At 42.5% G+C, this 115,343-nt stretch carries 110 protein-coding genes, 1 rRNA gene and 2 riboswitches (1 of these 113 running past the window's edge); of the genes, 39 read left to right on the top strand and 72 right to left on the bottom strand.

Going from position 1 to position 115,343, the window contains the following annotated elements:
- Together ACIQXR_RS09455 and ACIQXR_RS09460 are read right to left on the bottom strand one after the other, a co-directional pair.
- Window positions 1–91: ribosomal RNA gene (locus ACIQXR_RS09455) — 16S ribosomal RNA — on the bottom strand; the annotation flags it as partial.
- A 290-nt stretch (window positions 92–381) separates the two neighbouring features.
- Window positions 382–1,245: a nucleotidyltransferase-like protein gene (locus ACIQXR_RS09460; RefSeq protein ID WP_402871363.1), complete on the bottom strand. Its 864-nt coding sequence runs from the start codon at window positions 1,243–1,245 to the stop codon at window positions 382–384.
- 189 nt (window positions 1,246–1,434) lie between these two features.
- Between ACIQXR_RS09460 and ACIQXR_RS09465 the strand changes: the two genes are divergently transcribed.
- Window positions 1,435–1,788: a YgzB family protein gene (locus tag ACIQXR_RS09465; RefSeq protein ID WP_402871365.1), complete on the top strand. Its 354-nt coding sequence runs from the start codon at window positions 1,435–1,437 to the stop codon at window positions 1,786–1,788.
- 67 nt (window positions 1,789–1,855) lie between these two features.
- On the opposite strand, the gene perR is transcribed toward ACIQXR_RS09465, so the two are convergent.
- From perR to ACIQXR_RS09490, 5 genes are all read right to left on the bottom strand, one after another.
- Window positions 1,856–2,299, bottom strand: a complete 444-nt coding sequence (gene perR, locus ACIQXR_RS09470; RefSeq protein WP_402871367.1) for a peroxide-responsive transcriptional repressor PerR — start codon at window positions 2,297–2,299, stop codon at window positions 1,856–1,858.
- 144 nt (window positions 2,300–2,443) lie between these two features.
- Window positions 2,444–3,388 carry a D-2-hydroxyacid dehydrogenase gene (locus ACIQXR_RS09475; protein ID WP_402871369.1) on the bottom strand — a complete coding sequence of 315 codons (945 nt, stop codon included), beginning with the start codon at window positions 3,386–3,388 and terminating at the stop codon, window positions 2,444–2,446.
- 145 nt (window positions 3,389–3,533) lie between these two features.
- Entirely contained in the window at window positions 3,534–4,643 is a 1,110-nt protein-coding gene (locus ACIQXR_RS09480) for an aminopeptidase (RefSeq protein WP_402871371.1), read from the bottom strand.
- 11 nt (window positions 4,644–4,654) lie between these two features.
- A complete protein-coding gene (bcp, locus tag ACIQXR_RS09485) occupies window positions 4,655–5,125 on the bottom strand; it encodes a thioredoxin-dependent thiol peroxidase (protein WP_402871374.1) in 471 nt (156 codons plus the stop codon).
- A 62-nt stretch (window positions 5,126–5,187) separates the two neighbouring features.
- Entirely contained in the window at window positions 5,188–5,610 is a 423-nt protein-coding gene (locus ACIQXR_RS09490) for a potassium channel family protein (protein ID WP_402871377.1), read from the bottom strand.
- A 282-nt stretch (window positions 5,611–5,892) separates the two neighbouring features.
- A riboswitch (cobalamin riboswitch) is annotated at window positions 5,893–6,090 on the top strand.
- 139 nt (window positions 6,091–6,229) lie between these two features.
- Between ACIQXR_RS09490 and metE the strand changes: the two genes are divergently transcribed.
- Window positions 6,230–8,536: a 5-methyltetrahydropteroyltriglutamate--homocysteine S-methyltransferase gene (metE, locus tag ACIQXR_RS09495; RefSeq protein ID WP_403079860.1), complete on the top strand. Its 2,307-nt coding sequence runs from the start codon at window positions 6,230–6,232 to the stop codon at window positions 8,534–8,536.
- Window positions 8,529–9,005, top strand: a complete 477-nt coding sequence (locus tag ACIQXR_RS09500; protein ID WP_402871382.1) for an acyl-CoA thioesterase — start codon at window positions 8,529–8,531, stop codon at window positions 9,003–9,005. The genes metE and ACIQXR_RS09500 overlap by 8 nt, the downstream gene beginning before the upstream one ends.
- Window positions 9,006–9,045: 40 nt before the next feature.
- On the opposite strand, the gene ACIQXR_RS09505 is transcribed toward ACIQXR_RS09500, so the two are convergent.
- Genes ACIQXR_RS09505 through ACIQXR_RS09515 form a run of 3 tightly spaced genes read right to left on the bottom strand, consistent with a single transcriptional unit; the run spans window position 9,046 to window position 11,676 of the window.
- Window positions 9,046–9,831, bottom strand: a complete 786-nt coding sequence (locus ACIQXR_RS09505) for an ABC transporter permease (RefSeq protein WP_402871385.1) — start codon at window positions 9,829–9,831, stop codon at window positions 9,046–9,048.
- A 4-nt stretch (window positions 9,832–9,835) separates the two neighbouring features.
- Complete coding sequence (locus tag ACIQXR_RS09510; RefSeq protein ID WP_402871388.1) at window positions 9,836–10,627, bottom strand: ABC transporter permease; 792 nt, start codon at window positions 10,625–10,627, stop codon at window positions 9,836–9,838.
- Between the two features lie 41 nt (window positions 10,628–10,668).
- Window positions 10,669–11,676, bottom strand: coding sequence for an ABC transporter ATP-binding protein (locus tag ACIQXR_RS09515; protein ID WP_402871390.1), 1,008 nt, complete (start codon window positions 11,674–11,676; stop codon window positions 10,669–10,671).
- 150 nt (window positions 11,677–11,826) lie between these two features.
- On the opposite strand from ACIQXR_RS09515, the gene ACIQXR_RS09520 reads away from it, so the two are divergent.
- On the top strand, window positions 11,827–12,147 hold the full coding sequence (locus tag ACIQXR_RS09520) for a hypothetical protein (protein WP_402871391.1): 321 nt from the start codon (window positions 11,827–11,829) through the stop codon (window positions 12,145–12,147).
- A 50-nt stretch (window positions 12,148–12,197) separates the two neighbouring features.
- Here ACIQXR_RS09520 and chbG (ACIQXR_RS09525) read toward each other — a convergent pair whose 3' ends face one another.
- Window positions 12,198–12,944: a chitin disaccharide deacetylase gene (gene chbG, locus ACIQXR_RS09525; RefSeq protein ID WP_402871393.1), complete on the bottom strand. Its 747-nt coding sequence runs from the start codon at window positions 12,942–12,944 to the stop codon at window positions 12,198–12,200.
- Window positions 12,945–13,162: 218 nt separating this feature from the next.
- Here chbG (ACIQXR_RS09525) and ACIQXR_RS09530 point away from each other — a divergent pair, with 218 nt between their 5' ends.
- The 4 genes from ACIQXR_RS09530 (at window position 13,163) to ACIQXR_RS09545 (ending at window position 21,851) form a co-directional block, all read left to right on the top strand.
- The gene (locus ACIQXR_RS09530) at window positions 13,163–14,452 is read left to right on the top strand and encodes a glutamate-1-semialdehyde 2,1-aminomutase (RefSeq protein ID WP_402871395.1); all 1,290 of its coding nucleotides are present in this window, start codon (window positions 13,163–13,165) and stop codon (window positions 14,450–14,452) included.
- 345 nt (window positions 14,453–14,797) lie between these two features.
- Entirely contained in the window at window positions 14,798–19,270 is a 4,473-nt protein-coding gene (locus ACIQXR_RS09535) for a glutamate synthase-related protein (protein WP_402871397.1), read from the top strand.
- Between the two features lie 301 nt (window positions 19,271–19,571).
- Window positions 19,572–20,663 (top strand): FUSC family protein, encoded by a 1,092-nt coding sequence (locus ACIQXR_RS09540; RefSeq protein WP_402871399.1) that lies wholly within the window; start codon window positions 19,572–19,574, stop codon window positions 20,661–20,663.
- Window positions 20,664–20,930: 267 nt separating this feature from the next.
- A complete protein-coding gene (locus ACIQXR_RS09545; RefSeq protein ID WP_402871402.1) occupies window positions 20,931–21,851 on the top strand; it encodes an EamA family transporter in 921 nt (306 codons plus the stop codon).
- Between the two features lie 570 nt (window positions 21,852–22,421).
- On the opposite strand, the gene ACIQXR_RS09550 is transcribed toward ACIQXR_RS09545, so the two are convergent.
- The 5 genes from ACIQXR_RS09550 to fabL all read right to left on the bottom strand — a co-directional run bounded on the left by ACIQXR_RS09550 (window position 22,422) and on the right by fabL (window position 26,595).
- Window positions 22,422–24,167 (bottom strand): ABC transporter ATP-binding protein, encoded by a 1,746-nt coding sequence (locus ACIQXR_RS09550; RefSeq protein ID WP_403079863.1) that lies wholly within the window; start codon window positions 24,165–24,167, stop codon window positions 22,422–22,424.
- 113 nt (window positions 24,168–24,280) lie between these two features.
- Window positions 24,281–24,811 (bottom strand): nucleoside tri-diphosphate phosphatase, encoded by a 531-nt coding sequence (ntdP, locus tag ACIQXR_RS09555; RefSeq protein ID WP_402871408.1) that lies wholly within the window; start codon window positions 24,809–24,811, stop codon window positions 24,281–24,283.
- Window positions 24,812–25,037: 226 nt separating this feature from the next.
- Window positions 25,038–25,292 carry a YgaB family protein gene (locus ACIQXR_RS09560; RefSeq protein WP_402871412.1) on the bottom strand — a complete coding sequence of 85 codons (255 nt, stop codon included), beginning with the start codon at window positions 25,290–25,292 and terminating at the stop codon, window positions 25,038–25,040.
- Between the two features lie 306 nt (window positions 25,293–25,598).
- A complete protein-coding gene (locus tag ACIQXR_RS09565) occupies window positions 25,599–25,775 on the bottom strand; it encodes a gamma-type small acid-soluble spore protein (RefSeq protein WP_402871417.1) in 177 nt (58 codons plus the stop codon).
- A gap of 70 nt (window positions 25,776–25,845) precedes the next feature.
- Window positions 25,846–26,595, bottom strand: a complete 750-nt coding sequence (fabL, locus tag ACIQXR_RS09570) for an enoyl-[acyl-carrier-protein] reductase FabL (protein WP_402871419.1) — start codon at window positions 26,593–26,595, stop codon at window positions 25,846–25,848.
- A 64-nt stretch (window positions 26,596–26,659) separates the two neighbouring features.
- On the opposite strand from fabL, the gene ACIQXR_RS09575 reads away from it, so the two are divergent.
- Window positions 26,660–26,884 carry a hypothetical protein gene (locus ACIQXR_RS09575; protein WP_402871421.1) on the top strand — a complete coding sequence of 75 codons (225 nt, stop codon included), beginning with the start codon at window positions 26,660–26,662 and terminating at the stop codon, window positions 26,882–26,884.
- 112 nt (window positions 26,885–26,996) lie between these two features.
- On the opposite strand, the gene mutY is transcribed toward ACIQXR_RS09575, so the two are convergent.
- Window positions 26,997–28,109, bottom strand: a complete 1,113-nt coding sequence (mutY, locus tag ACIQXR_RS09580; RefSeq protein ID WP_402871422.1) for an A/G-specific adenine glycosylase — start codon at window positions 28,107–28,109, stop codon at window positions 26,997–26,999.
- Window positions 28,110–28,309: 200 nt separating this feature from the next.
- On the opposite strand from mutY, the gene ACIQXR_RS09585 reads away from it, so the two are divergent.
- The gene (locus ACIQXR_RS09585; RefSeq protein ID WP_402871425.1) at window positions 28,310–29,287 is read left to right on the top strand and encodes a metal-dependent hydrolase; all 978 of its coding nucleotides are present in this window, start codon (window positions 28,310–28,312) and stop codon (window positions 29,285–29,287) included.
- A 61-nt stretch (window positions 29,288–29,348) separates the two neighbouring features.
- Here the strand turns inward: ACIQXR_RS09585 and ACIQXR_RS09590 are convergent, their stop codons facing one another.
- Window positions 29,349–29,615 (bottom strand): YfhJ family protein, encoded by a 267-nt coding sequence (locus ACIQXR_RS09590; protein WP_402871428.1) that lies wholly within the window; start codon window positions 29,613–29,615, stop codon window positions 29,349–29,351.
- 113 nt (window positions 29,616–29,728) lie between these two features.
- Here ACIQXR_RS09590 and ACIQXR_RS09595 point away from each other — a divergent pair, with 113 nt between their 5' ends.
- Window positions 29,729–29,884: a small, acid-soluble spore protein K gene (locus ACIQXR_RS09595; protein WP_402871431.1), complete on the top strand. Its 156-nt coding sequence runs from the start codon at window positions 29,729–29,731 to the stop codon at window positions 29,882–29,884.
- Between the two features lie 42 nt (window positions 29,885–29,926).
- Here ACIQXR_RS09595 and ACIQXR_RS09600 read toward each other — a convergent pair whose 3' ends face one another.
- Window positions 29,927–30,238 (bottom strand): YfhH family protein, encoded by a 312-nt coding sequence (locus ACIQXR_RS09600; RefSeq protein ID WP_402871434.1) that lies wholly within the window; start codon window positions 30,236–30,238, stop codon window positions 29,927–29,929.
- 73 nt (window positions 30,239–30,311) lie between these two features.
- Window positions 30,312–31,109, bottom strand: coding sequence for a recombination regulator RecX (gene recX / locus ACIQXR_RS09605; protein WP_402871436.1), 798 nt, complete (start codon window positions 31,107–31,109; stop codon window positions 30,312–30,314).
- Window positions 31,110–31,233: 124 nt separating this feature from the next.
- Between recX and ACIQXR_RS09610 the strand changes: the two genes are divergently transcribed.
- The 3 genes from ACIQXR_RS09610 (at window position 31,234) to ACIQXR_RS09620 (ending at window position 32,616) form a co-directional block, all read left to right on the top strand.
- The gene (locus ACIQXR_RS09610; protein WP_402872299.1) at window positions 31,234–32,142 is read left to right on the top strand and encodes a TIGR01777 family oxidoreductase; all 909 of its coding nucleotides are present in this window, start codon (window positions 31,234–31,236) and stop codon (window positions 32,140–32,142) included.
- Window positions 32,143–32,195: 53 nt separating this feature from the next.
- Complete coding sequence (locus ACIQXR_RS09615) at window positions 32,196–32,318, top strand: YfhE family protein (RefSeq protein WP_402871438.1); 123 nt, start codon at window positions 32,196–32,198, stop codon at window positions 32,316–32,318.
- A 112-nt stretch (window positions 32,319–32,430) separates the two neighbouring features.
- Complete coding sequence (locus tag ACIQXR_RS09620) at window positions 32,431–32,616, top strand: YfhD family protein (RefSeq protein WP_402871439.1); 186 nt, start codon at window positions 32,431–32,433, stop codon at window positions 32,614–32,616.
- 258 nt (window positions 32,617–32,874) lie between these two features.
- Here the strand turns inward: ACIQXR_RS09620 and ACIQXR_RS09625 are convergent, their stop codons facing one another.
- The 6 genes from ACIQXR_RS09625 to ACIQXR_RS09650 form a co-directional block, all read right to left on the bottom strand.
- Window positions 32,875–33,066: a hypothetical protein gene (locus ACIQXR_RS09625; RefSeq protein WP_402871442.1), complete on the bottom strand. Its 192-nt coding sequence runs from the start codon at window positions 33,064–33,066 to the stop codon at window positions 32,875–32,877.
- An 82-nt stretch (window positions 33,067–33,148) separates the two neighbouring features.
- Complete coding sequence (locus ACIQXR_RS09630) at window positions 33,149–34,714, bottom strand: fatty acid--CoA ligase (RefSeq protein ID WP_402871444.1); 1,566 nt, start codon at window positions 34,712–34,714, stop codon at window positions 33,149–33,151.
- Window positions 34,715–34,804: 90 nt separating this feature from the next.
- Window positions 34,805–35,962 carry a thiolase family protein gene (locus ACIQXR_RS09635; protein ID WP_402871447.1) on the bottom strand — a complete coding sequence of 386 codons (1,158 nt, stop codon included), beginning with the start codon at window positions 35,960–35,962 and terminating at the stop codon, window positions 34,805–34,807.
- A 25-nt stretch (window positions 35,963–35,987) separates the two neighbouring features.
- Window positions 35,988–37,133, bottom strand: a complete 1,146-nt coding sequence (locus ACIQXR_RS09640; RefSeq protein WP_402871450.1) for an acyl-CoA dehydrogenase family protein — start codon at window positions 37,131–37,133, stop codon at window positions 35,988–35,990.
- Window positions 37,134–37,187: 54 nt separating this feature from the next.
- Window positions 37,188–37,955, bottom strand: a complete 768-nt coding sequence (locus ACIQXR_RS09645; protein WP_402871453.1) for a 3-hydroxyacyl-CoA dehydrogenase — start codon at window positions 37,953–37,955, stop codon at window positions 37,188–37,190.
- Between the two features lie 32 nt (window positions 37,956–37,987).
- Window positions 37,988–38,368: a MerR family transcriptional regulator gene (locus ACIQXR_RS09650; RefSeq protein ID WP_402871455.1), complete on the bottom strand. Its 381-nt coding sequence runs from the start codon at window positions 38,366–38,368 to the stop codon at window positions 37,988–37,990.
- Between the two features lie 162 nt (window positions 38,369–38,530).
- On the opposite strand from ACIQXR_RS09650, the gene ACIQXR_RS09655 reads away from it, so the two are divergent.
- The 3 genes from ACIQXR_RS09655 to ACIQXR_RS09665 all read left to right on the top strand — a co-directional run bounded on the left by ACIQXR_RS09655 (window position 38,531) and on the right by ACIQXR_RS09665 (window position 40,538).
- Window positions 38,531–38,956 (top strand): universal stress protein, encoded by a 426-nt coding sequence (locus ACIQXR_RS09655; RefSeq protein ID WP_402871457.1) that lies wholly within the window; start codon window positions 38,531–38,533, stop codon window positions 38,954–38,956.
- Between the two features lie 160 nt (window positions 38,957–39,116).
- Window positions 39,117–40,001, top strand: a complete 885-nt coding sequence (gene cidR / locus ACIQXR_RS09660; protein WP_402871459.1) for a cidABC operon transcriptional activator CidR — start codon at window positions 39,117–39,119, stop codon at window positions 39,999–40,001.
- Window positions 40,002–40,166: 165 nt separating this feature from the next.
- A complete protein-coding gene (locus ACIQXR_RS09665) occupies window positions 40,167–40,538 on the top strand; it encodes a hypothetical protein (protein WP_402959312.1) in 372 nt (123 codons plus the stop codon).
- Window positions 40,539–40,603: 65 nt separating this feature from the next.
- On the opposite strand, the gene ACIQXR_RS09670 is transcribed toward ACIQXR_RS09665, so the two are convergent.
- The 6 genes from ACIQXR_RS09670 to ACIQXR_RS09695 all read right to left on the bottom strand — a co-directional run bounded on the left by ACIQXR_RS09670 (window position 40,604) and on the right by ACIQXR_RS09695 (window position 45,785).
- Complete coding sequence (locus tag ACIQXR_RS09670) at window positions 40,604–41,326, bottom strand: amino acid ABC transporter ATP-binding protein (protein WP_402871463.1); 723 nt, start codon at window positions 41,324–41,326, stop codon at window positions 40,604–40,606.
- Window positions 41,323–41,979, bottom strand: a complete 657-nt coding sequence (locus ACIQXR_RS09675; RefSeq protein ID WP_402871465.1) for an amino acid ABC transporter permease — start codon at window positions 41,977–41,979, stop codon at window positions 41,323–41,325. The genes ACIQXR_RS09670 and ACIQXR_RS09675 overlap by 4 nt, the downstream gene beginning before the upstream one ends.
- Before the next feature lie 76 nt (window positions 41,980–42,055).
- A complete protein-coding gene (locus ACIQXR_RS09680; protein ID WP_402871468.1) occupies window positions 42,056–42,874 on the bottom strand; it encodes a basic amino acid ABC transporter substrate-binding protein in 819 nt (272 codons plus the stop codon).
- A 306-nt stretch (window positions 42,875–43,180) separates the two neighbouring features.
- Window positions 43,181–44,209: an AI-2E family transporter gene (locus ACIQXR_RS09685; RefSeq protein ID WP_402871469.1), complete on the bottom strand. Its 1,029-nt coding sequence runs from the start codon at window positions 44,207–44,209 to the stop codon at window positions 43,181–43,183.
- A 206-nt stretch (window positions 44,210–44,415) separates the two neighbouring features.
- Entirely contained in the window at window positions 44,416–44,649 is a 234-nt protein-coding gene (locus tag ACIQXR_RS09690; protein ID WP_402871471.1) for an excisionase family DNA-binding protein, read from the bottom strand.
- Window positions 44,650–44,780: 131 nt separating this feature from the next.
- Window positions 44,781–45,785: an Ig-like domain-containing protein gene (locus ACIQXR_RS09695; protein WP_403079865.1), complete on the bottom strand. Its 1,005-nt coding sequence runs from the start codon at window positions 45,783–45,785 to the stop codon at window positions 44,781–44,783.
- A gap of 264 nt (window positions 45,786–46,049) precedes the next feature.
- Here ACIQXR_RS09695 and ACIQXR_RS09700 point away from each other — a divergent pair, with 264 nt between their 5' ends.
- The gene (locus tag ACIQXR_RS09700) at window positions 46,050–46,970 is read left to right on the top strand and encodes a glycine-rich domain-containing protein (RefSeq protein ID WP_403079868.1); all 921 of its coding nucleotides are present in this window, start codon (window positions 46,050–46,052) and stop codon (window positions 46,968–46,970) included.
- 147 nt (window positions 46,971–47,117) lie between these two features.
- Here ACIQXR_RS09700 and ACIQXR_RS09705 read toward each other — a convergent pair whose 3' ends face one another.
- The 5 genes from ACIQXR_RS09705 to ACIQXR_RS09725 all read right to left on the bottom strand — a co-directional run bounded on the left by ACIQXR_RS09705 (window position 47,118) and on the right by ACIQXR_RS09725 (window position 56,826).
- The gene (locus tag ACIQXR_RS09705; protein WP_402871480.1) at window positions 47,118–47,972 is read right to left on the bottom strand and encodes a transglutaminase family protein; all 855 of its coding nucleotides are present in this window, start codon (window positions 47,970–47,972) and stop codon (window positions 47,118–47,120) included.
- Between the two features lie 73 nt (window positions 47,973–48,045).
- Window positions 48,046–49,008, bottom strand: a complete 963-nt coding sequence (locus ACIQXR_RS09710) for an alpha-E domain-containing protein (RefSeq protein WP_403079869.1) — start codon at window positions 49,006–49,008, stop codon at window positions 48,046–48,048.
- The gene (locus tag ACIQXR_RS09715) at window positions 49,001–50,458 is read right to left on the bottom strand and encodes a circularly permuted type 2 ATP-grasp protein (protein ID WP_403079871.1); all 1,458 of its coding nucleotides are present in this window, start codon (window positions 50,456–50,458) and stop codon (window positions 49,001–49,003) included. Before ACIQXR_RS09715 ends, ACIQXR_RS09710 begins: the two co-directional genes overlap by 8 nt.
- Window positions 50,459–50,647: 189 nt before the next feature.
- Window positions 50,648–55,324 (bottom strand): caldesmon family protein, encoded by a 4,677-nt coding sequence (locus ACIQXR_RS09720; protein ID WP_403079872.1) that lies wholly within the window; start codon window positions 55,322–55,324, stop codon window positions 50,648–50,650.
- A 305-nt stretch (window positions 55,325–55,629) separates the two neighbouring features.
- Window positions 55,630–56,826 (bottom strand): MFS transporter, encoded by a 1,197-nt coding sequence (locus ACIQXR_RS09725; RefSeq protein WP_403079873.1) that lies wholly within the window; start codon window positions 56,824–56,826, stop codon window positions 55,630–55,632.
- Window positions 56,827–57,088: 262 nt separating this feature from the next.
- Here ACIQXR_RS09725 and ACIQXR_RS09730 point away from each other — a divergent pair, with 262 nt between their 5' ends.
- Window positions 57,089–58,432, top strand: coding sequence for a hypothetical protein (locus ACIQXR_RS09730; RefSeq protein ID WP_403079874.1), 1,344 nt, complete (start codon window positions 57,089–57,091; stop codon window positions 58,430–58,432).
- An 863-nt stretch (window positions 58,433–59,295) separates the two neighbouring features.
- On the opposite strand, the gene ACIQXR_RS09735 is transcribed toward ACIQXR_RS09730, so the two are convergent.
- From ACIQXR_RS09735 to ACIQXR_RS09745, 3 genes are read right to left on the bottom strand one after another with little or no spacing between them, the layout of a single operon-like run.
- On the bottom strand, window positions 59,296–60,084 hold the full coding sequence (locus ACIQXR_RS09735; RefSeq protein WP_402959326.1) for a DUF4097 family beta strand repeat-containing protein: 789 nt from the start codon (window positions 60,082–60,084) through the stop codon (window positions 59,296–59,298).
- Window positions 60,077–60,631, bottom strand: a complete 555-nt coding sequence (locus ACIQXR_RS09740) for a DUF1700 domain-containing protein (RefSeq protein ID WP_403079875.1) — start codon at window positions 60,629–60,631, stop codon at window positions 60,077–60,079. The genes ACIQXR_RS09735 and ACIQXR_RS09740 overlap by 8 nt, the downstream gene beginning before the upstream one ends.
- Complete coding sequence (locus ACIQXR_RS09745) at window positions 60,624–60,947, bottom strand: PadR family transcriptional regulator (protein WP_402988908.1); 324 nt, start codon at window positions 60,945–60,947, stop codon at window positions 60,624–60,626. Before ACIQXR_RS09745 ends, ACIQXR_RS09740 begins: the two co-directional genes overlap by 8 nt.
- Window positions 60,948–61,164: 217 nt before the next feature.
- Between ACIQXR_RS09745 and ACIQXR_RS09750 the strand changes: the two genes are divergently transcribed.
- On the top strand, window positions 61,165–62,226 hold the full coding sequence (locus ACIQXR_RS09750) for a DUF2157 domain-containing protein (RefSeq protein WP_403079876.1): 1,062 nt from the start codon (window positions 61,165–61,167) through the stop codon (window positions 62,224–62,226).
- Window positions 62,216–62,755, top strand: a complete 540-nt coding sequence (locus ACIQXR_RS09755; RefSeq protein ID WP_403079878.1) for a GDYXXLXY domain-containing protein — start codon at window positions 62,216–62,218, stop codon at window positions 62,753–62,755. Before ACIQXR_RS09750 ends, ACIQXR_RS09755 begins: the two co-directional genes overlap by 11 nt.
- Before the next feature lie 69 nt (window positions 62,756–62,824).
- Here the strand turns inward: ACIQXR_RS09755 and ACIQXR_RS09760 are convergent, their stop codons facing one another.
- Window positions 62,825–63,307, bottom strand: coding sequence for a C40 family peptidase (locus tag ACIQXR_RS09760; protein ID WP_402871515.1), 483 nt, complete (start codon window positions 63,305–63,307; stop codon window positions 62,825–62,827).
- A gap of 247 nt (window positions 63,308–63,554) precedes the next feature.
- Between ACIQXR_RS09760 and ACIQXR_RS09765 the strand changes: the two genes are divergently transcribed.
- Entirely contained in the window at window positions 63,555–63,992 is a 438-nt protein-coding gene (locus tag ACIQXR_RS09765; RefSeq protein ID WP_402871517.1) for a DUF5391 family protein, read from the top strand.
- A gap of 84 nt (window positions 63,993–64,076) precedes the next feature.
- Here the strand turns inward: ACIQXR_RS09765 and ACIQXR_RS09770 are convergent, their stop codons facing one another.
- From ACIQXR_RS09770 to ACIQXR_RS09785, 4 genes are all read right to left on the bottom strand, one after another.
- Window positions 64,077–64,349, bottom strand: a complete 273-nt coding sequence (locus ACIQXR_RS09770; protein ID WP_402871520.1) for a phage holin — start codon at window positions 64,347–64,349, stop codon at window positions 64,077–64,079.
- A gap of 184 nt (window positions 64,350–64,533) precedes the next feature.
- On the bottom strand, window positions 64,534–65,385 hold the full coding sequence (locus ACIQXR_RS09775) for an ABC transporter ATP-binding protein (protein WP_402988920.1): 852 nt from the start codon (window positions 65,383–65,385) through the stop codon (window positions 64,534–64,536).
- The gene (locus tag ACIQXR_RS09780) at window positions 65,382–65,789 is read right to left on the bottom strand and encodes a GntR family transcriptional regulator (protein ID WP_402871525.1); all 408 of its coding nucleotides are present in this window, start codon (window positions 65,787–65,789) and stop codon (window positions 65,382–65,384) included. Before ACIQXR_RS09780 ends, ACIQXR_RS09775 begins: the two co-directional genes overlap by 4 nt.
- A 24-nt stretch (window positions 65,790–65,813) precedes the next feature.
- The gene (locus ACIQXR_RS09785; RefSeq protein WP_402959334.1) at window positions 65,814–66,530 is read right to left on the bottom strand and encodes a hypothetical protein; all 717 of its coding nucleotides are present in this window, start codon (window positions 66,528–66,530) and stop codon (window positions 65,814–65,816) included.
- 204 nt (window positions 66,531–66,734) lie between these two features.
- Here ACIQXR_RS09785 and ACIQXR_RS09790 point away from each other — a divergent pair, with 204 nt between their 5' ends.
- Entirely contained in the window at window positions 66,735–66,971 is a 237-nt protein-coding gene (locus ACIQXR_RS09790; RefSeq protein WP_403079880.1) for a hypothetical protein, read from the top strand.
- 88 nt (window positions 66,972–67,059) lie between these two features.
- Here ACIQXR_RS09790 and ACIQXR_RS09795 read toward each other — a convergent pair whose 3' ends face one another.
- Complete coding sequence (locus tag ACIQXR_RS09795) at window positions 67,060–68,247, bottom strand: LL-diaminopimelate aminotransferase (protein WP_403079881.1); 1,188 nt, start codon at window positions 68,245–68,247, stop codon at window positions 67,060–67,062.
- A gap of 318 nt (window positions 68,248–68,565) precedes the next feature.
- Between ACIQXR_RS09795 and ACIQXR_RS09800 the strand changes: the two genes are divergently transcribed.
- Together ACIQXR_RS09800 and ACIQXR_RS09805 are read left to right on the top strand one after the other, a co-directional pair.
- Window positions 68,566–69,654 carry an SPFH domain-containing protein gene (locus ACIQXR_RS09800; protein WP_403079883.1) on the top strand — a complete coding sequence of 363 codons (1,089 nt, stop codon included), beginning with the start codon at window positions 68,566–68,568 and terminating at the stop codon, window positions 69,652–69,654.
- Window positions 69,651–70,565, top strand: a complete 915-nt coding sequence (locus tag ACIQXR_RS09805; protein ID WP_402871539.1) for a TIM44-like domain-containing protein — start codon at window positions 69,651–69,653, stop codon at window positions 70,563–70,565. Before ACIQXR_RS09800 ends, ACIQXR_RS09805 begins: the two co-directional genes overlap by 4 nt.
- A gap of 48 nt (window positions 70,566–70,613) precedes the next feature.
- Here the strand turns inward: ACIQXR_RS09805 and ACIQXR_RS09810 are convergent, their stop codons facing one another.
- From ACIQXR_RS09810 to ACIQXR_RS09825, 4 genes are all read right to left on the bottom strand, one after another.
- Window positions 70,614–71,783, bottom strand: a complete 1,170-nt coding sequence (locus ACIQXR_RS09810) for an MFS transporter (RefSeq protein WP_402871542.1) — start codon at window positions 71,781–71,783, stop codon at window positions 70,614–70,616.
- 252 nt (window positions 71,784–72,035) lie between these two features.
- Window positions 72,036–73,100: a C45 family autoproteolytic acyltransferase/hydrolase gene (locus ACIQXR_RS09815; RefSeq protein ID WP_402959884.1), complete on the bottom strand. Its 1,065-nt coding sequence runs from the start codon at window positions 73,098–73,100 to the stop codon at window positions 72,036–72,038.
- A 305-nt stretch (window positions 73,101–73,405) separates the two neighbouring features.
- A complete protein-coding gene (locus ACIQXR_RS09820; protein ID WP_403079885.1) occupies window positions 73,406–73,561 on the bottom strand; it encodes a hypothetical protein in 156 nt (51 codons plus the stop codon).
- A gap of 27 nt (window positions 73,562–73,588) precedes the next feature.
- On the bottom strand, window positions 73,589–76,672 hold the full coding sequence (locus tag ACIQXR_RS09825) for an efflux RND transporter permease subunit (protein WP_402988943.1): 3,084 nt from the start codon (window positions 76,670–76,672) through the stop codon (window positions 73,589–73,591).
- Between the two features lie 95 nt (window positions 76,673–76,767).
- On the opposite strand from ACIQXR_RS09825, the gene ACIQXR_RS09830 reads away from it, so the two are divergent.
- From ACIQXR_RS09830 to ACIQXR_RS09845, 4 genes are all read left to right on the top strand, one after another.
- Window positions 76,768–77,598, top strand: a complete 831-nt coding sequence (locus ACIQXR_RS09830) for a TetR/AcrR family transcriptional regulator (RefSeq protein WP_402871554.1) — start codon at window positions 76,768–76,770, stop codon at window positions 77,596–77,598.
- A gap of 271 nt (window positions 77,599–77,869) precedes the next feature.
- Complete coding sequence (locus tag ACIQXR_RS09835; RefSeq protein WP_403079887.1) at window positions 77,870–79,270, top strand: hypothetical protein; 1,401 nt, start codon at window positions 77,870–77,872, stop codon at window positions 79,268–79,270.
- A gap of 139 nt (window positions 79,271–79,409) precedes the next feature.
- On the top strand, window positions 79,410–80,000 hold the full coding sequence (locus ACIQXR_RS09840; protein WP_402959052.1) for a TetR/AcrR family transcriptional regulator: 591 nt from the start codon (window positions 79,410–79,412) through the stop codon (window positions 79,998–80,000).
- A 138-nt stretch (window positions 80,001–80,138) separates the two neighbouring features.
- A complete protein-coding gene (locus tag ACIQXR_RS09845; RefSeq protein ID WP_403079891.1) occupies window positions 80,139–81,359 on the top strand; it encodes an MFS transporter in 1,221 nt (406 codons plus the stop codon).
- A 45-nt stretch (window positions 81,360–81,404) separates the two neighbouring features.
- Here the strand turns inward: ACIQXR_RS09845 and ACIQXR_RS09850 are convergent, their stop codons facing one another.
- Window positions 81,405–81,965: a thioredoxin family protein gene (locus ACIQXR_RS09850; RefSeq protein WP_403079893.1), complete on the bottom strand. Its 561-nt coding sequence runs from the start codon at window positions 81,963–81,965 to the stop codon at window positions 81,405–81,407.
- A gap of 199 nt (window positions 81,966–82,164) precedes the next feature.
- Between ACIQXR_RS09850 and ACIQXR_RS09855 the strand changes: the two genes are divergently transcribed.
- Window positions 82,165–83,025: a GRP family sugar transporter gene (locus ACIQXR_RS09855; protein WP_403079896.1), complete on the top strand. Its 861-nt coding sequence runs from the start codon at window positions 82,165–82,167 to the stop codon at window positions 83,023–83,025.
- Window positions 83,026–83,044: 19 nt separating this feature from the next.
- On the top strand, window positions 83,045–83,830 hold the full coding sequence (locus ACIQXR_RS09860; RefSeq protein WP_402988958.1) for a glucose-1-dehydrogenase: 786 nt from the start codon (window positions 83,045–83,047) through the stop codon (window positions 83,828–83,830).
- A 47-nt stretch (window positions 83,831–83,877) separates the two neighbouring features.
- Here ACIQXR_RS09860 and ACIQXR_RS09865 read toward each other — a convergent pair whose 3' ends face one another.
- The 8 genes from ACIQXR_RS09865 to ACIQXR_RS09900 form a co-directional block, all read right to left on the bottom strand.
- Window positions 83,878–84,813 (bottom strand): SDR family NAD(P)-dependent oxidoreductase, encoded by a 936-nt coding sequence (locus ACIQXR_RS09865; RefSeq protein ID WP_403079898.1) that lies wholly within the window; start codon window positions 84,811–84,813, stop codon window positions 83,878–83,880.
- Between the two features lie 52 nt (window positions 84,814–84,865).
- Complete coding sequence (locus ACIQXR_RS09870; RefSeq protein ID WP_402871580.1) at window positions 84,866–85,435, bottom strand: TetR/AcrR family transcriptional regulator; 570 nt, start codon at window positions 85,433–85,435, stop codon at window positions 84,866–84,868.
- Between the two features lie 105 nt (window positions 85,436–85,540).
- A complete protein-coding gene (locus tag ACIQXR_RS09875) occupies window positions 85,541–86,500 on the bottom strand; it encodes a hypothetical protein (protein WP_403079900.1) in 960 nt (319 codons plus the stop codon).
- A 439-nt stretch (window positions 86,501–86,939) separates the two neighbouring features.
- A complete protein-coding gene (locus ACIQXR_RS09880) occupies window positions 86,940–87,212 on the bottom strand; it encodes an exonuclease domain-containing protein (RefSeq protein ID WP_402871586.1) in 273 nt (90 codons plus the stop codon).
- An 11-nt stretch (window positions 87,213–87,223) separates the two neighbouring features.
- Window positions 87,224–87,517, bottom strand: a complete 294-nt coding sequence (locus ACIQXR_RS09885) for a 3'-5' exonuclease (protein WP_402871591.1) — start codon at window positions 87,515–87,517, stop codon at window positions 87,224–87,226.
- 163 nt (window positions 87,518–87,680) lie between these two features.
- Window positions 87,681–89,072: a stalk domain-containing protein gene (locus ACIQXR_RS09890; RefSeq protein ID WP_402871594.1), complete on the bottom strand. Its 1,392-nt coding sequence runs from the start codon at window positions 89,070–89,072 to the stop codon at window positions 87,681–87,683.
- A gap of 67 nt (window positions 89,073–89,139) precedes the next feature.
- Window positions 89,140–90,204, bottom strand: coding sequence for a TolB-like translocation protein (locus ACIQXR_RS09895; protein WP_402871597.1), 1,065 nt, complete (start codon window positions 90,202–90,204; stop codon window positions 89,140–89,142).
- A gap of 220 nt (window positions 90,205–90,424) precedes the next feature.
- Window positions 90,425–91,813, bottom strand: coding sequence for an amino acid permease (locus ACIQXR_RS09900; RefSeq protein WP_402871600.1), 1,389 nt, complete (start codon window positions 91,811–91,813; stop codon window positions 90,425–90,427).
- A gap of 290 nt (window positions 91,814–92,103) precedes the next feature.
- Between ACIQXR_RS09900 and ACIQXR_RS09905 the strand changes: the two genes are divergently transcribed.
- The 4 genes from ACIQXR_RS09905 (at window position 92,104) to ACIQXR_RS09920 (ending at window position 96,368) form a co-directional block, all read left to right on the top strand.
- On the top strand, window positions 92,104–92,646 hold the full coding sequence (locus ACIQXR_RS09905) for a GNAT family N-acetyltransferase (RefSeq protein ID WP_402871603.1): 543 nt from the start codon (window positions 92,104–92,106) through the stop codon (window positions 92,644–92,646).
- A 223-nt stretch (window positions 92,647–92,869) separates the two neighbouring features.
- Window positions 92,870–92,949, top strand: a riboswitch (glycine riboswitch).
- A gap of 193 nt (window positions 92,950–93,142) precedes the next feature.
- Window positions 93,143–94,480 carry an amino acid permease gene (locus ACIQXR_RS09910; protein ID WP_403079902.1) on the top strand — a complete coding sequence of 446 codons (1,338 nt, stop codon included), beginning with the start codon at window positions 93,143–93,145 and terminating at the stop codon, window positions 94,478–94,480.
- 209 nt (window positions 94,481–94,689) lie between these two features.
- The gene (locus ACIQXR_RS09915) at window positions 94,690–94,890 is read left to right on the top strand and encodes a DUF3311 domain-containing protein (protein ID WP_402871609.1); all 201 of its coding nucleotides are present in this window, start codon (window positions 94,690–94,692) and stop codon (window positions 94,888–94,890) included.
- Complete coding sequence (locus tag ACIQXR_RS09920) at window positions 94,887–96,368, top strand: sodium:solute symporter family protein (RefSeq protein WP_403079904.1); 1,482 nt, start codon at window positions 94,887–94,889, stop codon at window positions 96,366–96,368. The genes ACIQXR_RS09915 and ACIQXR_RS09920 overlap by 4 nt, the downstream gene beginning before the upstream one ends.
- Before the next feature lie 77 nt (window positions 96,369–96,445).
- On the opposite strand, the gene chbG (ACIQXR_RS09925) is transcribed toward ACIQXR_RS09920, so the two are convergent.
- From chbG (ACIQXR_RS09925) to ACIQXR_RS09945, 5 genes are read right to left on the bottom strand one after another with little or no spacing between them, the layout of a single operon-like run.
- Window positions 96,446–97,153, bottom strand: a complete 708-nt coding sequence (gene chbG, locus ACIQXR_RS09925) for a chitin disaccharide deacetylase (protein ID WP_403079906.1) — start codon at window positions 97,151–97,153, stop codon at window positions 96,446–96,448.
- The gene (locus ACIQXR_RS09930) at window positions 97,146–98,492 is read right to left on the bottom strand and encodes a 6-phospho-beta-glucosidase (RefSeq protein WP_402871616.1); all 1,347 of its coding nucleotides are present in this window, start codon (window positions 98,490–98,492) and stop codon (window positions 97,146–97,148) included. The genes chbG (ACIQXR_RS09925) and ACIQXR_RS09930 overlap by 8 nt, the downstream gene beginning before the upstream one ends.
- Entirely contained in the window at window positions 98,489–98,836 is a 348-nt protein-coding gene (locus ACIQXR_RS09935) for a PTS sugar transporter subunit IIA (RefSeq protein ID WP_402871619.1), read from the bottom strand. The genes ACIQXR_RS09930 and ACIQXR_RS09935 overlap by 4 nt, the downstream gene beginning before the upstream one ends.
- 16 nt (window positions 98,837–98,852) lie before the next feature.
- Window positions 98,853–100,208, bottom strand: a complete 1,356-nt coding sequence (locus tag ACIQXR_RS09940; RefSeq protein ID WP_402871622.1) for a PTS sugar transporter subunit IIC — start codon at window positions 100,206–100,208, stop codon at window positions 98,853–98,855.
- Window positions 100,209–100,212: 4 nt separating this feature from the next.
- Window positions 100,213–100,521, bottom strand: a complete 309-nt coding sequence (locus ACIQXR_RS09945) for a PTS sugar transporter subunit IIB (RefSeq protein ID WP_402988978.1) — start codon at window positions 100,519–100,521, stop codon at window positions 100,213–100,215.
- Between the two features lie 261 nt (window positions 100,522–100,782).
- Between ACIQXR_RS09945 and ACIQXR_RS09950 the strand changes: the two genes are divergently transcribed.
- Window positions 100,783–101,511, top strand: coding sequence for a GntR family transcriptional regulator (locus tag ACIQXR_RS09950; RefSeq protein ID WP_402871628.1), 729 nt, complete (start codon window positions 100,783–100,785; stop codon window positions 101,509–101,511).
- 145 nt (window positions 101,512–101,656) lie between these two features.
- Here the strand turns inward: ACIQXR_RS09950 and ACIQXR_RS09955 are convergent, their stop codons facing one another.
- From ACIQXR_RS09955 to ACIQXR_RS09965, 3 genes are all read right to left on the bottom strand, one after another.
- Window positions 101,657–102,193, bottom strand: a complete 537-nt coding sequence (locus ACIQXR_RS09955) for a TetR/AcrR family transcriptional regulator (RefSeq protein WP_402959028.1) — start codon at window positions 102,191–102,193, stop codon at window positions 101,657–101,659.
- A gap of 151 nt (window positions 102,194–102,344) precedes the next feature.
- On the bottom strand, window positions 102,345–102,983 hold the full coding sequence (locus ACIQXR_RS09960; RefSeq protein ID WP_403079908.1) for an FMN-dependent NADH-azoreductase: 639 nt from the start codon (window positions 102,981–102,983) through the stop codon (window positions 102,345–102,347).
- Window positions 102,984–103,267: 284 nt separating this feature from the next.
- A complete protein-coding gene (locus ACIQXR_RS09965) occupies window positions 103,268–103,867 on the bottom strand; it encodes a hypothetical protein (RefSeq protein WP_402959026.1) in 600 nt (199 codons plus the stop codon).
- 684 nt (window positions 103,868–104,551) lie between these two features.
- Here ACIQXR_RS09965 and exaC point away from each other — a divergent pair.
- Together exaC and ACIQXR_RS09975 are read left to right on the top strand one after the other, a co-directional pair.
- The gene (gene exaC, locus ACIQXR_RS09970) at window positions 104,552–106,072 is read left to right on the top strand and encodes an acetaldehyde dehydrogenase ExaC (RefSeq protein WP_402871640.1); all 1,521 of its coding nucleotides are present in this window, start codon (window positions 104,552–104,554) and stop codon (window positions 106,070–106,072) included.
- A gap of 21 nt (window positions 106,073–106,093) precedes the next feature.
- The gene (locus ACIQXR_RS09975) at window positions 106,094–106,456 is read left to right on the top strand and encodes a DUF779 domain-containing protein (protein WP_402871643.1); all 363 of its coding nucleotides are present in this window, start codon (window positions 106,094–106,096) and stop codon (window positions 106,454–106,456) included.
- Between the two features lie 209 nt (window positions 106,457–106,665).
- Here ACIQXR_RS09975 and ACIQXR_RS09980 read toward each other — a convergent pair whose 3' ends face one another.
- Window positions 106,666–108,129, bottom strand: a complete 1,464-nt coding sequence (locus ACIQXR_RS09980; RefSeq protein ID WP_402871646.1) for a protein adenylyltransferase SelO — start codon at window positions 108,127–108,129, stop codon at window positions 106,666–106,668.
- A gap of 240 nt (window positions 108,130–108,369) precedes the next feature.
- On the opposite strand from ACIQXR_RS09980, the gene ACIQXR_RS09985 reads away from it, so the two are divergent.
- Window positions 108,370–109,791 (top strand): glycoside hydrolase family 18 protein, encoded by a 1,422-nt coding sequence (locus ACIQXR_RS09985; RefSeq protein WP_402871650.1) that lies wholly within the window; start codon window positions 108,370–108,372, stop codon window positions 109,789–109,791.
- 76 nt (window positions 109,792–109,867) lie between these two features.
- On the opposite strand, the gene ACIQXR_RS09990 is transcribed toward ACIQXR_RS09985, so the two are convergent.
- From ACIQXR_RS09990 to ACIQXR_RS10005, 4 genes are all read right to left on the bottom strand, one after another.
- Window positions 109,868–110,377 (bottom strand): YfiT family bacillithiol transferase, encoded by a 510-nt coding sequence (locus tag ACIQXR_RS09990; protein WP_402871653.1) that lies wholly within the window; start codon window positions 110,375–110,377, stop codon window positions 109,868–109,870.
- Between the two features lie 219 nt (window positions 110,378–110,596).
- On the bottom strand, window positions 110,597–112,258 hold the full coding sequence (locus ACIQXR_RS09995; RefSeq protein ID WP_402871656.1) for a catalase: 1,662 nt from the start codon (window positions 112,256–112,258) through the stop codon (window positions 110,597–110,599).
- 450 nt (window positions 112,259–112,708) lie between these two features.
- Complete coding sequence (locus tag ACIQXR_RS10000; RefSeq protein WP_402871658.1) at window positions 112,709–113,434, bottom strand: 3-ketoacyl-ACP reductase; 726 nt, start codon at window positions 113,432–113,434, stop codon at window positions 112,709–112,711.
- 717 nt (window positions 113,435–114,151) lie between these two features.
- Window positions 114,152–115,343 carry the 3' portion of a cytochrome P450 gene (locus ACIQXR_RS10005; protein ID WP_402871661.1) on the bottom strand. Its footprint extends 41 nt past the window's final position, so 1,192 of the gene's 1,233 nt are visible here — the last part of the coding sequence; its start codon lies beyond the right edge, outside the window; the stop codon is at window positions 114,152–114,154.

The following is a 115,343-nucleotide window of genomic DNA, read 5'->3' on the forward strand; positions in this document are numbered from 1 at the left end:
CAGGGAGCAAGCTCCCATCGATTCGCTCGACTTGCATGTATTAGGCACGCCGCCAGCGTTCGTCCTGAGCCAGGATCAAACTCTCCGAAGAAATGTTTGACTTGCTCATTTTGCTTTTTTATAGTGTGTGCTCACTCAAAATTTACGTTGGCGCTTTGTTTTGTTCAGTTTTCAAAGAGCAATTTCGTTGTCGTTTACTTCGTAAGCGACTTATACATCTTATCATGTTTTCATTTAAGTTGTCAACATGTTTTTTGATGTTTTTTTATTTCGTAAAGCTTCGTTGAAGCTGCGAAAGCTGATGTCCCGCAGCGACATGTATTAATATAACACCTATATTATTATTGGTCAATACTAAAAATGATTTTTTAGTATATTTTTTTAAACTTTATAAAATCGGTGATAAACATCGTGCCCTTTGGTCTCGACTATAATGGTATCCACTACTTTCTTTTCAATTAAGTATTCTAAAAGAACGCCTAGATCGATTGAATAATAACTTAGTTCTGGATGCTCCATTAACTCCGCTATGGTCCAAGACCCTTCTCTAGCATTCATTATTTCCAGTAGGTGTTGAGAACCGGCATTGGTACGGGAATAAATAAGGAACTCACTAGCTAGAAAAAGAAGCTCCAACCTTTTCTCCAGGGTTTCTTCACTGCTAATCAGTTCTTCGTACAACTTATATATTTCAGGTTCCATATGCTTCACTTGATTCCAAACCGTCACCTCTGGATGAAAACCTTGTTCTATTATTTCCAATCGGGCTAGATGATGTAGCGAGTGAACAATATGGTTATAGGCATCCAGGTAATGGCCATTCTCAAAAAAGTCTTTTCCATCCCTATACCTACGAATTAACTTTGCAAATTCCATTCCCATCTTCAGCTTTCTTCCATAGAAGGGAAACTCACGGATTTCGGTTTTTAAATGCTCCAGGTATTCATTTCGGTCGAATAAAATCTTCCCATTATAAATCCAATCCACGACTTTACGATTCGACCCTAATAAAATCCATTCCTTGACTTGCTCTTCTTTCACAACATGTAAAGCCGCTTTCTTATCCTGATAGGTATAGTGCTTTAAAAATACAGGTTCCTCTGCATCATCCACGATGACAAATAGGACATAATCAAACGTATCAGTGATGGGGCTTTTGTGCTCCCTTTTTTCTATTAACAAAATCCCTAATGTGGACTTCAAACTTGCTCGCTCTTGATAAATCGGGCGAAGGATATCTTCCATTATAAATTCCTCCAAAACCATTTTTCTTTTTACATTCGACAATTCTCTTCAAAAATCCTGTTTTCTGAGCCTAGATGTTCCTTCCTATTTTTCCTCGGGTCAACCATAAGTCATTTGTATCCTTTATTTCTTTTTTGTTCCAACCTTAGTTTATGTTATAGTTAAAGTTATATTTTAGGAGGGTCTAACATGGCTAAATATTCTAGCAAAATCAATAAAATCCGTACGTTTGCTTTAAGTTTGATCTTCGTTGGCTTTATCGTGATGTATATCGGTCTATTCTTTAAGTCGCACCCTATCGTCATGACGCTCTTCATGGGTCTTGGACTTCTATTCATTATCGCAAGCACAGGCGTTTACTTTTGGATTGGGATGCTGTCCACAAAGTCGGTACAGGTTATCTGCCCGAACTGTGGGAAGCCTACGAAAATATTAGGTAGGGTCGATATATGTATGCATTGCAATGAAACGCTGACCCTTGATAAAAAGCTGGAAGGCGAAGAGTTCGACGAAAAATATAATCGCAAAAGCCTGAATGACTGAATGGAATGGATTTTAGTTACAGTGCTTTTGCAACAAAAAAAGTTCCAACCAAGTGGCGGAACTTTTTTTAATGCGCTTCTTTCTTTGCACAATCCGTGCATTCCCCATAGATTTCCATCCGATGGTGACTTACGTTGAATCCGGTGACCTGTGCTGCAAAGTGCTCGACCTCATCCAATGCAGGATAATCGAAGTCGACGATTTTACCACAGCTTTCGCAGATAACATGATAATGATTCGTTGTTACGAAATCAAATCTAGCTGACGAATCGCCATAGGTAAGCTCTTTGACCAATCCCACTTCACGAAACACACGCAGGTTGTTATAAACCGTAGCCACACTCATATTCGGAAACTTGCCTTCTAACGCTTTATAAATATCATCAGCAGTAGGATGCGACATGGAGTCTATCAAATACTCAAGAATTGCATGGCGTTGAGGAGTTATTCTTACACCGGTATCTTTAAGGGAATCCAACGCTTCTTTCAACTGAACTTCAGACACCGTCATCCACCTCTTTTTCTAATTAAGTATGAATTATTACATTGTAATGTTTATAAATAGTGTACTCCCCATAAGCAAGCTTTGTCAATATATCTACACCCTTAGTTTATTCCTCATTCATTTAATTATTTCCTGTTTTTCTAGTTGGTCCTAGTATCCCTTTTTAGGGTCGATGATATTAATGAAATCCTTTCCGTCTTTTAGGTAGACTTTCATGTTTTCTTCAAAGATTGCAAAGGTCCTTGGTAAATATTCGCCGCTTTTGCTTGATAGGTGCGGGGTTACCGTGACCTGCTCCATTTTCCAGAATGGGTGGCCCTTCACTAGCGGTTCAGGTTCGAATACATCCAGTATCACATGAGCGAGTTCATGCTCCTGCATGGCCTCTATGAGCACGTCTTCCTTGAACAGATCTCCCCGTCCTATATTCACGAAGACGGCTGTACGTTTCATTGCTTTAAAATGTTCTTTCTTTAACAAATCCTTCGTTTCATCCGTACTAGGCAAGACGCTTACGATATAATCCGCTTTGGGCAATGCTTTCTCAAGCTCCGTAAGGGCGTATAGATGATCGATGTGTTCGACGGCTTTCCCACTACGATTCACTCCGAGGGTCGTCATTCTAAAAGCCTTGGCAAGACGTGCCACTTCCCCTCCAATTGCCCCCGTTCCTAGGATCAGCATCGTTTTTCCATTCAACTCGCCTACTTCTATCTTCCGGTCCCAGATTTCTCCCGCTTCATTCTCAATTAGTTGTTTTAATTTCTTTTCATACTGTAAAAGCATGCCGATTGTATATTCAGCCATCGGGATTTTATGGATGCCCCTAGCGTTGGTCACCATGATTCCGCGTTTCTCAATGGCGGCAAAAGGCATTAACTCCAATCCGGCACTCATGACCATGATCCATTTCACGTTCACTGCCTCTTCAATGATTTCATCGGTTAAATCTTCTCCATATGTAATAAGAACTTCGGCTTCTTGGAGCTTTTCATTCGCCCAAGTTTCTTGATACATGAATGTCAAATCGGGAAATGCTTGTGCCATCTTCTTTTGAATGTCTTCATTCGGAATGATTGTTGAAAATACTAACATGATTATCTCTCCTTTTCTTTACATAAAAAAACACGGGCACTGAATGTCCCGCGCAACTTTCTATGAGGAGGTATTCCCTTACTAAATCATATTCAGGGGTCCTCTATTTGAGTTGGACAAACGCCTCTCCCTATTAAAAAGGGCTTTATTTTAATTGATTTGGATTCAATTCGCATAATTCCCGTGGCACGAATAAACCGTCCTTACGAACCAGTATATCATCAAAGTAGATCGCTCCGCCGCCATATTCGGGTCGCTGGATCAAGACCATGTCCCAATGAGACGATGATTGATTTCCATTATCGGCCTCTTGGTAAGCTTGACCAGTGGCAAGATGGAGGCTGCCGCTAATCTTCTCATCGAATAGGATATCACCCATCGGTTCCATGATATACGGATTGATTCCCAGGGCGAATTCCCCGATGTACCGGGACCCTTCATCCATATCGAGCAAACGATTCATTTGGTCCGACTGATTGGAAGAAGCTTTCATGATTTTTCCCTTTTTAAATGTAAGGGTTATCCCATCAAATACCTCTCCTTGATAGGCGGAAGCAGTATTGAAGGAAATCGTGCCATTGACACTGTCTTTTACCGGTGCCGTGAACACTTCACCATCTGGAAGATTGTTTTTACCAGCGCAAATGACAGCGGGGATATTTTTAATGGAAAAAGCCAAGTCAGTCCCCGGCGATATGATCCGAACTTGATCCGTTTGATCCATCCAATCCTTTAGAGGCTTCATGGACTTTTCCATTTTGTGATAATCAAGTGTGCACACGTTTAACAAGAAATCTTCATACTGCTCAAAGCTCATGCCGGAATTTTTTGCAGAACCAATGGTCGGATAATTCAGTAACACCCAGCGCCGGTTATTGACGAAGAACATGGTGGACGTTTTCATGGCATCCTCCTGAAGGCGATATCTCTCATGAGGGACACTCACTCCTCGCCCTTCGTTTCCATCGCCCGATATGATGATGACTGCATCCACATCTTCGTATTTCTTATAATTCCATTTTGATAAGGTATCGAGCTGTTCCTTAACATTCCCTTTTAGCAGATGACTGGTAATTTCGTCATCTTCAAGTTCCGCATAAGGATAGGCCCCCATTCTATAGGCTTCGTCAATCAGTTCCTTCAATAGGGCCTTTGCTGCAACAGGCCCACGGATCAAGACCCGCTCTTTCGCCTGCAGCCTCAGTGAATGATGAATCAGCTGCTTGGCAAGCTTGATAAGTCGCTCATCCTTCATTAGCCTGTACCTTATTTTTCTAGGTCACGAAGAGTTTCCAACGCTTCTTCGACGTGGCCCTTTACTTTGACTTTACGCCATTCTTTAACGATCGTTCCTTCCTTATCAATCAGGAAAGTCGAACGCTCAATGCCCATGTATTCCTTACCGAAGTTCTTTTTCAATTTCCATACGCCATATAATTCAGCGGCTTCTTGCTTTTCATCAGCAAGCAACAGGAAAGGCAACCCATGTTTTTCAATGAATTTTTCATGACGTGTTACCGGGTCCGGGCTAATGCCTATGATGACAGCATCAAGCTCTTCGAATTGTTCATTAGCATCACGGAAATCACAAGCCTCCGTCGTGCAACCGGGTGTCATGTCTTTTGGGTAAAAATATAATACAACGTGTTTACCCTTGAATCCTGATAGGGTAACTTGTTCTCCGTTGTTTGCTGGTAATTGAAAGTCTGGTGCTTTTTCTCCAATTTCGACCGTCATTCTAAACCCTCCATTTCTTTCATCATGGTAAGCGTACCCAATAATTGAAAGAAACACAACTTTCATTTCTTGTTCTTTCTTTCCTTCTGTTCAAAATCGATGACAGCCCTGATCACAAATGCCGCAGGAAGCGTATAGCCAATGAAAGCTTGGATTGTCGCGATCATCCGGCCAATTCCGATTGGGGAGATATCCCCGTATCCGACGGAGAACATCGTCATCGCACTAAAATAAAATGAAGTCTTCAGCTGCTCGGAAAAGGTCCCATCCAAGCGATTGCCCATATCAAGAATCACCGAATGATTCTGAAGCTCGTATAATAAATAAATCAGTGCAAAACCGACTAATAATGTCGCATATAAATTGCCGAGCCACAGCATATCTTCAAGAGAAAACTTCTTTGCCTCCGACTCAGAAAGAAATAAGGTCCGAATGCTCATCACCATGCAAAAGATAATCCCCACAATCAAAATATAAAAGGTCATCCCCCACGCCTCATTTCAAAAACAACCCACTTCCCTTATACATACTCTTTTGCGAGTCAATATATGCTCGTTTTAGGGGTCAGACCCTATTTCCCAGCTGCTGCACCATCAAGAGAACGTAGATACAGCATGGGATCTCGTGCCACATGGTGGGGGTCAGACCCCATTTCCCGACTTTTTCCTTGTTGACCCATTTGGTCGGGATATGCTAAGATGGGTTAAGTTTTTATAATATTTTGTAAATTTTAGTGTCCGTGTTTATGCGGACGGAGTTTTTTATGAATTTCATATGTGGAGATAGGTTCCTAAGCTTTTAGGATTAAAAGGGAAGTCCGGTGTAATTCCGGCACGGTCCCGCCACTGTAATGGGAATGTATAGCGCTTTTGTTTGATGCCACTGGTCCTTTTGGATTGGGAAGGCTTTTAGTGCTAAGTAAGAGTTCCCTGAGTCAGGAGACCTGCCTATTTCGACAACACTGTTTTAACCTACGGGAGATAGGGAGGTGTTAGGGACCTTATAATGATAAGGGGTATTTTCGTGCCCCTTTATTTTAAGCATTTCTAACTTTCTCTTTTGACGGTTAGGGATGCTTTTTTGTTGTTATTTCATTAAAAGGAGATGGATGTGTTGAAAAGTAGTAATATAGGGTACCCACGAATCGGTGAGGATCGTGAATGGAAACGTACATTAGAGGCCTATTGGGCTGGAACATTAAATGAAACGGAATTCATGGCGCAATTGGAAGCGATCCGTTTAGGCAATTTGCAAAAACAAAGAGATCAAGGCATCGATATCATCCCGGTTAACGACTTTACGTTATATGATCAAATGCTCGATATGTCCGTCATGTTCGGCCTGGTGCCAGAACGCTATTCGGCTTATAAGGGTGGCACGGTCCCCCTTTCCGTTTATTATTCAATGGCCCGTGGGAACAAGGATGAAGTCGCTTCCGAAATGACGAAATGGTTCAATACAAATTATCACTATATCGTTCCAGAGCTAAAAGAGTCCCAGCTTACGTTGACAGAAAACAAGCCGCTTGCCGCTTACCGCGAAGCCAAGGAAAAACTAGGAATCGATACGAAACCAGTTATAGTCGGACCTTACACATTCATTTCTTTGTCAAAGGGCTATGAAAAAAGTGATCTTCCGGCCATCATCCTGAGCCTGTTGCCTTTATACACAAAAATTTTGCGAGAGCTGGAACAAGAAGGCGTGAAGTGGGTGCAGATCGATGAACCTTCCCTTGTTTCTTCCCTTTCCAAAGACGAGATGAAAACTGTTACATACCTGTATGAAAAATTGAACGAAGCTGTCCCCAACCTGAACATCATGCTGCAAACATACTTTGATGCTGTAGAGCACTACCAAGAAGTGATCGACTTGCCCGTTCAAGGAATTGGCCTTGATTTGGTCCATGACAAAGGAAAAAATCTCAGCAATCTTCAAACAGTCGGCTTCCCGCAAGATAAAATACTTGGGGCAGGTGTGATTGATGGGAAAAACATTTGGCTTTCTGACTTGACGAAAAAAATCAAGTTGGTCGAGTCCATTACGAAACACGTAGCCGAAGATCGAATTTGGCTTCAACCTTCCTGCTCCCTGCTACATGTTCCAGTGACGGTTCGAAACGAGACAGAACTAGCTAGCGAAGTGAAAGAAGCCCTTGCCTTTGCTGATGAGAAACTAGAAGAAATCACACTTTTGGTCAGAGGAAACAACGAAGGTCCAGAATCAATCGAAGAAAAGGTGACGGCAAACAAAGCTGCATGGCAGACCTTAAATAATTCAAAGGCCAGAAACCATAAAGACGTTCAATCCGCTGTCGAACAGGCGAAGCAGCAATCCCATGGCCGTACCCTGCCATTTAAACAGCGCTATCAAAAACAACAGGCGTATTTCAACCTGCCCTTCCTTCCAACCACGACAATTGGAAGCTTTCCGCAGACCGCGGAAGTTAAACAGGCCCGCGGGAAATTCAAACGCGGTGAATGGACGGCTGATCAATATGAAGCATTCGTGAACGAGGAGATTGGCAGATGGATTGATATCCAGGAAGAAATCGGATTGGACGTCCTTGTGCACGGGGAGTTTGAACGAACCGATATGGTCGAGTTTTTCGGCCATAAATTGGGCGGCTTCGTCTTCCTTGAAAAAGGCTGGGTTCAATCATACGGCTCCCGCTGTGTCAAACCTCCCGTTATCTATGGAGATGTCCATTTCATCGATCCGATGACGGTCAAAGAAAGTGTGTATGCACAAGCCTTGACGAAAAAAACGGTGAAGGGAATGCTGACCGGTCCTGTTACGATTCTGAACTGGTCGTTCGTCCGTGACGATATTTCACGGGAAAATATCTGCTATCAATTGGCATTGGCCTTGAAACAAGAAGTAGAGGCACTGGAATCAGCAGGGATCAAAATGATCCAAGTCGATGAACCAGCCCTGCGTGAAGGCCTTCCATTGAAAAAAAGCGACCGTGATGAGTACTTAAACTGGGCGGTCCATTCATTCCTGATTTCCACTTCGAGCGTCGAAGACACAACACAAATTCACACCCATATGTGCTATTGTGATTTCAATAGCTTCATGGATGTCATCTCTTCCCTGGACGCTGATGTGATTTCCATTGAAACGTCCCGCAGCCACGGCGAGCTCGCTTCCGCATTCGAGGAGAAAACATATGAAAAAGGAATCGGCCTTGGTGTGTATGATATTCATAGCCCTCGCGTTCCTGCAGTGGAAGAAATGGTCGATATGATCGAACGTGGCATCAAGGTACTGGATAAAGACCAATTTTGGATCAACCCTGACTGTGGCCTGAAAACAAGGGGCGTTCCAGAAACCGTCGCTTCACTGAAAAATATGGTCGAAGCCGCAACGGTTGTCCGGAATAAGCTATTGGTCCAACAGGAAAATGACTGATTTAACAACAGGCATTCCCGTTCAACAGTCACGGACGTTTTTAACGGACCTCGTTTTTCCACCTGATACGAACCATCACAATACCATCTTTGGTGGAAAAGTGATGGCGTATGTGGATAAAATCGCCTGCATTGCAGCGATGCGCCACTGCCGGAAACCGGTCGTAACCGCTTCAAGCGACTCCTTTGACTTCCTGGCCCCCATTAAGACCGGGGATGCTATCAATTTGGAAGCCTATGTCACCTGTGCCCATCGAACGTCAATGGAGGTATTCGTAAAAGTAGAACGGGAGAACCTGTTGACTGGCGAAAAGCAACTCACCGCCCGCGCTTTTTTAACGATGCTTGCGATAGACGAAGATGGAAAGCCTATACCGGTTCCACAGGTCCAACCGGAAACGGAAGAAGAAAAGCGGCAGTACGTCCAAGCACAAGCTAGATATCTTGAGAGAAAAAACAAACGCATATAAGCAAAAAATCCCTTCAACAAAATTGTTGAAGGGATTTTTTTTAGTTTCCTGCTCCGCGGTACCTTTTCACACCCTGATTCCAAATGAAGATTGAGATCATGAAAAAGACGACCCCTATAACAGGTGTGGCGAATGCATACGCGTACCACTCTTCTTTTCTAAGAAAATAGGAAGCGGGATACACACCGACAAAGGCAAACGGCAGCACCCAAGTCAGAACAAAGCGGATGACCTTATTATAAATATCAACCGGATAGCGCCCGTAGTTCCCGATGTTGTACATCATCGGCATGATGGACGTTTTGGCATCAGACCAGAAGCCGATGCTTGCAATCGCAACAAAGATGGCGGCATACGCGAGTGCCCCGCCGATTGCAAAGATGATGAAGAGAATCGGGTCATACCAAGTTAGTTCCAGGTTTAACGAAACACCGGAATAGAAGATGATGATCAAACCGGTCACGACACCAAATAATGATTCAAGCTCAATCCGCTCTAAGATGACTTGAAACAGGCTGTGAATCGGCCTTGTTAAAATCCGGTCCATCTCCCCTTTGACGATGTAGCGATCGTTGAAATCCCAGATGTTGAAAAAGGATGAAAATAACGCAAACGGGATAAGGAAAAAACCGTATATGAAAATGATTTCATCCCGGCTCCACCCACTTAGGAACTCCGTATGTCCGAAGACCACTAAGATAAACACCAGATTCACGACTTGGTTCAACAAATCAGAAAGAATCTCGATGACGAAATCAGCCCGGTACTGCAATCTCGTTTTCATATATTGACTCACATATTGAAAAAACATTGATACGTAGAACATCCCATCAACCTCCCTGAATAATCAGCTGTTTTTTTGCGACTATCCATAAAACCTGGATGGGGATAACGAGAATGATGACCCAGATCAATTGCTGTAAAAGAGCCATGCCGATGTCTCCCGTTCCGTATCCATTCGTGAAAATCATACTCGGGACATAGCTGATTCCTTGAAACGGCAGGAACTTCATGATGTCCTGTGCCCAGATTGGATAAAAGCTGATAGGCAATAACAAGCCTGAAAACAAATCAACAATGACCCGTTTCGCCCGGATCAATCCGGCATTATTATATAAGAAAAATGTCGTAATTCCCGTTAATAAGTTGATTTGCGTATTGATGATGAAGCTGAATAACAGGGAAATTCCGAAAAGCCCCCATGTTGCCGGTTCATTTGGCAAATGGATGGGGAAAATGATGGCGACGAGCAGCATACCTGGAATCGAGAAGAAAAAGAATCGGAAAATCCCCTCACCCAGGCCTTGCATCGTCTTCATCCCTAAATAGTTATAAGGCCGAATCATCTCGATTGCGACCTTGCCGTCCTTGATTTCATCGGCAATCTCACGGTCAATATTATTGAAATAAAAGGCGCGCGCCATCCAGGCAACCGCCACATAGGTGGTCATCTGCATGCTGGATAGTCCTTCAATGGAACTTTTCTCTCCATATATTGCATTCCACAAGAAATAATAAGCACCAATATTGATGCTATAAATTAAAATACCGGTATAATAATCGGTTCGATACGCAAGCATCATCAAAAAACGCATGCGAATCATGGCAAGATACTTTCCCATGGTCCTCTCCCTTCTTGGTAGACACATTTTTTCTGAAAGAGTCAGACCGTGCCTTCTTCGTAAATATTACGAACAATCTCTTCGATGGACGTTTCATGGATTTTGACGTCCTTGATTTTAAAATGTGAAACGACAGCGGCGACAAGTTGTGAAATATGATCACTTTCCTCTTTTAACACGGCTATGTATGCATGATTCTTTTCATCGTGCTCCCAATTGACATGAAAGGATAGCGGTAAGGATTGCAGTTCATTCAGTTCGACAGATTCGATGAATTGGAAGTGGACCTGTTTTTCCTCTGCCCAATTATCTTTCAGGCTTTGCAATTCCCCATCATAAATGATTTGACCTTCATCAAGCATGATCACCCGCTCGCACAAGGCCTCGATATCCCCCAAGTCATGCGTGGTCAGAAGGATGGTCGTGTTGTATCTTTCATTGATTTCCTTCAGAAACTCACGGATTTTCATTTTCACTAACACGTCAAGACCGATCGTCGGCTCATCCAGGAAAAGCAACGGTGGATTGTGTATCAAGGCAGCAGCCAGTTCACAACGCATCCGCTGGCCAAGGGACAGCTTACGCACCGGCTTATCCAGCAAAGGCCCGATATCCAACGTCTTGATTACATGTGCCATATGATCGTTATATTGTTCATCAGACACCTTATATACTTTTTTCAGCAGCCGGAAGGATTCCTGGACGGCGATATCCCACCAAAGCTGCGAGCGTTGCCCGAAGACGACCCCGATGGTCTGGGTGAACTTTTCCCGTTCTTTATGCGGATTCATGCCATTGACCATGATATCACCGGACGTCGGCTCCAAAATCCCCGTCAGCATTTTGATCGTCGTCGACTTGCCTGCCCCATTTTCCCCGATATACGCTACCATCTCACCCTTTTTTACAGTAAAATTGATATCGTTGACAGCAGGCACGATTTTATAATTTCTTGTAAGTAAGTCGCGGAAGGCCCCTTTTAATCCGGAACGGCTTGAAACCGACTTGAATTCCTTCCGTAATTGATTAACCTGAATTGCATTGCTCATTATGTTATTTTCCTCCATATTCCTTGTCCTAATCAAATAGTTTAGCCAACCTCAGCTTTTTAAACAATAAAAATGCCTGGATTCAGGATATCCTGGGTTGGGCGAATTTCAACGATGTATGTATTACCTATAAAAAGGAGACTAATCGCTATGAATATAAAAAAGTTATTGCTCACGCAAATCGAAAAAATCGTACTGGAATTACGGTATGATTTCTTGTACGAGGACGAATACGACCAACTATTGTGCCAGATCGTCCAAAGGGATTCGTCCGGCTCCATCGAAAATACCCCACTAAGCTTTCATTTACATATTAATGAAGAAAAAGGAACAGGACACGCAACCTACTACCAGGCCCAAGGCGAAATCAAACGCCAAACCTTCAACATCGAAAACCCAAACACCATCCTAGATATAATGTCCTTCATAAGTGAAACTTTGGGGTCAGACCCCATTTCCCAAACGAAATAATTCATCCAAAAAGCTGTACCATCAAGGGTTACAGCTCTTTGTATTGGGGGTCAGACCCTATTTCCCAACTCTTTATAGGAGACTAGTTCGATGTCACGCGCGGCTATGGCTTTTTGGATCAATGGGTCTGTCAGGATGGCCATTTCCTTTACACGTGGCAGGGCGTAGGAACTTCCGTTTAGTATCGATTCGTCTATATACCCGGGATGGCACATGATTTCGACTGTCTCGGAGGATAGACTTGTATCCAAAATATCAACTAAATGGCCTGTCGTCAGGTCCGATCCAAAGAAATCCGTTATCAATTTCTCTGTCCTTTTCACGCCTTGATAACCATGAAGTGCCCCATCCAATTTCCGAACCGGCAAGCCATGCGCTTTCGCTATCTTTTCAACGATGGGATAAACCTTCTCCAAGCCGTGAACATGGTGATGGCTATCAATGTGAGTCGGTTTCAGCCCCAATGATAGGAATCTCTCCATCTGGCTGTTCAATTCTTTTTCTATATCCGCAGGTTCAGCAAACTTATGCATATCGCCGCGTCGATGAAACGCACCATCCTCCGTCACCAGCGAAGGAACATCACTTCTCACTGGATAACCGCAGGTCAAAACCAAGTGAATCCCCACGCCAAGATTCGGATTTTCCTTAGCCAGACCTGCCGCATGCTCGGCACCCGGCATATTGGCCATCAAAGTTGCCGACGTCACGACACCATTCTGAAAACATTCAATAATCCCCAAATTAATTCCCTTACAATACCCAAAATCATCTGCATTAATAATCAACTTCGTCATCCTTATCCCCCTCCCATATCCCGTACCTACTACTATGAATATACCAGACCATGGGGGTCAGACCCTATTTCCCAAACAAAATAAAAAGCATGGAAGCTTGGTATATATGGGGTTCGGTCAGCTTGTTTGGGGGTCAGGCCCCATTTCCCAGGGATTTTAAAGTGGAAAAGTGCTATGATTAGGAGTGATTATGTTTGTATTTTTAGGAGGTTTTTAGATTGGATTTTACTAATTCGGAAATTATACATAAAGAGGCGTTGGAGCATATCGTCGGTGGGGTTAATAGTCCTTCCCGTTCTTATAAAGCCGTGGGCGGCGGTTCGCCGGTGGCCATGGATCATGCCAATGGAGCTTATTTCTGGGATGTTGATGGCAACAAGTATATCGATTATTTGGCGGCATACGGCCCGATCATCACAGGTCATGCACACCCCCATATCACAAAGGCGATCACAAAGGCTGCAGAAACAGGTGTTTTATACGGTACGCCTACAAAGCATGAAGTCACCTTTGCCAAAATGTTAAAAGAGGCGATGCCTGGCCTTGATAAAGTCCGTTTCACCAATTCTGGTACGGAATCCGTCATGTCCACCATCCGCGTGGCCCGCGCTTACACGGGTCGCGATAAAATCATCAAGTTTGCCGGCTGCTATCACGGTCACTCCGACCTTGTGTTGGTTGCTGCAGGTTCTGGTCCATCCACACTTGGAACACCGGATTCCGCTGGTGTCCCTAAAAGTATTGCACAGGAAGTCATCACGGTTCCTTTCAATGATATCGAGCCATTCAAAGAGGCCCTGAAAAAATGGGGCAACGAAATTGCCGGTGTCCTGGTCGAACCGATCGTCGGCAACTTCGGCATCGTCGAACCGCACCCTGGATTCCTGGAAGATGTGATTTCCTTATCTCATGAAGCTGGAGCACTCGTCATCTTTGATGAAGTCATCACTGCATTCCGCTTCATGTACGGTGGGGCTCAGGACTTACTTGGCGTTCAACCCGATTTGACCGCTCTTGGAAAAATCATCGGTGGGGGTCTTCCAATCGGTGCTTATGGCGGCAAAAAAGAAATCATGGATACGGTCGCACCATTAGGACCTGCATATCAAGCAGGAACGATGGCCGGAAACCCTGCTTCCATGCTATCCGGGATCGCTTGCTTGGAAGTGTTGAAGGAAGAAGGCGTTTACGACGAGCTTGATCGCTTAGGGAAGCTCCTTGAAGACGGCATCCTTAAAGCCGCTCGTCAATATAATGTACCTATTACCATCAACCGCCTAAAAGGTGCTTTGACGATCTATTTCACTACAGAAACAATCGAAAACTACGAGCAAGCTGAAAATACGGACGGCGAAATGTTCGGTAAATTCTTCAAGCTGATGCTTAATCAAGGAATCAACTTGGCACCATCCAAATATGAAGCCTGGTTCTTGACAACGGCCCATACGGATGAAGATATCGCTTATACTTTAAAAGCGGTTGAACATGCATTCAAGAACTTGATTTAAGCTGAACAAAAGAATAAATATGCACCAACCATTCAACCCCAAGATGGATATCCATCTTGGGGTTTTCTCATATCGGCTAAATAAAACTTTCAAATTGGCTTTCACGGAGTTTTTTCTAAATAACACACTCTTCCACCCTATCCAATATACTGTATAAAAAATTGATTTCTGAATATTTAAATGATATGATACCAATACATTTATATCCATTTATTCTATTTTATATCATTCAATCAAAAAGCTTGAACAGTTGTTTAAGTTTACTAATATGAACGTTTCATAAAATCAAAAGCCACAGGGGGTGAACGGCAGCAAATAAGGGTTATCCTTATTGACGCCAAACATATGAATCAACAATGGACACCTGCTACATTCAAAGAATTCTATAGAGAAGAACATGATGCCTGCGGTATCGTAGCCCGTATCGAAAAAAAGAAAATCCCCACCAATGAGAACATTTTCGCATGCATCGATGCACTGGTTAAGATGAATCACCGTTGCGGATTCATCAATGGCGAAGGCGATGGCGCCGGTATCCATATTGATATTCCACGTGCTCTTTGGAAAAAGAAACTTGAAAAGGAAAACATCGATTCCGGCATCGTCGATCAAGATGATTTCATAGTCGGTCACCTATTTTTAAGCAGAAAAACAGATGCAGGCAAATTAAAAACCGAAGTCAAAGAAAAGTTGCAGAAACGTGGGCTATCGCTCGTTTTTGAAACGGATAAAGCATACCGCTCTGAAGCTTTGGGCCCGATTGCCATCCAAGAAGATCCTGTGTTCTGGCAAATTGCCTGTTCATCCACGACTAACAATCAACAGGAACTCACCAACATCCTTTTCGAGTTGACGTCCGACATCGAAAATAGTGATTACATCCATGTCGCTTCCTTAAGCCAGCATCATGCCATCTACAAAGTAATGGGTGCCGGAGATACACTCCCTGCCTACTATCATGATCTTGCCGACCCCCTTGCAGCCTCAACTATGACACTGGGCCATAACCGTTTTTCCACCAATACTCTATCAAGTTTTTTCCGTGTGCAGCCATTCAGTGTCCTTGGACACAACGGCGAAATCAATACCATTGCCAAATTGCGTGATGAAGCCAAAATGATCGGGGTTCCGATTGCTAAAGACGGAAGTGATTCCCAGGATTTGAATAAAACGATTGAAACATTCATCTGCCGTCACGGCTACTCTTTATTCGAGGCAATCGACCTGGTTTTTCCGCCAATCATCAACGAAATCAAGGAATACCCTGAGCATTTGCAGAACCTTTATACGTATCTAAGGGAAGCATGGGGGCATTTTGCACAAGGCCCAGCTGGAATCATCTCCCGATTCGGAGATGAAGCCGTATTCTCCGTAGACTCGTTAGGCCTTCGTCCGCTTTGGAATATCGAGACGACTTCTTCCTATATGTTCACTTCCGAGCCTGGGATCATCCCCTCTTCAGAATATACGGGAGACCCAAGACCGATGGGACCAGGGGAAAAGGTCGGGTTAAAATGGAATGGCGACCTTATTGAACTATATAACTATAAAGAATATCAAGGGAAAGTGTATGAGCGCTTCAATGAACGTTTTGTTCTTTCCGATGACCTCGTTCGCCTGCAGCCACCAGTTTTCGAGAAGGTGATCACCATGACGCAGCCACAGGCCATTCATAACGGACAATATAAGGCATTCGGTTGGGAAAGGGAGCACGTTCAATTAGTCGAGCAGATGGCTGAAAAAGGTGCAGAACCCATCCGTTCATTGGGTCATGACGCACCGCTTGCCGCCCTTAATCCACAGCGGACCAACCTGTCGGATTTCATTAAGGAAAGCGTCGCCGTCGTAACCAATCCAGCCATCGACCGGGACCGGGAAACCGAGCACTTTTCCACGAGAACCATTATTGGAAGACGTCCTTCTTTATTTGAAGCAAAGAAGGCCGGTCACGTTACCGAACTTCTGACACCTTTATTAATCGAGGGACTGACAGGGTATGAATGCTCCTCCACCCTTTCACAACCAAGCTATGATCAATTTGTCCGTCACAACCAGGATCAAAAACTGGCACATTTCATTTCATGCACGTTTACAGAAAAGGAGAGTATCCCTGAAGCGTTAAAAAGGATAACGGATGAAGCCGTAAAATCGGTAGATGCCGGGAAAACGCTGCTCATCCTCGATGATGCCCTTGCTCATCAAAACGGGAACCTATGGCTTGACCCTCATCTTGTCACGTCAGCTGTCGATCAAGCATTGGTCAATTCCGGCAAGCGCCGCGATTGCTCGATCCTGTTACGTTCTGCATCCCTAAGGTCACTGCATGATATCATCGTTGCCTATGGCCTAGGTGCCAACTTGATCAGTCCCTATTTCATGTTCCTTTCACTATCTTCCGGGGACCTGAAAGGCGTTATGAATCTATATAACTCGTTGACTAAAGGACTGGAAAAAGTGATCTCCACCATCGGGATTCATGAATTGCGCGGCTATGGCCGGCTATTCTCAAGTATTGGGTTACATGAGGAGATTGCCTCTTATTTGAATGTGGCCAATTTCTTCGGAGCAAACCATTTAGACTATGATTTTGACAAAATCAAAGAGGATAGCATCCAGCGCGCATTAGATTATGATAATGAAAAAGAACGGATGGGTAAAACCTTTCATCTGTTCCCGCGGATTTGGAAATCCATCGGCGAAGTCGCTTCCACGGGAAATTATGACGCCTATCGTGAAAAGATCACGGAGCAAGAAGAATCAAACCCGACGACAATCCGTCACCTGACATCACTTAAGTTGTCAGACACACCTGTCCCAGCCGAAGATGTCAGCCTGTCCATTGGCGATCAGGAGTTGCCTTTCGTCATCGCCTCCATGTCATTCGGTTCGCAAAATGAAATAGCTTTCCGAGCGTACGCAGAAGCGGCAGACCGTTTGGGCATGATCAGTATGAATGGCGAAGGCGGGGAAATTAAGGATATGCTCGGAAAATACCCGAAATCACGTGGGCAGCAGATTGCTTCCGGAAGATTCGGTGTCAACGCCGAACTCTTGAACTCTTCTAATCTCTTGGAAATTAAGATTGGGCAAGGGGCAAAACCTGGTGAAGGCGGACATCTTCCCGGTTCGAAGGTTACGGCAAAAATTGCGGAAGCGCGGAATGCGACGATTGGTTCTGACTTGATCTCCCCTTCCAATAACCATGATATATATTCGATTGAAGATTTGGCCCAAATGATCCATGAGCTGAAAACGGCCAACGACAAAGCCAAGGTGGCCGTCAAGGTACCGGTTGTTCCCAATATCGGAACGATTGCCGTCGGCGTTGCCAAAGCCGGCGCCGATATCATCACGCTTTCCGGCTTTGACGGCGGAACGGGTGCAGCACGGATTCATGCCCTTGAACATGTAGGTCTGCCTGTCGAAATCGGCGTAAAAGCCGCCCATAATGCGTTGCTTGAATCCGGGATTCGGCAAAACATCGAAATCTGGGCTGACGGTGGATTGAAAAGCTCGATGGATATCCTGAAATTGATGTTGCTCGGGGCCAACCGCGTTGGTTTCGGTACCCTATCGATGATTGCCGTTGGCTGTACAACATGCCGCGGTTGTCACCTGGATACATGCCATGTCGGGATTGCCACCCAAATCGAATCGGAAGCACAGGCAAAAGAACATGGATTGCGCCGCTTTGTTCCTCGAAAATTTGATTTGGCGGTACAAGGATTGACGAATATGTTCACGGCATTCGGCCAGGAGCTAAAAACCCTGACTGGATCACTGGGCGTGAAGAACCTTCAGGATATCGTCGGCCGCTCTGATTTGCTTGAGCAAGTGAAAGGCCAACAATCGCTGGATCTGACCTATTTATTAAAGAACCTTGATATCACGCCATTCTCCAATAGGGAAAAAGAAGCTTATTTGAATGAAAGTTCCCTACAGGTGGCGGTGGGAGCGGAATATCTCGATTCACATGTTGAAGAATTACAGCAATCCCGCAGTTATAGCGGCATCACTTCCGAGCAACGGGTCCTTGGTAGCCGTGTTTCGTGTCACCGCGTCCGTAACAGATTGGATGGTTCGTATAAGAATCTGCCTCCCGTTCATCTTTCCTATCAGGATGGTTCCATCCCTGGTAATGGCCTTGGTGCCTATAACACCGAGGGAATCACCATTAGCGTAAATGGAGGAGCCCAGGATGGAATCGGCAAAACGTCAATCGGTGGGAATATCGCCATTTTCAAATCACAGGGCAAAGATGGCAACCTTTACAATGGCTCTGTCGGTAAAGGTTTCGGGTATGGGGCACAGCACGGACTCCTTATCGCCCAAGGTGATGCCGATGCAAGGGCGGGAATCCGGCTTTCAGGTGCCGACATGATTATCGGTGGCCTAGTGAAAAAGCCGATTCCAGAAAATGAACATGGCAATATTGCGGTAACCTCGAACATCAAGGGATTTGCATTTGAGTATATGACAAATGGCAGAGGATTGGTTCTAGGGGATCCGGGTCCATGGATTTGTGCAGGCATGACCGGCGGTGTCGTTTATTTAAGGCTTCAGCCGGAAGTCGGCCTAACGAAAGAAGTTATCCAAAGAAGGATTGCGAAGGGTGCGAAAGTGTCGATTGAATCCCTTTCCAAAAAAGGACTTCAGGACGTGAATGAGCTCCTTGGCAAATACGTTGCCCTTTTAAAAGAGCAAGGGCAAGAAGAGGAAGCAGCCTCTCTTGGAGCCTTGCTCCATAATCCGGGAAACCACTTCCTTCAAGTTGTTCCCGTTAAGGAACAAGCAGATCCATCTGTATCAACCGAGTGATGATAAAAAAGCTAATGTCTTTTTACAGGACATTAGCTTTTTTCCATCTTTATAACTCCCCACAGCCAGGGGAAAAAAGCACCTCATTTACATATGTCATAAAATCTTCATTTTTTCCCTTCCGTAAAAAGCTTATAATTACTTTTACGGCTGCTTCGCTCCATTACTTTTTGTTTACAACATTAAAAATTAGTGTAAAGTACTAACATATAAGTTAGAATACAACTTTACGAATATCCTGTATAAAGAAAGAGCTTCTTATCAGGAACAATAACATCACAAAGAAAGGATTTACCTATATATGAAGTTTGGTGCCCGCATTCTCAAAACAGGAATAGCGATTGTTTTAGCGCTTTATATTTCGGAACTGCTTAATCTTCCTGCTCCTGTCCTTTCTGGGATTGCTGCTATTTTTGCCATCCAGCCAACCATCTATCGTTCTTATCAGACGGTGCTGGAACAAATTCAAGGAAATATCATCGGTGCCTTAGTCGCCATTTCCTTCGTTTTATTGTTTGGTAATGATATTTTCATTATCGGATTGGCCGTAATGGTAGTCATTACGATAAATCTGAAATTGAAAATGGATAAGACGATCGTACTTTCCATCGTGACGGTTATTGCCATTATGGAAAGCCAAGAAGGAGAATTTTTAAACTTTGCATTTGTGCGTCTTTCATCCGTCTTACTTGGGATTATTGCTTCATTTATTGTCAATCTCGTTTTCATCCCGCCAAAGTATGAGGCAAAGCTATATACGCGCATAACCGATGTGACAGAAGATATTTTGAAATGGATCCGAATAAGCACTAGGCATGCTACAGAACATACCTTATTGAAAAAGGATATTAGCAGATTAAAAGAAGATTTGCTTGATTTAGAGCATATCTATTCCATGTATAAAGAAGAACGTGAATATTTCAAAAAGAAAAGTGTAGCTAAATCAAGGAAGCTTGTCGTGTATCGTCAAATGATCATCACGACGAAAAAGGCGTTTGAGACCTTGAGAAGGATTCATAAATTCGAGAATGAAATCTATCATATGCCTGAAGACTTCCAGAAGACGATTTTACATCATCTTGATTCCCTCATACGTAAGCATGAGCAGCTGATTTTATTGCATATCGAAAAAATCAAAAACATTGAGGAAATCGATGATTGGGATCAGGGTTCCCTCAGCCGCAAAGACCTTCTTGCCCTCTTCTTTGAGCAACAAAACGAAGTCGACGAAATGCATGATGACCTCGGGCATCTTTCCGCCCGCCTTGTTCCATTGATTTCTTACATCATTGAGTATGACGAACAATTGGAGCATCTCGAAAAGCTGATTGTCAGCTTCCAATCCTTCCATAAAGATGAGAATGAAGTGTCTATCCAATATGAAGAAGATTAATAGAGAGACGGTTCACTAGATAACCGTCTCTTCTTTTATGTTGGGCTCCCAATATTTTCTCTCCGATATATGTGAATAGTCTAACTATATAGAAAATATCATTCCCCATTGACATTTATTCACAAACGAATTAAGCTAAGATAACTCAACAATAATGTTTAAACTCAGCACTTGCTGAGAGACGGAATTTTAAAAGGATTTCCTTTTTTCGTTCGTCACTTGCCATCTAGGCAGGTGGCGATTTTTATTTTTTAGGGGTGAAAAAACATGCAACTTTTGAAGTATTCTATAATGGTTTTAATTGGTTCCATCTCATACGGCACATTATCCACCATGATGAAATTCGGATTCAAGGATGGTCATTCTTCCGGGGACCTAGTCGGCAGTCAATATTTGATTGGATGGCTGATCGTCGCCGTTTTGTTCCTTTTTTCGTTTAAATATAAAATTTCTTGGAAAAATGCCGGTTTGCTTGCCATTACTGGGATGATGTCCGCTTTTGTCGGAAAAGCCTACGCGGTGGCTGTTGCGGAGCTTCCGGCTTCCATTGCCGTAGTATTTTTATTTCAGTTCACCTGGATTGGTGTCCTTATTGAAAGCATCATAAACAAAAGACGTCCAGATCGAAGCAAGGTCCTGGCCATCTGCTTGCTCTTTATCGGGACATTATTTGCAGGTGCCATCTTTGGCCAGCCTCTTTCTGCCCTTAGTTTGACGGGGGTATTATTCGGGCTTCTGTCTGCCTTGCTCTTTGCTCTTTACATGTTCTGCAACTCTAAGTTCGCCGTTGAAGAGCCCTCGATGAAACGTTTGTTTTTCATTGCGACAGGTGCCATGCTGACTGCGGTATTCACAACCAATCCGGTAACGCTTGCCACCAATCTTGTCGAAACCAACCTTTGGCAATTCGGTCTATTGCTCGGTACACTTGGTGTTGTGGTTCCCTTCTTTTTCTTTGCCGTCAGTATGCCGAAAGTCGGCGTCGGCCTGGGGACGATCCTATGTGCCGCAGAATTGCCTTCCGCGATGGTCGTTTCCGTCATCTTCCTTGGAGAAGGCGTAACATCCCTTCAATGGTTTGGAATGTTCTTGATTATCGTCGGAATCGCCTTGCCGGAGTATTTAAAGTATTTGTTGAAAAAGACTCATACCAAGAAAAAGCCTTTGCACGAAAAAAGGGTTTCTTAATGTAACATTCATACGAAAAAAAGAGAAGGATAGCTGAAGCAACTATTATTTGCCTCAGCTATCCTTTTTGCCGTTTCAGTATAATGCCTTGATGGATAATAATAGACATATACATGCTAACGTAAAGAAAAGAACCGAAATTTTGAGATTCTTTCTCATATTAAATCCGTAGGCACTAAAGAAGATGGCAGCGGCTAATTTGGCAAAACCTTTGAAATAAGCATGATCTGAAAAAAGAGTACTGCTAAAAACAACGGAAATCACCAAAGTTACAAAGATTAGAATTTTAAACCACAATGGCTCTCTCAGGAAATGTCTAACCATAAATTTTATCCGCTGCATGATTGTATAACTCCCCTTCGATACTCTTTATTAACTAATTGTATGGTATTTTTCACAAGTTTATTAGAATACTCTGCCCCGAAATTCATCTGCATCCTATTTCTTTATTATAACTACTCTTTTTGGTTATTTTTACCATTAATTTGAAACTACCTTTCGCGATTATTCGTGTATTCCCCAATGATCAAAAAGACCATCCCGCAACAGCGAGATGATCTTTTTTTGATGTTAGTTATCCAATTGCTGAACCTGAAAGAGTTTATAATAATTACCTTGTTTTTGCATGAGTTCTTCGTGTGAACCGATTTCGGTGATTTCCCCGTTATCGATATGGACAATTCGATCGGCATGCGTGATGGTGGAGAGACGGTGCGCCACGATGATCGTGGTTCGGTCCTTCGCCAATATATCAAGGGCTTCTTGAATATTATGTTCACTTTCCAGGTCAAGGGCCGATGTTGCTTCATCCAGGACAAGAATCGGTGGGTTTTTTAGAAAGACCCTGGCGATGGCTACCCGTTGCTTTTGGCCACCTGAAAGTTTCACGCCCCGCTCGCCCACTTTCGTATCATAGCCTTCTTTCAATCCCATAATGAATTCATGGGCGTTGGCTGCTTTGGCGGCTGCAAATACCTCTTCGTCAGTAGCGTCTGGTTTCCCCATCAGGATATTGGCCTTCACAGATTCACTGAATAAGATGTTATCTTGCAGCACCATCCCGATTTTATCGCGCAAGCTTCGAACTTGATAGTTTCGGATATCGGTTCCGTCCAGTAAAACGGCCCCTTCCGTGACATCATAGAACCGGGAAATCAAACTGACGATGGAGGATTTTCCCCCACCACTCATGCCGACCAGTGCAATGGTTTCACCAGGCAACACATCCAGGTTGATATGTTTTAGAACAGGTGCCTCCTTCTCGTCATAAGCAAACGAGACATCCTTGAAGGTGATCCGTCCGTCCACATGCTTCAGTTCTTTTGAATCCGGTGCATCATCGATATCGTACTTCTCATCCACGAACTCGAATACCCGGTCCATGGAAGCCAATGTTTGCGTCATCGTCGTCGATGAATTGACTACGCGACGTAGAGGATTATAAAGCCTGTCTATGAACCCGACGAAGGCGACCATCGTTCCGAGTGTCAACTGCCCCTGTATGACTTGATATCCGGCAAAGCCAATCACCAGTAATGGGGCAAGGTCCGTAATCGTATTCACGACGGCAAACGATTTTGCATTCCAGCTTGTATGCTTGAGTGCCTTATCGAGGAAATTTTTATTCTGCTTCGCAAACAGTTCCTGCTCGCGGTCTTCTATCGCAAAACTTTTGATGACAGACATCCCCGAGACACGCTCGTGAAGATGACTCTGCACATCGGCCAGAGCTTGTGACCGTACTCTCGTATAGATCCTAAGCTTGCCGAAGAAATGCTTGATCGAAAACGCATAAAAAGGCAGCATGAGAATCGAGACGATCGTCAGCTTCACATCCATCGTAAACATGATCACAATGACAATGGCGATGGTGGCGATATCGAGCCAAAGGTTCATCAGGCCCGTAATCACAAAATTCTTCGTTTGCTCGACATCGGTGATCATCCTTGAGATGACCTCGCCCACCCTCGTATTGGAATAATATTTAAAACTTAATTTTTGTACATGAGTGAATAAATTATTGCGAATATCATATAAAATCTTCGTTCCGGTCCATTGGGCAAAATACTGTCGGTAATATTCAATTGGAGGCCTTATTGCCACGAAAATGAATACCATGATGCCCATCGCCCACAGGAGGTGTTCGGTTTTCTCTTCCGTTGTCAGATTTCCATTAATGATGTCATCCACAACATATTTACTTAATAAAGGAATCAACAGTGGAATTCCGAATTTTAACAGACCTATGAAGACTGTCCCGATAATCTGCCATTTATATGGCTTAACGAATTGCATATATCTCTTAATGCTGCCCACGGGGTCCCTCCATTTTCATCTATTTTCTCTTCTTACTATACCCTATTACCCTTGATCGACCGACCATCTGCAAAAGAAAAAGCCTGCAATGTTAGCAGCAGGCCATCTCACTGTTATCGATACGTTAAAAAACGTTCATACCAACTATCAATGAATTCCGCTGAGAATGGTCCCTTTCTCTGGCGAATCATATATATTAGATAGTCTACATTCTGCTTTAAAATTTTATCGATAGCTTCAGGATAATTCATTTCTTTCGAATGTCTTTCATATTCATCCTCATCCAGCAAATTAAACGTCATATCTGGGAATACTTTGATGTCCAGGTCATAATCAATGTATTTCAGTGCTTCTGGATCGTATGTGAACGGAGAACTGATATTACAGTAGTAATACACCCCGTCCTCTCTCAACATGCCAATCACATTAAACCAATACTTTGAATGAAAGTAACAAATCGCCGGTTCCCTTGTGATCCAGGTCCTACCATCAGATTCCGTCACGATCGTTCGGTCATTGGCCGCAATCACCAAGTTTTGAGTTCCCTTCAAGACGGTGGTTTCTTCCCAGATACGATGGATATGTCCATTATGTTTATAGCTTTGGATTTGGATTTTTCCTCCTTCAGCAGGAACAATCCCCATTTATCTCTCCCTACTTTCTATAGACACCTTCAACGTACTGTGCCCTATTCCGTTACAATCGTGTGGATTCGTTTATATACATTTTTCCATTTACCCTATATTCCTATATTATAGCGATTTATTCGGAAATTTAAAACAAAAGAGGCTAATCTACAGTAAAAATGTGTAAAAAGATTAAAAAAAGCAATCTTTTTCCTCATTCTCATCTGAAAATTAGCCAATGTTTTTATTGAACTGCCGCTTGTTCCTGTTGATAACATCGAATGACATCCTCCGTTTGCCGCTCGAACGTTTCATGAATCGTCTTCAATTCCATTTTTCTATGTTGAATTTCCTCTTGAACGGTGACCGCTTTATCTTCTTCCTGATTCGCAAGGAATTTTTTCTCTATATCTTGATATCTTTCGATTTCGGATTGTACATATAAAAGTCGTTCCATCGTTTTCAACTGGGCGTTAATGAGCCGGTTAAATTCCTCCATATTTGCACCATCCTACATCTGTATTTTTCCCATAGTATGTATATTCTATTTATTTACAGTATTTCCTTTTACATTTAATTTAAAACTTATCCCTTCTCTAAATTTTAACAAAATCCCCTTTTATCTATATTCGTCTGCGCGGGAAAAAGTGAATGTTAAGAGTAACCTTAAAAAATGGACGGGAGCTAGGGCGCCAAGCGTGAAGTGGAACTAACATCAATTTAAGGTATAGGTTTTCCATGGCAAATGATCACAATAAAAAGGCACCCTTCATAAGAAGGATGCCTGGTCGTGGTTGGAGTTCAATTACCCTTGGCTTTTTTTGCTTTGGGATTTTTGATTTTGTTGTTTCACATCTTGTACATTTGTTTCACTCGCAAACTCTGTACCGTATTGGCCTTGGCCTTGTTGAGATTGCGCGTTTTGTTTTTTAACTTGTTGAATGTCAGTACCTGATTGTGTTTTGTTTTTGTAATTAGCCATTGATATCACCTCCACGGTAATAAGGTATCCATCATCACCGTGGTCTATCCGGCTAATTTTTACCAATTACTTAAACAAGCAGGGAAATTCCGCCATCGACGATGATCGTTTGACCACGGATCATGCTTGATTCATCCGCTATCAAGAAGAGAATCGTGTTCACCATATCCTCCACTTCGACCATCCGTCCTGCAGGTGTTTGTTCGGCGGCTTCCGCAAGCATTTGTTCGCGGTTTGGGAATGACTTTAAGGCATCCGTATCAATGACACCGCCTGAAACCGCATTGACGCAAATGTTTCTTGGTGCCAATTCAACGGCCAAATACCTTGTCAATGCTTCGAGCGCAGCCTTTGATACTCCGACTGCAGTATAGTTTTTCAGATAGCGAATGGACCCGAGTGAACTGATGCTGACAATTTTCCCTCCGCCGTTTTTTTCCATTAGCTTTGCCGCTTCCTGGGCACAAAATAAAAGGGCTTTCGTATTGATATCCATGGTCCAGTCCCAATGTGTTTCTTCAAGCTCCATTAAAGGACGCTGTACGCCAGATGCCGCATTATTGATGAAAACATCCAAACGCCCGTAATGGGCATCGATTTCGGCGAACATGTTCTTCACTTTTGCGACATCGCCGACATTGGCCTTTACGACAAGCGCTTTCCGCCCCATGGCTTCGATTTCAGCAGCTACTTCTAATGCTTTGGACTTGCTCCGGGCATAATTAATAACAAGGTTGTACCCTTCTTTTGCAAGACGTAATGCCGTGCTTCTTCCGAGACCCTTACTGCTACCTGTAACGAGTGCTACTTTTTGTTCCATATGTTTATTCCATCCTTTCTGAGTGAACATTAAAGTATAACGAATAAAAAAGGAGTGTGTGTCTATGTATGTTGGACGAGATATGACAGAGTTGTCCATGATGGAGAAATCGGATTGGGAAAATAGCGAGCTTGCCTATTTTCATCACTCCCTTCAACAAATGGTACCTTATTTGAACCAAGAAGGACAGAGTATCCATAAGGAAATCGTTCAAGAAATCGAAAGAAGAGGCGGGCTGAAAAGACAGGAAGCCGATTACACTCATGGTACCGAGACAACCTACGATTGACTTGAATTTAATGAAAGATGCCGAAAGCAAAGCTTTTCGGCATCTTCTTTGTTGAGTTCATTCTAAAATATATTTACGTTAAGCAGTTTTTTCTTCATAAGGCAAAATTGAATTAGCCCCTATCGTTATAGGCTTTCATCATCTTTTGGTGAGAGACTGGAAATGCAAATTCCTCCATCGCCTCTTTACTCACCCACTTCAGCTGATTTTCCGCTAAGATGTCATCACCGATTGGTTCCTTCACCACTCCGGTATACGTATCCATCTTCCATACCAGATGGGAAAAGACGTGTTCAATTTTGACGAGCGAATCGATCAATTCCGGTTTGCTACCGTAAGTCTCAAGAAAACGCGCCTCAAAAAATTCCCGTTTATGTTGAAGGGTTGTGTGAATCTCGAAGTTCGGGTATTCCCAAAGGTTCGCAAGCAATCCTTCCGACGCCCGCTTGTGAATGAGGAATTCACCTTTTTCATTCGTCAAAATCGCAGCCACGATCGGTACGTCACGCGACTTTTTCTTTTGGATCTTGACCGGCAGCTCTGACTGCACTCCCTCCTCAAATGCCAGGCAATGGCTTTGCACAGGGCATAGCAGGCAGGCTGGCTTTCCTGGCGTGCAAATGAGTGCACCCAGTTCCATCAGGGCCTGATTGAACTCAGACGTATGATTGGGATCGATTAGCTTGCGTACGGCGACCTCGAAGGTTTTCCTCGTCTTCGGCTTAGCGATGTCTTCATAGATCATCAAGATCCGGGACAACACACGCATGACATTTCCATCGACGGCCGGTTCTGGCTTTCCATAGGCAATGCTTAGGATCGCTCCGGCCGTATAAGGTCCGACACCCTTCAGTTTCGAGATTTCCTCCGGGCTATCCGGGACAATCCCATTATAGGATGCTTGGACTTCCTGGACGGCACTATGCAGATTGCGGACCCTTGAATAATAACCAAGGCCTTCCCACGCTTTTAATACCTTTTCCTCATCGGCAACCGCGAATTCACCAAGAGTGGGGAACCAGTCCATAAACCGGTTAAAATACGGGATGACGGTATCCACCCTGGTTTGCTGCAGCATGATTTCAGAAACCCATACCCTGTATGGATCCTTATTTTCACGCCATGGCAAATCCCTTTGTTCTTCTAGGAACCAGTTGACCAAATCTTTCTGAAACGCTTCAATATTTACTTTTTCTATGGTTGGGATCATTATTTCTTTCGCCATTTTGTTCCTCCAAAGATGTTAACTCTTATTAAAAAAGGGAATACACCATAATGGGCATTCTTTTTTAACAGGCACTCATTTCGTTTTATTGTAAGGGGCAAGGTAAGAAAGTCAAATATATTCATTTGATTGATAATATATAAATACGGTATGATGGAAAGAAGACATATTTTTCTATATTGTGGCAGGGAGGTTTTGCTTTGGATACAGGCACTCACTTTGTCATGGGGATTGCTCTTGGAGGACTTGCCACATTAGATCCTGTTATTGCGCAAAGCCCCATTACTTTCAGTGCGGTAATGGCTGGTACGGTTTTGGGTTCGCAAGCTCCTGACATCGACACCATTCTAAAATTAAAAAATAACGCTGTTTATATACGAAATCACCGGGGAATCACGCATTCGATTCCTGCCGTGTTACTTTGGCCCCTGCTTATCAGTGGCACCCTTTACATGATCATGCCTGAGACGAATTACCTTCATTTATGGCTATGGACATTTCTGGCCGTATTCCTGCATGTTTTCGTCGATATCTTCAACGCCTATGGGACACAGGCGCTACGGCCCATTTCCTCGAATTGGGTGGCACTTGGGGTCATCAATACGTTCGACCCGTTCATCTTCGGGATCCATGTTGGCGGCTTGATATTATGGGGATATGGTTTTCCCCCTGGTTATCTATTTCTGACGATGTATGCCATACTCGTTCTTTATTATCTCGCCCGTTTCAGGGAAAGAGCATTCGTAAAGAGGGCAGTCAGACAGCAGATTCCCGGTGCACGGAAAATTCTCTTATCACCAACGATGAGCTATCACCGCTGGAGAATAGCCGTGACTGCCGAAAAGCATTATTATGTGGCCCGGGCTGATCGAGGCTACGTGACGATTCTTGATACGTTTGATCGAATCCCGCTTCCTGAAAGCAAAGTTCTTGAAGCCGCCAAGCATGATATCAATTTGGCAGCCTTTCTCTCTTTTTCCCCCGTCTACAGATGGGAAATTGAGCAGAACAAGGATTATTATGAAGTCCGGTTCATCGATTTAAGGTACCGCAGCAACGGTTATTATCCTTTTGTCGCCGTTGTTCATTTAGACGATGACTTGAATATCTTGAATTCATTTACCGGCTGGATTTTTAGTGAAGCGAAACTCAAGAAGAAATTGAATATCATTTTGTAGTACCTTCATAAGAAAAAAAGGCTGATTCCGAGGGGGAAATCCCCAATGGAATCAGCTTTTTTTAATGAATTTGGTTCTGTTGATCCAGTAAATGCTTATATTTAGGATTTTTTGCAATGAATTCGTGGAATCGTTCCCCGTAGTTGTCGATCCAAGTCTGGACAACTCGTGATGTCATTTCTTCGCCCGCATATTCATGTCCCGCTTTCGCATAGGTCGCCTCGAAATCTTCCCATAATAATTCAACCCAAGTTAGAGCCTGCTCATACGTTATGTGATCATTTTTCTCGAGCAAAATCTTGGTTAATCTTTCATGGTAATCATTCATCTAAACCACCCCGTTGCCAATATTTTTACAGACTGAATTTTACTGTTCCTTACCCATACTAGTAGAGAACAGAAACACTTTTTTACTTATTCTAATGCTTGGAGGAGAAAAACTTGAGAAATAAACAAAAAGGTTTTCCTAACCAAAACAATAATAAATTCCAAGGCGAACCTCGCGCAAAGGCGAGATATGCTTCAAAACGGGCGGATGGCAGCATCAATACACATCCACAAGAACGTATGAAAGCTTCAAGCGAAAGAACGGAATAAAGATACTACCAAAAGGAATCGGGTTCGTCACGATTCCTTTTTTTATTTCAACATCGAAATGGGCAACGCTTCCTCTTTCCCACTTCCACCTAAACGGTATCCCCAGGCAAAAACGCCATTCATATAATCAATTTTGAAGTAGACACCCGGGTCGCCTTCAACTTGATAAATTTCACCTTTTTTAAAATCATCCGGATTTAACAGATAGGCTTTAGCCATGGTCACTTTCCGTTCCAATACGGAATATTCGTTGACCATTCCCAGTTGCTCGGCTTTTCTCGCCTTTTCCGTCAGTGTGGCAATTTCTTGCTGCAGCTCGTAATCCGACATCGTGCTATATCTTACCTCGCTCATATATAAGGCTCCTTAATTAATAATATGTACTTCTATATTAAACAAAATTATGCGTTTTGGCTATGCATGTACCTTAATCGACATCAGAATCGTTCAAATAGCGGTCGATCAATTCGATGGGGAACCCTTTTCGATATAGTGCCTGCTTCATCTTCTGCTTATACTCAAAGCCTTCATAGTTCCGGTAACGGCGTTGAAGTTTTTCGGCATGATGCGTAAGCGAGGTCCATTGCTCATCCTCGTCTTTTTCCACGCCCACCTCTTCCAAGGCCTCGTGTATGATGTCCCGGGGATATCCTTTACGGGCTAATGTTTGTTCCACTTTTTGCTGTAATGCCCGTTCCGAGATATTCTTTTCTTTCCTGATCGACTTTTCGGCAAGCTTTCTTGCATGCTCCACTTGAATCTCGTGGGGGTATTCCAACAAAGCTTGTTCGATCAGCTTATCCTGAATCCCTTTTTCCTTCAGCTCCTGCTTTAGCGTGATTGGTCCTTTATTGCCACCGTTCACATGCGTTCGGACATATGCCTTGGCAAAATCGAGATCGTCGAGATAGTGAAAGCTGTACAGCTTATGTATCGCTTCTTTTATAATCGGTTCTTCGATATCCTTCTTTTTTAAATACAGGCGGACTTCCGATTCTGAACGCATGCGGTAGGATAAATAATGGAGGGCATCGGTAAACGCCTTTTGTATTTCATCATGAAACTGCACTTCGGCAAGAAGCAAATCATCGAGTACCGTGCCTTTTTTCAACTGAAACTTCAGAAGGACCTCTTCGTCCACACTGAACGCATATTTTTCATCGACAAATATATTGTAACGGTCTGTCCTTTTCTTTTGGGTCGTTATTTTGGTTATGTTCGGCATACTTTCCACCCCCTTCTTACTTTACCCGTTTCTGTGAACCTTTTCTAGACGAGCACGTCCAAAAATGAAAAAAGAACCCGAGCGTGTTACAGTGAAGGAAAGACAGAAAAAGGATGTGATTTTCATGAAAATAGCCATTGCCGGTGGAAGCGGTTTTGTCGGCACTGCCCTTATTGACGAATTATTAAAAGAAAATCATGAATTATATATATTGACCAGGCATCCAGATAAATATGATAAGCAAGAGCATATTCATTACGTAGGCTGGCTGAGCGCAGGATCAAGCCCTGAGAGACAGTTGGAAGATCTTGATGTGTTCATCAACCTAGCCGGGGAGTCATTAAATAGCGGTCGTTGGACACAGGAACGGAAACGGACGATTGTCGAAAGCCGGGTCGAGGCTTCCAAGGAAATGAACCGGATCCTCTCCAAGCTTCCGAAAAAAATCCCGTGCCTAATCAATGCCAGCGCAGTGGGATACTATGGCATATCCGACCAGGAAACCTTTACAGAGGAATCGTATTCCATCGGGGAGGACTTTCTGGCCCGCACCGTCAAGCTATGGGAAAAAGAGGCGATGAAATCCAGCCCCTACTGCGAACGTGTCGTCCTCACAAGATTTGGCGTAATCCTGGGGAAAAAAAAAGGGGCACTCCCCATGATGACCCTTCCCTACAAACTTTTCGGCGGTGGAAAAATCGGCAAAGGCACCCAATGGCTTTCCTGGATTCATATTCAAGACGTCGCCCGTGCGGTTTCTTTTTGCATGAAGGAAAAGAATATCCAGGGACCAGTCAATTTCACAGCGCCAAACCCTGTTCAAATGGATACGTTCGGTAAAACGATTGGCGCCGTCATGAAACGGCCTCACTGGTTCCCGGTCCCTCCATTCCTTCTAAAAACCGCACTCGGCGAAATGAGCATCCTGGTCCTTGAAGGGCAAAAGGTCCTACCAAGCAAACTAATGAAGGAGGAATTCACTTTCTCCTTTCCCACTCTTAAAATGGCCCTAGAAGATATTTTACATGTATGATTGAAGTTATTTGGGAAAAAATAGGATTATCACATGAATTGGAGATGATCTAAATGGCGAAAAAAACGGATAAAGAAAAAAGTTTCCTAACAAGCATGCAAGAGATCACTTACTCTCGCGAATTCAAACAAGCAGATCGAGCCGGCGGTTTTACAGAAAAGAAACCCCGTCGTTAAGTTTGGCGCTTTTTTCCGTACATGATGATCTACCATTCAACACACAATAAGCTGGAGATGATTTAAATCAAATCATTTCCAGCTTATTTACTTTCATCGAGGGGGCGCTAACATGGGTCGAAATAACATTCACCATAATCGGGATAAAAACAAACAAAAACTGCCACAGGTACCTAAAAACCTTAAAAGTGACGGAATTGATGTCGAATTTTCTACCGAACTAGCCGACCAAGATGATATGGAGGCTCAAGCGCGCGCCAATGCCGCTGACCGTCGAGCCCATAACCGTAAATCATAGCGTTTAGAGGAGGCTGCATATTCAGCAGCCTCCTCTTATACACACCATCTTATCCACAGCCTTGTTAATATTGTGGATATTTTCTGAATATACCGATAAATAATGGGTAATACGACACCTCTTGATTATATGAAAATAATGTAAATTATGGATAACTCTGTGGATAATGTGGATAACAAGCTATATTCCTTGAATCGTAAGCTTTTTACATGTGGATAACATTTAAAAGGAGACTCCTATGACTGGAGTCTCCTTTTCTTATTCATTCACTAATTCAACTAATGAATCGATCATCACCCATTGTTGCCTTAGACGGTATTCTGTGGATTTTTCATAAACCAATTTGCTTGCGGCAGCTTGATCGCTTTCGGCATTCACTAAACTGCGTCCTTCGAGAATGGAATGTTCATCGACGACCGCATGCCATGCAATTCGAAATGACTTACTCAATTTGTTCCCCCCATTATGTTTTCTCATGTTGTCCTTTATTTTATCGGCCACTCGGATTTTTATTTTAAGGGGAATCCTCAAATTATTGTTCTTCCACGACGTTCTCTTCCAACTGTTTGCGAAGCATGAATTTCTGGATTTTGCCACTTGCGTTTCGCGGCAGCTCCTCACAGAAAATATATCGTCGTGGACGCTTATAGTTAGCTAGCGTTATGCTATTCCTGCACCAATCCTCTAAATCCTTCTCAGTTAATGATGGATCTTTCGCCACGATAAACGCCGTCACCGTTTCTCCCCATTTATCATCTGGTTGACCGAGCACGGCACAGTCGAGAACCCCCCGATGTTCATAGAGGGTATCTTCCACTTCACGAGGGTAAACGTTCTCGCCACCCGAAATGATCATATCATCCACCCGGTCCTTGACCCATAGAAAACCGTCTTCATCAAGGAAACCGATATCCCCGGAATGGTACCACCCTTTATGAAGCGCTTTTTCCGTCTCTGGCTCTCTTTGAAAGTACCCTTGCATGATGCAAGGTCCTTTCACGAGGATTTCCCCTGTTTCCCCAGGACCCATGGCATCATCGGGATCCGCTGGCCCATCTTCATTCGGACGGGCAATGACGATTTCATGGCCACGGCATGCCTGGCCGGCTGAACCGGCTTTCCGGATTTGGTCGTCTTCCAGCAGCAAGGTGATGGCTGGACCCATTTCGGTCATCCCGTAAGCCTGGATGAACTGGATGCCCAGTTTTTCCTGGCAAGCGAGCACAAGCGTCGGGGCCATTGGGGCTGCCCCGTACAATCCAAGCTTGAGGCTTTGAATATTATAGTTCTCCAGGTTCTCCTGAAGCAGCATGTTCCACATCGTCGGGGCTGCGAATAGTTTGGTGATTCCTTCCGCTTCAATCAGCTCAAGTGCCAGCTTGGGATTGAACTGATGCATAATCACATTCTTAGCTCCGACCTGAACGCGTGGTAAAAATGAACAGTGCAATTCAGCACAATGGAACATGGGTGCGGTAATCAAACCGACGTCTTGACTTTCATATCTCATCGCCTCTGTTATTATGGCTGACTGCTCGACCATATCCTTATGAAGATGGATCACTCCCTTAGGTCTTCCTGTCGTCCCGCTCGTATACATGATGGCATAGACATCATTTTCATCCACGGCTACATCAACCGGTGTGGAAGATGCATGGATCAGTTTTTCCTGATAACTCTTGGCATAGCTAGGAACTTTCTTATCAATGAACCAGAAAGCAATGCTTGGAAAACGTTTTTCAATCGCCGCCACGGACGATTGCAACTCCTCCTCGAAGATCAGCACCTTTGGCTTTGCATCACTGATGATGAAGGCCAGCTCTTCCGCCATCAATCGAAAGTTAATCGGATTAAAGACAGCCCCAATCTTGGCACAGGCAAAAAACGCGGTGGCCAGTTCTTCATTATTATATAAATAAGTAGAAACCCGGTCTCCTTTTTGGACACCTTCTGCTTGGAGCGCAGCCGCCAGTCTATTCACCTTGTCGTTCCACTGGATGTATGTATATCGGGCATTCCTTCTCACGTCGTAGATAGCTTCTTTAATGGGGAATTTTTGAACCGTCTGATCGAATAGGGTGTTAATCGTAACCGACATCTTTTTTCCTCCTCAAATACCTGCCATCATCCGGGGGATTCCTGATGATGACAGCTTTCTACTTCATCCAAACTTGACCTTCACGTGAATTTACCGATTACTCAACCTTTCGATGATTGTTGCATTGGCCATCCCATGCCCTTCACACATCGTTTGCAGTCCATAACGGCCGCCTGTCCTTTCCAGTTCATGCATCATGGATACCATCAGGCGGGCACCGCTTCCGCCAAGGGGATGTCCCAGGGCAATCGCCCCTCCGTTTGGATTCAGCTTCTGCGGGTCTGCGCCCGTTTCCTTCAACCAAGCCAGGGGTACAGGTGCAAACGCCTCATTCACTTCAAAGATATCGATATCATCAATGGAAAGACCCGACTTTTCCAAAGCCTTTTGCGTAGCCGGAATCGGACCCGTCAACATCAATGTCGGATCTGAGCCGACAACCACCCGCGTATGCACTTTAAAACGTGGTTTTAAACCAAGTTCTTCTGCCTTACTTCTCTCCATCAACAGTAAGGCCGCAGCCCCGTCGCTGATCTGGCTCGAGTTCCCGGCATGGATCAGACCATCTTCTTTAAAAACGGGTTTCAATCCAGATAGGACCTCAACCGTCGTTCCAGCTCTTGGTCCTTGATCTGCCGTGACGTCAATCGGGTTGCCTTCTTTATCCGTACCTGTAACGGAAATGATTTCCCGGTCAAAATATCCCTCTTTTTGCGCGCGTATTGCCCTCTCATGGCTTTCAACGGAAAATGCATCACATTCCTCGCGTGTGATTTCCCACTTTTCGGCGATTCGTTCAGCTGAGAGTCCTTGGTTGATCACCTCATAGTTGTCAACATACTTTTGGCTCGTAGTCGCCCCTTGGTAATTGAATCCCATCGGAACACGGGACATATTTTCCACACCACCCGCTACGACCACATCCATATCGCCTGATAGGATGGCTTGGGAAGCGAAGTGAACAGCCTGCTGGCTTGATCCACATTGACGGTCGATGGTCGTTCCTGGCACTTCAATCGGATAACCGGCAATCAAGGCAGCCACACGGGCAATATCTCCAGCCTGCTCCCCAGCCTGTGTTACACAGCCTAAAATGACATCTTCAACGATGGCTGGGTCGATTCCTGCTTTTTCAACCAGTTTCCTTAACACTTCTCCAGCTAATTCGTCAGGACGAAAGTCCCGCAGGACCCCATTCCTTCTGCCAACCGGTGTACGGATCCCCTCAACAATAACCACTTCACGCATCTAATCGCTTCCCTTCCATTCTTTTTTAGAGGCCAAGATTCTTAGCTATGATTTTTTTCATGATTTCATTGGTTCCTGCGTAAATGCTTGCTACAGGTATATCCCGGTAGCGCCTAGCAATCTTGTATTCTTCCATATAGCCATAGCCACCGTGAAGTTGCATGCATTCCGTGGATATTTTCCTGGCGGTTTCCGTCAATCTCCATTTCGCCATCGACACTTCGGTTACAACGTTTTCCCCTGCCATATGGTTTGCAATCAGTTGGTCCAGAAAAGCTCGGCCCATTTTGATTTCCGTTGCCATCTCGGCTATTTTAAACTGCGTGTTCTGGAACTGGCTCACCGATTTGCCGAATGCTTCACGACTTTTCACGTATTCAATCGTATCCGCAAGCATGTCCTCCGATGCAGCTTGGGCACAGATTGCGACCACAAGGCGTTCCTGTTGCAGTTTCTCCATTAAATAGGTGAATCCCTTGCCTTCTTCACCAAGCAGGTTTTCCTTTGGCACCCGGCAATCCTCGAAAATGAGCTCTGCTGTATCCTGACAATGCAGGCCAAGCTTTTTCAACTTCCTTCCCCGTGAGAACCCGGGTGCATCTCGTTCCACGACGATCAATGAAACGCCTTTATGCTTCGGAACAGCATTTGGATCGGTTTTACAAGCTACGATAATCAAATCGGCATGGATGCCATTTGTGATGAATGTCTTTTGCCCGTTAAGAACATAATGATCTCCATCCAAGATCGCCGTCGTTTTAATATTGGCCAAATCCGATCCCGTCCCCGGTTCCGTCATGGCGATAGCCGTAATCCTTTCCCCGGTCGTACATGCAGGAAGCCAGCGCCTTTTTTGTTCCTCGGTTCCATAGGCGGAAAGATAGGGTACCGTAATATCGCTATGAAGCCCGAAACCGATTAATCCCGAGCCCACCCTTTCCAGTTCTTCATTGATGATGACCCCAAAGCCCCAATCGACTCCTGACCCACCAAACTCTTCATCAAGATCAGGACAGAGAAAGCCTTGCTCGCCCATCTTCTCCCAGAATGACCGTGGGATGAGTCGCTCTTCTTCCCACTTTTCATAATGTGGAACCGCTTCTTTTTCTAAAAACTTCCGTAATGATTTACGGAAAATCTCGTGATCTTCTGTTAAGTAAGAATGCTTCATCTGTTCTCGCTCCTCTTTCTTTTCTCTTCTTCTATCATTACTCCGGTGTCATGGTCACCTTGGTGACATCCTGATGGCCCCGTCCAGCCGGATCGTTTCCCCATTCAGCATCGGGTTGGTTATGATGCTTTCCGTTAGCTTCGCGTATTCGTTTGGATACCCGAGCCTTGATGGGAACGGTACCGTTTTCCCAAGGGATGTCCTCGCTTCTTCCGGAAGCGAATCGAACATCGGTGTATGAAATAAGCCAGGTGCAATCGAGACGACCCGAATGCCAAAAGAAGCAAGATCCCTTGCTATCGGTAAGGTCATGCCGACGATTCCCCCTTTTGAGGCACTATAAGCAGCCTGCCCGATTTGGCCTTCAAAAGCAGCTACGGAAGCCGTATTAATGATCACGCCCCGTTCGCCCTCTTCATTCATTGGATTATGGACCATTTTCTCCGCTGCGAGACGTATGACATTAAACGTGCCGATTAAGTTGACCGTCACCACTTTTGAGAACGCTTTCAATTCATGTGTGCCTTTTCGGCTGACGACCTTCTCGGCAATGGCAATCCCCGCACAATTGACGACCGTGTTAATCGTCCCGAATGTTTCGATTCCTTGGTCCATGGCGGCTTGGACACTATCCTCTTGCGTCACATCCGTTTTAATGAACAGGACGGAATCCCCTAATTCCTCGACCAGCCTGGCCCCTTTTTCTTCCGAGAGATCAAGAATGATCGCTTTCCCGCCTTTATGGATGATGTTTCGCACCGTTGCCTCACCCAGTCCTGAAGCCCCACCTGTCACTACTGCCACTGTCTCTTGAATATTCAAGTCCTCCACCTCTTTCCCTTTGTTTTTGAAGCTTATGATTCAACCTTCAAGTTATGAAGGGTTTTCTTAAAATCATGGATCATATATTCAAAATCCCGCTTCAATTCAGCAAGTTCCCTCATTCGTTCATTGATTTCTTCTAATTTCTGTCCCGCTTTTTCTATCGTTCTCTCCAGTTGCTTGACCCCTGTTCTGTCCTGCTCGAAAAGGACCACAATGTCTTTTATTTCATCTAAAGAGAACCCATACTTCTTGCCACGCATGATGATTTTAAGCTGTGCGAATTCTTTCTTTCCATATACTCTGTTCCCTGTTTCGGTCCGCCTCGGCTTTAGCATGCCTAATTCCTCATAGTAACGCAGCGTCCTCGTCGTCAATTCAAACTCTTTGGCTAACTCAGAAATCGTGTACATCCTATAACCACACTTTACAAAGGGATTATTTACCTTTATCTTACCATTGACGTTAACGTAAACTTCAACAAATATTCATAAAATTTCATGAAATCAAAAGAAAAGGGTCGTTTTACCTGTTATACTAAAGATATATTCTTGTAAATGAAGGGATGGATCAACATGATCTGCTCGAAAATACTAGTTGCCTATGACGAATCTGAATTAGCTCTCAAGTCTTTGGAAAAAGCGATTGAATTAGCCAAGCTGGATCCAGCCATTGAAATTCATGCGATACACGCTGTAACGCTACCGATTCATCCAAGTATATATGGAAACGCTTTTCAAGAAATCGAGGAATCCATGCTGAAGTATGGAGAAGAAGTCATCTCAAAAGCGGATGCGCTATTATCGGAAATTCCGAATAAAACCCAGACATTTGTCGTGGAAGGCTCCGCCATCAAAACGTTATTGGAACATGCGAAATCCCAAAACTGCGACCTTATCATCATGGGTAGCCGCGGCTTAAGCGGGTTCAAGGAATTCCTGGGAAGCGTCAGTCATTATATCGTGCAGAACTCCCCGGTACCCGTCTTATTGGTTAAGTGATTACATAGTACGACTCGTTTTCAAAAAAGCTGGGCTCCTTGAGACCAGCTTTTCTGCTAGCTTGACAATAGGATGTAAACGGCAAAGAGATTCTTATTTTACAAACCCTTATTTCTATGGGTAAAATGAAAGTACTTTGAAGAGATAAGCAGGTGAAGCGATGGATATTAAGCATTTACAATACTTCATAGAAGTGACTAATTTTAACAGTTTCACTCGGGCAGCCGATCATTTATTCATTACTCAGCCGACCATCAGTAAAATGATCAAGAACCTGGAAACCGAACTTGGGGTTGAACTTTTCGATCGTTCCCGCAAGCAACTCGCTCTGACCGATGCCGGTCGGGTCGTATTAGAGCAGGCAAAATTGATTGATAAAGCCTTTCATAACTTGGAAACAGAAATGGATAATTTATTAGGCCTTAAAAAGGGACATATACGAATCGGTTTACCCCCGATTATCGATGCCTCTTTCTTCCCCCGAATTCTTAGCCGTTTTCATGAGGATTATCCCAATATCACCTTTCAATTGGTTGAAGATGGTTCAAAAAAAATTGAAGAGTCCGTTCAAAATGACCAACTGGATATAGGCGTAATCGTCCTGCCGACCAACACCGTTCTATTTCACCATTTTGCCTTTTTAGAAGAAGACATCAAGTTGATCGTTCATCCCTCTCACCCACTTGCTTCCGAGGATGAAATCGATTTGATAGATCTTCAACATGAGTCCTTTATCTTATTCAATAAGGATTATGTTTTGCGTGACCTCATCATTTCATCTTGTAAGGAATCAGGTTTTTCTCCACACATCGTTACCGAAAGCTCTCGATGGGACTTTATAGAAGAAATGGTTTTCTGCAAGCTTGGCATCGCCCTTTTACCAGAAAGCCTCTGTCGGTTGGATAGTCGTGTTAAGACCATTAAGGTTAAAAATCCATCACTGAGCTGGAACTTGGCATTCATTTGGAGTAAGGATCAATACCTTTCATACGCCGCAAAGGAATGGCTGAAATATACAAAGGAAGCGTTGGCTAAAAAAGAGTGATCATACACCTTCAATAAGAAAATAATGTAAGCACTATCATAGATATGAGTTATCTTCATGATAACATCTAACCATTTTACTTTATTTACTTGCCGAGTTAGACTTGGTAGTGAGTAAAAAGCACTGCAATACCGATATATCGATATTTTCTGAAAGGAGATATTTATGATCACTTTATCTAGTGTCGATGAGTTACAAGCAACCGAAGAAGCGTTGGAAAAAATTAAATATTCATACCCCGAATTATTTAAAAAACTGCTTCATGTCGTTGCCTTAACACGAGCTTTCCAATTTAAATATCAATTTATGGGCACATTAATCATGGATGAAAACCCTAACGAATACACCCCTGAATTCGTTATGCCCTCCGTTATCACTTTATATAAAGAGGAAGTTCAAAAGTTAAAGAATGATCCGAATATCGAGGTTCTTCGACAAACCCTCTCCCAAAATGAAAATATTGGATATGCGAAAATCAGTATGCTAGTGCTCGGTAAAAGCCCTGAATCACTTTTAGGCGCTTCATACATTAAATAATACCCCCTGATATGTTCCTAAAAAAACCTCCCGTTTTCGGAAGGTTTTTTTTCTTTAGCTATACGTCAAAGGACTTTACTCAAAAATGCCTTCGTTCTTTCCTGCTGCGGATTGTCAAAAATCTCGCTAGGCACATTTTCCTCAACGATCAACCCTTCATCCATGAATATCACTCGATCCCCCACTTCTTTTGCAAATCCCATTTCATGTGTCACCACAACCATCGTCATGCCTTCTTTCGCCAATTGCTTCATGACTTCAAGCACTTCACCGACCATTTCCGGGTCTAGAGCGGATGTCGGTTCATCAAACAACATGATCTTTGGGCCCATAGCCAGAGACCTAGCAATGGCTACACGTTGCTTTTGCCCTCCTGACAAAGAGTCCGGATAGGCGTTCGCTTTATCCGAAAGGCCCACCTTATTAAGCAATTCCATGCCCGTCTTTGCTGCCTGTTCCTTGGAAACTTTACGCACTTTTATCGGCGCAAGCATGATATTTTCAAGAACCGTTTTATGCGGGAATAAGTTAAAATGCTGAAAGACCATGCCGACTTCCGTACGGATTTTATTGATATCGACTTTCTTATCCGTCGTATCAAGCCCCTCAATGTAAATGTGGCCACCCGTTATCGTCTCTAGCTGATTGATGCATCTTAGGAAAGTGGATTTCCCAGATCCCGACGGACCAATGACCACGACGACTTCCTGTGGGGCAACGGTTGCACTGATATTCTTCAATACCTCATTGTCACCAAATGACTTATTTAAATTTTCCACCTTGATCATTCTGTTTTCAACCTACTTTCAAGTCTATTTAGTACGAAACTTAGAACGAGCGTCAGGCAAAGATAGATGAAGGCACAGGCCAAATATGGCTCCCATACTTTAAAATACTGACTGCCCATCGCTTTTCCCCAATACATCAATTCCGGGGCAGCAATGACACAAACCAAGGAAGAATCTTTCAATAATACGATGAATTCATTACCTAGAGGAGGAATCATGCGTTTGAATGCTTGTGGAAGGACAACGGAAATCATGGATTGAGTGTGCGTCAAACCTAAAGAACGTGCCCCTTCCATTTGTCCTTTATCAATGGATTGAATTCCGGCCCTGAATATTTCAGCAATATATGCCGCTGCATTTAAAGAAAGTGCAATGACTCCCGCTGCGACGGCATTCGTTTCGCCGGTAAAGAAAGGAACCACCCCAAAGTGGATCAAGAAAATCTGGACCAGTAATGGTGTCCCCCGGAAAACCGTGACATAGCAGTAAAATGGAAAGGCGAGCCATTTATTTCTTACAATCTTCCCTAATCCAATCAGCAATCCTAGAAACGTCCCGATTAGAATCGAAGAAACGGATAGACCAATCGTAAGCAACGTCCCCTTCAATAAGAAAGGAGCATATTCAAAAATAATATCCCAACGAAAACCCATTCTATGTACCTCCTAAAGTCCAAAAAAACTGCGTAACTTCACACGTAAAGTTACGCAATTTTTCTCATAACCTATATTATTGTTGTGCTTTTACCGTCTCGATATCTGGATCTGTGCCAAACTGTTTTTTATAGATTTCGGCGTACTTGCCATTATCGAGCATGGTATTGATCGCTTTATCGAAATCAGCCTTTAACTCACTGCCTTTAGGGAATAGGACTCCATAAAACTCCTCTTCAAAGCTGCTGCTGTCTTCCACGACCTTCAACTTTTGATCAGGATTATTTTTTACGTACTCTTCAACGACCGTATTATCCGCCACGACCGCTTCAGCCCCACCCTTGAGCAATTCCTGAATGGCTAAGTTATTATTCTCGAATTTCTTGATATCTTTATGGTTTTTCCCAAGAAGGGCTTCCACCGCTTCTTGACCCGTTGTACCTGTTTGGACAGCTATCTTCTTCCCTTTCAGATCTTCTCCCGATTCCACATCACTTTTTTCGGGAACCAAGATTTTATTAGTGGAAAGGAAATAAGGAACCGAAAAATCATACGATTGTTTTCTTTCATCATTCACTGTAATCGCCGATACAGCTAAATCTGCTCTTTTTGATTCAATCTCCACAAAAATCGGATCCCAGCCTACATGCTCAATCTCGACTTTATACCCAGCTTCCTTCGCTACGGCATTGATAAAGTCAACATCGAATCCGACGATTTTATCACCTTCGAGGTATTCAAAAGGCGCATATGCCGCATCCGTCACGACTCTAAGCGTCTTTTCCTTCGGCCCTTCATCACTTGTAGTGGAAACTTCCTTTTCCTTGCCACATCCTGTCATGATCAAAAGCAAAGAAGATATCACGACCAACATGTATACAGATACCCTTTTCAACATAATCCCCTCTTTTCTCCCGTAAACTCTCACTCAAAATAGTCTAATAATTTAGATTTGAATGATTATTCAGTATTTTTTACTTAAAAATAGTATACGTTTTTTTGAGTTTTCATGCAATAAAAAGTAAAAAAATAACTTTAGTAGAATACAAGTTTATTACAGTAAATGACAAAACCGAGTATCATAATGGACTTTGAATATGTGAACAATCGATTCATCTTCTTTTTCCACAAAAAATAAAAAATTATATTGAAAACGAATATAAAAAAATAAGCAACCACCCATTTAGAGGGTTGCTGCTTATTATGGTTCGTCCAGTGCACGGTTAGTTTCTTCATCAATATCTAACATATCCAATAGGAAGATAAAGATTGGTATCCCGATGATCAATCCCCAAATTCCAAGGAAGTGTTCGGAAAACAGCAAGATCATAAACGTGAAGAACGTAGGAAGATTTGTTTTGGCCGACATGAATTTCGGGTTCAAAATATAGCTTTCAAGCGCATGAATCACCACAATCATGATCAACACTGCAATGACCTTAGGCATGCCTCCGATACTATAGGCAATCATGCTTAGTGGAATCAAGGAAATAATGACCCCAGCCACCGGAATCAAACCAAGGAAGAAAATCATGATCCCTAAACCAATTAACTGTGGAAAACCAAGAATCCATAAGAACGCAACGGATAGAATGGCATTTGTAATAGCAATTAGGAATTGAACCTCAATGACTTTTCCGAATGAGTTAACGAACTTCACACCGAAATGTCCAATATTAATGAAGAAGGAATTGAATTTCCCCCGCTTAAACTTGGAAGTGAAGCGGATGATTTTATCCTTTTCCAACAAGAAAAACAAGCTAAGCAGTATAGAAATGAAGATTTGAAACGCCAGTTTTCCAAAGTCAGATATATAAAGATAGAGCGTATTCATCTGCTTTTGAAGATCCAGAGGTGATTCAAGTTCATTCATTAAACTAATGGCATATTGAATGACTTTGCTATCAGGCGGATGTTGAAAGAAGAATACAATCTGCGTAATCAGCTCAGTAAATTGTGTCGTAATAACCGGCAAGTACTTATAAAGGACGATAGCTAAAGAAGCAATGAACACTATATAAATGAAACTTATGACCACTTTGGAATTGATGGGCATCACTTTTTTCAGATGAAGCATGATGAATTGTTCAAGCCTTCCCATCAGGAAAGTGAAAACAAATGTGAATAAAACGATATTGACCATACTTCCGATGCTTACAAGAAATAAAAACAGCACAAGTAAGGTAATGAATCTTGAAAATCCTTCGCTTTGTAAATACTCTTTTACCACTTACCTATCTCCTATCTACCATTTTGCCGTAATCTATCTTTGTATTTATTATTTTACACGGAATGGAGGAAATCTACTACAAATACCTTCCAAAAAATAATAATTCGAAATATCTTGCCCGGACTCCCTCAAAAGCCCCGGCTTTGTATTAACTATAACCGGTACAAAAAAGGGATGCACCTATTATGCATCCCAATCAAGAAGACTTAGTCTTCGTCCTTAATGTCTAGATCTTCCGGAATCGGTTCATTCGCCAATTCTTCGACTAACATTTTATATTTCTCCAGCTGTTCAAAGTGCGTCTTGAACTGGTCCTTATAGATCAATACTACACCCTCGCCGTCATCCACCACTCTAATTTTTCCTTGTAAGATTAAACTTTCGACATATGGTATGGACACCGATAAATAATCAGCCGTTTCCTCTACTGTTAAATACACGTTTTCGTCACTCCTACTACTATCTTTATAGCTATTATACCAGTAGTTCACTTTTTCTGCTTTTCTCCTATTGCCCAATATCCTCCATCCATTTGAAAAGGGCCTTTCCCAGATTGGGAAAGGCCCTTCTATTATTTCACTGTCACTTTGACCGTTTTGGCATTTCCGGCCTTATCGGTTGCCACAACCGATAACTTTGTCTTTTTCTTTTGTTTTTTCATCGTCACTTTATATTTTCCATTTTTATCGGCTGTCGCCTTTCCAAGAACCTTGGATCCCACTTTAACCTGCACGGTTGCTTTGGCCTCGGTTTTACCGGAAACTGATTTACTTGAACTCGTCACCGCGCTGACTGTAAGCGTTTTGGGTGCCGTCACGTCTTTTACCGTCGTTTTGACCGGGGTGGTCTGGTACTCTTTGCCACCCACGGTTCCTGTAGACCAAACAGAGACTTTCGTTCCGGCTTTTTGTTTACCAATCGTGACAGAATACTTGCCGTTCGCTTTTATCTTTGTTCCCTTTTTATTAACAACTTTATTATTGACCTTCACATATACTGTGGTATTCGGTTCAGCTTCCCCGCTTATCTTTGTATCCTTATCCCCGACCTTTTTGATGGTCGGCCCAGACATGGTTGCGCCTACTGCGTATTCTTCCTGGCTCTTTAAACTCCCTGTGTCTTTCACTTTAATATAATATGTTCCCGGAGATACGGAATATAGTTGAGTATCCGCTTGATCTACACGGTTGGAACTTTCCAGGCTCACCGCTTTATTCTTGGCATTATATAAGGAAAAATCTAGCGAACTATTAAACTCCGTAGCAGCGACCACATATAAGAAACCATAATGCTTTACTTTGATTTTATAGTAATCTACATCTTTCGCTTTATTGAAAATCCCCAAACCAAATTGTTTCAGGCTTATCGAGTTAGACTTTTTAATCGTATTATTCGGTTCTTTTTCAATGAGATACTCACTTGCCATCTTCTTGTATGACTGATTATGTACACGCTCGAAAGGACTTTTCAGGCCTGGTCCCTTTTCAACTGAAACTGTAGCGGCTCCAACCGCCCCTAAATTAAGCGAAAATAGACTGAATACCAATGCCAGAATAAAAACAAATGATTTTTTCATAGTTCTCTCCCTTTTTAATAAAGTAAAAGATTTTCTTCTTTTCCCCTTGTCTCTACCACATGCAAAAATAAAATAAACCCTCTTTTACCAAAATATACTAATAATTACTCTGTGCGTAAAGGGACTAAAGCCTGATATGTCCACCTTATTTCCTGGTTCGTGAATATCAAGGAAAATAAAATGCGTTTATACCTTATAAATCAAACCCATAAAATGTAAAATGGTGTTAGTGTAGGAGTTCTATAGACTAGGAGGATTGAAAAAATGACCTTATTTTATGTCATGCTTGCAGCCATTTTCGCGATCATTGTGGTTATCCTGGTAAAACGAAGAAGCGAGCCGGTTCGAATGGAACGGTATCAGCAAGAATTCCGGAGAAGATATGAGGAGACATTGGACATAGGCGGGAATGCTATCGTATCGGAAGCCTTAATAGAAAAGCTTAATCAAGCCATGGAAATCGAGTATATGGAAAAGGTCAATACCGATTTCCGTATGAGACACCCACGTTATACACAGGGGAATGTCAACGAGTTATGGCGGGAATTAAAACGGTACTTCATCATGACGGCCGTGTTCGGTAAAATGGAAATGTTTCATGCCACCGTCGATGAACTCTGGCATATCATGCTGGATGATAAACAGAAATATGATAGGTTCTGTCGGGACTTCCTTGGCCAGATGATCCTACATCATCCCCACACAGAGCCTGTCTTTAAACCAGTGGAACGGACACTGTTCGACTTTTACTATGTCCAGCTGTTCACTATTGATTCGCCCTCGATTCTAACTTGGGGAAAGTTCTTCAAACATGATAAAGCAACCTCCTTGCTCCACGATTTCGAAACACTGGAAGTTGACCAGTTAAAGGAAACATACATGCGAAAACCGACGAGTGTGGAAGCGGAAGATACCTTTGATAGGTTCTCGGCCCTCATAAAAGAAGACCGCACGGAACGGAGTGTGGATTGGCAAAAACGGTACAATCAAATGGATTATGCTGCACCCGCTTACTTCATTTATGCAAGTGCGGATGCATGTGATTCGGACTTCAAGCATCTGTTTGGTGACGATCCCGCTCACGGTTCCCATTCTGGAAATGTAGGTACCGACAGTCATGGCAGTGTTCATGATAGTGGATCTGATTCCTCGAGTTGTTCTTCCTGTAGCTCGTGCTCTTCATAAAAACAGCACCACCGTTTGTTAGATGGTATCTAGGTGCTGAACAGGCTTTGTCCAATCAATAAAGTACCCGTTACCATTTCAGCTTCCCCTACCCATTTAAAAATGCCTCCTTTTACTCAAGGAGGCATTAATGGATATCAGTTTTGCTTATTCATGTTCCAGTTTCTTCACCTGTACTTTTACATCAAGCGTTTGGTTCCCACCTCTGTAAACTCCCTGCAACGGGCTGACATCTGAATAGTCCCGCCCAGCGCTAAGACAAATGTGATTTTCAAGTGCCTCTACATTATTCGTAGCATCGAGCCCAATCCAGCCGATACCAGGAGCCATGAATTCAACCCACGCATGGGAGGCAGCATCCCCAATCAGCTCCGAGTTTTCACCGACGTAGAGATAGCCGCTTACATATCTGGCCGGAATCTTCCTGGCTCTAAGAACGCCCAGCATAATATGAGAATAATCCTGACATACGCCTTTTTTCAAGTCAAACGCTTCATTAGCCGTTGTGCTTACATTAGTCGATTCTCCGTCATAGTTCATAACCTCATGTAGATACCTCATTAACTGAAGGGAGAATTCAACTGGATTTTCAATATCACCTACCGCTTGGATAACTTGGTCGATTTGATACTGATATAAGAAGGTATAGCTTGTTTCGTTTAAAAAACTCTTATAATGATCATGAAATAATTCCGAATGAAAGATATATCTCATTTCTGGAGAATACTCGATTTGTCGAATAAATGGCGACCTTTGAATACTGACAATGGAGGTCGTCTTCACTTCCAACTTCGTATGTTTTTGAGGGATAAAGAAACTCTCCACGTGATTCCCCCATAAATCCACATGTTCCTTTGGCATCGATACAGGTGTGATTTCATTTTTATAAGATAATAAACGCTGACATTCATCCGTCCTAGGCTTCAAACGAATGGTATTCATACTTTGGTCTACTGCTGTATCATAGTAAAAAGTATTTACATGTTCAACTTCATATTTCATGGCCATTTCTCTCCCTGATACTATGGTTTTACTGTCCTGTAAGAGGAAGGGTTTTTTCTGGGAATGCTCCCTTTCATTTTACAGGATCAGCTTCTAAGTAATACGTTTCGGAGAATAACTTTCCAAATTCCAGGCACTGGCTATAAGCCGAATCAATAAAAACCCCAATCTCTTCCGTATTCAGTTTTTTGATGTCCACATCTTTGAATTCACTGATCATATTGTCAATGGCCGCATACATCTTCCAAGAATAATGGGCCACCTTTTCGCCTTCAAGTCCTTTAATCACTTCTCTGACATGTTCCATGCAATAACAGAGGGAACGAGGAAAGCTATGATCGGATATCATGAATTGCAGGACAAATTTGGGTTCCATCAAAGGTCTGAATTTCTTAGTAAAGTCCTCATATCCATTAATGAGCTGTAGACTTGTACGCCAGTCCAATTCTTGCCCTTCCAAGTCACCATATGGAACGGATTGTCGATACATCATCTGCATGACAAGAGCTGTTTTTTCAGCCCGTTCCAGCCATTTTCCTATCTTAATAAAATGATAGGGTAAATCTCGTGACATGGTAGAATCTATTATTCCAGTCGCAATCATTGAAGTGGTTTTAATACGCCTGATATAGGAATGAATCTCTTGGATGGAGTAATCCTCCCTTGCTTCGGCATTTTCTTGCTCTAAGTAAAACTCATTCCATACCTCCCAAAGCATGTTAGGGATTCTATCTCTTGTCATCTTGGCATTTTCTCGAATATTCTTGGTCATCCTCGATAGCGAATTGAAGTTATCTTCTGAAAAGGCCAAATAATGGACGACATTTTTCATCGTAATTTCTTCATAAAGAGAATCGAATTCCTCTTTATCCCCACAAATCCCGATGATCGCTTCCAAGTCATGTTTGACCAGGATTTCATGCTCGGATGCCTCTAGCATTTTTATTAACTGAACCTCAAGGATATCTGCATTACTTTCCATCCGTTCACAATTCCTTGCCATCCAAAATAAAGAATCGGCTACACGACTAAGCATGCTGCATCTCCTCCTTTAACACCCAGGTATCTTTTCCGCCCCCGCCCTGTGAGGAGTTCACAACGAGTGATCCTTCCTTTAAAGCCACTCGCGAAAGTCCGCCAGGCAGTACATGTACTTGTTCCCCCTTCATGACGAATACGCGTAAATCTACATGGCACGGGTAGAATCGGCCTTTTTGGTACGCCGGGGCCCGTGATAATTTAATGGTAGGCTGTGCTATGTACTGATAAGGATTTTCAATGATTTTCTGACGGAATACTTCCCTCTCTTCCTCGGTAGCATGGGGTCCGATTAGCATATCGTAGCCACCAGAAGCCCCTACATTCTTCACGACGAGTTCATCCAACCTTTCAAGAACCCACTCCCTCTGGATTGGATCGCTTAACAGGTAGGTATCCACGTTTTTAATGATCGGTTCTTCCTTCAAATAATATCGAATCATATCCGGTACATAGGAATATATCGCTTTATCATCGGCCACACCGTTTCCAATCGCATTCAAGATGGAGACATTCCCCTCTTTATAAGCAGCAATCAATCCCGGCACCCCGAGTAACGAATCCTCACGAAACGCCTCCGGATCAAGAAAATCATCATCTATACGGCGATAGATGATATCCACCCTTTTTAATCCCCGAATGGTTTTCATGTAAACCATGTTGTCTATCACGATCAAATCTCTTCCTTCTACAAGCTGGATATTCATTTGTTGTGCTAGAAATACATGATCATAATAAGCCGAATTATACATTCCGGCTGTTAAGAGGACTGCTCTAGGTTCAGTGTTTTTCGAGATGTTATTTGGCACATGCGACAATAAGGAGTGCTGTAAATGAGCAATTTGATTTTCAAGTGTGTTGAGAGAATGTTCAGAAAAAAACTCGGGGTAAACCTGACGCATAACATAACGATTTTGATACACATACGAAAGTCCTGAAGGATTTCGTAGATTATCCTCAAGAACTCGATATTCACCATGTTCATCTTTGATTAGATCGATTCCTGCCAAGAAGATATGATTTTGTAAAGGGCTATCAACCCCGCCTACCTGTTTATAGTAGTAATACGGGCTATTTTCTACCAGATGCTTCGGAATAATATTATCTTTTAAAATTCGTTGATCATGATAGATATCATCCAAAAAGTGATTAAGTGCTTCGACTCGTTGAATCATGCCTTTTTCAATCACTCCCCATTCTTCAGCAGGGATGATAATTGGTATGAAGTCAAACGGCATGGTGCGCTCCGTTCCGCTTTCTTCCCCATACACCGTAAAAGTAATTCCCTGTCTTAAAAAACTGAATTGAGCTGTTTCATGCTTTTCCCTATACTCTTCTTCTGAAAACTGTTGAAGAATTGAATGGAAGTATCGATAGTGGTCTTTTGGCTCTCCATTTTCCTGAAGCATTTCATCGAAAAAGGAGCCCGTTTCATAAGTTTTGAACAATGCTACACGCCTCCAAAAAATGTTATGTAAAGAGTAATGACTATTTAATTACGACAAATTTCATGGGATATCCTTCTTTTCTAACAATATTTTTACTAATAATTTAGATTTTTCTAATAATTGTCGATTGGTACCGTTTACATTTCTTCCTTTATAAATTTACAAGAAAAAAACTAATAGGTTGCCCTATTAGTTCCATCGGTTGAACCAATTTTTGACTCGTTGTTTATTCTTTTCGAGAACTTCCTGCGATGTTTGGTTGTCTTTTTGTTTTTTCCATTCAAAGAAAGAAGCAATGGCGATGAGGAGCCCTCCGCCGATGACTAAGTACAACCACCATGGCATCTGTCCCCACATCGAATTTGTATTCATATAGATATTGAACAAGATCGTTACGGTTCCCGCCAAGAAATATGATTTGTATTTCATCGTAAATCCAAGGAGGATCGCCGCTAAAGATATCGTCCCGATAACCAGTGCATCATATAGGGTGTTGCTTGCCATGGCATCTCCTATCATGATAATAAAGAGGACGAAGACGACGCCCATCTCGATATACTGCGTTAATTTGCCTCTATTAAAAATTTTCCGTAATAAGATGGTACTTATGATAAAGAGTGGCAGGATCTGTGCCTCTACCTCCAGGACATCCGGGAATGGAATCTTATCGATGATGACCCAATATGGATATAGACTGAGCACTATGGAAGCTGCCAAATAGATTTCCCTTTCCTTTACTCTCACCGTCATCGCCCTCATCAAGATGAAATAAACCGGCAATAAAAGAGAAACGAAAATGTCTAGAAGGATGGATTTAGATTCTCGATTATGAATATCCATCATCATCGCTACAAGGAAAAGAAATCCGTACACCCGGTAAAAATCGATTTGCAAAATGATCGCGCCTTTTTTCACGATTCCACTAAAGGATCTTCTACTTACTAACACCATTGCCGCCGTACATCCGAAAAGGACCCCAGTGCCAATGAATATGTCCAATGTTCCTGCATAGGTCATGATGGTCCAATACGGGTACAATCCAAGAATCCCTGCCAGCAATGCGTATGTTTCCCTCTCCTTTGCAGGGATCGTAAAGTGCCTCATCAAGATGAAGTACCCAATCAAGAAACAAGAAACAAGGACCTTGAGTGGCCAATACGTCGGTTCATTCATAAATGCTTCGACATTCATGGTCAGTAAAAAAAGCAAGCCATATATCCGGTATACATCCACCTTGATTCCTGATTCATCCTTCCTTACCAAGCCTGTAAAGAAATGTCTGCTCAACAGGATCATCACGAGCATACAAGCAAAAAGAACGCATTCACCCGTAATCAACGAAACCGTATGAATGTAATCCACGATGATAATGAACGGATACAGACTGAGGATCATCGCAAGAGCGGAATACACCTCCCTTTCTTTCCGTCCATTTGTAAAGCTTCGTATCAGGATGAAATAGCCTGGGATCAATAGCGCTACAAGGACTTTTAAAAGTGGATAAGATGGTTCATGCACGAGCACTTCCCCATTCATGGCAAGTAAGAATAATAGTCCATAAATGCGGAATGCATCGATTGCCGTCCCTGTTTCGTCCGTTTTAAACAGCCCTTTGAAGTATTGCCTGCTCAACAACAGCAACACGACCATACAGAGGAAATGGACAACCAGAGCTGTCACGGTCGGCAGCGAGTGGACGTAATCCCACATGTTGAAAAACGGATACAATCCGATGACGGCCGCTACACCTGAATAGATACCTCTTTCCTGTCTGCCTATCGTAAAGGTTCTCATCACGATAAAGTAAATCGGCAGCAGCAAGGATACCGTTATTTTCAAGATTTCAAATTCCGTAGACTCCCAGAATACTTCCCCATTCATATCAAGTATAAAGAACAAGCCGACTATTCTATAAAAATCAATGATTTGCTTGTCACCTGCTTGGTTGACCAAGCCCGTGAAATATCGTTTACTCATGAACACCATCCCAACAGCACAGGCAAACAGGACGGCCATTCCAAGAAGTATCGATAAAGTGCCCGCATACATCACATAGAAAATGAAAGCCATGCCGAGTGGAAGCACCACATAATTTTGCCAGTTCCTTCTCATGAGTAAATACCAAGCAAAGAGAAGCTGTATAGTCACCAAACCTACCCAAATGATTTCTCGATCAAGAGGGAATTCATACAGAGCCGTTTCAACAATCGACATGGCAGCCGTTATATGAATGAAAGGAATCAAATAAAACTCGATGATGCCTTTCCACTCTTTTTTGGAGACCGCCCATAAACCCGTAATGATTCCCGCCGTAATCATCAAGCAAATCGAAAAGACGAACCGTGTTGGCTCCATGTCGGTAAAAAACAGCTGGATTTGTAGAAACAGGACGGTAAATCCAAGATATGTGAAGAGGAACCTTTCCCATTTCACCTGGGTTCGCAGTGCACTCACATATAGGAGAAGTTGTGTGATAAATAGAAAGGGTGAAACATCAGACATCGTGATCAGGATGAATCCAAGCGGTATGGCAACAAGGTTGGCCAAATGGCTCGAATAAAGGAAATACTTTCTTCCAGTCTGTGAATGCCTCCCTATCCATTCCCCGACAAGGAAAAAGATGAATGGCCCAAACAGCACAAAACCAATCTGGTATGAAGTCTCACTGAAATCAAAGACCTCATATAGAGAACCATACAATCCCGCACTTGTAACGATGACCGGAAGCCAATAAAGAGATGTACGGTGCAAATAAACGGACCACCCGTTTATAGCCGTCGCAATAGCCAGTAAAACGGTGACCTCCAAAGGACTCAATGCACCATATCCGACCAGCAAGAAAGCCATGAAGGACAGGAACTGGCCACTAAAGAAAAAGGGAGGGAAGAAGATCCCCAATGATTTTTTCAAGGCATACGCTGCTCCGATGGAAATCAGGGCTACCATCATTAGATGCATGCTGAATGCCATATTCGACTGAAACCAATCGCTTCTTTCCATCAAATACGGGTAAAACGCGATAAGCCCCAATAAGAAGGAAATCGGAAATCCATATACACTGACTTCCTTGATTTGTCGAGCATCCCCTTTAAGATAGGTAAGAAAGAACGTGCCAGATACTACGATAAGACCGATGCCTACTTCTAGCCAGGCCATCTCGCTAAATTTGATTGTCAATATTCCCACCATGATCAAGGAAGAAATAAGCAAGACACTCTGTTTAAACAAGCCGTACCTTGCATGGCGATTGTATACATACAGACCGACATACAAAAGGATCTGAAGAAGGAACATCAGATTCAAAACAGCGGGGAAAGCAAGTGAAAACGCAAAACAAAGATAAAAGCATCCAAAATTAAAGACAGCAACCGCCGGATAGGTGAAGTTCCTATTTTTCATGTGCAGGGCAACATAAACCAATTGGGCAGTCACGATCATCAGAGCGATAAAAATCTGGGCATATTTTTCCTGATAGGCCATCGCATTGATATATAGGAAAACGATTCCGACCTCGACCAGGCTGGTCACCATGAAGCTTTTGGATAGCCCAGGCTCATTCCTTCTTGCCATATAAGTTGAAAGTGCCATGAAAATCAGCGGGATACTCGCATAAGCGATGACCATGTAATCGCTTAGAACAGAGTTAAAGACAAAATGGATATATCCATAAGTGAAGATGAAATTGAATGCCAGCTCATGATACTTCTTGTGGAATTTCACGGCCAATATCAAAAACAAGATAGAGATGACCATCAATGTAATCGAATAGACCAAGTTACTCGAAAATAACGTGAAGGCGACAAAGCTTTCCACGATGATCTTAAACTGGATGAATCGAAACAGATATGGCCTGAATAGGGCCAACACCTTTCGATTCTTCAGATATTCGACGTTCCATACCAGCAATAAATTAAATATACTGACCATCAATAACAACCACTCGATTGTCGGCGTCAAATAGGCAAAACCGAAATAACATGTGATGGCAAAAGTGAAAATGGAAATGAAAATGAATATTTTCGACTTAAAGTATGCTGCAATTCTGTAATAGATCCCTAAGCAAAGGAGACCGCCAAGAAACCCAAGCAGGCCTCCTCCCCCGCCTTCCAGGGATAAATACTCTCCGAAGATCTGATAATAGGAAGCTGATAAAATCGTAATCGGGATAAATAAACTGGCCAATGTCAGAAAAGCAAAAGCCGTTTGTTCAATTTTCAGCTTGGAAGCGATAAAGGCCATGCCAGTGAATACAACAGACACCATTCCGATGAACAAGACCTTCCACACCTCGTTCAAGTCCCCCCATGAACTGGTCGCCAAAATCAATCCGCCAAATAAGAGAAGAATGACTCCGGTAAGGAGAACGACGGAAATATTCCTCTCCCGTATCTGCTCCGGTGTCTTTTTCGGTTTTTCTGGGCGCACAACCTTTTTCTTCTGAGTCACCTGTGGCTGGGGAACAGTTTTTTCCACGGGAGCGCTTATGATGACCGGTTCCTCTAGAGGCCTTGAGTCCTTTTTCTCCTCGGTGGATTCCTCAACTCGTGGAAGATTTGGCAGATTAGGAGTCTCTTGTACCGTTTGCTCTTCCCCTGTCACGTCATCCACAGGCTGAACGGACGATTTTTCGTCTTCACGCTCCTGACTTTTCCTTGCAGGCTCTCTTTCAAGTTCAGCTTTCTTTTTTGCCTCATTCAGGCGCTTTTCCTGATAGATGGCCAGTTGAACATGCCGGTCATATGCCCGGCTGATCCGGATATATTCGGTTTTAGGAATGAGCCGCTTTTCCCATAAAGCTTGGAGCTCTTCTTGGAAAATCTGCTGCCTTCTTTCTAAACCCATTTCCTCATTTGAAGAATCAACCATCCAGAAACCCCTTCCTTCGCCATAGCTTCTTCCCATTTTATGTATCTACTACTTTTGATAATAACAAAAATTACCTATTTATAGAATATTAAACCATTTAATAACGAACAAGCCATCGATTTGACAGCCAAGGTTAGTCCCCCTACCCTATGTGTCCAGTTTCCTAGAAATAGAGAAACAAAGATAGCCCAATGCCACTAGTTCACCCCCACAATAGGTTCATTGAATCATATAATGCTACAATCCTTCTGGAGAGAATATCCAAGTACAAAAAGGGCGACCCACTAACGGTCACCCCCCAATTCCTATAACATTCTTAACTTATCTTCACTTCTTACGATCCATAAATAGACCATGATTGAAATCACAATCGAAAAAGCTGCCGTGACATAAATGCTTCGATACCCGAATAGATACCCGATCTGTCCGAACACGATGGCTCCTATTCCAACGCCCAGGTCAAAAAAGGAAAAGTACGTGGCATTCGCCATCGCTTTACGATTCGGAGCCGTTTTCTCGATTGACCATGCCTGCAAAGCCGGCTGCACAGAACCGAACCCCATTCCATAAAGCACGGCTGCGATGTACAGAACCGATTCACCCGGCATCCATGCCAATAGGAACATCCCCGACATAATAAGCAATGCGGAGGGCACGAAAATGGCCCGGTGGCCTCTCCGATCATATAAACGTCCGGAAAATAACCTCGTAACCATGAGTGCCAAGGCATACAGCAAAAAGTACCACTGAATGCCACTGACCCCTTTTTCCGCCGTATAAAGTGGCAGGAACGTCGCAATTCCTCCAAATGTGACGGATATGAAAAAGATTAACAGCGAAGGCTGCAACGCACTTTTTTCATAAATATCAAACCGTTTAGCGCTCAATGCGGCAATCGGATCTCTTTCCACTTTCTGATAGGTGATCAATGATGCCATGATCATGGCCAGTATTCCCAACAGCGAGCAGATCAGGAATAACTGTTGAAATGGAAGGACTGTCACAAGAAAAAGGCCAAGTGTCGGTCCAAGTGCAAGTGCTAGATTACCAGATAATCCGTAATACCCCATCCCTTCACCGCGACGTTTAGCCGGAATGATGTCAGAAGCAATCGTTCCGGACGCCGTTGAAGACAACCCCCAGCCGACTCCCTGAACAATACGCATCAAAAATAACAAGCCGATGCTTCCCATGAAACCGAAGGAACCCACAGAGAAGGCGAATATGGCCAACCCAATCAGAAAGATGATCCTTCTTCCCTTCGTTTCCAACATCTTGCCCGCAAATGGCCTTATAAGCAATGCAGAAAACGTGAATACCCCAAGGACTGCCCCAACCAGGCGGTCATCCCCTCCAAGTTGCTCAACAAACAGCGGGATCGTTGGCATCGTCATTTGGAAACCCATGAAGATACATAGATTCGCCAAACAGATCATGACAAAGTCACGCGTCCATATTCTTTCCGAACCTTTAACCCGTTCCTCGGCTAATGGTTCCCCCATATGATTTCACCTTCTATCCGAAATAGTCATTTCCAGTTTACTAAAAAAGGAAAAAATTAGCGATGAATTGAATTTTGAAGTGCCAAACGAATCAAATTATAACGCCCCGTTCAAAACGGGACCCCTTGTATCCTTATTTCTCCCTGCCCCTTACTTTTCATGAAAAATTTTTTTAACAGCATGCTACTTTTTCCTTTTTAGAGTTTATATAGACAGTGAACTCAAAATAAACCTCAATGGGCTAAAAAGGAGCCGAAAACTAATGATCTATGAAGAAACGTATCGCTATTTATTACGAAATGTAAACTCCACTGAATTCGACACATGCTTATACTCCGTATTGCATATGGATTGGGATGGCGTAATTCAAAGCCCGATTCACCAAATGGCCAAAGGAATAGGAACGACTGAAAAATACCTAAAGAAAATCATCAAGAGGCTATCATCGCCGCAGCCCGGTTGCGGACGTAGAATCTTCCTTCCGGTCGATCAGGGAATGGTGACGAAATACCAATTCAATTTAGGTCCAACCGGCAGCTTCACCAACAGAAAAGATCGATATTGTAAAAAATACCGTTTCTTCTATACTGATGCCTTTCGCAGTCTCCCCCTAGCGGCCAAGAGACTTGTACTTATGGCTGCCTTCACGATGTCCGTGAAAAAATCCGAAGTTGTCTCACTGAATTACGAGGAAGTCATTCAGTCGGGAAGTTCCCTGGCTAAAAGAAAGCATATTTACGAAGCGATGAGGATCATTAACGAAACATTGAACGGCACCATGGCCTTTACCATGGCTTCCTCCACTTTCAACCGTAAGGAATTCATCGTGGTTTCCTTCAAAACGGGCACACTTAACGAGTACCTCGAAAATCGGACAGAAAGAATGATGTTGAGAAAAACCATATATGAAGCGGGGTTTCTGGAACATATTGAGGATAAAGTCTGTATCGAACTGGAGCGTGTCGGAAAATATATTTTCCATTCGTTTCTTCATGCTGCAGAAGGACCTGTCAAAGACGAGCTATTGAAACTAGCGCGCTTCATCTATCAGTCTTCCCTTAAAAAGTTTGGCTGTGCCTTGAACGGCAACAAACCATTATTGGCTGAGCCGAAAGAGGCTTCCGCTTATTTCAGTACGATCGTATATAATGAAGCACTAGAACAATTGGGGGTATATGCTCACCAGGCTGCCTGCATAAAAGAGCTTGTAGACCGCGAACACTTTCATCGCGAGATTTCCGAGAAATCTTTGGACCGGCATGTAGATTATAGTGAAGTGGATGAGCATATTGAGCCCATTCGTGCGAAGTATAACCTGGCAATGGACATGTACCAGACGCTGAATAAATGGTGCGAAGACTGGGTGATTTCCCGGGTAAAATCCGCAATGACTGAAACAGGATCATCTAAGAAACGAATCTTAAACAACCAAAGTCCATCCGACTATCTCGACTATCTGAAAAAACATACATACGAACAACTGGAACGACACATGTCAGTGTACCGACACATCAATCACGGTGAATATGTTCTGGATATTTTACAACAGAAGAAAGAAACCCTCCAATCCTATTTCGCCATTCAGAAAGAGCGCCTGAAAAAATAAAGGGAATCATATAACTCAGTGAACACTGGCTTTTGGGCGAGTGTTTTTTGTCATGCATCCTTATCCTTCCTTTCACTCAGAAAACCCTATGTTCCTTCCCACATCGTCAGAGTCGATAGGATTTCCTCTGATTTTCTCTGCCCTTCCTATGAATAACCTGTATTCAGTTGTGGATAACCACCTCCTTCCTTCACATATCCGATACTTGTCTGTGAATAAAAAAGGAACGTCCCTACTTTTTCCTGATAGGCATCGATGAAACCAGTCATACCAACGGTTTTCTCATAAAAGTTATCCAAGGGTCTAAAGAAAGGGTCTCAATCACTTATCTAAAAAAAGTTCTGAATATCGTTATGAATAAGGGAATGAACTAGAGTCCCCCCTTCACCATAAGAAATATAGGTAGCAAGTAACGATGATCTAGATGAATTAGATAGTTCAGCACATATGCAAGCTAGGAGGTGTGAACGATTTCTATTTTTATTCATAAAATCGGACAAATCCTTTCATATTTTGGGTAAGTGATAAAGTAGATTCACCAATTCCAGAAAGGAGCTGACAGGTAGAGAAGCAAACAAGGCAGACGATACTTGAAAATTACTTACCATGGTTTCACATTTTGCAAACCTACTACACCCTTTTTTTCTCTGCACCTGACGCAGTAGAAGACAAGTAAAGGCATCTAACTGATTGAGCTGTAATGCGTACTGAGCTTCCATGAACTTGTATATCCATCCCCAAGGATACAAGCCATTTTAACTAACGAATAACGACCAGATCAGTTGGGTGCTTTTGTCATGAACGGACAAACGTCCCCCGCCTGGCAGGATTCCTGCCAGGCGGGGGACGTTTGGGTTACTACATTATTTGGTCACTTCAATTTTGCCGTTGTTCGATTCTAGATCAACCAGATTTTCTCCCTTTCCAATGACCGTATTCCCCTCATATTTATCGAGGATATTGATGGTACCATTATCGACAGATACCTTGAAGGTTGTATTCGTCGGTTCTTTATCCGTTTTAATGATAATCTTTCCATTGTCGCTCTCTAATTGAATGTTCCGATCTAAATCCTTTGTAACGAGCGATATCTTACCATTATTTGAGGAGCCCTTGAGATTGCCCTCTACATCATTAAGGTCCAACCTGCCATTTGCACTTTTTGCATCAATGTTTTCAGCTACAATCTTATTTAATTCAATCCGTCCATTATCCGTTTTCACTTTCAAATCCTTTATTTCCAATTCTGATATTTTCATCTTTCCATTATCATTATCGAAGACAAAGGAATCATACGACTTTTGCGGGACATATACGTATAAATGAGAGGATTGAAAGTTAAATCCAATGCTGAAGAGGTTAGGTTCCTTCAATCTAATGGTCAGCTTCTTTCCTTCCACGTCGGCAGCTAAATCCAACTTAGACACATCCACGCCTTTTGTGACAAGCTCCACTTTAATCTCTGTATCCGAAGTCGGAAGAACTTCTACCGTTGCATTATCCGAACGGACCTCGATATCCTTTACCATTTCGGCACTCACCTTTTTCTCTGTCGTAATCTCATCATGATTGGTTTGTGAATACGTAAAGAGACTGCCGATACCGCCAACGATCAATAGAAACAACGCAAGGATTGATAATTTTTTACCCATGCTTCACACCACCCTTTACAAGAGACACGTTAAATTTTAAGTAACGAATAAATCCTTTAGTAAGAGCTTTTGTTGCAATGAACATCCCCATGGCGATGAATATTCCGATTCCACAAATACCAAGTGAAGCAAACAAATCAAACAATCTAAATTCACCCATGAACAGATTAATAAGGATGCTAAGTGGAGCGAGGATGAACCCTAAAGATGCTACCCATCCCGAAAACACGACGCCCACCAGTGCAATGAAAGGCCCGAGGACAATCACAATATTGAAGAATCCCAATCCAATCACGGCCCATACTGCCCGTAAGATGTTTCCCGTGGAAGTCGTTTGTTGAACCATATCAAGATGGTAGGATGCCAGAAGCTCCTTGGCTATTTGTTTTGGGTTTCCTAGGGACGCTGAGATTTCCTGCTCCGACTTTCCCTTTTCCATTCCAATTGTGAAGTACTCTTCGTAATCTTGCAGGATATCCTGCCTTTCTTCTATAGAAAGCCTCTTTAGGGAAGCTTCCAACTGCTTTAAAAATTGTTCTTTATTCATTTGCGACACCTTCCTCGATTAATTGATTGACTCCATTAGAAAATTCATTCCACTCTGTCAGCAATTCGTGAAGGTATTCCCGCCCTTTATCAGTCAACTTGTAATACTTACGTGGTGGACCCTCTGATGATTCTTGCAAATATGTCGTAAAGTACTCTTCCTTCGTCAATCTTCGTAACAGTGGATAAACCGACCCTTCCGATATTTCAATCTGGTCTGAAATCTTCTGAACTAGCTCGTAGCCATATCGATCTTGCTTATCAAGCAACACCAGTACGCATAGCTCCAAGACGCCCTTCTTAAACTGTACATTCAATGCACCATCACTCCTTTCTGATATGTCTCGGTACTATTTAATGAATAGTACCTGACAGCGAATAATACATCTTATTCAATAATTTACCACATGCTACTGTTTAATGCAAGGTACTGTGGAAATTATTTTGTTAATTTTTTCAAGTTGTTTTTTCTTCTTACTTCATCTTCCCCGATTCAATCCGTATAATAGAAGGATATGGAAAGGGGGAATTGATTTGGTCAAAAAAGAAATAACCAAAAAGCAGTTTGAATTTCTTGAACAAGAATTTACCTACCTGCAAAATGGCGGGACCATTTCCGAGGAAGAGAAGAAAAAGATGTTAGCTTCCTATCATGTGAAGGCCTCTTTAAGTTTCGTCTCCATCCTATTAGCGATTGGAGCCGTCCTTTTAGGGCTTGGCGTCTTAACATTCGTGGCCAGCAACTGGATGTATATAAGTAAAGGCGTTAAATTCCTATTGATCATCGCCTGTTTGATTGGCGTGAATGTTGCCGGGGTCAGGTGGGAGACACGCTTTCCAAAAACCTCCCGAAGTCTGCATTATGTCGGGATTCTCATATTTGGAGCAGGTATATTTTTAGTCGAGCAGATGTTTAACATCAGCATCAATTTTAACAGTTCCTTTTTGTTATGGGGGATTGGAGCCATCTGCATCGGATATTACCTAAAGGACACCATTGTCCTCCTATTCACTTCATTTTTACTTTTCGTTTACCTTAATGGCAGCATCTTTCTTGATGAAACGTCTTATCCGCTGGCCATTATCATCCTTCTACCGGCGTTATATTTTCTAGTAAAGCAACTCAACTATCCTAGGTTTCTATCCTTTATCGTTAATGGCTTAACGATCAATGCCCTCATCCTTTTTCTCATGGAATTCGTACCTAAGCTAGTGGAGGGTAACGGGGATACCATCATTCTCTCGATTCTTTTTATCGTAGGAATCCTGCTCGCTTACATTCGCGTTCCAGTTAAGTTGCAGAGAATCACACATATTCAAGGACATCTCCTCCACGGGATTGCGGCTATCTTCTTAACTTACGAGCTTGCCATATGGTTTCCTTTAGCTTATTTTCTTTTTCTCCTTTACCTGATACAAAAAGGAAGCTTGACCAGTATCGTGATCATATGTGCATTGATATTCAGGTACTATATCGATTCCTTTGAATTCCTGCCGAAGTCACTGACCTTCATCATCGGAGGCCTCCTGCTCCTTGTGTTTGGCTTCTTCTTTGAAAAACAACGCCAAAAAGGAGGGGAATCCATTGAATCGTAATAAATTTTTGCGCCCGCTCATCGTATTCGCCATTCCTGTTTTGATTCTTATAGCCCTGGCCGTTCCACCCGTCTGGACAACTTTGTTTGGTGAAGAAATCAAAATCCGAACGGCTCCGATCGATCCGACGGACTTATTCAGGGGAAGCTATGTAGCATTAGGATATGAGATAGAATCCGTCACGCTCGACCAACTTGATGAGACGGTGAAAACTGATTTCCACAGTAAGAATGTCGGAGATTACAAAAGTGTATATGTTTCATTAAAACAAGACAGTAATGGGCATTACGGCGTCCACCATGTATCGAAGGAAAAACCGGATGAAGACATGTATCTCAAAGGAAAATTACAAATCCCCTATGATTTACAAAGGGCCTCGTCCATTCACATTAAATATGGCTTAGATAATTATTACGCTCCTAAAGACAAGGCATCGGAACTGGAAATGTCCGCTGCTACAAAAACGGCCATGGCCGTGGTGAAAGTGAAGAACGGAAATGCGGTATTGCAGGAAATCATCGTACCGTGATTACACATGCGAAAAGCATAGGAGGCATCGAATGAGATGCTTCCTATGCTTTTTTTTGGCAACATTATTTTATTTGATGAGCCTTTTAGCCCCGATATAGCGATCCTTCCAATACTTGTCGCTCATCTTCACGACCTTCACGCCTTTTGTGGTCGTTCCGACAAATGTACCGTTCCCATTATAAATGCCGACGAAGGAAACCTTGCCTTTCTTGCTACCGGTCGCATAAAACACCAAATCACCTGTTTTTAAGTTTTTCTGTTTTACAGCCTTTCCTTTCTTATACTGTTCCGCACTGGTTCTTGGAATTTTCATGTCTGTCGCCGCTTGTTTATAAACATATTGAGTGAGTCCACTTGCATCGAATCCTTTTGGTGTCGTTCCGCCATATTTATAAGGGCTTCCCACTTGTTTTGCTGCTACTGCAGCCACTTCGTCTCCATAATTAATGGACGCCGAAGCATTGGCCGGACTGAAAACGAAAGCTACCAACAATGCGGCAAGTGCAAGTACGGCCACAAGCCATTTTGAAACAGGTAATCTAAGACTCATCTTTTTTCTCCCCCAATCTGTAAATGAAACACAATTTTAAATATATGAAGTACATTCGCTTTCATTCCTTGATTCACCTTTTTTTCAAAAAAAAGCTTTGTATTGAGGATGAACTCTACAATCCAGACAAAAACTTAGAAACTTCTTAGATCAAATATAAAAAACGACGCTGTTAAATTATGTTAAATTAAGTATAATCATGTATGAACCATTGTAAGTAATTTCAATAATAGACTGGGGGTTTTTTATGAGGAATAAAAAGAAAATAATCATCATGACATTATTTTCAGCTTTGCTGTTCTGCATGGTCATCGTTTTGAGTTCTCTTTCACCACTAGCGGATACAGGTAAAAATGCGAATCAATTTAATTCTATCGGGATGTGGCTTTCCATTGCGATGATGCTGGTACTGTATTTCGTCCCATTGCTCCTGTATGTTATCGGCTTGGAGTGGATGAAATATGTAATGGCCGTATTCTGCTCATTATCCTTACTGTCTTTGTTACCCATGATCGGCATAGTCGTATTTCTTGGTGTAATGGAAGGCTTCACTTCATCACTCATCGGCGTGGTCATCGTCAGTGGGATGAATGTACTCATCAATACAATCTGGTTCTTCACGGCATTCTCTAAAGGAAGCAAGACTTCCATTGGAGGAAGTTTGAAAAATCCTATTCAAAATTAAAAAAAGAAACCAGATATCACCGTTCCATAGATAGGTGGTGATATCTGGTTTCTCCGCTTTCTTTGATTCAAGAAGGATGATCTACTATTTAGGTTTCTCGTATTTCTTAGCCTCATCACTGTCGCTCATGCCTTGTGTCGTATGGTCAATTACGCCGCCGATTCCAAAAAACGTAAGCGCAATGAAATTAATGATCCCCATAGCCCCGTTCAATGCATCATCGGTGATGGTAAAGCCAATCGGGTGTATAAAGTTATTGATAAACGCAGCAACCATCTGCGTTACCATCAAAACACCTGGCAAAAATACAGTAAAAATAAACGTAGGATTTTTAAAACGAACTTTCCAGTTAATCAATTTTCTCTATCCCCTATTATCAGTGCCGTCCACACTACAATGGTACGAACTTGCTATATCATATGCTGCTTGTCCTTTTAGCGTTCGAGAAATTCATGCCCCCCTAGAAAATCCCTTAGACCAAAAAAAGGAGATCCATCCAAAGACAGAACTCCCTTTTAAATCCTTATAGCATCACCACACCTCACTTTAACAAATAGGTGACGGCTTCCTCTAGTTCAACAAATTCATCCGTATGCCACTGCATGTTTTCCTTTTGAAAATACGCTTCTGTTTCGAGTGGCAAATTAGACGTAATCATCCGCAATCCCTTTCTTTCTATTTCCCCTGGAATGGAGAATGCCGGCAGATCCTCTGTTAACCAATACCGTTTATATTGCTGTCCCAACTGATCCTTTTCGAAATGACCGATGAGCTGGCCGTGATTCATGAAAATCAGGTAATCAGCAAGTTTGCGGATGTCTTCCATTTGATGGGTCGAAAAGAAGATGGTTTTCCCTTCCCTCTCCATCCACTTAATCAAAAAATTCATGTATCGCTGTTTTGAGATGATGTCCATAGAAGCCGTTGGCTCATCCAGGATCAATAGTTCGGCATTTCTTGCTAAAGTCAGCGCAGCTATTAGCTTTTGTTGATTTCCCTGAGACAACTTTCCATACTTCTTATTCAGGGGGACCTCGAAGGTTGTGATCACCTCGTCAAACAATACCTTATCCCAAGTGGGATACCATCTAGAAGATAACCGCAGTAATTCATGCCCCGTAAACGAATCGCAGCCAATCAAAGCTTGCGGCTGATAAGCGACTTTTTGTTTCCAGGCTTCATCTTCCTGCTTCGTATTCTTCCCAAAAATGATAATATCACCAGCATCTTGTCGCGCCAATTGCATGACCATCTTCAGCAGTGTACTCTTCCCGGCGCCATTATTCCCAATCAAGGCTGTCACGGTACCTGGCTCTAGCGTCAGATCAATCGGTCCCAACGAAAAGTCCTCGATTTTCTTTTTGACAGAATGAATCTCAAGCGACGTTGTCATGGTTTCCCCTCTCCTTTTTCCGTTTTGAGCTCTTCTATTAAACCCGTAAAAATCTCCTCAATTTCCTTGAATGAATAGTTTTGTTGAAGTGCAGCTTCAATGCTATTTTTCATGGCTTCCTGGACTGATTTTATTTTCACACTGCGGAGTAGGCTTTCCTCAACGTCTGCCACGAACGTCCCTTTTCCCTGGATTGTTGTGATAAAGCCTTCCGTTTCTAAATCTTGATAAGCTCTACGGGTCGTGATGGCACTGACTTCCAGATCTTTAGAAAGCATCCTGATCGATGGCAAAGGTGAACCCGAAGACAGCTGTCCGCTTGCTATCAAAGCTTGGATTTGAGCCGTTATCTGATGATAAATGGGGATTCTTGATTCTTTTGATAAACGAACCGGCAGCTCCACTTTACTTCTCCTCCCTATATATCATTATTTTAGATAATCAATTTGGAACATTTTCTTTTTCATATATCGCTTCCAGAAGTAATAGCCCCCGACCGTTACGACTGCCGAAATGAGAATCGACCCGATCGCGAAGTTCTTAGCGGCTTCCATCGCCCAACCGACAACTCCCCTATCTGTTTTCAAGGATAACCACACGAGCACGGACGTCACTCCACCATAAAAGACTACACTATATATACCTAACTTAATCGGGGTGATTCGTTCCCCTACATCACTTGCTGCAAAAACGAAAGAGGACGAAACACCAAAAGCCAGCCAGATAATCGAGAAGGCAACATACTCCAAAACAACCATGGATTCTAGAAGTCTTGGAGTAAATAATAACAAGAACAAAACCTGGAAAGGCAGACTAGGGAACAGCATGTGAACAAACCGGCTTTTAATCAATACTTCCTTTTCGATAGGAAACATATTTAACATCATGAAAAACGGGGACACCCAAACATCTCCCTCCACCTTTTGAAGCTGCAATTCTTTCGGCCTTACCATGAAGGCCACACAACCAAATGACAATATAAAACCAATGTCGGTCAAAAGTGATGGTGCCTGTGTCTCCACTTCCAAAACCCATGAATAGGAAGCAGCCAGTACAAACAGTGCAAAGAATAAACATAGCGTGCCGAACCAAGATTTCCTCCATTCGATACTTGCGAGCCAAAAAGCATCTTTCCATGTATTCATCATCTAAACTCCTCTCAAATTGTTATGGTGTTTATATCTATATACACACTATATGTTAAATACATACAATTATCAACCATAAAAGTAATTTATAGGTAAAAAAACTGATAGGCTCATAGAAAAGCTTAATCCCTTAGCACTTGTATATGGGAATTTTTGAAACCTTTCTAACAGGGTAGCCGTAAATAAAATAGGAGGTGTACCATGAAAAAGTATGCGATATTCATATTGAGCTTCTTGTTTCTCTTTACCTTGCTACACATTTCAGCAGGTCTATTATTAACCGCTACATACACTCCCAATCCCACCAACGCACAACTGAGCCTCCCATTAACCCAGGAAGTGACTTTTGGTGACCAGTCACAAATCCCGACTTTATTGATTGCAACAGTAGCGGCCACTTTAGCTTACCTAGTCCCAACGAAATGGGGAAAGAATTAAATAACAAGAAAAGACCGTTCAACTATATGAACGGTCTGGAAATACCTAATCCGAAATAACAAATGACATTAGGCTTAGGATCTTCCATCTAATCCTGCGCCACTATTCGATGGTCTATCAAAAACGCCCCTATCCGTTCGGCCGCTTCTGTCAATCTCTCAACCGGCTGGACAAGGGCCATTCGAACATATCCTTCACCCTGTTTTCCAAAAGCATCTCCTGGGACCACGGTTACACCCGCCTTTTCAATCAGTTTATAGGCAAAGTCGCGTGACTTCCATCCAGCCGGAATGCGGGCCCAAATGAACATTGTCGCAGCAGTTTTCGGCACGTGCCAACCGGATTTTGCGAGACCCGATATCAAGGCGTCACGACGGGCTTCATATACGTTCACCTGATCGGACAACAAGGAAAGGTTGGAGGTAAGTGCCATTTCGGCCGCCTTTTGAATCGGGTAAAAGACCCCATAATCGATATGGGACTTCAAAGTCCCTAAGATGTTCAGTACTTCTTGATTTCCGGCTGCATACCCAATACGGCAGCCGGCCATATTGAACGTTTTTGAAAGCGAATTGAACTCGATTCCAACCTCCTTTGCACCCGGGATGGATAGGAAGCTGATCTGAGGATGATCATCGAAAATCAGTTCTGAATAGGCAAAGTCATGTACGACCAGAATGTCGTTCCTGTTTGCAAAGGAGACGACCTCGGCAAAAAAGGTTTCATCCGCAAGGGCCGTGACTGGATTTCCTGGATAACTAAGAATCATCAGCTTCGTCTTGGCCAAGATATCTGCCGGAATATCACTCAGCTGGGGCAGAAAATGATTCTCTTGCGTAAGCGGCATCGGATAGATCACGCCACCTGCAAGATTCACACTTGCTTCATATATCGGATAGCCCGGATCGGGCACCAACACATAATCGCCCGGGTCAATCATCGCAGTCGCCAAATGGGCAAGTCCATCCTGCGATCCCATCAGCTGCAATACTTCCGTATCCGGCTCAAGATGCACCCCGTAACGCTGTTCATAAAAAGAACAAACAGCATCATGGAATTCCGGTATTCCCTTCAACGTATACCCGTATGCAGTTGGATCTTTTGCATACTTTACAAGTGTATCTCTTACAAAGTCCGGCGGAGGCATATCCGGACTTCCGACACTCAAATCAATAACATCCTTGCCTTCCCTCAACGCCTTTTGTTTACGGTTCGCCAGCTCCGAAAAGATTCCCGTTTCGAAATTCCCTACTTTTGCAGATGGAGTAATTTTCATGATAATTCCCCTTCACCTCGTGTTTTTTATCTAGTGCTTTAGTAAATGTCCTGTTCCTAGCTTGTCAGCTATATAGGTGGAATTTGTTCTTTACGTTATCTAAACAGTTCGTGGTTTCGTTCACGAATCCCTCCAAAACCTTCATTATGAAAGGATATCTTGAATATTGAACAAACCAACAGGTAGACTCATAGATTCCCCTTAATCATTTACACCATTTACCATTTATTATAAAATGTAATGGGAAATATTATCAATATATGAATATATATAGAAATGCAATCGGGACGTACTACATGTTGAAATGAGGATGACACTATGGGTTTTAAGGATTTTATAGGTAAACAATTTCTTGATATTATCGAATGGGAAGACGCCACCAACGATACCTTGGTCTATAAGTTCCCCATGAAAGATAACGAGATTCAAAATGGGGCACAGTTGACCGTACGCCCAGGCCAAAACGCCGTTTTCGTTGAGGAAGGAAAAGTGGCTGATGTATTTAGCGAAGGAATGTATAAGCTTGAGACGAAGAACCTCCCTATCTTAGCAGACATTAAAGGCTGGGCTTTCGGATTCAAATCCCCGTTCAAAACCGATGTGTACTTTGTAAACACCAAAAAATTCATCGATCAGAAATGGGGGACATCCAACCCGATTTGGATTAATGATCCAAAGTTTGAACAAGTGGAAGTCAAGGCCTTCGGGACCTTTGGTTTTCGGATTGAAGACCCCAAGATGTTCATTCATACCGTCAGTTCCACAAACAAGATCTATAAGTTGAATGAACTAAAAGGGCAATTGAAGGAATATGTCTTAAGCGAATTCTCCAATGTCGTTGCCAAACAAGGTGTGACGATCACCGAGTTATCCCAGAACTATCGAGTGATGAACGATGCGATGAAACAGGAACTGGAAAACGAATTCACGGATATGGGACTTGAAATCGTTTCCTTTACCGTCACCAACATTTCCTTGCCGGAAGATTTAACGAAGTTCTTGAAAGAAAGAACGCGCATTAACATGATGGGTGGCATGAACAACTACAAAGATGTCAGAAAGCTTGATGCCTTAGAGAATGTTTCTGAAAAGGAAGGCTCTGCCGGTGATATGATGCAAGCCGGGATGGGACTTGGTGCCGGCCTCGGTTTTGGGCAACTCATTTCCCAATCTCTTCAAGGTGGAAACCAGAACAATGAACCATTGCACACGGAGAAAACGGCACCGTCTGAACAAACCGAAAAGTGTCCTGAGTGTAATCATGACAATCAAAAAGGCGCAAAATTCTGTGGCAATTGCGGAACGAAAGTAGAACGAAAGGCTGTTGCCGCCTTTTGTACGGAGTGTGGCCATCCCAATACGCCGAATTCTAAATTCTGTGCAGAATGCGGGAATAAACTAAAATGATGAAGAAATGGAACATTCACTTGATCATCACAATGCTTTTCGGTTTCACCTCCCTCCTCATCTTTCCCGTCGATGTAACACTAGCCGATGTAGGGAATGGTGTATCGCATAATGAGGAACCGGAAGACGAATTCGTCAATACTTCCACGACTTCAGGGGAAGGCATCGACTTATGGTTTTTGTTTTACTTTCTAAAAAAATATCCCGTATTGGGAGTCATTTTGATCATCGCTTTCTTTGCCTATAAAAAATTCGGTAAAAGCAGCCAACAAACACAACGAAGAGGCACCACATCCAATAGGAATACCGTAAAAAGCCCAGAGCCTGCCTACCGGCCTGTAGACGCTAATCTTGCAGGATTGAAATCGAAAGATCCTCTGTTTCATGATGAAGTGTTTTTATCGAAAATCAATAATATGTTTCTCCAATTACAGCAAGCTTGGATGGAGAAACAGTGGAACAGTATCCGACCGTTTGAAACGGATCCATTATTCAATATGCATAACCGGCAATTACAGTCCTATATTGACCAGCATAAAACGAATGTGGTCGAAAATATCGCCATCCTTGAATCGAAAATCGTTCGCTATGAAAATGACGGATCCAATGACGAACTCGATGTATATATCAAAGCCCGGATGAATGATTACGTAATCGATGATCACACCAAGAAAGTCCTCAAAGGCAATCCTGACCGGGATATTTACATGTCTTATATCTGGACACTGATCCGGAAGGAAACCGTATTGACCGAGACTCAAAAAGAGAAATATGATGTGACGCAATGTCCAAACTGTGGGGCGAATGTCAGTATCAATGCATCCGGACAATGCGAATATTGCGATAGCGTAATTTCAAGCGGGGAATATGATTGGGTGCTCTCCAAGATCAAAGTCATCAGCCAAAAATAAAAACGAGTAGGAATTTCCTAACTCGTTTTTTCTTATTTATGTTCTTGATTAGATGCTTGTTTCCACTGATCGTTTCCTTGCATGGAACACTTGATAAAGGACCAATGCAAACAGTGATAGGATCGCACCGGATATAAAAGGTAAACCGATGGAGATGGAGAATAACCAACCACCTATAGGAGGGCCCGCAATCCTTCCGAATGAATCAAAGGAAGAAAGTAAGCCCGTGACCCCACCATGGCCGGATGTTGAACTTTTAGTGACCAGTGCCGAGATGGCAGGGCGGATGACACCGTTCCCCAATCCGAAAATCGTCAGGAAAATCGCCGATGTCCAGAAATTAGTCGAGAACAAGATGAGCACAAATCCAATCGCCGATACGACAATTCCGATTCGAATGACGTTTCCTTCCCCGAACTTCTTGGTCATCGGTCCGATTAATCCACCTTGAACAATCGCACTACCGAATCCCATGATCATAAAGATATAACCTAATTGAACAAGACTTATATCAGCCTTTTGGGCTGCAAAATAAGCAAACGTCGTCTCTAAGCCCGCCATGGAAAGGGTAATGATCAATTGCAGAATAAACAGGACGCTCATCGGACCTTTAAAGGATTTCCACATGGACACCTTTTCTTCCGTCCGGTGGGATCTTTTTTCTTCAGTAAGCGATTCTTTCAGTAATATCATGACTAATATGAGGGTAATGATGGATGAAATGCCGGCGATGTAAAACGGCATATTCAAACTCGTCTCCGAGAATATCCCACCAATGGCCGGACCGAATATGAAGCCAAGTCCTGTAGCGGCCCCAATGATTCCCATCCCTTTTCCCCGTTCTTCAGGTGTCGTAATATCTGCTACGTATGCCATGGCAGTTGGCATATTCGCTGAAGATAAGGCACCCCCGATAATCCTGGCGATGAATAACACCAGTAAAGAATCCGCCGATGCCATGATGAAAAATGAAACAGCCAAGCCTGCGATCCCGATCATCATAACCGGCTTCCGGCCAATCCGGTCAGATACGCGGCCCCACATTGGTGCGAATATCAATTGCATGAACGAATAGACAGCCATCAAAAGACCAAGCTCTGTCGGGCTTCCTCCCACTTTTTCAGCCAGGAAAGGCATGACGGGAATGATGATTCCAAACCCAACCATGACTAAAAACATCACTAAGAAAAGAACGGGTAATACCTTTTTTGTTTCCATGATTTATCTCCCTCTATTCCCCATTTGGTAGAATCTTCTGTTAGATTTTATATGTATCCACTTTACCATCCATTCTATTATACAACTATCCCTTTACACAGCATTGTTTCATACTATGTTCATTCGTTTTAATCTAATAATGATGTCGTCATCCCTACATATTATCCCTCATCATGTAAAAATACACTCAATTTTGGAGACACGAATAAATAAAGAAGCCCAATCCAAAGATCGAGCCTCCATTATCCACTCTTACTCACGGAACCAATTCGCCCCTTCATCCATATGTACAAATGGTATGGTGGTATCAATCACACCCATGATTCTTTCTTTTTCAATATCTTCTCCTGCAAGCCATTTTGCAAAGTCCAAAACCGTAGGCTCTTGATTGCCGCCCAGTGCAATCCATGCTTTCATTTCACGCGGCAAATAAACCGACGTATGGATCGTCCCAGCCCAGCTGCTATACAAATCGGAAAAAACACCCTGATTGGTGTCGTTAAACAAACGAAATGCTTCATATGTATCCGAAATACTATCCTGTTGTTGATGGATAGTGTCCAATCTCCGTTTCGAATCCACAAGATGATGACGGTTTTCATGCTTCAGGATCTCAAAATGATTGGTGCAGGCAGTCGCTGTCCGGACCTCCACATTTCTTGGGGACGTTTCTATTATAAAGCTCTTCCCGCTTCCATCATGAACGACATAGGTGAATGAATGTCGATGCGGAATTTCCTTCAGCATCGCAACGGCTTCCTCGACATTTGCACAAGACTCCAATATCAATCGGCCAATCATGCAGCAAATGAATCCATCGCCGGGATTTTTCCGATTCATGAAATTATATCCCATCGATAGCCCTTTTTCGTTCATCCCATCCATCCGTCCAGTCCCGCGTTGGCTCGGACCGATGCTCGCATACCCCTGGTCCGTCGGCTGGAATAGCACATAACGTCCCTCATAGGTTTTCGGATGGTAATCATAATTACGCACCAAATACGAATCGCCTGTCATGATCGAACAACCTGATCGAACATAATCCAATCTATAGCCGCCGAACTCCTGGAGAACACGTTCGATTGGCCATTTTAATGCTTCTTGGAACCCGAGTATTTCTTCCCATACGCCAGGTGCAAATGAAGTAATTGCATTTTTGACCTCTTCCTCTTCAACCGTAAAACGTGGCTGCCTTACTTTCCACTGATCTTCACGATTTTTAACAGTGAGGGAATCCTTTAACTTTTCCCCCTGCATGAATCCAAAGTCATAATGCGTACCCCTAAATTGTAGTATTTCACTGTATAGGTGCTTCACGAATTATCCCTCTTTTATCCTAGTGGTTATCTCCCATTAAGAATACTCGATGTATAGTTGAAAATAAAGAAACTAATGCTTTTTATTTAGAAATTACTCACTGATTCGGTGGGATATGGTTTTAAAACCATTCAAAGGGATGATGGCCTCTATGAGAATGACCCCTATTAATATAACAAGTGGCGTGGAAATAATTCTGTAAATGTAAGAGTATTTCGGTATAGTAAAAAAAAAGGTTACTATGAATCTGAAGGAGATGACTATTTATGGCTTGCCCAATAACGATTTATAAAAATGATAAGCTTTTATTTGAAGCCATCCGTTTTCTGAGCGCGGACCATTTCCTTAGCATTATGATTAGCCGTTACCAACTCTTCTTCTAGAAAAGGGACTGTAGCAATACTTTCATTGAGGTCGGCACCGATAATATCTCCTGGAATGCCGCAAAAAAAGCCCTGCAAGATGATTTTCATCCTGCAGGGCTACTATTAGTTTTCGTCTATTTCATTACGTTTTTTCTTGAATAGTTTCGATAATACTTCGTAAACGATTGGAACGATAAGCAATGTTAATAGCGTTGAACTTGCTAATCCACCAATTACAGTAATACCAAGGCCTTTTGATATTAAACCGCCGCCGCCTGAGCCAAATGCTAATGGCATTAATGCTCCGATGGTTGCAATGGCCGTCATCAGGATTGGACGGAGTCGTGTTGCGCCAGCTTCTAGAATGGCTTCACGCATACTCATACCATCTCGTTCCATATGAATGATCCGGTCTACAAGTACGATGGCATTTGTTACAACGATACCAATTAACATGAGAAGTCCCATCATGACCGATACCGAGATCGTTTCACCAGCGATTAATAAACCTACAAACGAACCAATGACCGTAAACGGTAAGGAGAACAGGATAGCAAATGGTGCGACACCCTCACGGAATGTGACAACAAGGATGAAGTACACGATTGCGATTGCTGCGATCATGGCTAAACCAAGTTGGGTAAATGTTTCTGACATATCCGCTGCTACACCGGCTACACCGATTGTCACGCCTTTTGGTAAGTCTAATTTATCAATGTCTTCATCTATTTCAGAAGTAGCCTTTGAAATATCTTTATCTGTGATGGTTCCTGAAACAGTGGCGTAGTATTCACCTTTACTACGGGCCAATGTATTCAACGTGGTTCCTTCTTTAACCGTGACCAATTCAGAAAGTTTCATCGTCGTACCTGTTGCGGTTGGTACTTTTTTATCTAACATATCATCAATTGATTTTGGCTGTTCGTCTTGATCTTGCTGAACGATGACTTCTACTGACTCACCGTCTTTTTCAATGGTTGTTAATACTTCTTCTTGGGTAGAAGGGCTTAACATCCCAATGATTTGAGCTGTAGTTAATCCATACTTCAATAATTCATCTTGTTCTACTTTGAATGTATATTCCACATAGGCATCCTCTGTACTAGAAGAAACGTCCTTTAAGCCGTCATTTTTCTTCATAACGCCTTCTACTGTTTTTACCGCGTCATTTAATTTACCTAAATCTTCACTGTAGAACGTGTAGCTGACTTCATCACTCGCCACAGACATAGACGAGAAGTTCTGGCTCTTCCATTCGCCTGATTGACCAATATTGAAGACATATTCTTCAATCTCTTCCCGTACTTCCGGGAAGTTTTTCATGTCTGGGTCAAAGATCAGGTACATGAGGGCACCGCTTCCGCCCCCGCCCATCATTGCGGCCATGGAGTCGCCATCCTCTGTTACGGATAACTGAACAATATCAATCTCGTCACGTTTCAGTAACTTCTTTTCCACCACTTCAAGGTTCGCTAATGTTTCTTCTTTGAGCTCCCCTGGTTCTGGTGTGTAGGTTAAGTACATCACTTTTTCTTCTTCGCTACCTAAGAAACTAAAACCGATTAATGGCGTTAACGCCAAACTGCCGGCTAATAGAACCACAGATATGATGGAAGTGATCACTTTATGATTCAATGTCCATCTAAGAACACGTTTGTATCCCTTAGCTAATTTGCCAAGCTCTTTATGATTACTCTCGGTCTTCTCACCATATAATTTTTTCTTAAATAAGAAGTGAGATAATGCCGGCACAATCGTTATGGCAACGACTAACGAAGCCAAAAGGGCAAATGTCATGGTTAATGCAAATGGCGTGAACAGTTCGCCTACCATACCGCCAACGAAGATAAGCGGAGCGAATACCGCAACCGTTACTAATGTTGATGACATGATTGGCTTGAACATTTCGATTGTCGCTTCTCGCACCAATGCACGACCCGTTAATTTTTCATCTTTCAAATGCATGCGTCGGTAAATATTTTCAACAACAACGATCGAGTCATCGATTACACGTCCGATGGCAACCGTAATCGCACCCAATGTCATGATATTTAATGTGATTCCCAGGCCATTTAAGATTAGGAAGGCCATAAAGATTGAAACAGGAATCGAAATGATCGAAATGATCGTCGATTTAATGTCCCTTAGGAATAAAAGGATGATTAATATCGCAATTAAACCGCCGAATAGCGCTTTTTCTATCATCGTCGAAACGGATTCCTCAATTGGTTCCCCTTGGTCAAGACTGACATCGACAACTAGGCCATCAATCTTTTTCTCTTCTTCTTTAATTAGATCTTTTACATCGTTAACCACGTCAACTGTGTTTGCTTCCTGCCCTTTGACAATTTGAATGGCAATCGCATTTTCACCGTTCGTACGTGATACGGATTCTTCTTTCCCAACTAGCTCAACTTTAGCAATATCGCTAAGTTTCACAAAAGGTGCTGGATTGCTAGCTGATGGTGTTACAGGAATAAGCATTCCCTTCAATTCTTTAGCTGTCATGAACTTACCGTCTACTGAAACGGCCTGTTCCCCTTCTTCGAATTCGTAAAGGCCTAATGATACAGCTAAATCACTTGCCTGAATCATTTCCTTTACCTTATCTTCCGTAAGGTCCAGTTTAGCCATTTTTGCTTCGTCATACGTTAATTCAACTTCTTCTATATGCTGGCCAGTGGTAGTGGCCGAAGCAACCCCGTCGATTTTCTCGATTTTTGGAAGTAAACTATCTTCCACGGTTGACGTTAATTCAACAATATCCTCTTTTGTACTGCTTACACTCAATGCCATAACAGGCATCATGTTTAAGCTGATGGCTGTAATCGTCGGCTCTTCCGCTTTCTCCGGTAACTTTACTCCGTCAATTGCCGATTCAAGAGCACGCTTCGCCTCATCCATATCGATCCCATATTCATATTCCACTTGAATATTGGACATATTGGAATACGAATTGGAATAAACGGCTTTCACGTCCTCAAGCCCTTCAACCGCTTCCTCTAATGGTATCGAGACCTCATCCATCACTTTCTCTGGAGTAGCACCAGGATATACACCCATCACCGTTAAATAGGGAATTGTAATATCCGGGATTGTCTCCGTTTTCATTTGCGTACCCGAATAAATACCAGATACCGTAATAATAATTGTAAGGAGCCACACTGCTAGTTTATTCCTTAGAACAAAATTGACTAAACCTCTCACCTTTACACCTACCCTTAATTGACTTATCAAACATATTTACTTATACTAATGACTAATTAGTCATTTGTCAACAATATGACCTAGGAGCGAATGGAATGATTAAAAAGGAACTCATAATGGAAACGGCCATCGAACTCTTTGCAAAACAAGGGTTTAACGCTACCTCCGTACAGCAAATCACCGATCACTGCGGCATTTCAAAGGGTGCCTTTTATTTATCTTTTAAATCCAAAGATGAATTGATTATAGCGCTAGTCGATTATTTTATGATACAGCTCGTCTCAGATATTGACCACGTAGTCAAAAACACAGCAGATGAAGACCTTTTATATGAATTTTTCTATACCTCATTTAAATCTTATCTGAACCATACAGACTTCGCTAAGATTATTTTTAAAGAACAAGCACAATCATTAAATGAAGAGCTCATAACACGAATTCAACACTATGAAAGAATCAATGAAACGAGTATCCTCTCATTGGTTGAACGACTATATGGGGACGATATCATTCAAACAAAATATGATTTAACCTATTGTATAAAAGGATTCTTGCAACAGTATGCTGTTTTATTTTTATTCTATAATATACCGTTGGATTTAGTCCGACTCTCGCAATCTCTTGTGGAAAAAACGAATATACTGGCAAGGCATTCAACCATTCCTTTTATTTCACAAGAATTGACGGAAATAATCAGTCCTGTCATGTGCGAAGAAATGACAAAGGAACAGCTACTCGATCTTATGGATAATAAGATTGAGGAAATCGAAGAGTCCATTGAAAAAGAATCCTTACTCCTGCTCAAGGAGCAACTGATTGAACAAACTTTCGGACCGGCCATCATAAAAGGATTGCTCGAGAACCTTCACGCTCATCCACATTGCAAGTACCTAGCTTATTTACTACGCCAATATTATAATTTTTAACTCTAAAGAAGGGGAGAAGGCTTTGAATTAAGCTTTCTGCCTTTTTTCTATGCACTTACTCTTTATATTCATCCTTAGGTACAATTATTATCACCCTCCATTTATTTTATCATGTGTTTCTAACTTTCTTTCATTTGAATGTTCTCATTCTTGTCTTTTTTTCAACAATTGCTTGGACAGCTTTCCAACAAGTCCGATTTATGACTTTTTTTAAAACAACTCACCATTTGGGCTCCCCTTCATAATCTGTATCAGGAAGATTTTGAGGGAGATGGATTATGGGATGGGATTGACGGCTCTCCATTGGATTTATGTTTTATTCATCGTGTTGATCATCGGGTTTATGGTAAAGCGTCGGGATACCACCCTCATTTGCATCGTTGGCATCTTCATTTTGGCGCTCGTCTCTACAGGCAGTTTGGCTTCCTCCATCAGTGGCGTATTCAATAGTTTCGCTTTCGCCATTACCGAGTTAATGTCGACCATTTTAATCATTTCCATCATTGTTGCCATGAGTACAGTCTTAACGAAATCAGGTATCAATGATGTCATGATTGCACCTTTTGCTAGATTCATTAAAAACCCCACACTCGCTTTTTGGGTGATTGGAATCGTCATGATGGGCATCTCCTGGTTTTTCTGGCCATCCCCTGCCGTCGCTTTGCTTGGTGCCGTGCTGCTACCGGTAGCATTGCGGGCCGGATTGCCTGCACTAGGCGTAGCGATGGCGATGAATTTATTTGGCCACGGCATTGCGCTTTCGGGTGATTTCGTCATTCAAGCGGCACCAAAACTCACGGCTGATGCGGCTTCGATTCCGGTCGGTGACGTCATTTCAGCCAGCATCCCGCTCGTCATCACAATGGGCGTCGTGACCACGGTTTCAGCGTTCATCTTCTTGAAGCGGGATATGCGGCTTGGTCGCATTCAGCCTACCGTACAGGAAACACTCGACGAAGACCAGGATGGGATGAATGAAGAGTTACTTACGATAGGACAGAAGAGGTTTTTTGCGATATTCATTCCATTGGCCTTTTTACTGGATGTCGTCGCTCTTTGGCTTCTGAAATTACAAGGCGGCGAAGCAACAGCATTGGTTGGCGGAACCGCCGTTTTTATCTTGCTGATCTTATCTCTCGTGGCCCATGGCCATCTTGGCCTTGAAAAATCAACGAGCTACTTGATTCAAGGGTTCCAATTTGGCTTCAAGGTTTTCGGTCCGGTCATCCCGATTGCCGCTTTCTTCTATTTGGGCGATTCCGGCTTCACTAAAATCATCGGGGACTACTTACCGAAAGCCTCTCTCGGTATCGTCAACGATTTGGGCGCAGCACTCGCCGCCTCGGTTCCGTTGACGAAAGAGATAGCCGCCGTCACACTGACAGGCATCGGTGCGATTACCGGCTTGGATGGTTCCGGGTTTTCAGGTATTTCCCTAGCCGGTTCGGTCGCAAATCTATTCGGGACGGCGATTGGAAGCGGTACTGCGACGTTGACTGCCCTCGGCCAAATCACGGCAATCTGGGTCGGTGGCGGTACCTTGATTCCATGGGCACTTATCCCAGCGGCGGCCATTTGTAACGTCAGTCCCTTCGAATTGGCCCGCCGAAACTTGCTTCCGGTATGCATCGGTTTATTCGTGACGACGATTGTTGCGATGTTTTTGATTTGATCACTATAACTAATCCAGTGCGCCTCCATTTAATGCGCGCTGGATTTTTGAATAACAAAACATCATTGACAATTATAGGAAATTACGATAGTTTAATTATAGACCGAACGTTCAGTTTATCATTGGAGGCTTATCTGACATGAAACAACAAAGTACCCCCTCTCCCACTAAGCTTAAGATAGCTAAAGAAGCAGAAAAATTGTTTGCCCAAAAGGGTTACGCCGCTACGTCAATGGAAGACATCACAAACGTCTCCGAAAGCAGTAAAGGGAGCATTTATTATCATTTCAAAAGCAAGGAAAAACTTTTCTTGTACATCGTCGAGAATAACGCCGACGAGTGGAAGCGCGCCTGGAACATCAAGCAAAAGAACTACCGCACGAGTGTAGAGAAATTATATGCATTGGCAGACCATTATCTTGAAGATCTGCAAAGTCCATTAATTAAAGCCGCTGAGGAATTTGGCGGAAGTGAAACGGCTGACCCTGAGATTTTTGCGCATATTTTAGAAATTTATCGCAGTCAGTATTATGACACGTATGAAGCCGTCATTGACCAGGGAATTAAAGAAGGGGCGTTCATCGAAGATAATCCCAAAGACCTTATGTACATTCTCTTTGGCATGCATGCCGGATTACATGCCACCTATTACGAGATGGAATTTCCTGAAATCAGGAGACTATATCACAAAAGCGTGGACGTCTTTTTAAAAGGCATTTCGAAACACTAGAGGAACAAACATCCCTTTCTTATCCTTTTCCCAAGAAAGGATGTTCCTCGATTATTTAACGATAGTCCTGTAGAACGATTTTTTTTAGGAATTTATTAAACCGAACGGTCAGATTAATTAAGAAGGAGCTGCCTGTGGATGAACCAATTATTGAAAAATAAGGTTTTCTGGATCATGTTGAGTTCGGATATGCTTGATCAAATCAGCATATGGATTCGAAATATGGCCGTTTTGTTTTACATTATCGAAAAAACGAATCAGGATCCGGTCGCGATATCCCTTATCACTGTCATCGAGTACGCCCCCATCTTCTTATTTTCCTTTATAGGCGGAACCTTTGCCGACCGTTGGAATCCAAAGAAGACGATCATTAGCGGCGGGCTGCTCAGCATCGTTTCGATTCTGATCATTTTAGGTTTCATCTCATTCGGGATGTGGGAAGCCGTTTTCTTTGCCACATTCGTCTCAGCAATCGTCTCTCAATTTTCACAACCTTCTTCCGCGAAGATTTTCAAACGGCACATCCCTGAAAATCAAGTCGGTTCGGCGATAGGCATCGTGCAAAGCCTAGGTTCCCTGTTCTTGATTCTGGGACCCATCATCGGTACGGCTGTCTATTCGAATTTTGGCATTTCGGTTTCCCTTTCCTTGTTAATTCTTACATTTGGATTATCCACGGTCATCACGCTCTTTTTACCGAAGGATGCCAAAAAGGAAAAACAGGCTGACTCGACGATCGTTACAGAAATTAAACAAGGCTTTCACTATGTACTCCATAATCACAATTTGAAAAGAATCGCCCTGACCTTTTGTTTCTTGGGTCTTGGAGCAGGCCTGGTACAACCGCTCGAGGTTTTTCTGATCACGGATAGGCTACAATTGCCAAAAGAAGCCCTTCAATGGTTATCCGCTGCAGCAGGGGCTGGTTTACTGATTGGGGGAATCATCGCGGCCACTTTAGTTAATCGTCTTCATGTGAGGGTGACGTTTGTTGGTACGTTTTTATTATTAGCCCTCTCCACCGTTATCGAAGTACTGTCCACTTCCTTTATTTTAACGGCATCGATGAGATTCATCACCGCCTTCATGATGGCATTCATGCAAATACTCTTAAGCACCATGATGATTAAACTTGTGGAAGAAAAATTCATCGGCAGGACAAATGGCATCATCACGCCCATCTTCATTCTATTTCTCTTAATTGGAACGGCTTCATCCGGTCCATTGCTGAAAATAACTTCGCTATTCACGGTTTTTAGTTTATCCGCTATCACCGTTGCTCTGGCAGCTATCCCGGCGTTGGGCATGTCGGTCCCATCACATACTGAAAATAAAGAGGAAAGAATCAAGACTTTGTAAGGTTTTAAAAAAAACATCCCCGCTAAAAACGGGGATGCAAGTGGTTTACGCCTTCGTCAATGTTTCTTTAATGCTGCTGTACACTTCTTGCCAAAGCTGTTCGTTTTGGGCATAAGATTCCCCGATTTTCTTAAAAAGCTCCTTTTGTGCCGCTTCAAAATGTTCGTCTTCCTTAGCTGGCAAATCCTTGCGCAATTCCATTACGAACTCCTGTACTTTAGGTGCTCGAGGGCCCCAAACTGCTTTTTCCTTCCCTTGATTATCGATGAAAATAAAGATGGGAATCGATCGTGCCGTTCCATTCGTTAAGTACTGATCCATCAGCTCAAGGTTTTGATCCCGTAGAATCATCCGCGTATCGATATTCGCTGCCTGTGCGATGTTCAAAAGGATCGGGATATTCATCATCGCGTCGCCACACCAATCTTCTGTAATGACAATCGCTCTCAGCTCTTTCCCTTTTACTTCTTCGAAAAATGAACGGTCTTCTTCCGAAATGGAAAAACGCTCGTATACGGATTGCAAGCCTTCCTTATTCACTTTCATCGACTCCACAAATTCCTTTGCAGGTATCCCCTTTTCAAACCATTCATGTAATGTCGTCATGTTCCCACTCCTAACTAATTTTAATTAAAAATACCATAAACCGGTTTATTTTTCAGCCCATTGATTCGGGAGAAACGAATCATATATCTAAATTAATATATTAAAAAAATGTTTTCATTTTAGAAAACAAGGGAAATTTATTAGTAGCTAACTAAATAACTAGTACTTTTCATTAATACAAATGTTTGTAACTTAGGAGATGGATTTTGTGGAAGGTTTTCTCTATGCACTTATCCCCGCATTAACGTGGGGAAGCTTGGTACTTGTTTCCGAAAAACTCGGGGGCAACTCATATAACCAAACACTCGGCATCACCATCGGCTCTTTATTGTTTGCCATCGTGATGTCGGTCATCAATCCCCCCGAATGGACGAGCCTCATCTGGATTGTCGGAATCATTTCAGGGATTGGCTGGGCGTTCGGTCAACTTTTTCAGTTCAACAGTGTCAAGGAAATGGGCGTTTCCAAAACCGTTCCCATTTCAACCGGATTGCAAATACTAGGAAATACATTTTTTGCGGTTATCGTCTTTAAGGAGTGGAACACCACTTCGACGATCGTCCTTGGGGTGATTGCCATCATCTTCTTGATTGCCGGCGTATTGCTGACAAGCAACGGAGACAGTAAAGGTAAAAATGAAGGAAGCATGAAAAGAGGAATCGTCTACCTGATTATCTCGACTGCCGGTTATGTCACCTATGTCATCGTCGTCAGATGGTTTGACATAGATGGTTGGTCGGCCATCCTGCCACAAGCCATCGGGATGTTTATCACCGCCTTTCTACTATCCATCAAGCAAAAACCGTTCAACAAATATGCCGGACGCAACATCTTGACGGGAATCATGTGGGCGACCGGGAATATCGGTCTCCTTCTCGCTAATCCAAAAGTGGGCGTTGCCATTGCCTTTTCATTCTCGCAAATGGGTATCGTCATTTCCACTTTAGGCGGCATCTTTCTATTAGGAGAGAAAAAATCCAAGAAACAAATGACCTATGTTATCATCGGCTGTATCTTAGTCATCGCCGGTGGCGTCATGATTGGATTCACAAAAGAATAAATAAGGGAGAGGATATAGTATGTATACAGATTTAGAGAACAAGGTAGTCGTAATCACAGGGGCCGCAACAGGATTAGGTAAAGCAATGGCGGAACGCTTCGGAAAGGAAAAAGCACGAGTTGTCTTAAATTATCATTCGGAAGAGAACGACTATAAGGAAATCATTCAAACGATTGAAGCTTCAGGCGGGAAGGCCGCAGCCATTCAAGGCGATGTTACAAAAGAAGAAGATGTGAAGAAATTAATTCAGTTTGCAGTGGATACATTCGGTACCATCGACATCATGATCAACAATGCCGGCATTGAAAATGAAGTGCCAAGCGAAAAACTGACGCTAGAAGATTGGCAAAAGGTCATCGACGTCAACCTTACCGGCATGTTTTTAGCAAGTCGGGATGCAATCAGTTATATGTTAGAACATGATATTAAAGGAAACATCATCAATATGTCTTCGGTTCATGACAGAATTCCATGGCCACATTTTGTTCACTATGCAGCAAGTAAAGGCGGCGTCAAAATGATGACCGAAACACTTGCCCTTGAATATGCGCCAAAAGGAATCCGCGTGAATAACATTTCCCCTGGAGCAATCGATACACCGATTAACGCCGAGAAATTCAATGATCCAAAGGCGACACAAGAAGTCATCGACCTGATTCCGATGGGCTATATCGGAAAACCGGAACAAATCGCTGCATGTGCGGTTTGGCTCGCATCCGAGGAATCCAGCTACGTCACCGGCTTGACACTATATGCGGATGGCGGCATGACCAAATACCCTGGATTCGAAGCTGGGAAAGGTTGATTATAGTATAGGGATTACCGACACGGCGTTCTTACGCCGTGTTTTTTTCATCCATGGCTTTTCATATACTCCACCGTCTCGATCAACCCTTCACGATAAGGAGTCCGAGGCAGCGGTCCAATCAGCCTTTCGTATTTTTCCCCGTTCAACACAACCGGTTCTTCATTCAAATAATACATCTCGACCGCTTCACGCATCTGGGAGTTGAAGATCCCCAAGAATTGAATCATCTTCTTTGAAATGGTGGATACTCCTTTTTGATAATCCGTTATGTCGCGAATGATCTTGATTAGTTCTTTTCCAGTAATCACTTCATGACCGGGTATATTCCAGTTCTGACCGTACGCTTCTTCGTTAAGGGACAATTCAACGATGGCTTTTGCTCCGTCCGGGGTGTATATGAATTCCCTGGCAATGCTTTGGTCGCCCACATAACTGGCTTTCTTATTTTTAATGACATTCTCAAGCGTATAATGCAGTAAAGAACTTTCCGCATTGGGACCATAGAAATCAGGAAAGTGAACAATGATTGCAGGAATGTTTGATTCCTTAATCAGGTTTTCGACATTCAGGCGGATGCTTCCTTTTTTCGTGTGGGGATGTTTAACCGTCATTTCAGTCACGCTTTTCCCTGAACTGCGTCCATAGGCATAAATATTGTCGACAAAGGCAAGTTTCGCTTCATTCTTTTTCGCCGCCTCCATAATATTGGACATCATGACCACTAACTTCTCATCCCATTCTGAATAGGGAATGTTCGCTGATTGGAATATGACGTCAACACCTTGGGCTGCTCTTTCTAAATCCTCCACTTGAAATAGATCTCCCGTATGGATCGTCACATTCGAATCATTTCCGAAAAGTTTTTCTAGCTTACTGCGGGTGCGTGCAAAGGCCGTCACCGAGATCCCCCTGTTTGATAATTCCTTGACGATTGAATACCCCATTCCTCCTGAAGCTCCTACTACCAATGCTTTTTTCATAATGGACGCCCTCCCTTTTATTTAACCACTGGTCAATACGTGGTAAAAAAAATCAGCTAATTGATTTTGTTAAAAATTTCACGTGCAACACAGCTAGATTCTTTACTTCCTCATACGTCGTGACATGACGGCAATAATGCGTGACAAAACCATGCAAGGATAAAAAGATGCTGTAAATATGCTGGATGGAAACTTTGTTCTCACATAAAGTGAAAATAATCTGGGCGAATTTTTCATAGGTTTTGTGTGGCCCTTGATTGATGAAGTTCTGTACTTCTTCGTCCTTGATCAAAAACATGATTTCATAATGGCTTTGATGGGTCAGCCCGAATTCAATGAAGCCCAAAAGAATGTTCTCTAGCTTTTCCCCATTTGGGATGGCTTGGTGCATCACATCATCCAGTTTTTGATCGAGCATGGCGAAATGTTCTTCCACTAACGCGTAAAACAACTCCGCTTTATTCTTGAAATGATAGTAAAGAGCGCCATGGCTGTACCCTAATTCTTTCGCAATCTGCCTCATGGAAACATGCTGATACCCTTTCGCCACAAAGAGATCTCGTGCTGCGTCCATAATCATAGCCCGTGTTAGTTCTTGTTTTACGGATTTTCTAGGTGACATGATTTCCTCCTTATTGACCACTGGTTAATTATAATATACGTAAACTTCCTTTTATTGTCAATACATTATAAATAGGAGAGCCATGGTGTATGCTCTCCCTCACTTTCAATGACATTTCGGAAAGACCGTGACGATTCGGTCAAATAATGGATTAGATTCAGCTTTAATGTCCATCTCACTAAAAACTTTTTGATAATGTTCGACCCACTTCAGAGAATCAGTTGGAATATACGTGCCATCGTTCAGAAAATTCACGAGGACAAGCCACGTTGGAATCCCCATCTTCTCATTCAAGATATATAAATAAGCCAAACGATTGGCAAACTGGTAATAGCGATTTTGCCATATTTCTATAGGAGCCCGGGATCCCATCGCCTCCATCGTTTCTTTCATGGTACTCTCTATCAGGAATCTACTGTCCAGATCCTTTGCCCGGATCGATGATTTCATCTCTTTGACATGGGCTTTCGCTTCCACTAACACGAACCCTTTTTGGCCATCTTTCCCTGCCACCGCAGCATATCCATCCCATTGCGGTCCCATTCTTGGCCAGTATTTCTCCAACTCGATTCTTCTGCCCCGTCTCACACTTTCAAGCTCCAAAAATTCATTTCTGTATTCTTGGTAACCCGTTTCCCGTAATGGGGACTTCCACTGTATGGACCGCTCTTTATCTAGGAAAGTCAATAAGGAAGGAGAACTCATTAAGATGAGGTCATTCAGATCCTCTTGCCTGTTATTCACGAATTGCTGAAGCCAATATTGACTTCCCTTCTCCGCCTGACCTTTCTCAAGCACCTGTCTAATCTTATTCTCCTCAACGAACCGTTTCAAGAAACTCTCTAACTGTTCGTCCTCAAGATAAAATAAATCGATATAAGAAAAAGGCTCTTCGACTTGATAAGAATCCCGTTTGAACAAATGCTGTTGCCCAAACCTATCATTTTGCTTCGAATACTCCGATTCTATCCAATCCAACAATTGAAAGAATCTCATATCCGGCTGGCTTTCCCACAATTCCTTAACCAAGGAATTAATGCTAAAAATTCTCTCCACTTTTCTCAATCGAATCACCTTCTTTTTGATATTTATGAATTTATTCTCTTAAGCTTCCACCGACCAGTATAAAAAGTAATGTGGATATGGATGTAAGGATTTACGTATCATCTTCTATTATTATAATCTAGATAAATAGATTTAAAGTAAGAATATGGGAGATATAATTGAAAAATCACTATTTTTATCCAAAGTAATTCATGTCTCATTTAAGAATAAATGATAATCTGCCCCATTGTTTGAACACAACAGGGTAACTATAAAAAAGAAAGTGAATAGTAATCTACTACAATAGCCACTATTCCATATTTCCTATTCGAATGGGTCATTGCTTGTATCTTCCTCAGTTAAAGTGTTCGAATATCTGTTTGGGTGAGAATCCCTTTTATTACGGTATCATGATTTCACCTCTTCCGTTCATTCGTTGAGGGTGAAAGTCAGTGTATAGTTATTCGTTGGAAAATGGTTTCGTTATACGCTGGTACAAGTCCACCATGGGAGTGTCTATTCGTGTGGCTACAGGTTCCCTGCCAAGTATGCATAGCAAGATATCAGCTGAAACCCTAGCATCATTTAGAGCATTATGGTGCCTTAAATTTGGTATGCCTAAGTGTGTAGCTACTGTGTTTAATTTATAATTGACTAGGTCTTTATATACCTTTTTTGATTCTTTGACAGTACATACCACAGGGTTCAACATGACTCGATTCACCTTATGCATGACTTTCTCTTTTATGAAGCTTGGTCAAACTGTGCATTATGGGCAACAAAAGCTCGCTCGCCTAAGAAATCCATGAAGTCAGTTAATACTTCTGCCGCGTTTCTTGCTCCAATCAGGTCACGATTTGAAATACCCGTTATATGTCTTATCTGACTTGTGATGGCTTTTGAAGTATGGATGAGTTCATAGAATTCATTAGCCACCTTCCCATCATAAATATGTACAGCACCAATTGATATAATACTATCGTATTGTCTTGAAAATTCTGTTGTCTCTATATCTACAGCTACAAAATCTAAAACCATTTTTATAATCTCCTTTTATTTCAATATTTAAATAGATTAATCGTTTATCAGTAAATGCAAAAAGAGAAGTTACCATGGGTTCGGTAACTTCTCCGGTTATAACTATATACGGATAAAAGGTGAGAAAAGTATAGACATCAAATGAAGGTGATTGATGATTATTTCAGTCTTGCCCTACCTTTATTTTACTACTGTACTTATAAGGTGTATCAAGTTTCCCAGTTAAAGAGACTGTTCTCTTCTTCTTAGTATACGTTCCGTTTATCCCCATGGTTGTTTTCAATAGACTAATCGGCACATATACTTTTCCGCCAACCTTAATTGGTGCTTGACTAAGTGTTTTATTCTTTCCGTTAACGGTTGCCTTCTTGGAATCTGTTTTAAAGATAATGGTTTTAGACTTCGTCTTGACTGTTGTCTTACCTGTTTTTGAACTATAACTCGCTGTTCCGTTCAGTCGAGGAAAGATATATCCGGACTTGATATAAGCAATACCGTTTTTTATAATAGGCTTACTGTAGTCAGTGTGTCTAGTGTAATAATCTTCAACAGCTGTAGGAACAACTTTCCCATTGATAACAAGGTTTGCTTCATTATCCTCCATCTCATAATCCAATACTTCCTTTCTCGTAGTGAATGACCATGTTCTTGTTTTCTCTTTCCCTGTTGCTTCGTTTTTATATTTCATGGTTGACGTATATTTCTCATTGTGTGCCAACTCTATTTTAGGGTAGAAATACATGGTGCCTCCATCCACGTCATAGAAGTAAGGGAGAACATTTCCTTTACTATCTTTCATTTCAAATACCACGTCGTCATCTGTTGTATTCCCATTGAAAGAGATGATGTAACCTGATTTATCGACCTTGAATTGTTCCAAAGGGTTTGGGTTTTCGAATCCATAAAAACCTATAGGTACATTTTTCATACCATTATATGGGTAGACAAAGTCTTTAGCCAGTTCTGCTTTATCCTCCGTGTATGCACCTAATGTTGGATTTATGACGAATGCCAGGTCCTTTTGTCCAATCCCCATTTCAGGAAACAGTGGGCTTAATATAACGCCCCTATGATAGGCGGTGTCCAAAAGCGCATTGATATTCTCTTTATAATCATCACCCATATACGCGATAACTTCAGATGTAAATGATTCATTCATGGGTATACCGACTTTTTCTATTCTATCATCAGGCGTCATTCCCGTAGCGTATTTGCCTTTCTTTGTTTCGTAATGACCAAGTTCATACCCGTTGTAAGCTAAATAATTAGCATGATTCTGAGATGCTTTACTTGCCTTAAGATTTAGTTTCATTGGGTGTAATCCCGTTTTCTTTCTTATGTCATTTATGTACGCTTCTGCTTTTCTCGCATCTTTATAAAGTGCATTCGAATACGTTTTCTGTTTTGCTTGTGTTTTATATCCGTCTTGTTGTGGGAGTGATTGATTAATCATTTTAGGTTCTATTGTTGGGTTCATTGCTGAAACAGAACTTGTGGATAATGTAGCAGTTAAAGCGATGCTGACAGCTAGAGCAGTTGATAATACTTTCTTCATAATAACCTCCAAGGTATATAAAAATAGTGCAGTAATTGAAAATATCATCCTACCATTTTAAGAAAGACTAGTACTTTATCAAATAAAGTTTCGTACCTTTTACATAATAAAATTCACCTTTTTTTGCATCAATTTTGATTGATTGATAATTAATGCTGTCATCCATTGTCTTTATCTTTTTTAATTTCTTCCCTTTTACATCATATAAATTATACGTATAATTTTCTCCATTCCAAGTAGTGGCAACCAACCTTTTTTTCTTTACATCCACATCTTGAATATCAACATTCACTTTTAATTTTTGTACATTACCCGTCGAATAATCTATAAAATATTGGGCCTCACTTGAGTAGTCTGATACAGATAATCCATTATTAGAAATAGAATAATTCCCGCCATCACAACCACTATTGCCATACAACTTTGCTTTTAGTTTAGATAGTTTCTTATTGTTCTTTCCATTAAGGTCCATTTTATATAGAGCATTATTATCAATATAATAAATAGATTTTCCATTTACCCAGAAATCATCGACGCCTTTCTTTAGTGTCTGTTTTTTCTTTCCTTCCAGCGTTGCTTTAACGATTGTATAATTACTCAATGCCTCATTTACTACTTTTGCATAGTAAATGTGTTTACCATTGATGGAAAATGTATCAGTGGTATTACTACTCACCTTATCGTTTGTAATTTTACTTTGCTTCCCTTTACTGTTTCGTTTATAAATTTCTAAAATATCAGCGCCACCGCCGCCACAACTACCATAGTATGCAGCAGAGAATAAGAATTTTGCTATATACAAGTCATTACCAACACTTTCTACTTCTTGAATGGGTAATGTATTTAAACCCCAAGGATCATCATTCTTTTTTGCTAAACGGCCTTTTACATAAAATACATTCATATCCTCTATCTTCATTGGAGGTTTAGCTGTTTCTTTAAGTGTATACATTTTTTCCTTTAAAACAATTTTGCTTTTGCCATTTGGAACTCCTTGATAAACACCAGGTGAAACGTTATTCGTTCCACTTACGGTATAGTACGTAGACTTCGACGCTGCTATTGTAGCTGTAGGTGTAACAAAAGAAATAACAATAATTACACTAATAACAAACAGTATAAATCTTTTCATTTTTTCCCCTTCTTTCCTTTTTGTAGTATTTTAGTAGTCCATATTTACTATATCAGATTTCCAGGTATATCGACTTATAAATTTTGGATTGATTCTATTTTTATCAGTCCATTTAAGAGGTTTATCGGTCAAATGGCCACTTTTATCGGTCAATTCCCTCACTATATCGGTCAAACAAAAAAAGCTATGCACGAAGCATAACTTTTTCCGACACTCTATATTACGCAGATACATCCTCTTTCGCCTTCACGTCTAAGGGTACCCGCTTATCCATTTTCAGTAGATAGTAACAAGCTACAACGATTGCTAGGAAAACGATGCCCACAATCAAGGAAAGTCGCGTACTCGGGTTAAACCACATGCCGACCAATACCAATAGTAAGAATGCAATCGTTGCGTAGTTGGTATACGGAGCAAAAGGCATTTTGAATGGATGGTTTTTCATTTCCTCAGCTCGTACCTTCCTGAACCTAAGCTCACTAATAAGAATCACGAACCATGGAATCATCCCTGGCAGTACACTGGCACTGTACACATACAGAAATATTTCCGGTGGAGCCAGGTAGTTCAGGACAACGCCAATGGCCAAGCCCAGCATGACAGCGATTGTACAATAGGCCGGCACTCCGCTTTTCGATACTTTTGCAAAGATTTTTGGGGCTTGTCCGTTCAACGCAAGGGTATAAAGCATGCGCCCTGCACTGAAAATCCCACTGTTGCATCCTGACATTGCCGCCGTGATCACGACAAAGTTGATGATGCCCGCGGCTGCGGTAATGCCTATTTTGGCAAAGGTCGATACAAACGGGCTTCCAAGTTCATCAAGTTGATTCCAAGGAAATACCGTGACGATGACAAAAATCGCGCCGATATAGAAGATTAATATGCGCCATATGATCGTTTGAATCGCTTTTGTAATGGTCCTCTTCGGATCCTTTGCTTCACCTGCAGTGATCCCGATAAGTTCAACGCCTTGATAAGATGCCACAACAAGGGAAAGGGCAAAGAAGAAACCTTTCCATCCCCCCGTAAAGAAACCGCCATTATCCCATAGGTTGGAAAGTCCAATTGCCTCTCCACCATTCCCTATCCCGAAAAAGATAAGACCTAGACCGGCAATGATCATCAAGATGATGGTAACGATCTTGATCAGTGCAAACCAGAATTCGAATTCACCGAAGGATTTGACGGAAATGAGGTTAGCGGCGCCAAGGATGACCATGGCCACCACTCCAGGAATCCAAGCCGGCAGTTCAGGGAACCAAAAGTTCATATATAATCCTACGGCAATGATTTCAGACATGCCGACCAACACCCATAGGAACCAGTTGCTCCAAGCAGTTACAAATCCTGCCAACGGATGGATATAATCACTCGCAAACGTTGCGAATGAGCCCGTAGTAGGCTCCAGGTACAGCATTTCCCCCATCGAACGCATGATAAAAAAGATAAAAAGTCCCGCGATGGCATACGCCAGCATAACAGAGGGGCCGGTCCACTTAATTGTGCTGGCAGATCCCATAAATAATCCAACACCGATCGTACCGCCCAAGGCAATCATCTGAATATGACGTGCCTCCAGCCCTCTAGTTAATTCTTTATTTGACATGATAACTCCCCCAGATGTACAAGCATAAAATGACGATTCTCTAATCCTTATTTAAGATAAGTAATTTAATAGATTTACAATGCTTCCTAAAGTACTCTACCCACAAAAGCATTTCCTTATCTTATAATAATAAATATTCCGTAGAAATACAAATGTACTTTTAGGAAAAACACTTTTGGCCGTCTAGAAGTAATGGATAGGAGGACATGATTGGTAATGGTTCTTTCCCTATACGGGTGAAGAAATCCTATGTACTATTGATAGTAAGTATCGACGGAGGTGAAAAGACAATGAAATTAATAGGAGAAAGAATCTATCTCCGCTATTTAAAAGAATCGGATGCACCTATCCTTTTAGAAAATACAAAGGATGAAGAGATACGGTATATGACAGGAACAAGATCTATATTCACTTTAGAGCAGCTTCAATGTCATATAAAGAATGTACGTGAAGATCCATCACGCCATGATCTAGCCATTTGCTTAAACGAAAGCGATCGGATGATCGGGGAATTATCCATCTCTGATATGGACGAAGAGGACAAAAAGGCAGGATTTAGAATTTCGATGAATGCCATTGAATTAACGGGCAAAGGGTATGGTACAGAAGCTATCCGACTTGTTTTAGCATTTGTTTTTGAAGAATTATCTTTAAATCGTCTGCAACTGGAAGTATTCAGCCATAATTCACGTGGAATAAGAGCCTATGAAAAAGTTGGCTTTATCAAAGAGGGGATTTTACGAGAGTCTTTATACTTCAACGGAAAATATTCGGACGAAATCATCATGGCCATTCTTAAAAGGGACTATGAAAAAATGTCCTTATCAAACTGATTCGGGGTTCGCATCGTTTCTTGGCATCAAAGTTAGCATATAGATTCACCCCCACCACATTTACAATATATCCCTTTGACCCAAAATCAAAATAGTGATAGAATTCCATTATTATTTTAAAAGAGTAAATGAGTTGCTAAAAAGAATTTTATCTTTAACAGTGGCCATTTATTGACAACCACATACTAAGCAAGCGATGAATGCTATGGATCACACTATAGCAGGAGCAGCTTCTGGAGAGACTGTACACACGTGCAGCGCCGAAGGATTCACAATCTCAGGCAAAAGGACAGAAGAGTAACGAATATTTGTTATTCTTTAACCTTTCGAGATTGGTAGCTTCCAATCTCTTTTTTTATTGTCTTTTTTCAATCATCACTAAAAAAACGAAGTGAAATCGCTACTAAACTGGACAGATTCATTGCCCTGGTGATCGATTGGAATCAACGGACCATGTACTTCACATTCAAGAATTATAACAACGGGGGCGCACAAATTGGCTAAACAAGAATTGAAAAGGGATTTGAAAAATCGACATGTACAACTCATCGCCATAGGAGGAACCATCGGGACCGGGTTATTTTTGGGATCCGGAAAAGCCATACAGTTGGCGGGACCCTCCATTATCTTTTCGTATCTGATTATCGGGATTGCCTTGTTTTTCGTCATGAGGGCTTTAGGGGAATTGCTGTTGTCCAACGCGGGATATTCCTCATTCACCGAATTCGCCACGGAATACATCGGACCGTGGGCTGGGTTCGTGACTGGCTGGACCTATTGGTTCTGTTGGATCATGACGGCCATGGCCGATATTATCGCTGTCGGGGTCTATATGCAATATTGGTTCGACATTCCGCAATGGATCCCTGCACTTGCCTGCTTGGTGATTCTACTAGGATTGAATTTGTTGACCGTGAAGCTATTTGGAGAATTGGAGTTCTGGTTCTCCCTCATTAAAGTCATCACGATCGTCGCCTTGATCGTTGTGGGAATTGTCTTACTCATCATTGGTTTCCAAACCGATACAGGAACCGTTTCCCTCAACAACCTTTGGAGTCATGGGGGCATGTTCCCGAACGGCGCATCCGGCTTTTTGCTTTCCCTACAGCTAGTCGTCTTCTCCTTTGTTGGTGTCGAAATCATTGGGGTAACAGCGGCCGAAACCGCCAATCCGAAAAAAAACATCCCGTCAGCGATCAATAAGATCCCTGTCCGGATATTGCTTTTCTATATCGGTGCCATCACCGTCATCCTTTGCGTCAATCCATGGACACAGCTCGATGCCGCAAGCAGCCCATTTGTGGAGGTCTTCGCCTTGATCGGGATTCCGGTTGCTGCAGGGATTATCAATTTCGTCGTGTTGACATCTGCCGCTTCTGCCGGGAATAGTGGATTGTTTTCAACAAGCCGCATGCTTTATACCTTGAGCAACAATAACGAAGCACCTGCTAAACTTAAGAAATTAAATAAACGTGCTGTTCCGAGTAATGCATTGGTTACGTCCACCATCGTCGTCTCCATTGGGGCATTATTAAGTAAAATCATACCGGAGCAAGCTTTCACCATCGTGACAACGATTAGTGCAATCTGCTTCCTATGGGTCTGGAGCATCATCTTGATTTCCCATATCAGGTATACGAAAAAACGTCCGGACTTAAGGGCTACGTCCACTTTCAGGGCTCCCTTAACACCTTTCATCAACTATGTAATATTAGGGCTGTTTGTCTTCATCTTGATCGTCATGCTGTTTGCTGAGGCGACCAGGCCGTCATTATTGCTGACACCGCTTTGGTTCATTCTTTTAGTTGTCATATATAACTATCGAAAAAAATGAACGAGGAATTTTGGGATACGGAAGTCTACCTTCCTATCCCATTTTCCTGTGATTAAATGAGAGAGTAAAATGAAGCGTGACGAATATTTTTTTCTGCCACACTATTAATTTTTTTATTGAATTAGTGTAAGGTACTAGGTATTACGGAAACATTTTTTTAGAAAAACATCATAATCTGTGAAACATATTTAGAATGGAGGGGTTGCTTCATGAAAGTATTATATATTCTTACACTCGTTCCTTTTATCGGCATATTAGGGTTTCTTCCTTTTGTTAATAAAGTAGAACCTTATGTATTGGGGATGCCTTTTTATATGTTTTGGATGGCGATGTGGGTCGTGCTCACTTCCGTCACTCTAGCCGTCATGTATAAGTTGGATCCTAGGAACCGGGAAGGTGAAGAAGAATGAATATTGCTCTTATCATTATTTTAGCATTTTTACTTTTATCGATTTTTCTTGGGATCCGTTCGACAAAAGGAAAAGACATGAACCTGGAACAATGGACGGTGGGCGGCCGCGGTTTTGGTGCCATATTCGTCTTTCTATTGATGGCAGGGGAAATTTACACAACCTTCTCCTTCCTTGGAGGAAGCGGCTGGGCTTATGGAAAGGGTGCGCCCGCTTTATACGTCCTCATTTATATTACCTTGTCTTATGTATTATCCTATTGGCTACTTCCGGCCATTTGGAAATATGCAAAAGAAAATCGGCTTATGTCACAATCCGATTTCTTCGTAAGCAAATACAAGAGCCCAACTCTAGGGATTCTTGCTGCCCTTGTCGGCGTGGTATCGATGATTCCGGTCGTCGTCGTACAGCTCAAAGGCTTAGGGATCATTGTTTCCGAAGCATCATATGGCGCCATTTCCATGTCCACCGCTGTGTGGCTTGGAGCTATCAGCCTGACCATTTATGTCATGATTTCAGGCATTCACGGATCAGCCTGGACAGCCGTCATCAAGGACATCATGATGATCGTCATCATCGCATTCCTGGGCATTTATCTTCCAATTCATTACTTTGGTGGTCTTCAACCGATGTTCGAAACCATAAATGCCGCCAAACCAGGTTTCCTGACGCTGCCCGAACAAGGTCTTAGCGTTTCGTGGTTCATCTCGACCGTCATCTTGCTCGTATTTGGTTTTTACATGTGGCCCCAAGTATTCAGTGCCGTCTATACGGCCCGGAGCGGAAAAACATTTCGTAAAAATGCCATCATCAGTCCACTGTATACGCTCATGTTACTATTTGTCTTTTTTGTAGGATTTGCCGCTATTTTGAAAGTGCCTGGACTGGAAGGCGCCGATGCGGACCTTTCCTTATTGCGCCTTGCGATACAGACCTTTGATCCATGGTTTATAGGAGTCATCGGTGCAGCTGGCATGTTGACGGCATTAGTACCAGGATCGATGCTGTTGATGAGCGTCTCTACGCTCCTTGCGAAAAATGTCTATAAGGAACTCCATCCTGGAGCATCAGACCGGCATGTGGTACGTTTGGCCAAGTTACTCGTTCCCGTGATTGCACTCATATCCGTTTACTTCACCTTAAACGGCGGAGAAACGATGTCTGCTTTGATCTTGATGGGATATAGCTTCATTACACAACTATTCCCGTCCCTGTTATTCAGCCTGAAAAAGAAGAACTTTATCAATAAATATGGGGCAATAGCGGGTATCATCTGTGGATTGGCCATCGTCACCTATATCACTATCAGCCAATCGACAATCGGCACGCTGTTCCCATCCTTGCCACAAGCGGCGAAGGATCTGAATGTCGGAATCATCGCCTTGGCTGTGAACTTTATCGTGATGATGGTTGTCAGCCTCGCATTCAAGAAGCTGGTAGTTGCCGAAGTTAAACCCGTAGTGGTTAAAGAAGTATAAAAAAAAGCAATCGGACCTCAGTGAAAACTGAGATCCGATTGCTTTTTTTGTCTTAATGGGCCTTCCTGAACCGATCATTACCGGAGAATGAATCCTTCCGGCAATGTGGCTTTCATCAAGATGGCCGTTTCCTTGAGCCTTTCTTGATTGTAGGAGGAATGCTGGAGCAAATCATCATCCAGGTAGGCTGGGTGGGTCATGACCTCCACGCTTTTGCCCTCACTAATCCGCTCGTTAAGGGTTTGAAAGTAATCGACGGCCGCCTTTTCCCCATAAAAATCGTCAAGGAATGTATCGGTCACTGTTTCAATGTCCTGAAAATGGGGTCCCGCTTTTCGGACTGGTAGCCCATAATGGGCGGAAAGCTTTTTCACGACCGGCCAAAAGGCCGGGATCGCATGGACATGATGATGACTGTCAAAATGGGTCGGCATCATCCCCAAATCGATGAATTTATCAATCTGGGCAGACCATTCCCTCTCCAACTCTTCCAAGGAAATACTACCCGGGTTCCCATATACCTCATCTTGCTTTTTGAAGTTTCCCTCTCTGTCTACAAGGCTAGGCACATCATGTAGCAGCGGCCGTCCACATGTCAGGACAAGATGGATGCCCACCTTAAGCGTGCGATGATCTTTGGCAATTCTGATGGCATGATCGGTCGCTTTTGCATTCATCATCATGGTCGCCGAATTGACTATTCCATTTTTGTGGCTATTCAATATGCCGTAATTCACAGCCCGCGAAAACCCGAAATCATCAGCATTGACCAGCACTTCAATCATGAAAACTTCCTTGTAATTCCTTATTCTCGAAGAACTGCGGCAAAAACTCCTTATGCGCCAAGAGCATTTCATCCAGAATCAATTTCCCCACCCGGTCACTTGGAACTAGTGGGTTGATGGTCATCGCAAGCAGGGCCGTATCATAGTTGCCTGTTACGGCAGCCTCGATAGCCACCCTTTCAAAGGACTTAATTTGCTGGACGAGTCCGCGAACGGCTACCGGTAATTCACCTACCGTGATCGGTTTTGGACCATCCTTCGTAATCACACAGCTCACTTCAACGGCTGAATCGTACGGGATTCCTTCAATCGCACCATAATTCATCGTATTGACCGCCTGTATATCACGTTTATCCGTATACATGGAATGGATCAACCGCACCGCGGCGTCACTGTAGTAAGCGCCGCCCCGTTCTTCAAGCTGTGGTGGCTTGATGTCTAGATCGACGTCTTTATATAGTTCAAATAGTTCCGTTTCCAGCTTTTGTACGACCTCAGCCCTTGTTTCCCCATTTTCTGCATCCTTCAGCTCTTGAGCCAGGATATCTCCCGTTTTGTAGTAATAATTGTGATATGGGCAAGGAAATAAGTTCAATGCACGAAGGAATTCCGGCTCCCATCCCATCGCATGGATATTCTTCATCGTCACCGCTTTATCCGGGTCTGAAATCATATCGATGATTTCCTCTTTCACGCTCTTTCCATCCACGAATACATCCAATCCGTATACCATATGGTTCAATCCGGCGAAATCAATCCGCACCCGGTCCGGTTCCACCTTCATCAACTCGGCGACACCGCGTTCCATCCCGATCGGCACATTGCATAAACCGACGATTTTAGTGATGTTGCTATGACGCAGAACCGCTTCCGTAACCATGCCGGCAGGGTTCGTGAAATTGATCAACCAGGCATTCGGGCAAATCTCTTCCATCTCCCGGGCGATGTCAAGAATGACAGGAATCGTCCGAAATGCTTTGAACAACCCGCCTGGTCCATTCGTTTCCTGACCGATGACCCCATGCTTCAGCGGAATTTTCTCATCAAGTGCCCTTGCAGCCAGCTGCCCGACCCGTAATTGGGTCGTGACATAGTCGGCACCCTCTAGAGCTTTCTTACGGTCAAGCGTTAAGTGAATATCGATCGGCACTCCCGCTTTTTCCACCATCCGTCTTGCCAGCCCGCCGACGATTTCAAGCTTTTCCTTGCCAGCCTCTATATCCACGAGCCAGATTTCACTTACAGGAAGCTCCTTGTAATATTTAATGAATCCTTCAATCAGTTCCGGCGTATAACTTGAACCTCCGCCTATCGTAACGATTTTCAACCCCTTACTCATTCCGCTGTCCCCTCCTTGATCTTGTTGGCTCCAAGAAACTCTTCTCTCATCTCAATCATTTCAACCGCCAAATCCTTCAAAGTCATCGCCGTCATCAAATGATCCTGTGCGTGTATCAGGATAATCGGGATGTCTAATTTCTCGCCACCCGCTTCCGCATGAATCAACTGGGTCTGAAATTTATGCGCCTGCAATAATTCCGTCTCCGCCTCCGCTATCTTCTGCCTGGCTGCTTCGAAATCTTTTTTCTTGGCTTCTTGCAAGGCTTCCATCGCAAAGCTCCGTGCATTTCCACTGTGTAAAACAAGTTGGAAGGATAACTGATATAATTCTTCTTTTTCCATGTTCCCCACTTCTTTCTTAAAGACTTACTGATTCTGATTCCGAATCCTTAGTAAGCTCCGTTTTATTTTTCGAATCGATTTTCACTTGGGCATACACGAATGGCAAGTAGATTACGGTTGAAATGACGAGATTGATTCCTGCCAGGACAGCCCCCGAAACATGGCCACCTGTCGCCAGGAATCCTCCGACAATCGGCGGGGTCACCCATGGAATTTTGGCTACAATTGGGAAGACCAGACCGCTGCTCACCGCTAAGTACGAAATGACTGTAGTAATGATAGGTCCTAAAACGAATGGAACCAACCAGATTGGATTCAATACGATGGGAAGCCCGAAAAGAATCGGTTCGTTGATTTGGAAAAGTCCCGGGGCCCCACCAAGCCCAATCATCTGTTTATACCGCCTTCTACCGGCTATGATCATCGCAATGATCAAGCCCATCGTTCCGCCTGATCCACCTAGATAAACAAAAGCATCAAGAAATGAGCCGGCCAAGACGCCGTATTGGTCCATATCTGTAATACCTTTTGCATACAGATCAATATTCTTTACGCCTGAACTTTCAAAAAGCGGTGTCGTGATTCCACCAAGGATGTTCGGTCCGTGCAATCCCACCATCCATAAAATATGGACGAAAAAGACAAGAAGGATGGCAAATGGAAGTGAATCCACGGCCCCTTGCATCGGAGATACAATCACTTTACTTAACCAGTCATTCACGATCTGGCCATTCGTTGCGATACGGAAAAGCAATCCGAACACCCCGATGATGAAAATGGTTGCCATGCCTGGAATCAATTTGGCAAACGAGCGCCCTACTGCAGGAGGTACACCCTCCGGCATGTTGATCACCAAGAATTTGAGTTTGGAAAGCCTTACAAAAATCTCCGTCGCAATAAGGGAAACGGCAATTCCCGTAAAGAGAGCGGTTGCATTAAAGTAATTGGTACTGATGAAGCCAGCTGCCTCGCCTGATACGACTTTGTTATCAACCGTCAGCGAGACCAATCCCATCTGTGGAAGCAATAAGAAGAAACAGGCCGCCGAAATGAGCATCGCCTCGAATCCATCGTCTCCATAAGATTTAGCAAGTTTATAAGATATACCGAAAACGGCAAAAATGGTCATGAATGCAAAGGTACCGAATGAAATGTCATTGCCAAGCGTCGTCCAGGTAGGACCGAAAATGGCTTCCATCATTCTTCCGTATGGCTTGATGATTTGCCCTAGATTATTCAATAAAACCGCGAACGATCCGATAATTGTAATCGCTATCATTCCAATCAACGTGTCACGAATGGCCAACAGATGTCGGTTATTCCCCAACTTGACTGCAGCCGGCATAATGTACTTATCAATGAAAGTCATCATATCCTTATTCTCCTTTTATCAAAGTAACAGCTTGTTTGAGCACTTCTTCCCCGTTGCACAAACCATAGAACATCGGATTGATTGTATCGACTGGAATGCCTTTTGCTGTGCCTGCTTGCTTCATCTTAGAAAGCAGGAACCTAACCTGTGGCCCTAGTAAAACAACATCTGCCTTATCCATTTCTCTGTCCACCTCAGTAGAAGACACTGCCCATATGTGGCAATCTATGCCTTGTTCCTTCGCACTTTTCTCCATTTTCGTCACTAGTAAACTCGTAGACATTCCCGCAGAACAACATAATAAGATATTCATAGATTTCTCCCCTTTTCATTTCTAAATATTCTGTATTTTTGATGTAAATAGGTGCTTCCTTTTCTTATTTCACCTTTTACGAATGTATCTCCTCCTTTTTGAGTGGAACATTGGTCATTACCTATATATTCCATTGTATAGTCATTTATATCTAATTTCAATACAAATTTTAAATTTGTTACTACAAATAACTTTATAGTTGATTCTTGTTGTAACAAGATATACTCTAGAAGTAGCGAAAAATGTCTAGGAGGAAGCATGTTGAAAACCACGAATAAAGTGACAGCCCTTCATTCTGCCGTAAAGGAATCCATCGTTCAAATGATAAAGAATGGGGATTATCAGCCAAACACTAAATTACCGACCGAAGCAGAATTCTGTAAATCATTCGAAGTGAGCAGGACGACCGTCCGAACAGCCCTCCAACAACTTACCGTGGAAGGGTATGTGTACCGGATTCAAGGTAAGGGAACCTTCGTTTCAGAAAATAAAGTACGCCAAACACTTACCAGCACGGTTGAAAACTTTTCCGATCAGGTGATGATGCAGGGCAAAAACCCCTCCACCAAGGTCTTGGGTTTAACGGTCATTGAAGCAAACGCATCCCTTGCCAAACGATTCGACCTTGATATTGGTGATCCCATCAATAAACTCGTTCGGGTGCGTTATGTAGATTCCGTCCCCCTTCAATACGAAGTCGCCTACCTACCGTGGCATAAAACACCCGGTCTTGATATGAAGGCCTGTGAAACATCCCTTTTCCGACTGCTTAAAAACCAGTTTAATCTCAAAGTCCTGAAGACCATCGAACATCTGGAACTGGCCCTAGCCGACGAGTCCATTGCAGAAAAACTGGAAATTCCCAATGGATCTCCCTGTTTCTCGCTTGAAACCCATACGTACGAGGCCGACCAGAGCGTCATCGAATACTCCAAAACCTACTTCAGGGGAGACCGTTCCCATTTCGTAATTGAAAGGAATTATGAATGATGCAAAAAGAACTGCCCATCATGACATGGACAGTTCTTTTTGTATCAGAAAACATCATAAGAGAAAATCCGGTGAATAATGGCTTGAAGAATCTTTTGATTTCCTCTGTCTTTTCTTAACCCGTTCTATATGGGTGACCTTCACACTAGCCTAAAATCATAGTTGTCAAACGGTTTACCGCCGTATGCAAAGTTTCTTTCCCCTCTACACATGCCATTGCAACACCATAAATGCCCCAACTCCAAAATGTAGCAAGTAAATAATGTTCTTCCTTCACACCATACTCTTTATCTAATAAGGCTTGTAAAGTTTCCGTCAATCGTTGTTTAATTTCATGGTCCATTTTCGATTTAAATTCTTCAAGAGCATGTTGACATTGTAGGGATAAATCTATTTGAGAACTCATAATAGCCTGTAGCGACATAATAATCGTTTGTTCATCGATGACTTCTTGTAATGCTACTTCTTTAAAAATTTCTTTCGTAAGAACTTCTCTTTGAATCTCATCGATTAAATCGTATTTATCCATAAAATGATAGTAAAACGTTGAACGGTTAATCTCTGCTTCTTGTGTAATATCAGCAATGGTAATATCACTAAATTCCTTTTGTTTAATCAGTCTCATAAAACCATTCATGATACTTTGCCTTGTCCGTTGGATTCGTGGATCTTGTTTTTTCATTCGTACCCACCTTCTCAAAACACTATAATTTCTAACACTTGTTGGATGAATTGAATGACCCGATTATAACAGAAGAATTCCCAGAAAAAAAATAAGCAATTCGTGGTCCATTCATATGAACCACGAATTGCAATATAAAGATAATAGACGATTAGAAGGTTTGGGCTAATTGCTTCGCACGCTCGATGCCTGCTGCTTTAATTTCCTCAGCTTTAGTTCGCATTGCATCATGTCCTTCAATAAATAAACCTTCAAATTCAGTAATACCCATGATCGCCATCAATTGTTTTAAATAGCGATTGCCAAGCTCTAAATGTGCTAAAGGGTGACCTTCTGAATAAAAATCACCACGGGCTTGAATGTGAAGCACTTTCTTACCTTGAAGTAAGCCTTCAGAACCTTTTTCTGTATATTTAAACGTTTTACCAGGTACAGCTACGGCATCAATGTATGCTTTCAGAACTGCTGGGAATAAGTAATTCCATAACGGCGTTACGAATATCATTTTATCTGCTGAAACAAATTGATCGAGAATTTCGTTTAAGCGACTAACTTTCGCTAATTCCTCAGTTGAAAGAGCGTCCATTGGCTGTCCTGCACGAAGTTTTCCCCAACCACTGAAAACATCTGCGTCCAAATTTGGAATTTCTTCCTTAAATAAATCCACGGTCACGATTTCATCCGTTGGGTTTGTATCTTTATATGTTTCAATAAATGCTTTTCCTGCTGCCATACTAGCCGAACGATTTTCATCATTTGGATTTGCTGTAATGAATAACACCTTAGTCATAATAATTACCTCTAATTCTTTTAAATTTACAACAACTGTTGTGAAACTTAGTGTAAAATGATTGATTAACTAAACAAACCATCAATTTTATCGGCTTGTTGCAAATCCAACATTTAGCTGATATTGACTAAAAAGTGAATAATCAAAATAATCATCAATTAGGTGACCTCATATAAAAATACGGATATTAGCCTTTGTACATGTAAAAAGGCATGAGATGTATGGATTTCTCCTGTACTCTCATGCCTCTTATCTTCATATCATACTTTTAACACGCAGGAAGTTTACTCTACCTCTTCCTCACCCTCTAAATCATCCGGGTAGACGACTTCGTCAAAGACTTTTTGAGTCGCCGCATCTTTAACCGATATCGTAACTTTATACTCATCCGGGCTTGCTCCATTAAAAACTTGATAGTACATGCCAGTTATCCCTAGTCCCATGGCGGCAAAACCGTCGAAACCATTCTCATATGTTTCTTTATCCACTTCTAAAGTAAACTTTGAAAACGCCTTGTTATGGGAGACCTCTTTAATGGATGGATAATCTTTGCCATTCTTCATCTCTTCCATTGTCTCTTCCGCATTCTTTTCTAAGTCTTTCATCATTTCCTTATGCTTAGACTTCGGCATTTTATACGTTAATGATCCGTCCTCGTTTTTCGTCACTTTACTTACACCATCTTTTTTGGCTTCAGCAATGACGCTATCGATGTCCTCACCTTCAAAGAATGAAGCAGGCAATGTCACTTCTACGTTTAGGAGGCCTTTATCGACCTTCAATGCCCCCTCTTCATCTTTTTTCGATGCATTATCATCATCAGATGAGCAGGCTGCAAGCATCGCCATCATTACCATTAAAAAGATAAATCCAAATTTCTTCATACCGTATCCCTCCTATATATGTATGATCGATCATAATTCTTCAAGTAAAAAAATCATTTCAAATCACTTTAACATTATATAAGAAAAGTATTGATCCAGTATAAGTATTTTTTGTTTCCTTTAATTAAGCAGAAATTCACATGATACTTACTGGTTATTCTTTATGGGTAGTTCGATTACCTTCAAGTTTTCTTATTGTCGTATGGTTTCTTCCAGATAAGAAATGCTAAGGGAAAGGACGGTTGGTTACTACTCAATCGATTTGTCATTCAATGAAATCACTAACGCTCCTGATACTATTTCCGAAATCCCCTTGCTTTCCTAGTTAGATGGCTCTGATTTAATCGTCAATGGACAGTCCCTTCGGAGAATTAATCGGCCACTATCATTTAAAAGAATAATAGGAAATATTCCGAAATAACTTTCTTTTTTCAGAGTTTCTAAGAACAGGAAATATCGAGAAAATTATGGAATAATTAGGGCGATTCCCTTTCGAAAATAGCCACATTTTTACAAAAATGCTATTAGTAATCTATTTTTCTAGTTCTTATTGCTTGTGTTTTTGTCGAAAAAAGACGATTATAAAGATAGAAAGCAGACCTGGATGATTTCCCTATCATTGTTCAAGCAATCGTGTTCATCGGGGTTAGTTTTCTAAACCAATTAAAGGGGAGAAATACAACTATGATTTATGCTAATCCTAATACAGAAGGTTCTGTCGTACAATTCAAAGAAAAATACGATAACTTTATTGGTGGAGAATGGGTTGCACCCGTTAAAGGCCAATATTTCGAAAATAAATCACCAGTAACTGGTAAAGTATTCACAAAAGCTGCTCGTTCTACTGTTGAAGATATCGAATTGGCATTAGATGCTGCACATGCTGCAAAAGCTGCTTGGGGAAAAACTACTCCTGCTGAACGCGCTCGCATTTTAAACAAAATTGCTGACCGTTTAGAAGAAAACTTAGAAATGATCGCTGTTGCTGAAACTTGGGACAACGGTAAAGCAGTACGTGAAACATTGAATGCCGATATTCCATTGGCTATCGATCACTTCCGTTACTTCGCAAGTGCCATTCGTTCTCAAGAAGGCCGCACAACTCAAATAGATAATGATACAGTAGCATACCACTTCCAAGAGCCACTTGGTGTTGTTGGACAAATCATCCCTTGGAATTTCCCAATTCTAATGGCTGTTTGGAAAATTGCTCCAGCTCTAGCTGCAGGTAACTGTATCGTCATGAAACCAGCTGAACAAACTCCAGCTTCTATCATGGTGTTGGTTGAATTAATTCAAGATATCATCCCTGCTGGTGTTCTTAACATCGTTAATGGTTTCGGTATCGAAGTTGGTAAACCACTTGCTACGAACCCACGTATTGCTAAAATTGCTTTCACTGGTTCAACTGCAGTTGGTCGCCAAATCATGCAATATGCAACTGAAAACATCATCCCTGTAACACTTGAACTTGGTGGTAAATCACCGAACGTATTCTTTGAAGATGTAATGGATAAAGATGATGCTTACCTAGATAAAGCAATCGAAGGTATGGTTATGTTCGCATTGAACTCAGGCGAAATCTGTACATGTCCTTCACGTGCTCTTATCCAAGAATCAATCTATGACAAATTCATGGAACGTGCACTAGAACGCGTTAAACAAATTAAAGTTGGTAACCCACTTGATACTGAAGTAATGATGGGTGCTCAAGCTTCTAATCAACAAAAAGAAAAAATCCTTTCTTACATCAAGCTTGGACAAGAAGAAGGCGCTGAATTACTTATCGGTGGAGAAGAAAACAAATTTGATGGAGAACTTGAAACTGGTAACTACATCAAACCAACTGTTTTCAAAGGAAACAATAAAATGCGTATCTTCCAAGAAGAAATCTTTGGACCAGTTCTTGCTGTTACTACTTTCAAAGACTTCGATGAAGCAATGGAAATCGCAAACGATACTCTTTACGGCTTAGGAGCTGGAGTATGGTCTCGTAGCGGAGATATCGCTTACCGTGCTGGTCGTGGAATCGAAGCTGGTCGTGTTTGGACAAACACATACCACCAATATCCTGCTGGCGCAGCATTCGGTGGATACAAATTATCAGGTATCGGCCGTGAAAATCACCTAATGATGCTTGATCACTATCAACAAACAAAATGTCTATTAGTAAGCTACGCTAAAGACGCTCAAGGATTCTTCTAAATCGAAAGGATACGATCAAACATGGTAGAACGTGTTATTGCAACGAACGAAGCACTTACATTAATAGACTCTATTAAAAAAATACATGGCTCTATCATGTTTTATCAATCCGGCGGCTGTTGTGATGGATCTTCTCCGATGTGCTATAGAGAAGGAGATTTTCAACTGGGGGATGCAGACATCCATCTCGGTGCGATTGGCGATGTACCCTTCTACATGCATAAAAGCCAATACGATTATTGGAAGCACACGCAACTGATCATCGATGCAACTGAAGGACGAGGCCCGGATTTCTCACTTGATAGCGTGGAAGACCAACATTTCATCACACGCTCGCGGGTTTTTTCAGAGGAAGAATACCAAGAAGTGAAAAAAGTTTTATAATATCTAGAAGAGCTGTTCCCAAAAGTCGAATTCGGCTATTCGGACAGCTCTTTTTTTACTCTCTATGTGGTATTACTCTTTAATAAATACTTTTAAACTGTTCTTTTATCCTCACATTCCAATGAAGATAATATCCTATCATGGGGATTTACAAAAAAGCTGCCTAAAAAATGGGGCAGCTTTGCTTTTTCTCTTTTTTCTCTATTTCATTAAGTACCACAAAAAGTCTGGTACGGGCCGCATGATTCAGGTACTGTTGCGTATGCTTCCTGATCTCTCGTATGCGCGTATGGGTGTGAGAGTACTTCTAGAAGTCGTTCCAACACACTGTAATCGCCTTTTTTCACCGCAGCATCCAATACTTCTTCCACCCGGTGATTTCGTGGAATCACCGCAGGATTACTTTCTTGCATCAGTTTCTTCGAAGAGTCTTTCGATTCCTGTTGACGCCCTACTCGCTCCTGCCACAGTCTTTTCCACTCGTCAAACTCCGGAGAATCGAAAAGGGCTGCGTCCCCTTTTGTTTCAAACGTTAAGGCACGGAAGGTGTTCGTATAGTCTGCCCGATGCTTCTTCATCATGTCGAGGAGTCCTTCGATCAGCGCTTCATCCTCTGCCTCTTCATTAAAAATGCCCAACTTTGCCCTCATGCCCTTGAACCAATGTGTATGATACAACTTATTGAATTCCGAGATCTCATCCTGCGCCAGTTGAATGGCCTGTTCCTGGTCGTCATGCAACAGTGGCAGTAGGCTTTCCGCCAATCGGGCTAGGTTCCAAGCGGCAATGTATGGCTGATTTCCATAGGCATAACGGCCTTGAACGTCAATGGAGCTGAATACCGTTTCCGGATCATAGGTATCCATGAAGGCACATGGGCCGTAATCGATGCTTTCTCCGCTGATGGTCATATTGTCGGTGTTCATCACCCCATGTATGAAGCCAACCAACTGCCATTTTGAAATAAGCTTGGCCTGTCGTTTGATGACCTCCCTTAGCATCGATTGAGCTCGGTTTTCAGCAGCTTCCACCTCTGGAAAATGACGCTTGATAGTATAGTCTACAAGGGCCTGCAGTTCCTCGATTGTCCTCCACTTAGCAACATATTGAAAAGTTCCGACACGAAGATGGCTGGCAGCCACTCGCGTTAAAACCGCACCTGGTAGCACAGTTTCCCGATAGACCGGGTCGCCTGTCTTCACTACAGCCAAACTACGCGATGTGGGAATTCCCAGCGCATGCATGGCTTCACTGATGATATATTCACGTAACATCGGACCCAGTGCCGCGCGTCCATCCCCCCCGCGTGAATAGGGTGTTCTTCCTGGACCTTTAAGCTGGATGTCCATCCTTTCCCCCTCTGGCGTAATCTGCTCACCCAAGAGCACCGCTCGCCCGTCACCTAGCATCGTGAAATGACCGAATTGGTGACCCGCGTATGCTTGGGAAAGAGGCAAGGCTCCTTCAGGAATCTCGTTTCCAGCAAGTACTTCCACACCCTCATCGCTTTCTAATTCTTTCGCGGACAACCCTAAAGTAGCAGCCAGCTTTTCATTGAGAATGATCAATTCAGGTGCACTTACTAGAGTCGGGTCGGTAAGGGTGAAAAGAGCTTTTGGAAGTCCAGCATAGCTATTTTCGAAGTTCCATCCTGATTCATTATTTTTTGTCATAGAATCCCCTTTTCTTTAGTCATGTCTGTACTGGTTTTTCCTCATATTTAAAACAAAAATAGTCATTTGCATGGTCCTTATGCACGTTTTTAATGTCTGCATATGCCCATTTATTATACCGCTTCCACATCAAGATGACCCTTTTTAAGCAATCGCGTTTGAAAAACACCATAGGTAAATACACATTTAAACGGCTATTACATAGAATGCATGAATGAAATGACTTAAGGGGGAGTTCTGTTGATTATCTATGTAGTAAGCAGTGGCGATTCGTTATGGAAAATTGCAAACCGCTATGGAGTAACGATCGATTCAATTGTTAAATTAAATGCATTATCCGACCCAAGCCAATTAACGCTTGGCCAGTCATTGGTTATTCCTCACATCGGGACCTCTCACATCGTTGAAGCCGGAGAAACCTTATGGTCGATTGCCCAGCAATATGGACTGACCATTCAAGCACTCATGCAAGCCAATCAACTTACCGACCCAAACGTACTTTACCAAGGCAGTGTTCTATATATCCCGCCCATTACACACGTCGTTCAGTCGGGACAAACGTTATGGGACATTTCCGTTTGGTATGGCACGACCGTTCAGGCCATCTTGAGTGTCAATCAAATCGAAGACCCAAACACGATTTATGTAGGAATGAACCTCATCATCCCAAGGTCGAAACGAGCGATAGAAGTGAATGCTTATACCTATCAATCAAGTGATGCAGCCGTCCAATCCATCCAAGATATCGGCCAACTACTTACTTACCTCAGCCCTTTTGCGTATAAAATCAAGGAAGATGGCACATTAGAAGGACTGAATGATGAAGATATGGTCGACGCCGCGATTTCAAAAAGCATCGTCCCCATGATGTCGATTACGAACTTCACTTCAACGGAAGCCGGATCCAACCTAGCCCAAGTCATTTTGTCCAACTCTTCATTAAGGGAAAAGGTCATCAGGAATGTGCTTGAAGTGATGGATGACAAAGGCTATACCGCACTAAACATCGATTTTGAAAATGTATTGCCCGAGAATCGCGAGGATTACAACCGATTCCTGCAACTGGCCGTTGAGCGCCTTCATGCTAGAGGCTATTTGGTTTCCACTGCCCTTGCGCCCAAGACGAGCGAAGAGCAAGCTGGTGTGTTATATGAAGCACATGATTATGAAGCGCATGGACGGATTGTCGATTTCGTCGTGCTCATGACGTATGAATGGGGATATCGGATGGGTCCTCCTCAAGCCATCTCTCCCCTCGACCAAATGAGGAAGGTCGTGGAGTATGCCTTGACGGTGATTCCTGCAGAAAAGATCTTTTTAGGGTTCCAAATATATGCACGGGATTGGCTCCTCCCACATGTTAAAGGCCAGGAAGCCGAGACATTCAGCCCACAAGAAGCCGTAAGAAGGGCCGTTAAGCACGGAGCACCCATTCAATATGATCCGGTCGCCCAATCACCCTTTTTCCGCTATTCAGACGAAAAAGGGAAAACGCATGAAGTATGGTTTGAAGATGCACGGAGCGCCCAAGCCAAGTTTGAACTCGCAAAGCAATATAAGCTCCGCGGTATCAGCTACTGGGCACTAGGTTTCCCTTACCCCCAAAACTGGGCTTTATTAGAGGACAATTTTTCAATCAAGAAATTGAAGACATTTAGCTGATTTGCTACAACCTTTCGAGGATACCCGTTTAAAAAAATGGCTTATCGACTTTCGATAAGCCGATCCCATCCAATTGTTATTTCGATAAGGCGATTTTTATATGGGCTAAGTGGTGATTTTCGTGCCAAGCTAATTTTGCGATTTTTTTTGCCACTGTTATTTCACCATTTTCCTGATGAGTGAAAGTTCGACGTACTTGCTCTTCGGTTAAACTATGCCCTAAAGCAACGATACGCTCATTTATCCCTTCTAGCATTTTAACGGAACTTTCTATTGGAAGTTCAGTGTCCGGTTGAATCGCCCATTTTTCCTGGTCAAAACCTGGTACCGTTGGGTTCTCATCTGTCAAAGCCAGCTTCAAACGTTGATACATGTTCAACTGGGAATCTGCAATGTGATGAACAAGCTGACGAACATTCCAGCTACCCTCACGATATGTTTTCTTTAATTCCTCATCACTTAATGAGTCAACAGTTTCTCTTAATTGAATGGTGTATGTTTCGATATCCTTTAACCATTCTTGAATGTTTTCTAGTGTTACTTGTTCAGGTACTTGTAATTCCCCAATTGGAAATCTCACATCCATTTTCATTCCCCATTTCCCTATTCGTTATTTCTTTTACATATTGATCAGGAGATTATAATCCCCTTATATTTTAACATATTTTATCCAATTTCCGACATTTATTGGTACCAATAAAGGGGACACCGAAATAACAAGAACTCTTTAACCAAAGACTAAAAAAAAGCTGCCCGCCCGTCAGTTTTCACCGACTTTGGGACAGCTGCTTTGTTTTATTGCCTCTTAATAAGGGTCGGCTTCGTGGCTTTTCTTCACGGCATCTTTAGTCGCTTCATTTGCCGCTAATGTACCTTGGCCATATTTCGACTTACCTGATTCACGGCCTGGAATCTTGCCTTCTTCCTGTTTTTCCTTGATTTCTTTCATTTTCATTTCGATGCCTTCCTTCACACGGCGGCCATATTCTTCATCGGCTTGTGTAAAGTGCTCAACCATGGCATCTTGAATACGTTTGTCACATATTGCAAGTGCATTGGATAGGTTGTTGATTAATTCATCACGTTCCCAGTCCTCAAAGCTGCGATATGTTTCGCCCGCTTGACCATAGTTATTAGGACGGTCAATCGGCTCGCTCATTACCGCCGCATTATAGCTCGGACGGTGCTGTGGACGCTCTTCTTTGCTTGCTTCCTTGTACCCGCCGATCATCGAAGGTTCATAGTTAATCGATGGATTTTCACCATTCTCTTTCGGGTCACGAATATCCATTTGACCACGATGCTGATTCGTGCGGACAGGCACTTTCGGAGCATTCACAGGCAATTTCAGATAGTTCGGACCTACACGATAGCGTTGCGTATCAGAGTAGGAGAACGTACGGCCTTGGAGCATTTTATCATCGGAGAAATCCATTCCGTCGACAAGGACCCCTGTACCGAAGGCGGCCTGCTCGATTTCCGCATGGTAATCCACCGGATTGCGATCAAGGACCATACGACCGACTGGCAACCATGGGAATTTATCTTCCGGCCAGAGTTTTGTATCATCTAGCGGATCGAAATCAAGTTCTGGATGGTAGTCATCCTCCATGATTTGCACATAGAGTTCCCATTCCGGATACTCGCCACGCTCGATGGATTCATATAAATCCTGTGTCGCATGGGCGACGGTCTTCGCTTGAATAGCGTCTGCTTCTTCTTGGGTTAAGTTGCGGATGCCTTGCTTAGGCTCCCAATGATACTTTACAAGCACAGCTTCGCCTTTGTCATTCACCCATTTATAAGTATTCACTCCAGAACCCTGCATATGGCGGTATGTAGCTGGAATGCCCCATGGAGAAAATAGGAATGTAATCATATGCGTAGCTTCAGGTGAACGGGAAACAAAGTCGAACATCTGCTCAGGATTCGCCACGTTCGATGCTGGATCCACCTTGAATGCATGAATCATATCAGGGAACTTCATCGCATCACGAATAAAGAAAATTTTCAGGTTGTTACCGACAAGATCCCAGTTACCATCTTCCGTATACATTTTCACGGCAAAACCGCGTGGATCCCGTGCTGTTTCTGGCGAATCCTTCGATCCTGCCACGGTAGAGAAACGGACCATGAGTGGTGTTCGCTTCCCAGCACCCGAAAATACTTTCGCCCGTGTATATTTTTCTGGAGGTTCATCTCCGACTTTTCCATATGCTTCAAAATAGCCAAATGCTCCAGCACCACGTGCGTGAACCACACGCTCCGGCACTTCCTCCCGGTCAAAGTGGGAAATCTTTTCGATGAAATGATAATTCTCAAGTGTAGCGGGACCGCGATTACCTACTGTTCGGATATTCTGGTTATCCGTCACAGGGTGACCTTGACGCGTGGTCAACGTATCGCGTTTCACATCTTTTTCTTGATCCTGTCCTTTTGGAGCATTCATATCTTTGTTCTCTGCCAAAATGAAAACCTCCTTAAAAATAGTGGCCCTTACTTCACTAGTATTCCAGTTTATAAGGGGAATTATCATTTATATTAAATATTAAATGATAATTATTATAATCAATACAAAACCATTATAGGGTATGCACGTAAAGAATGCACGTAAAATGAATTACATTTTTCTTTCTCAATAAATATCGTATATTCTCAGTAGTGAGGATTACTAGATAACCACTCATCTATCTATTAGGGGCCGTCCCTTAATTTCTTAAAAGTCGTTTACTAACTAATTAGACAATACTTCTTCTATACCTTCGTTTTGAAAAAAGAAAACCTATAATTGATAAATTTCTCCAGAAAACCAGAAATTATTCTCATTAACTTAGATGCCTTCATAACAAAAAAAGAGTCAATTATCCTTTTGGATAACTAACTCTTTTAGTTCTTTATTTATTGAAAATAAACGGCATTAAAATGGGTTCGTTGCGATGAAGCTTGCTGTTTTGACATACATACGTGGATTGATCTTTAATTGGTCCACGATGAATTCTGCAATATCTTCAGGTTGGATGAATTTTGTATCGTTATTTTCCTTAATTAAGCTTAGGTCAAGCGCAAGATCTGTTGCCACCGTACTTGGTGTCAAAGCAGACACGCGAATATTGTTGCGGCGAACTTCTTGTGCTAAGGATTCTGTAAAACCAATTACGGCAAACTTGGATGCACTGTATGCACTTGATGTAGCGGCTCCACTCAATCCATTTGTGGAAGACACATTGATGATGTCCCCACCATTTTTCTCGATTAATTGAGGCAGTACAGCATGTGTTACATAATAGGTGCCCATTAAGTTTGTATCAATGATTTGTTTCCATTCTTCTGGATCCATTTCCATAACCGTACCGAATGTTCCGATACCCGCGCTATTAATTAGAATATCAGCATTCCCCAACTCTTTTGTTAAAGATTCAATCGCTGCTTCCACTTGTTCCTTTGATGAAACATCAGCCGCTGCATAGGCCACTTTAACGCCTAACCCTTCAATTTCGGTAGCCGCCTCTTTTAGAGTTGCCTCTGTTCTTGCAAGTAAACCAACGTTTACTCCTTCTTTAGCTAGTGCGATAGCCGTTGCTTTCCCGATTCCTCTTGCCCCACCGGTAACAATTGCTACTTTATTTTTTAATGATTGTGCCATAATAGTTAGCCCCTTTCTAAATCAACTTTCATATACGTTCTATTATACTATTTTGGATTGGATATTCCTAAAAGCCTGCTTGGTCTTTTGCAGAATCTATCTATAAGTATTTTCTTGATTAGGTTTTCGTAAACTTTGTTTTATATTCCTAAAGCTCTCTTGCTATGCAAACAATTTAAAGGAATCATTCATGACTATTTCTAGCACACGAACAGCATTAAAGAAGTTTTCTGATAGTTGATTCTCCAGCTAAAAATCATGAAAAAAAGAACATCAGAAGTATTCTGATGCCAGACTGTAGACAAACTCTATAAAAATCGAGTTTGTATGGCTTGTACAATGTGGACGTTGATTTCCACTCCAGGCACTCGCTTTCCGCGGGCGGTCCGCGAGCCTCCTCGGCTTTCGCCTGCGGGGTCTCCTGTAGACACGCTTTTCCCGCAGGAGTCTCGTACCTTCCGTTCCTATCAACTTTGTTTTAACTCATAGATAAAACCCTATTTCCTAAGTCAAGATTGTTTCACAATAGAATTATTAGTTCTTAAAATGGAGCCTGCCCTGAATGTATAGAAGATGGCAAATTGGACACGGCAAGTTTAGGCGAAGATTCGAAAAGAATTTCAAAAGGGGATCGGAACTTAATAATTCCGACCCCCTTTTGTCTAAACTCTGACATCAGAGTATTCTGATGCTCCTATAGTATTGTACTTTCCTCTCTTACTTATAGACCTTGACCGGTAAATACGTTAAGGACTGTCCAGTAGCGGATTCGGTTAAGTTTTGTTCTAAATCAAACCCTTCGACAGGTTCGATACGAGAGAATTTCTTTGTGAAAAGCTCCAAAGCCAATTTCATTTCCAATCGTGCAAGCGGTGCACCTAAACAGAAATGTGGCCCGCTTCCGAAGGTCAAATGCTTCTTATTATTTGGACGGCGGATGTCTATTTTGAAAGGATCTTCAAACATATCTCCATCCAGATTGCAGCCGCTCATCCAAGCGATGACGGTATCCCCTTTTTTTAACGGAACCCCTAATAAATCATTATCTTCTTTAACCGTACGATCTCGTCTGGAGCTGTGGAACCGATACCGTAGCATTTCCTCGACTGCATTCGGAATCAATTCAGGCTCATTCCGGAGTTCTCCATAGATTGACGGATCATCATAAAGTAATGAATAGAAAGAATTCGCGATCGCATGGCTAGTCGTTTCGACACCCGCGCCTAATAGGAGCATCGTCGCCTGCACGATCTCTTCATCCGTAAACCTTTCCCCATCCACTTCTGCCCGGATTAAGTCACAGATAATATCATCTGACAGATTCGAACGTTTCTGAACGACAATCGGATATAGGTATTGGAAATATTCCTTTGCCGCCTGTTCCTTTTTACGCATGATATCTTCCAACCTTGCTTCGTCATAAGGTTGGAACAGGATATCCACCCATTCTTTGAACTGGTGTTGATCTTGAATCGGCACCCCGAATAAATCCGCGATAACCATAGCAGGTAAAGGGCCAGAGAATGTTTTTATAATATCGACCGTTGAGTCAGCTGGAATGTCATCTACAAGGTCGCTAATAATTTGGTGAATACGAGGTTCCCATTCTTTCAAACTGCGCGGGGTGAAAGCGGCTGCTAACAAGGAGCGGCTCTTCCGATGTGTAGGTGGATCCACCAATGTAAGATTCGTTATGGAAGAAGGTTTTTCTGCCTTCTTACCCGCTCCAACGAAAATAGCACTTCTAGGTCCTTCACTTGAAAAAACCTTATAGTTACTTAATACCTGTTTAACATGTTCATATTTAAACACATTCCACGTATTCGTTCCCTCATGGAAATAGACAGGATGATCGTGAAGCATTTCTTTGTACCATTCAATCGGGAAAAACTCATCAGCACGTGACTGA

Source organism: Peribacillus sp. NPDC097224 (genome assembly GCF_044761985.1).
Taxonomy (GTDB): Bacteria; Bacillota; Bacilli; order Bacillales; family DSM-1321; genus Peribacillus.

Bases quoted from the DNA above. Each gene is read 5' to 3' on its own strand.
- ACIQXR_RS09460 (WP_402871363.1), bottom strand. From the start codon at position 1,245: ATGGAAGATATCCTTCGCCCGATTTATCAAGAGCGAGCAAGTTTGAAG.
- ACIQXR_RS09465 (WP_402871365.1), top strand. From the start codon at position 1,435: ATGGCTAAATATTCTAGCAAAATCAATAAAATCCGTACGTTTGCTTTA.
- perR (WP_402871367.1), bottom strand. From the start codon at position 2,299: ATGACGGTGTCTGAAGTTCAGTTGAAAGAAGCGTTGGATTCCCTTAAA.
- ACIQXR_RS09475 (WP_402871369.1), bottom strand. From the start codon at position 3,388: ATGTTAGTATTTTCAACAATCATTCCGAATGAAGACATTCAAAAGAAG.
- ACIQXR_RS09480 (WP_402871371.1), bottom strand. From the start codon at position 4,643: ATGAAGGATGAGCGACTTATCAAGCTTGCCAAGCAGCTGATTCATCAT.
- bcp (WP_402871374.1), bottom strand. From the start codon at position 5,125: ATGACGGTCGAAATTGGAGAAAAAGCACCAGACTTTCAATTACCAGCA.
- ACIQXR_RS09490 (WP_402871377.1), bottom strand. From the start codon at position 5,610: ATGACCTTTTATATTTTGATTGTGGGGATTATCTTTTGCATGGTGATG.
- metE (WP_403079860.1), top strand. From the start codon at position 6,230: ATGGATGTGTTGAAAAGTAGTAATATAGGGTACCCACGAATCGGTGAG.
- ACIQXR_RS09500 (WP_402871382.1), top strand. From the start codon at position 8,529: ATGACTGATTTAACAACAGGCATTCCCGTTCAACAGTCACGGACGTTT.
- ACIQXR_RS09505 (WP_402871385.1), bottom strand. From the start codon at position 9,831: ATGTTCTACGTATCAATGTTTTTTCAATATGTGAGTCAATATATGAAA.
- ACIQXR_RS09510 (WP_402871388.1), bottom strand. From the start codon at position 10,627: ATGGGAAAGTATCTTGCCATGATTCGCATGCGTTTTTTGATGATGCTT.
- ACIQXR_RS09515 (WP_402871390.1), bottom strand. From the start codon at position 11,676: ATGAGCAATGCAATTCAGGTTAATCAATTACGGAAGGAATTCAAGTCG.
- ACIQXR_RS09520 (WP_402871391.1), top strand. From the start codon at position 11,827: ATGAATATAAAAAAGTTATTGCTCACGCAAATCGAAAAAATCGTACTG.
- chbG (WP_402871393.1), bottom strand. From the start codon at position 12,944: ATGACGAAGTTGATTATTAATGCAGATGATTTTGGGTATTGTAAGGGA.
- ACIQXR_RS09535 (WP_402871397.1), top strand. From the start codon at position 14,798: ATGAATCAACAATGGACACCTGCTACATTCAAAGAATTCTATAGAGAA.
- ACIQXR_RS09540 (WP_402871399.1), top strand. From the start codon at position 19,572: ATGAAGTTTGGTGCCCGCATTCTCAAAACAGGAATAGCGATTGTTTTA.
- ACIQXR_RS09545 (WP_402871402.1), top strand. From the start codon at position 20,931: ATGCAACTTTTGAAGTATTCTATAATGGTTTTAATTGGTTCCATCTCA.
- ntdP (WP_402871408.1), bottom strand. From the start codon at position 24,811: ATGGGGATTGTTCCTGCTGAAGGAGGAAAAATCCAAATCCAAAGCTAT.
- ACIQXR_RS09560 (WP_402871412.1), bottom strand. From the start codon at position 25,292: ATGGAGGAATTTAACCGGCTCATTAACGCCCAGTTGAAAACGATGGAA.
- ACIQXR_RS09565 (WP_402871417.1), bottom strand. From the start codon at position 25,775: ATGGCTAATTACAAAAACAAAACACAATCAGGTACTGACATTCAACAA.
- fabL (WP_402871419.1), bottom strand. From the start codon at position 26,595: ATGGAACAAAAAGTAGCACTCGTTACAGGTAGCAGTAAGGGTCTCGGA.
- ACIQXR_RS09575 (WP_402871421.1), top strand. From the start codon at position 26,660: ATGTATGTTGGACGAGATATGACAGAGTTGTCCATGATGGAGAAATCG.
- mutY (WP_402871422.1), bottom strand. From the start codon at position 28,109: ATGGCGAAAGAAATAATGATCCCAACCATAGAAAAAGTAAATATTGAA.
- ACIQXR_RS09590 (WP_402871428.1), bottom strand. From the start codon at position 29,615: ATGAATGATTACCATGAAAGATTAACCAAGATTTTGCTCGAGAAAAAT.
- ACIQXR_RS09600 (WP_402871434.1), bottom strand. From the start codon at position 30,238: ATGAGCGAGGTAAGATATAGCACGATGTCGGATTACGAGCTGCAGCAA.
- recX (WP_402871436.1), bottom strand. From the start codon at position 31,109: ATGCCGAACATAACCAAAATAACGACCCAAAAGAAAAGGACAGACCGT.
- ACIQXR_RS09610 (WP_402872299.1), top strand. From the start codon at position 31,234: ATGAAAATAGCCATTGCCGGTGGAAGCGGTTTTGTCGGCACTGCCCTT.
- ACIQXR_RS09615 (WP_402871438.1), top strand. From the start codon at position 32,196: ATGGCGAAAAAAACGGATAAAGAAAAAAGTTTCCTAACAAGCATGCAA.
- ACIQXR_RS09620 (WP_402871439.1), top strand. From the start codon at position 32,431: ATGGGTCGAAATAACATTCACCATAATCGGGATAAAAACAAACAAAAA.
- ACIQXR_RS09630 (WP_402871444.1), bottom strand. From the start codon at position 34,714: ATGTCGGTTACGATTAACACCCTATTCGATCAGACGGTTCAAAAATTC.
- ACIQXR_RS09635 (WP_402871447.1), bottom strand. From the start codon at position 35,962: ATGCGTGAAGTGGTTATTGTTGAGGGGATCCGTACACCGGTTGGCAGA.
- ACIQXR_RS09640 (WP_402871450.1), bottom strand. From the start codon at position 37,133: ATGAAGCATTCTTACTTAACAGAAGATCACGAGATTTTCCGTAAATCA.
- ACIQXR_RS09650 (WP_402871455.1), bottom strand. From the start codon at position 38,368: ATGTACACGATTTCTGAGTTAGCCAAAGAGTTTGAATTGACGACGAGG.
- ACIQXR_RS09655 (WP_402871457.1), top strand. From the start codon at position 38,531: ATGATCTGCTCGAAAATACTAGTTGCCTATGACGAATCTGAATTAGCT.
- cidR (WP_402871459.1), top strand. From the start codon at position 39,117: ATGGATATTAAGCATTTACAATACTTCATAGAAGTGACTAATTTTAAC.
- ACIQXR_RS09665 (WP_402959312.1), top strand. From the start codon at position 40,167: ATGATCACTTTATCTAGTGTCGATGAGTTACAAGCAACCGAAGAAGCG.
- ACIQXR_RS09670 (WP_402871463.1), bottom strand. From the start codon at position 41,326: ATGATCAAGGTGGAAAATTTAAATAAGTCATTTGGTGACAATGAGGTA.
- ACIQXR_RS09675 (WP_402871465.1), bottom strand. From the start codon at position 41,979: ATGGGTTTTCGTTGGGATATTATTTTTGAATATGCTCCTTTCTTATTG.
- ACIQXR_RS09695 (WP_403079865.1), bottom strand. From the start codon at position 45,785: ATGAAAAAATCATTTGTTTTTATTCTGGCATTGGTATTCAGTCTATTT.
- ACIQXR_RS09700 (WP_403079868.1), top strand. From the start codon at position 46,050: ATGACCTTATTTTATGTCATGCTTGCAGCCATTTTCGCGATCATTGTG.
- ACIQXR_RS09705 (WP_402871480.1), bottom strand. From the start codon at position 47,972: ATGAAATATGAAGTTGAACATGTAAATACTTTTTACTATGATACAGCA.
- ACIQXR_RS09710 (WP_403079869.1), bottom strand. From the start codon at position 49,008: ATGCTTAGTCGTGTAGCCGATTCTTTATTTTGGATGGCAAGGAATTGT.
- ACIQXR_RS09720 (WP_403079872.1), bottom strand. From the start codon at position 55,324: ATGGTTGATTCTTCAAATGAGGAAATGGGTTTAGAAAGAAGGCAGCAG.
- ACIQXR_RS09725 (WP_403079873.1), bottom strand. From the start codon at position 56,826: ATGGGGGAACCATTAGCCGAGGAACGGGTTAAAGGTTCGGAAAGAATA.
- ACIQXR_RS09730 (WP_403079874.1), top strand. From the start codon at position 57,089: ATGATCTATGAAGAAACGTATCGCTATTTATTACGAAATGTAAACTCC.
- ACIQXR_RS09735 (WP_402959326.1), bottom strand. From the start codon at position 60,084: ATGGGTAAAAAATTATCAATCCTTGCGTTGTTTCTATTGATCGTTGGC.
- ACIQXR_RS09740 (WP_403079875.1), bottom strand. From the start codon at position 60,631: ATGAATAAAGAACAATTTTTAAAGCAGTTGGAAGCTTCCCTAAAGAGG.
- ACIQXR_RS09760 (WP_402871515.1), bottom strand. From the start codon at position 63,307: ATGAGTCTTAGATTACCTGTTTCAAAATGGCTTGTGGCCGTACTTGCA.
- ACIQXR_RS09765 (WP_402871517.1), top strand. From the start codon at position 63,555: ATGAGGAATAAAAAGAAAATAATCATCATGACATTATTTTCAGCTTTG.
- ACIQXR_RS09775 (WP_402988920.1), bottom strand. From the start codon at position 65,385: ATGACAACGTCGCTTGAGATTCATTCTGTCAAAAAGAAAATCGAGGAC.
- ACIQXR_RS09785 (WP_402959334.1), bottom strand. From the start codon at position 66,530: ATGAATACATGGAAAGATGCTTTTTGGCTCGCAAGTATCGAATGGAGG.
- ACIQXR_RS09790 (WP_403079880.1), top strand. From the start codon at position 66,735: ATGAAAAAGTATGCGATATTCATATTGAGCTTCTTGTTTCTCTTTACC.
- ACIQXR_RS09795 (WP_403079881.1), bottom strand. From the start codon at position 68,247: ATGAAAATTACTCCATCTGCAAAAGTAGGGAATTTCGAAACGGGAATC.
- ACIQXR_RS09800 (WP_403079883.1), top strand. From the start codon at position 68,566: ATGGGTTTTAAGGATTTTATAGGTAAACAATTTCTTGATATTATCGAA.
- ACIQXR_RS09805 (WP_402871539.1), top strand. From the start codon at position 69,651: ATGATGAAGAAATGGAACATTCACTTGATCATCACAATGCTTTTCGGT.
- ACIQXR_RS09810 (WP_402871542.1), bottom strand. From the start codon at position 71,783: ATGGAAACAAAAAAGGTATTACCCGTTCTTTTCTTAGTGATGTTTTTA.
- ACIQXR_RS09830 (WP_402871554.1), top strand. From the start codon at position 76,768: ATGATTAAAAAGGAACTCATAATGGAAACGGCCATCGAACTCTTTGCA.
- ACIQXR_RS09835 (WP_403079887.1), top strand. From the start codon at position 77,870: ATGGATTATGGGATGGGATTGACGGCTCTCCATTGGATTTATGTTTTA.
- ACIQXR_RS09840 (WP_402959052.1), top strand. From the start codon at position 79,410: ATGAAACAACAAAGTACCCCCTCTCCCACTAAGCTTAAGATAGCTAAA.
- ACIQXR_RS09845 (WP_403079891.1), top strand. From the start codon at position 80,139: ATGAACCAATTATTGAAAAATAAGGTTTTCTGGATCATGTTGAGTTCG.
- ACIQXR_RS09850 (WP_403079893.1), bottom strand. From the start codon at position 81,965: ATGACGACATTACATGAATGGTTTGAAAAGGGGATACCTGCAAAGGAA.
- ACIQXR_RS09855 (WP_403079896.1), top strand. From the start codon at position 82,165: ATGGATTTTGTGGAAGGTTTTCTCTATGCACTTATCCCCGCATTAACG.
- ACIQXR_RS09860 (WP_402988958.1), top strand. From the start codon at position 83,045: ATGTATACAGATTTAGAGAACAAGGTAGTCGTAATCACAGGGGCCGCA.
- ACIQXR_RS09865 (WP_403079898.1), bottom strand. From the start codon at position 84,813: ATGAAAAAAGCATTGGTAGTAGGAGCTTCAGGAGGAATGGGGTATTCA.
- ACIQXR_RS09870 (WP_402871580.1), bottom strand. From the start codon at position 85,435: ATGTCACCTAGAAAATCCGTAAAACAAGAACTAACACGGGCTATGATT.
- ACIQXR_RS09880 (WP_402871586.1), bottom strand. From the start codon at position 87,212: ATGCATAAGGTGAATCGAGTCATGTTGAACCCTGTGGTATGTACTGTC.
- ACIQXR_RS09885 (WP_402871591.1), bottom strand. From the start codon at position 87,517: ATGGTTTTAGATTTTGTAGCTGTAGATATAGAGACAACAGAATTTTCA.
- ACIQXR_RS09890 (WP_402871594.1), bottom strand. From the start codon at position 89,072: ATGAAGAAAGTATTATCAACTGCTCTAGCTGTCAGCATCGCTTTAACT.
- ACIQXR_RS09895 (WP_402871597.1), bottom strand. From the start codon at position 90,204: ATGAAAAGATTTATACTGTTTGTTATTAGTGTAATTATTGTTATTTCT.
- ACIQXR_RS09900 (WP_402871600.1), bottom strand. From the start codon at position 91,813: ATGTCAAATAAAGAATTAACTAGAGGGCTGGAGGCACGTCATATTCAG.
- ACIQXR_RS09905 (WP_402871603.1), top strand. From the start codon at position 92,104: ATGAAATTAATAGGAGAAAGAATCTATCTCCGCTATTTAAAAGAATCG.
- ACIQXR_RS09915 (WP_402871609.1), top strand. From the start codon at position 94,690: ATGAAAGTATTATATATTCTTACACTCGTTCCTTTTATCGGCATATTA.
- ACIQXR_RS09920 (WP_403079904.1), top strand. From the start codon at position 94,887: ATGAATATTGCTCTTATCATTATTTTAGCATTTTTACTTTTATCGATT.
- chbG (WP_403079906.1), bottom strand. From the start codon at position 97,153: ATGATTGAAGTGCTGGTCAATGCTGATGATTTCGGGTTTTCGCGGGCT.
- ACIQXR_RS09930 (WP_402871616.1), bottom strand. From the start codon at position 98,492: ATGAGTAAGGGGTTGAAAATCGTTACGATAGGCGGAGGTTCAAGTTAT.
- ACIQXR_RS09935 (WP_402871619.1), bottom strand. From the start codon at position 98,836: ATGGAAAAAGAAGAATTATATCAGTTATCCTTCCAACTTGTTTTACAC.
- ACIQXR_RS09940 (WP_402871622.1), bottom strand. From the start codon at position 100,208: ATGATGACTTTCATTGATAAGTACATTATGCCGGCTGCAGTCAAGTTG.
- ACIQXR_RS09945 (WP_402988978.1), bottom strand. From the start codon at position 100,521: ATGAATATCTTATTATGTTGTTCTGCGGGAATGTCTACGAGTTTACTA.
- ACIQXR_RS09955 (WP_402959028.1), bottom strand. From the start codon at position 102,193: ATGAAAAAACAAGATCCACGAATCCAACGGACAAGGCAAAGTATCATG.
- ACIQXR_RS09960 (WP_403079908.1), bottom strand. From the start codon at position 102,983: ATGACTAAGGTGTTATTCATTACAGCAAATCCAAATGATGAAAATCGT.
- ACIQXR_RS09965 (WP_402959026.1), bottom strand. From the start codon at position 103,867: ATGAAGAAATTTGGATTTATCTTTTTAATGGTAATGATGGCGATGCTT.
- exaC (WP_402871640.1), top strand. From the start codon at position 104,552: ATGATTTATGCTAATCCTAATACAGAAGGTTCTGTCGTACAATTCAAA.
- ACIQXR_RS09975 (WP_402871643.1), top strand. From the start codon at position 106,094: ATGGTAGAACGTGTTATTGCAACGAACGAAGCACTTACATTAATAGAC.
- ACIQXR_RS09980 (WP_402871646.1), bottom strand. From the start codon at position 108,129: ATGACAAAAAATAATGAATCAGGATGGAACTTCGAAAATAGCTATGCT.
- ACIQXR_RS09990 (WP_402871653.1), bottom strand. From the start codon at position 110,377: ATGGATGTGAGATTTCCAATTGGGGAATTACAAGTACCTGAACAAGTA.
- ACIQXR_RS10000 (WP_402871658.1), bottom strand. From the start codon at position 113,434: ATGGCACAATCATTAAAAAATAAAGTAGCAATTGTTACCGGTGGGGCA.